The sequence below is a fragment of the Pseudomonas sp. FSL R10-2189 genome, assembly GCF_009600325.1.
Classification (GTDB): Bacteria; Pseudomonadota; Gammaproteobacteria; order Pseudomonadales; family Pseudomonadaceae; genus Aquipseudomonas; species Aquipseudomonas helleri.
On the sequence record NZ_WIVZ01000020.1, the window covers coordinates 1 to 111,493 of the forward strand.

At 57.8% G+C, this 111,493-nt stretch carries 96 protein-coding genes; 70 read left to right on the top strand and 26 right to left on the bottom strand.

From position 1 onward, the window contains the following. Positions 1 to 187: 187 nt before the first annotated feature. The 4 genes from GHO32_RS15295 to GHO32_RS15310 form a co-directional block, all read right to left on the bottom strand. Positions 188 to 592 carry a SufE family protein gene (locus GHO32_RS15295; RefSeq protein WP_153334091.1) on the bottom strand — a complete coding sequence of 135 codons (405 nt, stop codon included), beginning with the start codon at positions 590 to 592 and terminating at the stop codon, positions 188 to 190. Beyond that, positions 589 to 1,794, bottom strand: coding sequence for an aminotransferase class V-fold PLP-dependent enzyme (locus GHO32_RS15300; protein ID WP_153334093.1), 1,206 nt, complete (start codon positions 1,792 to 1,794; stop codon positions 589 to 591). Before GHO32_RS15300 ends, GHO32_RS15295 begins: the two co-directional genes overlap by 4 nt. A gap of 62 nt (positions 1,795 to 1,856) precedes the next feature. Next, complete coding sequence (dapD, locus tag GHO32_RS15305) at positions 1,857 to 2,891, bottom strand: 2,3,4,5-tetrahydropyridine-2,6-dicarboxylate N-succinyltransferase (protein ID WP_153334095.1); 1,035 nt, start codon at positions 2,889 to 2,891, stop codon at positions 1,857 to 1,859. A gap of 48 nt (positions 2,892 to 2,939) precedes the next feature. Next, positions 2,940 to 3,302: an ArsC family reductase gene (locus GHO32_RS15310; RefSeq protein WP_048368107.1), complete on the bottom strand. Its 363-nt coding sequence runs from the start codon at positions 3,300 to 3,302 to the stop codon at positions 2,940 to 2,942. A 237-nt stretch (positions 3,303 to 3,539) separates the two neighbouring features. Here GHO32_RS15310 and GHO32_RS15315 point away from each other — a divergent pair, with 237 nt between their 5' ends. Beyond that, the gene (locus GHO32_RS15315) at positions 3,540 to 5,189 is read left to right on the top strand and encodes a Na+/H+ antiporter (protein WP_153334097.1); all 1,650 of its coding nucleotides are present in this window, start codon (positions 3,540 to 3,542) and stop codon (positions 5,187 to 5,189) included. Positions 5,190 to 5,278: 89 nt separating this feature from the next. Here the strand turns inward: GHO32_RS15315 and dapC are convergent, their stop codons facing one another. The 3 genes from dapC to map are packed head-to-tail and all read right to left on the bottom strand — an operon-like array spanning position 5,279 to position 10,023. Continuing rightward, positions 5,279 to 6,478 (bottom strand): succinyldiaminopimelate transaminase, encoded by a 1,200-nt coding sequence (gene dapC, locus GHO32_RS15320; protein WP_153334098.1) that lies wholly within the window; start codon positions 6,476 to 6,478, stop codon positions 5,279 to 5,281. Positions 6,479 to 6,501: 23 nt separating this feature from the next. Then, positions 6,502 to 9,201, bottom strand: a complete 2,700-nt coding sequence (locus GHO32_RS15325) for a [protein-PII] uridylyltransferase (RefSeq protein WP_153338217.1) — start codon at positions 9,199 to 9,201, stop codon at positions 6,502 to 6,504. Positions 9,202 to 9,240: 39 nt separating this feature from the next. Then, positions 9,241 to 10,023: a type I methionyl aminopeptidase gene (map, locus tag GHO32_RS15330; protein ID WP_048368102.1), complete on the bottom strand. Its 783-nt coding sequence runs from the start codon at positions 10,021 to 10,023 to the stop codon at positions 9,241 to 9,243. 535 nt (positions 10,024 to 10,558) lie between these two features. On the opposite strand from map, the gene rpsB reads away from it, so the two are divergent. The 23 genes from rpsB to ispD all read left to right on the top strand — a co-directional run bounded on the left by rpsB (position 10,559) and on the right by ispD (position 36,697). After that, positions 10,559 to 11,302, top strand: coding sequence for a 30S ribosomal protein S2 (rpsB, locus tag GHO32_RS15335; protein ID WP_019411593.1), 744 nt, complete (start codon positions 10,559 to 10,561; stop codon positions 11,300 to 11,302). Between the two features lie 205 nt (positions 11,303 to 11,507). Continuing rightward, positions 11,508 to 12,371, top strand: coding sequence for a translation elongation factor Ts (tsf, locus tag GHO32_RS15340; protein WP_123749723.1), 864 nt, complete (start codon positions 11,508 to 11,510; stop codon positions 12,369 to 12,371). Between the two features lie 206 nt (positions 12,372 to 12,577). After that, a complete protein-coding gene (pyrH, locus tag GHO32_RS15345; protein WP_048368099.1) occupies positions 12,578 to 13,321 on the top strand; it encodes a UMP kinase in 744 nt (247 codons plus the stop codon). After that, a complete protein-coding gene (gene frr / locus GHO32_RS15350; protein ID WP_048385564.1) occupies positions 13,318 to 13,875 on the top strand; it encodes a ribosome recycling factor in 558 nt (185 codons plus the stop codon). Before pyrH ends, frr begins: the two co-directional genes overlap by 4 nt. 15 nt (positions 13,876 to 13,890) lie before the next feature. Next, positions 13,891 to 14,646: a polyprenyl diphosphate synthase gene (gene uppS / locus GHO32_RS15355; protein WP_048368096.1), complete on the top strand. Its 756-nt coding sequence runs from the start codon at positions 13,891 to 13,893 to the stop codon at positions 14,644 to 14,646. Continuing rightward, positions 14,646 to 15,452, top strand: coding sequence for a phosphatidate cytidylyltransferase (locus GHO32_RS15360; protein WP_153334102.1), 807 nt, complete (start codon positions 14,646 to 14,648; stop codon positions 15,450 to 15,452). The genes uppS and GHO32_RS15360 overlap by 1 nt, the downstream gene beginning before the upstream one ends. Further along, positions 15,449 to 16,636: a 1-deoxy-D-xylulose-5-phosphate reductoisomerase gene (gene ispC / locus GHO32_RS15365; RefSeq protein ID WP_153334104.1), complete on the top strand. Its 1,188-nt coding sequence runs from the start codon at positions 15,449 to 15,451 to the stop codon at positions 16,634 to 16,636. Before GHO32_RS15360 ends, ispC begins: the two co-directional genes overlap by 4 nt. Before the next feature lie 44 nt (positions 16,637 to 16,680). Continuing rightward, positions 16,681 to 18,033 carry an RIP metalloprotease RseP gene (rseP, locus tag GHO32_RS15370; protein ID WP_153334107.1) on the top strand — a complete coding sequence of 451 codons (1,353 nt, stop codon included), beginning with the start codon at positions 16,681 to 16,683 and terminating at the stop codon, positions 18,031 to 18,033. 75 nt (positions 18,034 to 18,108) lie between these two features. Next, positions 18,109 to 20,457, top strand: coding sequence for an outer membrane protein assembly factor BamA (gene bamA / locus GHO32_RS15375; protein WP_153334109.1), 2,349 nt, complete (start codon positions 18,109 to 18,111; stop codon positions 20,455 to 20,457). 45 nt (positions 20,458 to 20,502) lie between these two features. Continuing rightward, a complete protein-coding gene (locus GHO32_RS15380) occupies positions 20,503 to 21,006 on the top strand; it encodes an OmpH family outer membrane protein (RefSeq protein ID WP_048368091.1) in 504 nt (167 codons plus the stop codon). Positions 21,007 to 21,008: 2 nt separating this feature from the next. Then, positions 21,009 to 22,064, top strand: a complete 1,056-nt coding sequence (gene lpxD / locus GHO32_RS15385) for a UDP-3-O-(3-hydroxymyristoyl)glucosamine N-acyltransferase (protein ID WP_153334111.1) — start codon at positions 21,009 to 21,011, stop codon at positions 22,062 to 22,064. 109 nt (positions 22,065 to 22,173) lie between these two features. Continuing rightward, positions 22,174 to 22,614, top strand: coding sequence for a 3-hydroxyacyl-ACP dehydratase FabZ (gene fabZ / locus GHO32_RS15390; RefSeq protein WP_048368088.1), 441 nt, complete (start codon positions 22,174 to 22,176; stop codon positions 22,612 to 22,614). Continuing rightward, positions 22,611 to 23,387: an acyl-ACP--UDP-N-acetylglucosamine O-acyltransferase gene (gene lpxA / locus GHO32_RS15395; protein ID WP_048368087.1), complete on the top strand. Its 777-nt coding sequence runs from the start codon at positions 22,611 to 22,613 to the stop codon at positions 23,385 to 23,387. The genes fabZ and lpxA overlap by 4 nt, the downstream gene beginning before the upstream one ends. A 2-nt stretch (positions 23,388 to 23,389) precedes the next feature. After that, on the top strand, positions 23,390 to 24,517 hold the full coding sequence (gene lpxB / locus GHO32_RS15400) for a lipid-A-disaccharide synthase (protein WP_153334113.1): 1,128 nt from the start codon (positions 23,390 to 23,392) through the stop codon (positions 24,515 to 24,517). Positions 24,518 to 24,531: 14 nt separating this feature from the next. Then, positions 24,532 to 25,158, top strand: coding sequence for a ribonuclease HII (gene rnhB / locus GHO32_RS15405; protein ID WP_123749725.1), 627 nt, complete (start codon positions 24,532 to 24,534; stop codon positions 25,156 to 25,158). 78 nt (positions 25,159 to 25,236) lie between these two features. Beyond that, positions 25,237 to 28,758 (top strand): DNA polymerase III subunit alpha, encoded by a 3,522-nt coding sequence (gene dnaE, locus GHO32_RS15410; RefSeq protein WP_153334115.1) that lies wholly within the window; start codon positions 25,237 to 25,239, stop codon positions 28,756 to 28,758. 184 nt (positions 28,759 to 28,942) lie between these two features. Then, positions 28,943 to 29,890 (top strand): acetyl-CoA carboxylase carboxyl transferase subunit alpha, encoded by a 948-nt coding sequence (gene accA / locus GHO32_RS15415; RefSeq protein ID WP_048368083.1) that lies wholly within the window; start codon positions 28,943 to 28,945, stop codon positions 29,888 to 29,890. Positions 29,891 to 30,032: 142 nt separating this feature from the next. Continuing rightward, positions 30,033 to 31,349: a tRNA lysidine(34) synthetase TilS gene (tilS, locus tag GHO32_RS15420; protein WP_153334117.1), complete on the top strand. Its 1,317-nt coding sequence runs from the start codon at positions 30,033 to 30,035 to the stop codon at positions 31,347 to 31,349. 272 nt (positions 31,350 to 31,621) lie between these two features. Beyond that, positions 31,622 to 33,253: a CTP synthase gene (locus tag GHO32_RS15425; RefSeq protein WP_153334120.1), complete on the top strand. Its 1,632-nt coding sequence runs from the start codon at positions 31,622 to 31,624 to the stop codon at positions 33,251 to 33,253. 5 nt (positions 33,254 to 33,258) lie between these two features. After that, positions 33,259 to 34,104 carry a 3-deoxy-8-phosphooctulonate synthase gene (gene kdsA / locus GHO32_RS15430; RefSeq protein WP_153334122.1) on the top strand — a complete coding sequence of 282 codons (846 nt, stop codon included), beginning with the start codon at positions 33,259 to 33,261 and terminating at the stop codon, positions 34,102 to 34,104. Between the two features lie 154 nt (positions 34,105 to 34,258). Next, complete coding sequence (gene eno / locus GHO32_RS15435) at positions 34,259 to 35,548, top strand: phosphopyruvate hydratase (protein ID WP_123749728.1); 1,290 nt, start codon at positions 34,259 to 34,261, stop codon at positions 35,546 to 35,548. Positions 35,549 to 35,717: 169 nt separating this feature from the next. Next, positions 35,718 to 35,996 carry a cell division protein FtsB gene (gene ftsB / locus GHO32_RS15440; protein ID WP_003440483.1) on the top strand — a complete coding sequence of 93 codons (279 nt, stop codon included), beginning with the start codon at positions 35,718 to 35,720 and terminating at the stop codon, positions 35,994 to 35,996. Continuing rightward, positions 35,993 to 36,697: a 2-C-methyl-D-erythritol 4-phosphate cytidylyltransferase gene (gene ispD, locus GHO32_RS15445; RefSeq protein ID WP_048368073.1), complete on the top strand. Its 705-nt coding sequence runs from the start codon at positions 35,993 to 35,995 to the stop codon at positions 36,695 to 36,697. Before ftsB ends, ispD begins: the two co-directional genes overlap by 4 nt. A gap of 81 nt (positions 36,698 to 36,778) precedes the next feature. Here ispD and GHO32_RS15450 read toward each other — a convergent pair whose 3' ends face one another. Then, entirely contained in the window at positions 36,779 to 37,678 is a 900-nt protein-coding gene (locus GHO32_RS15450; RefSeq protein ID WP_262125160.1) for a LysR substrate-binding domain-containing protein, read from the bottom strand. A 108-nt stretch (positions 37,679 to 37,786) separates the two neighbouring features. Here GHO32_RS15450 and GHO32_RS15455 point away from each other — a divergent pair, with 108 nt between their 5' ends. The 8 genes from GHO32_RS15455 to rpoS all read left to right on the top strand — a co-directional run bounded on the left by GHO32_RS15455 (position 37,787) and on the right by rpoS (position 45,036). Then, positions 37,787 to 38,899, top strand: a complete 1,113-nt coding sequence (locus GHO32_RS15455) for an S-(hydroxymethyl)glutathione dehydrogenase/class III alcohol dehydrogenase (RefSeq protein ID WP_048385541.1) — start codon at positions 37,787 to 37,789, stop codon at positions 38,897 to 38,899. A 153-nt stretch (positions 38,900 to 39,052) separates the two neighbouring features. Beyond that, positions 39,053 to 39,898, top strand: a complete 846-nt coding sequence (gene fghA / locus GHO32_RS15460) for an S-formylglutathione hydrolase (RefSeq protein WP_123749731.1) — start codon at positions 39,053 to 39,055, stop codon at positions 39,896 to 39,898. Positions 39,899 to 39,950: 52 nt separating this feature from the next. Beyond that, a complete protein-coding gene (gene ispF / locus GHO32_RS15465; protein ID WP_048368067.1) occupies positions 39,951 to 40,424 on the top strand; it encodes a 2-C-methyl-D-erythritol 2,4-cyclodiphosphate synthase in 474 nt (157 codons plus the stop codon). Beyond that, positions 40,421 to 41,479 (top strand): tRNA pseudouridine(13) synthase TruD, encoded by a 1,059-nt coding sequence (gene truD / locus GHO32_RS15470; RefSeq protein WP_048385537.1) that lies wholly within the window; start codon positions 40,421 to 40,423, stop codon positions 41,477 to 41,479. Before ispF ends, truD begins: the two co-directional genes overlap by 4 nt. Beyond that, positions 41,467 to 42,216, top strand: coding sequence for a 5'/3'-nucleotidase SurE (gene surE / locus GHO32_RS15475; RefSeq protein WP_123749733.1), 750 nt, complete (start codon positions 41,467 to 41,469; stop codon positions 42,214 to 42,216). Before truD ends, surE begins: the two co-directional genes overlap by 13 nt. Positions 42,217 to 42,257: 41 nt before the next feature. After that, a complete protein-coding gene (locus GHO32_RS15480; protein WP_164488137.1) occupies positions 42,258 to 42,893 on the top strand; it encodes a protein-L-isoaspartate(D-aspartate) O-methyltransferase in 636 nt (211 codons plus the stop codon). A gap of 208 nt (positions 42,894 to 43,101) precedes the next feature. Beyond that, a complete protein-coding gene (locus tag GHO32_RS15485; protein WP_368668442.1) occupies positions 43,102 to 43,923 on the top strand; it encodes a peptidoglycan DD-metalloendopeptidase family protein in 822 nt (273 codons plus the stop codon). Between the two features lie 108 nt (positions 43,924 to 44,031). Then, entirely contained in the window at positions 44,032 to 45,036 is a 1,005-nt protein-coding gene (gene rpoS / locus GHO32_RS15490) for an RNA polymerase sigma factor RpoS (protein ID WP_048368060.1), read from the top strand. Between the two features lie 618 nt (positions 45,037 to 45,654). Here rpoS and GHO32_RS15495 read toward each other — a convergent pair. Genes GHO32_RS15495 through GHO32_RS15505 form a run of 3 tightly spaced genes read right to left on the bottom strand, consistent with a single transcriptional unit; the run spans position 45,655 to position 48,205 of the window. Then, on the bottom strand, positions 45,655 to 46,704 hold the full coding sequence (locus GHO32_RS15495; RefSeq protein ID WP_153334126.1) for an alkene reductase: 1,050 nt from the start codon (positions 46,702 to 46,704) through the stop codon (positions 45,655 to 45,657). Positions 46,705 to 46,724: 20 nt separating this feature from the next. Continuing rightward, the gene (locus GHO32_RS15500; RefSeq protein ID WP_048368057.1) at positions 46,725 to 47,891 is read right to left on the bottom strand and encodes an MFS transporter; all 1,167 of its coding nucleotides are present in this window, start codon (positions 47,889 to 47,891) and stop codon (positions 46,725 to 46,727) included. Positions 47,892 to 47,902: 11 nt separating this feature from the next. After that, positions 47,903 to 48,205: a helix-turn-helix transcriptional regulator gene (locus GHO32_RS15505; RefSeq protein ID WP_048368055.1), complete on the bottom strand. Its 303-nt coding sequence runs from the start codon at positions 48,203 to 48,205 to the stop codon at positions 47,903 to 47,905. Between the two features lie 169 nt (positions 48,206 to 48,374). Here GHO32_RS15505 and GHO32_RS15510 point away from each other — a divergent pair, with 169 nt between their 5' ends. Further along, positions 48,375 to 48,962 (top strand): ACP phosphodiesterase, encoded by a 588-nt coding sequence (locus tag GHO32_RS15510; RefSeq protein WP_153334128.1) that lies wholly within the window; start codon positions 48,375 to 48,377, stop codon positions 48,960 to 48,962. A gap of 15 nt (positions 48,963 to 48,977) precedes the next feature. On the opposite strand, the gene GHO32_RS15515 is transcribed toward GHO32_RS15510, so the two are convergent. After that, the gene (locus tag GHO32_RS15515) at positions 48,978 to 49,769 is read right to left on the bottom strand and encodes a lysophospholipid acyltransferase family protein (protein ID WP_153334130.1); all 792 of its coding nucleotides are present in this window, start codon (positions 49,767 to 49,769) and stop codon (positions 48,978 to 48,980) included. Further along, positions 49,769 to 50,524 (bottom strand): L-ornithine N(alpha)-acyltransferase, encoded by a 756-nt coding sequence (gene olsB / locus GHO32_RS15520; RefSeq protein WP_153326213.1) that lies wholly within the window; start codon positions 50,522 to 50,524, stop codon positions 49,769 to 49,771. Before olsB ends, GHO32_RS15515 begins: the two co-directional genes overlap by 1 nt. Positions 50,525 to 50,750: 226 nt before the next feature. Between olsB and GHO32_RS15525 the strand changes: the two genes are divergently transcribed. The 12 genes from GHO32_RS15525 (at position 50,751) to GHO32_RS15580 (ending at position 61,840) form a co-directional block, all read left to right on the top strand. Next, on the top strand, positions 50,751 to 51,341 hold the full coding sequence (locus tag GHO32_RS15525) for a YceI family protein (protein ID WP_153334132.1): 591 nt from the start codon (positions 50,751 to 50,753) through the stop codon (positions 51,339 to 51,341). A gap of 1 nt (position 51,342) precedes the next feature. Further along, on the top strand, positions 51,343 to 52,500 hold the full coding sequence (locus GHO32_RS15530) for a phosphatidylserine/phosphatidylglycerophosphate/cardiolipin synthase family protein (RefSeq protein WP_153334134.1): 1,158 nt from the start codon (positions 51,343 to 51,345) through the stop codon (positions 52,498 to 52,500). Between the two features lie 147 nt (positions 52,501 to 52,647). Further along, entirely contained in the window at positions 52,648 to 53,283 is a 636-nt protein-coding gene (locus tag GHO32_RS15535) for a LysE family translocator (RefSeq protein WP_048368046.1), read from the top strand. 84 nt (positions 53,284 to 53,367) lie between these two features. Further along, positions 53,368 to 54,648, top strand: coding sequence for a GGDEF domain-containing protein (locus GHO32_RS15540; protein ID WP_123749737.1), 1,281 nt, complete (start codon positions 53,368 to 53,370; stop codon positions 54,646 to 54,648). 296 nt (positions 54,649 to 54,944) lie between these two features. After that, on the top strand, positions 54,945 to 55,700 hold the full coding sequence (locus tag GHO32_RS15545) for a metal ABC transporter ATP-binding protein (RefSeq protein WP_153334186.1): 756 nt from the start codon (positions 54,945 to 54,947) through the stop codon (positions 55,698 to 55,700). Then, on the top strand, positions 55,697 to 56,566 hold the full coding sequence (locus GHO32_RS15550) for a metal ABC transporter permease (RefSeq protein WP_048368033.1): 870 nt from the start codon (positions 55,697 to 55,699) through the stop codon (positions 56,564 to 56,566). The genes GHO32_RS15545 and GHO32_RS15550 overlap by 4 nt, the downstream gene beginning before the upstream one ends. A gap of 29 nt (positions 56,567 to 56,595) precedes the next feature. Continuing rightward, complete coding sequence (locus GHO32_RS15555; RefSeq protein WP_153334136.1) at positions 56,596 to 57,483, top strand: metal ABC transporter substrate-binding protein; 888 nt, start codon at positions 56,596 to 56,598, stop codon at positions 57,481 to 57,483. Positions 57,484 to 57,748: 265 nt separating this feature from the next. Next, positions 57,749 to 58,573: an ABC transporter substrate-binding protein gene (locus tag GHO32_RS15560; RefSeq protein ID WP_153334138.1), complete on the top strand. Its 825-nt coding sequence runs from the start codon at positions 57,749 to 57,751 to the stop codon at positions 58,571 to 58,573. A 97-nt stretch (positions 58,574 to 58,670) separates the two neighbouring features. Then, on the top strand, positions 58,671 to 59,369 hold the full coding sequence (locus GHO32_RS15565) for an amino acid ABC transporter permease (RefSeq protein ID WP_048385503.1): 699 nt from the start codon (positions 58,671 to 58,673) through the stop codon (positions 59,367 to 59,369). Further along, positions 59,366 to 60,079, top strand: coding sequence for an amino acid ABC transporter permease (locus GHO32_RS15570; protein WP_153334140.1), 714 nt, complete (start codon positions 59,366 to 59,368; stop codon positions 60,077 to 60,079). Before GHO32_RS15565 ends, GHO32_RS15570 begins: the two co-directional genes overlap by 4 nt. Then, on the top strand, positions 60,079 to 60,822 hold the full coding sequence (locus GHO32_RS15575) for an amino acid ABC transporter ATP-binding protein (RefSeq protein ID WP_048368023.1): 744 nt from the start codon (positions 60,079 to 60,081) through the stop codon (positions 60,820 to 60,822). The genes GHO32_RS15570 and GHO32_RS15575 overlap by 1 nt, the downstream gene beginning before the upstream one ends. Positions 60,823 to 60,835: 13 nt before the next feature. Continuing rightward, a complete protein-coding gene (locus GHO32_RS15580) occupies positions 60,836 to 61,840 on the top strand; it encodes an isopenicillin N synthase family oxygenase (protein WP_153334142.1) in 1,005 nt (334 codons plus the stop codon). Positions 61,841 to 61,947: 107 nt separating this feature from the next. Here GHO32_RS15580 and GHO32_RS15585 read toward each other — a convergent pair whose 3' ends face one another. From GHO32_RS15585 to GHO32_RS15595, 3 genes are all read right to left on the bottom strand, one after another. Continuing rightward, on the bottom strand, positions 61,948 to 62,316 hold the full coding sequence (locus GHO32_RS15585) for a BrnA antitoxin family protein (RefSeq protein ID WP_153334144.1): 369 nt from the start codon (positions 62,314 to 62,316) through the stop codon (positions 61,948 to 61,950). Between the two features lie 3 nt (positions 62,317 to 62,319). Then, a complete protein-coding gene (locus GHO32_RS15590; RefSeq protein WP_153334146.1) occupies positions 62,320 to 62,601 on the bottom strand; it encodes a BrnT family toxin in 282 nt (93 codons plus the stop codon). A 418-nt stretch (positions 62,602 to 63,019) separates the two neighbouring features. Continuing rightward, positions 63,020 to 63,661 (bottom strand): substrate-binding domain-containing protein, encoded by a 642-nt coding sequence (locus GHO32_RS15595; RefSeq protein WP_153442872.1) that lies wholly within the window; start codon positions 63,659 to 63,661, stop codon positions 63,020 to 63,022. Positions 63,662 to 63,782: 121 nt separating this feature from the next. On the opposite strand from GHO32_RS15595, the gene GHO32_RS15600 reads away from it, so the two are divergent. Next, the gene (locus tag GHO32_RS15600) at positions 63,783 to 64,088 is read left to right on the top strand and encodes a helix-turn-helix domain-containing protein (RefSeq protein ID WP_031757238.1); all 306 of its coding nucleotides are present in this window, start codon (positions 63,783 to 63,785) and stop codon (positions 64,086 to 64,088) included. 37 nt (positions 64,089 to 64,125) lie between these two features. Here GHO32_RS15600 and GHO32_RS15605 read toward each other — a convergent pair whose 3' ends face one another. After that, positions 64,126 to 65,016, bottom strand: coding sequence for a LysR family transcriptional regulator (locus tag GHO32_RS15605; RefSeq protein WP_023124781.1), 891 nt, complete (start codon positions 65,014 to 65,016; stop codon positions 64,126 to 64,128). Between the two features lie 278 nt (positions 65,017 to 65,294). Between GHO32_RS15605 and GHO32_RS15610 the strand changes: the two genes are divergently transcribed. The 21 genes from GHO32_RS15610 (at position 65,295) to GHO32_RS15710 (ending at position 99,500) form a co-directional block, all read left to right on the top strand. Continuing rightward, complete coding sequence (locus GHO32_RS15610; RefSeq protein WP_023124780.1) at positions 65,295 to 66,203, top strand: WYL domain-containing protein; 909 nt, start codon at positions 65,295 to 65,297, stop codon at positions 66,201 to 66,203. A 12-nt stretch (positions 66,204 to 66,215) separates the two neighbouring features. Next, positions 66,216 to 69,449, top strand: a complete 3,234-nt coding sequence (locus tag GHO32_RS15615; RefSeq protein WP_153442874.1) for a helicase-related protein — start codon at positions 66,216 to 66,218, stop codon at positions 69,447 to 69,449. A 14-nt stretch (positions 69,450 to 69,463) separates the two neighbouring features. Next, the gene (locus tag GHO32_RS15620) at positions 69,464 to 71,251 is read left to right on the top strand and encodes a DUF262 domain-containing protein (RefSeq protein ID WP_153442876.1); all 1,788 of its coding nucleotides are present in this window, start codon (positions 69,464 to 69,466) and stop codon (positions 71,249 to 71,251) included. Further along, positions 71,248 to 72,045, top strand: coding sequence for a DUF4391 domain-containing protein (locus GHO32_RS15625; RefSeq protein WP_153442878.1), 798 nt, complete (start codon positions 71,248 to 71,250; stop codon positions 72,043 to 72,045). The genes GHO32_RS15620 and GHO32_RS15625 overlap by 4 nt, the downstream gene beginning before the upstream one ends. 26 nt (positions 72,046 to 72,071) lie before the next feature. After that, positions 72,072 to 74,057, top strand: coding sequence for a site-specific DNA-methyltransferase (locus GHO32_RS15630; RefSeq protein ID WP_153442881.1), 1,986 nt, complete (start codon positions 72,072 to 72,074; stop codon positions 74,055 to 74,057). Positions 74,058 to 74,065: 8 nt separating this feature from the next. After that, entirely contained in the window at positions 74,066 to 75,181 is a 1,116-nt protein-coding gene (locus GHO32_RS15635) for a Fic family protein (protein WP_153442884.1), read from the top strand. A gap of 114 nt (positions 75,182 to 75,295) precedes the next feature. Continuing rightward, a complete protein-coding gene (locus GHO32_RS15640; protein ID WP_153442886.1) occupies positions 75,296 to 78,301 on the top strand; it encodes a type III restriction-modification system endonuclease in 3,006 nt (1,001 codons plus the stop codon). An 80-nt stretch (positions 78,302 to 78,381) separates the two neighbouring features. After that, positions 78,382 to 79,116, top strand: coding sequence for a VWA domain-containing protein (locus GHO32_RS15645; protein ID WP_153442888.1), 735 nt, complete (start codon positions 78,382 to 78,384; stop codon positions 79,114 to 79,116). After that, positions 79,116 to 79,385: a WXG100 family type VII secretion target gene (locus GHO32_RS15650; protein ID WP_026383941.1), complete on the top strand. Its 270-nt coding sequence runs from the start codon at positions 79,116 to 79,118 to the stop codon at positions 79,383 to 79,385. The genes GHO32_RS15645 and GHO32_RS15650 overlap by 1 nt, the downstream gene beginning before the upstream one ends. Before the next feature lie 16 nt (positions 79,386 to 79,401). Then, positions 79,402 to 80,712 carry a hypothetical protein gene (locus tag GHO32_RS15655; RefSeq protein ID WP_153442889.1) on the top strand — a complete coding sequence of 437 codons (1,311 nt, stop codon included), beginning with the start codon at positions 79,402 to 79,404 and terminating at the stop codon, positions 80,710 to 80,712. Continuing rightward, a complete protein-coding gene (locus tag GHO32_RS15660; protein WP_054910548.1) occupies positions 80,709 to 81,053 on the top strand; it encodes a hypothetical protein in 345 nt (114 codons plus the stop codon). Before GHO32_RS15655 ends, GHO32_RS15660 begins: the two co-directional genes overlap by 4 nt. Next, a complete protein-coding gene (locus GHO32_RS15665) occupies positions 81,046 to 81,276 on the top strand; it encodes a hypothetical protein (RefSeq protein WP_177339309.1) in 231 nt (76 codons plus the stop codon). The genes GHO32_RS15660 and GHO32_RS15665 overlap by 8 nt, the downstream gene beginning before the upstream one ends. Continuing rightward, complete coding sequence (locus tag GHO32_RS15670; protein ID WP_054910546.1) at positions 81,273 to 83,948, top strand: FtsK/SpoIIIE domain-containing protein; 2,676 nt, start codon at positions 81,273 to 81,275, stop codon at positions 83,946 to 83,948. The genes GHO32_RS15665 and GHO32_RS15670 overlap by 4 nt, the downstream gene beginning before the upstream one ends. Continuing rightward, positions 83,945 to 85,708 carry a Card1-like endonuclease domain-containing protein gene (locus tag GHO32_RS15675; RefSeq protein WP_239223619.1) on the top strand — a complete coding sequence of 588 codons (1,764 nt, stop codon included), beginning with the start codon at positions 83,945 to 83,947 and terminating at the stop codon, positions 85,706 to 85,708. The genes GHO32_RS15670 and GHO32_RS15675 overlap by 4 nt, the downstream gene beginning before the upstream one ends. After that, positions 85,705 to 86,193, top strand: coding sequence for a hypothetical protein (locus GHO32_RS15680; RefSeq protein ID WP_012206001.1), 489 nt, complete (start codon positions 85,705 to 85,707; stop codon positions 86,191 to 86,193). The genes GHO32_RS15675 and GHO32_RS15680 overlap by 4 nt, the downstream gene beginning before the upstream one ends. Continuing rightward, positions 86,190 to 86,906 (top strand): PP2C family serine/threonine-protein phosphatase, encoded by a 717-nt coding sequence (locus GHO32_RS15685; RefSeq protein WP_054910543.1) that lies wholly within the window; start codon positions 86,190 to 86,192, stop codon positions 86,904 to 86,906. Before GHO32_RS15680 ends, GHO32_RS15685 begins: the two co-directional genes overlap by 4 nt. Beyond that, positions 86,899 to 88,242, top strand: a complete 1,344-nt coding sequence (locus GHO32_RS15690; RefSeq protein ID WP_054910542.1) for a serine/threonine protein kinase — start codon at positions 86,899 to 86,901, stop codon at positions 88,240 to 88,242. The genes GHO32_RS15685 and GHO32_RS15690 overlap by 8 nt, the downstream gene beginning before the upstream one ends. Beyond that, positions 88,239 to 91,595, top strand: coding sequence for a DEAD/DEAH box helicase (locus GHO32_RS15695; RefSeq protein WP_054910541.1), 3,357 nt, complete (start codon positions 88,239 to 88,241; stop codon positions 91,593 to 91,595). Before GHO32_RS15690 ends, GHO32_RS15695 begins: the two co-directional genes overlap by 4 nt. Next, complete coding sequence (locus GHO32_RS15700) at positions 91,589 to 93,529, top strand: hypothetical protein (RefSeq protein WP_256678614.1); 1,941 nt, start codon at positions 91,589 to 91,591, stop codon at positions 93,527 to 93,529. Before GHO32_RS15695 ends, GHO32_RS15700 begins: the two co-directional genes overlap by 7 nt. 2 nt (positions 93,530 to 93,531) lie before the next feature. Next, positions 93,532 to 96,168 carry a chromosome segregation ATPase gene (locus GHO32_RS15705; RefSeq protein WP_008265595.1) on the top strand — a complete coding sequence of 879 codons (2,637 nt, stop codon included), beginning with the start codon at positions 93,532 to 93,534 and terminating at the stop codon, positions 96,166 to 96,168. Further along, positions 96,165 to 99,500, top strand: coding sequence for a cold shock domain-containing protein (locus GHO32_RS15710; protein ID WP_034065605.1), 3,336 nt, complete (start codon positions 96,165 to 96,167; stop codon positions 99,498 to 99,500). The genes GHO32_RS15705 and GHO32_RS15710 overlap by 4 nt, the downstream gene beginning before the upstream one ends. Before the next feature lie 30 nt (positions 99,501 to 99,530). Here the strand turns inward: GHO32_RS15710 and mobH are convergent, their stop codons facing one another. Further along, positions 99,531 to 101,387, bottom strand: coding sequence for a MobH family relaxase (gene mobH, locus GHO32_RS15715; RefSeq protein WP_054910414.1), 1,857 nt, complete (start codon positions 101,385 to 101,387; stop codon positions 99,531 to 99,533). 307 nt (positions 101,388 to 101,694) lie between these two features. On the opposite strand from mobH, the gene GHO32_RS15720 reads away from it, so the two are divergent. Genes GHO32_RS15720 through GHO32_RS15730 form a run of 3 tightly spaced genes read left to right on the top strand, consistent with a single transcriptional unit; the run spans position 101,695 to position 102,872 of the window. Next, positions 101,695 to 102,012 (top strand): type II toxin-antitoxin system PrlF family antitoxin, encoded by a 318-nt coding sequence (locus GHO32_RS15720; protein ID WP_014596084.1) that lies wholly within the window; start codon positions 101,695 to 101,697, stop codon positions 102,010 to 102,012. After that, complete coding sequence (locus tag GHO32_RS15725; RefSeq protein WP_023124769.1) at positions 102,012 to 102,470, top strand: type II toxin-antitoxin system YhaV family toxin; 459 nt, start codon at positions 102,012 to 102,014, stop codon at positions 102,468 to 102,470. The genes GHO32_RS15720 and GHO32_RS15725 overlap by 1 nt, the downstream gene beginning before the upstream one ends. Before the next feature lie 27 nt (positions 102,471 to 102,497). After that, the gene (locus GHO32_RS15730; RefSeq protein ID WP_014596086.1) at positions 102,498 to 102,872 is read left to right on the top strand and encodes a DUF3742 family protein; all 375 of its coding nucleotides are present in this window, start codon (positions 102,498 to 102,500) and stop codon (positions 102,870 to 102,872) included. A gap of 19 nt (positions 102,873 to 102,891) precedes the next feature. Here GHO32_RS15730 and GHO32_RS15735 read toward each other — a convergent pair whose 3' ends face one another. The 8 genes from GHO32_RS15735 to GHO32_RS15770 all read right to left on the bottom strand — a co-directional run. Further along, on the bottom strand, positions 102,892 to 104,409 hold the full coding sequence (locus GHO32_RS15735; RefSeq protein ID WP_153442892.1) for a conjugal transfer protein TraG N-terminal domain-containing protein: 1,518 nt from the start codon (positions 104,407 to 104,409) through the stop codon (positions 102,892 to 102,894). Positions 104,410 to 104,421: 12 nt separating this feature from the next. Further along, positions 104,422 to 104,793 carry a hypothetical protein gene (locus GHO32_RS15740; RefSeq protein ID WP_014596088.1) on the bottom strand — a complete coding sequence of 124 codons (372 nt, stop codon included), beginning with the start codon at positions 104,791 to 104,793 and terminating at the stop codon, positions 104,422 to 104,424. Then, positions 104,790 to 106,196: an integrating conjugative element protein gene (locus GHO32_RS15745; protein ID WP_008266424.1), complete on the bottom strand. Its 1,407-nt coding sequence runs from the start codon at positions 106,194 to 106,196 to the stop codon at positions 104,790 to 104,792. The genes GHO32_RS15740 and GHO32_RS15745 overlap by 4 nt, the downstream gene beginning before the upstream one ends. Before the next feature lie 10 nt (positions 106,197 to 106,206). After that, positions 106,207 to 107,154, bottom strand: a complete 948-nt coding sequence (locus tag GHO32_RS15750) for a TIGR03756 family integrating conjugative element protein (RefSeq protein WP_012205991.1) — start codon at positions 107,152 to 107,154, stop codon at positions 106,207 to 106,209. Continuing rightward, positions 107,151 to 107,597 carry a TIGR03757 family integrating conjugative element protein gene (locus GHO32_RS15755; protein WP_008266034.1) on the bottom strand — a complete coding sequence of 149 codons (447 nt, stop codon included), beginning with the start codon at positions 107,595 to 107,597 and terminating at the stop codon, positions 107,151 to 107,153. Before GHO32_RS15755 ends, GHO32_RS15750 begins: the two co-directional genes overlap by 4 nt. 164 nt (positions 107,598 to 107,761) lie before the next feature. Next, positions 107,762 to 108,256 carry a DNA repair protein RadC gene (gene radC / locus GHO32_RS15760; protein ID WP_012205990.1) on the bottom strand — a complete coding sequence of 165 codons (495 nt, stop codon included), beginning with the start codon at positions 108,254 to 108,256 and terminating at the stop codon, positions 107,762 to 107,764. 178 nt (positions 108,257 to 108,434) lie between these two features. Beyond that, complete coding sequence (locus tag GHO32_RS15765) at positions 108,435 to 109,199, bottom strand: thioredoxin domain-containing protein (RefSeq protein ID WP_014596091.1); 765 nt, start codon at positions 109,197 to 109,199, stop codon at positions 108,435 to 108,437. A gap of 15 nt (positions 109,200 to 109,214) precedes the next feature. Further along, positions 109,215 to 111,493, bottom strand: a 2,279-nt coding sequence (locus GHO32_RS15770; RefSeq protein ID WP_153442894.1) for a conjugative transfer ATPase, incomplete at its 5' end; no start/stop codon positions are given.

Sequence of the window (111,493 nt, forward strand, 5' to 3'; positions counted from 1 at the left end):
TAATATCAGGGAAAAAGCTTCGTTAACTGTTCGCTATGTCTCCGAACAAAGTGTTCGCTATGTCCCCGGTCCATACACTCCCGAAGGAGAGGGAACCGATTGGGGGATGCTGAAGATACTCGGCGGCCTGTTTGCTGCGCGACAGCGAGGCGTCGAAGACGGGGCGGCCCCTCCTACAGGGTCTGTGTTAAGCAGACAACTCGCGCATCCGCTGCAACACCGCATTCAGCCCGTTGCTGCGCGATGGCGACAACTGGCGGCTCAGGCCAAGCTGGTTGAACCAGTCGGGCAGGTCCACGTGGTGCAGCGCCTCGCTGGACAAGCCATTGACCCGCGCCAGCAGCAACGCCACCAACCCGCGAATCAAGCGTGCATCGCTGCTGGCAGCAAATTGCCAGTAGCCGTCTTTTAATTCACCCACCAACCACACCTGGCTTTCACAACCGTGCACGCGGTTGGCCTCGGTTTTGTCGGCCTCGGCCAACTCGGGCAAGCGTTGGCCCCATTGCATCAGCAGGCGGGCGCGTTGTTCCCAACTGGCGCAGTGTTCAAAGCTGTCGAGGGCGGCCTGAGCGTCAGCGGGCAAGGTCATTGCAGCAACTCCAGGGCCTGGTCGAGGGCATCGAAAAAGCGCTGCAGGTCATCTGAGTCGTTGTACAGCGCCAGCGACACGCGGATGGCACCTGCCAAACCGAGGCTTTTCAGCAGGGGCATGGCGCAGTGATGCCCGGCCCGCACGGCAATGCCTTGCTCGGTCAACAAGTGGGCAAGGTCGGCGTTGTGTACGCCCTCGACCACAAAACTCACCAGTGCCAATTGCGGCGAGCCCAGCAGGCGGATGCCGGGGCGCTGTTGCAGGCCTTCAACCAGCAGCGCATGCAACGCGGCTTCGTGGGCGTCGACGGCGCTTTGGTCGAGGCTGCTCAGGTAACTCAGGGTCGCGCCCAGGCCAATCACGCTGGCAATCGGCGGTGTACCGGCTTCAAAGCCCAGCGGGGCAGGGCGGAAGGTGGCGTGCTGGTAGTCGGCGTCCTGAACCATCTCGCCGCCAAACTGCCAGTGCTTGAGGCTGGCCAGTGCGCCATGGCGGCCAAACAGCACACCCAGCCCGTCCGGGCCGTACAGTTTGTGGCTGGAAAACACATAGAAGTCGCAGCCCAGCGCATTCACGTCCTGACGGCCGTGGACCACGCCTTGGGCGCCATCGACAACGGTCAACGCGTTCTGAGCTTTGGCCAGTGCCAGCAACTCGGGCAGGGGCTGCCATACGCCGAGCACGTTGGACAACTGGCTGACAGCCAGCAGGCGGGTGCGCGGGGTGATGAGGCGGGCGGCGGCGTCAAGGTCGATTACGCCGTCGGCGTCCAGCGGCAACACCACCAGGGTTAACTGTTGGCGCTGCGCAAGCTGCTGCCAGGGCAGCAGGTTGGCGTGGTGTTCCAGGGCGCTGATGACAATCTCATCGCCCGGATTGAAAAGGTGTTCCAGCCCGTAAGCCAGAAGGTTCAGTGCCGAGGTGGCACCGTGGGTGAAAACAATTTGCCCGCAGTCAGCCGCGTTGAGCCATTGGGCGACTTTGCAGCGCGAGTTCTCAAACGCCTGAGTGGCATGCGCGCCCGGCAGGTGCTGGGCCCGGTGCACATTGGCGGCGCCACTGGCGTAGTAGTGCGTCAGTGCGTCGAGCAGGGCTTGAGGTTTTTGCGTGGTGGCAGCGTTGTCCAGATAAGTCTGGTCCTGACGTTGCAGGGCGGCGATGGCCGGAAAGTCAGCGCGCCAGGGAGAAGGCAAAAGCATGGTGTTCAAGGCTCTGTTGACGAGGCTGCAAGCAGCCAGCCCCGTCAGTGGCAGACAAACGCTTAGTTGTGAGCGTGCAGCGCTTCGTTCAGCTCGATGGCCGACTTGTGGGTTTTGCATTCCACAGCGCCGGTTTCTGAGTTGCGACGGAACAACAGGTCTGGTTGACCGGCCAGTTCACGGGCTTTGACGACTTTAACCAGTTGGTTGTTTTCGTCCAGCAGCGCGACTTTGGTGCCCGCGGTCACGTACAGGCCCGACTCAACGGTGTTGCGGTCGCCCAATGGAATGCCGATACCGGCGTTGGCGCCGATCAGGCAGCCTTCGCCTACTTTGATCACGATGTTGCCACCGCCCGACAGAGTGCCCATGGTCGAGCAACCGCCGCCCAGGTCCGACCCCTTGCCGACGAAGACGCCCGCCGAAACACGGCCTTCGATCATGCCCGGGCCTTCGGTGCCTGCGTTGAAGTTGACGAAACCTTCGTGCATCACGGTGGTGCCTTCGCCAATGTAGGCACCCAGGCGGATACGTGCGCTGTCAGCGATACGCACGCCAGCCGGTACCACGTAGTCGGTCATTTTCGGGAACTTGTCGACCGAGAACACTTCCAGCAGTTCGCCACGCAGGCGGGCTTCGAGTTGGCGCTCAGCCAGCTCGCCCAGGTCGATGGCGCCCTGGCTGGTCCAGGCCACGTTCGGCAGCAGCGGGAACACACCCGCCAGGCTCAGGCCGTGCGGCTTGACCAGACGATGGGACAGCAGGTGCAGCTTCAGGTAAGCCTCCGGGGTGGAGGTCAGGGCGGCGTCTTCGGCCAGCAGGGTGGCAACCAGCGGCTTGTGGCTTTCGGCCAGGCGGGTCAGCAGCGCGGCCTGGGCAGCGTCAACCGATTTGACGGCTTCAGCCAGTTGCGCGGCTTGAGCGGTGGTGAAGGTGATTGCCTGATTACCGCCGGTGTAGCCCAGGATCGGCGCGACCGCAGCGATCAGTTCGGCCGACGGGTTGATCAGCGGTTGTGCGTAGAACACTTCCAGCCAGGCGCCTTGACGGTTTTGAGTGCCGACACCGAAGGCCGCGCTGAATAGGGTAGTAGACATGCAATTACCTCGTACAAAAATAGAAGGGGCGGGCTTTAGCCAGTTGGCTTAGAGAAGGGCCGCCGCATAAAGATCAGGCTTGAAGCCAATCAGGGTTTTATTACCGAGATCGAGCACCGGGCGCTTGATCATCGAGGGTTGGGCGAGCATCAGCTCAATGGCTTTCGCTTGGTCGAGATCGGCTTTCTGTTCGTCTTCGAGTTTGCGAAAGGTAGTGCCTGCGCGGTTGAGCACAACTTGCCAACCGTGCTCGTCGCACCATTGAGTCAGGTGTTCACGGTCGATACCGCTGCTTTTGTAATCATGGAAGTCATAACGCACGTCATGTTCATCCAGCCAGGTGCGAGCCTTTTTCATGGTGTCGCAGGCCTTGATGCCGAAAAGGTGCAACGTTTTGCTCGAATCGGTCACTGAATTGCCCCTCCTTTGGAGATGCGTGGAAATATGCGGTGGCGGATTATGCCATGGGCGAGGCGCTTGAGCGCAGGCTGCCTGCAACCTTGGCAGGATCTTGTGACAGGTAGTCGCATTGAGACTTATGTTCAAGGTCGACGTCAGCCATTTGAAGCTACTATGAGGCTGGATCTAAAATTGTTGCTAGCTGTGTTTGAATTCAGTTGAAGCTGATTGTTCGGGAATTTTGTTGATATGCAAACCGCCTATACCGTACTCATCCTGCTGATGTTGGTAGGAGTCTCGCGTTTATTGGGGCGTGTGATCCCTTTACCTCTGCCGTTGGTGCAAATTGCTGCGGGTGCCGTGTTGGCCTGGCCAACCCTGGGCTTGCACGTTGCACTGGACCCGGAGCTGTTCCTGTTTCTGTTCTTGCCGCCGTTGCTGTTCTCGGATGGCTGGCGCATGCCCAAGCGTGAATTCTGGCGTTTGCGTGGGCCGATTCTGACCTTGGCAGTGGGGTTGGTGCTGTTCACCGTGGTCGGGGCAGGTTACTTCATTCACTGGTTATTGCCGACTATTCCCTTGCCGGTGGCGTTTGCCCTGGCTGCTGTGCTGTCACCGACGGACGCCGTGGCAGTGTCGGCCATTGCCCAGAACCGCTTGCCCGGCCCGCTGATGCATATGCTCCAGGGCGAAGCCCTGATGAACGACGCTTCAGGCCTGGTGACGTTCAAATTTGCCCTGGTTGCAGCCATCACCGGGGTGTTCTCGCTGACCAATGCCAGCCTGACCTTTGTGCTGGTGGCCTGTGGCGGTCTGGCCATTGGTGTGGCCCTGAGCTGGCTGGTGGGGCGCCTGCGGGCCTGGATGATCGGTCGCGGCTGGGATGACCCGGCGACTCACGTCGTGTTTATGTTGCTGCTGCCGTTTGCCGCTTACGTACTGGCTGAGCGCTTGGGCGCCTCGGGCATTTTGTCGGCGGTGGCGGCGGGGATGATGCAAAGCTGGCTGGACCTGTTGCCGCGTCAAACCAGTACGCGCTTGCTTAACCGCAGTGTGTGGGGGCTGCTGGAATTTGCCTTCAATGGTCTGATCTTCCTGCTGCTGGGCTTGCAACTGCCAGACATCATCAAGGCGGTGGTCAGCCACGAAACGACCTTGTGGCCGACTCTGTTTTATCGTTGCCTGGATGTGGTGGCGATATTTCTGGTGCTGCTGGCGCTGCGCTTTATCTGGGTGCAAAGCATTTGGCGCCTGTTTGCCCAGCTGCGTCGCTGGCGCGGCAAGGGTGACCTGACCCTGGTGCCGACGGCGCGTTCGTGCTGGTTGCTGACGGTGGGCGGTGTGCGCGGTGCGGTGACGTTGGCCGGTGTGATGTCGGTGCCGTTGTTGATCAGCGCGGGGGTGGACTTCCCTGAGCGCGACCTGCTGATCTTTATTGCGGCGGGGGTGATTCTGCTGTCGCTGGTGGCGGCCTGTATTGCCTTGCCCTTGTTGTTGCGCGGCATCCCCAAGAGCCCGGACGACGCGATGCGCAAAGAGGTACGCGAAGCTTGGCGGCGCACGGCAGAGGCGGCGATTCATGCGCTGGAAGCCGAAGACGTGGTTGAGCCAGCCGACAGCCCGCAAGACGCGGCCCAAGCAGCACTGGCGGCTGAATTGAAGGCGCGGATCATGTCTGAATACCGCCATCAGCTCGAAGTGTTTAATGACTCGGCTGAAGCACAGGCGTTGGCCTCGCAGATGGATCAATTAGAAAGCCGCTTGCGCCTCAAGGCACTCAGGGCGCAGCGTCTGGAGTTGTACAGCTTGCGTCGCCACCATGAGATCGGCGATGACGTGCTCAGCGAGATTTTGCGTGATCTGGATTTGAGCGAAGCGAATCTGGGGACGGTGAAGTAAGGCTATGAATACTGTAGGAGCGAGCTCGTCTCGCGATATTTTGATCGTCTAAAAGATCGCGAGGCAAGCTCGCTCCTACAGATTTGGGTTTAGCGGCGGCGCTGGATGAAGTCGCGGATCCGCTCGGCGGCTTCTACGCATTCGGCCAATGGCGCGACCAGGGCCATGCGCACGCGGCCGGCACCCGGGTTAAAGCCGTCGACTTCGCGTGACAGGTAAGAGCCCGGCACCACGGTCACATGTTCTTCAGCGAACAGGTCGTGGGAGAATTCTGTGTCATCCCCTTCGACATTCGCCCACAGATAAAACCCGCCATCCGGGCGCTGTACATCCAGTACCGGCGTCAGAATCTCCAGCACGGCATCGAACTTGGCGCGGTACAGGTCGCGGTTGGCACGTACGTGTTCTTCGTCGTTCCAGGCAGCAATGCTCGCCAGCTGGGTTTGCACCGGCATGGCGCAGCCGTGGTAGGTGCGGTACAGCAGGAACGCCTTGAGGATCTCGGCATCACCGGCGACAAAACCCGAGCGCAGGCCCGGCAAGTTCGAACGCTTGGACAAGCTGTGGAAGACCACGCAACGCTTGAAGTCTTCACGGCCCATGGCCACGCACGCGCTGAGCAAGCCTTCTGGCGGGGTCTGCTCGTCGAAGTACAGCTCGCTGTAGCATTCGTCGGCAGCGATCACGAAGTCGTGTTCATCAGCCAGTGCAATCAGTTTTTTCAGGGTTGCCAGCGGGATTAAAGCACCGGTCGGGTTGCCCGGCGAGCACAGGAACAGGATCTGGCAGCGCTTCCAGGTGTCGACCGACACCGCGTCGAAGTCCGGGTTGAAGCCTTGTTCAGCCAGGCACGGCAGGTAGTGCGGCTTGGCACCGGCCAAAAACGCGGCCCCTTCGTAGATCTGGTAGAACGGGTTCGGGCTGATCACCAGGCCGTCGTCGCTGCGGTTGACCACGGTTTGGGTGAAGGCGAACAGCGCTTCACGGGTGCCGTTGACGGGCAGGATGTTGCGCGCCGGGTCCAGCCAGCCAGCCGGCACGTTAAAACGGCGCTCGGCCCAGCCACCAATCGCTTCGCGCAGGGCAGGGATGCCGAGGGTGGTCGGGTAGACCGCCATCTGGTCGAGGTTGTCCGCCAGGGCCTTGGCCACGAAATCGGGCGAGCGGTGTTTCGGTTCGCCAATCGACAGCGCAATCGGGCGCTTGTCGGCGTTGGGCTGCACGCTACCCAGCAGGGCACGCAGTTTTTCGAACGGGTAAGGCTGCAACTGGTTTAGAGCGTTGTTCATTGGGTGCGGGTCTCACTCGGCGGCTAGATGCTCAGGCGCCAGGTTGGGGTTGAGTCTTTGTTGACCGTTAGTTGCTCCACGATGGCTTCCTGCAAACGTATGCACAGTTGTGGGTCAGACAATGGCTGATTGTTTTCGTCGGTAATGAAGAAGACGTCTTCGACGCGCTCGCCCAAGGTGGCGATCTTGGCGTTCTGCAACGACAGGTCGAACTCCAGGAAGATCATCCCGATGCGCGCCAGCAGGCCGGGACGGTCCGGGGCGCTGAGTTCCAGTACGGTGACCGGGCGCTGGGCGTCGTTGTGGATCGTCACTTGCGGCGGGAAAGCAAAGTGTTTGAGCTGGCGCGGTACCCGGCGCTGGATGATGTTCGGGTAGTCGTCCGGGTTACGCAGGGCTTCGGTCAGGCCTTTGCGGATTTTTTCGATGCGCTCGGGGTTATTGCCGATCGAGTCGCCGTCGTTGTCGAGCACGATGTAGGTGTCGAGGGTGAACTGGCTGCTGGAGGTAATGATGCGTGCGTCATGGATGTTGAGGTTGAGCTGGTCCATGGCCGCCACGGTCACGGCGAAGAAGTCGTGCTGGTCGGGCGCATAAATGAAGATCTGCGTGCCGCCCTCGAAATCGCGCTGGGTGGTTTCCTTGATCAGCACCAGCGGGCCGCCATCTACAGGTTGCTGCAGGATGGCTTCGGTGTGCCAGGCCACATCGGCCGAGGTGTGGCGCAGGAAGTAGTCATCGCCCAACTGCGACCAGAGCTGCTCGACATCGTCCTGGTCGTTGCCGTTGCGCACCAGCACGTCCAGCGCAGCACTTTGCGTCTGGCGAATTTGCTCTTCGCGATCGACCGGGTTTTCCAGGCCGCGACGCAGGGCGCGCTTGGTCTCGGTGTAGAGCTGGCGCAACAGGCTGGCGCGCCAGGAGTTCCACAGCGTCGGGTTGGTGGCGTTGATGTCGGCCACGGTCAGTACATATAAGTAGTCGAGGTGGGTTTCGTCGATCACGGTCTGGGCAAAGTCATGGATGACTTGCGGGTCTGACAGGTCTTTGCGTTGGGCGGTGGTCGACATCACCAGGTGGTTTTGCACCAGCCATACGATCAGCCGTGTATCCCAGGCGGGCAGGTGATGACGAATGCAGAACGCTTCTGCGTCCACTGCGCCAATCTCCGAGTGGTCGCCGTGACGGCCTTTGCCGATGTCGTGGTACAGCCCGGCCAGGTAAATCAGCTCAGGTTTGGGCAGCTTGGCCATGAGTTTGCTGGCCAGCGGGAATTTCTCCGAGACCTGGGTGTACTGCAACTTACGCAGGTGCTTGATCAGGTTCAGGGTGTGCGCATCGACCGTATAGATGTGGAACAGGTCGTGCTGCATTTGCCCGACGATAAAGCCGAATTCCGGCAGGTAACGTCCCAGAATGCCGTAGCGGTTCATCCGGCGCAGGTTGCGATGGATACCGATTTTGCATTTGAACAGCTCGATAAACAGGCTGGTATTGCGGATGTCACTGCGAAAATCATCGTCGATCAGGTAGCGGTGTTCGCGCAGCAAGCGGATGGTGTCAGCCCGCACGCCTTTGATGTCGGGGTGCTGCGCCATCAGCAGGAAGATTTCGAGCATGGCAAACGGCGTGCGCTTGAACACGTTGTTGCTGGTGGCTTCGATGTAGCCGTCGTGCAGTTGAAAGCGCGAGTTGATCGGCGTCGGCGGCGCTTCGTCTTCCGGGGCCAGGATCACTTCTTCAAAGTGCTGGATGATCAGGTCGCTGAGCTGGGCAATGCTCATGACCACCCGGTAATACTGCTGCATGAAGTTTTCGATGGTCTGCTTGGTGTCTTCGCCGGTAAAACCGAGCAATTCGGCAATGCTGCGTTGATGGTCAAACAGCAGGCGGTCTTCGGCGCGGCCAGCGAGCATGTGCAGGGCGTAGCGGACCTTCCAGAGAAACTCCTGGGAGGAGGAGAGCAGGTCATGTTCGCTTTCGACCAGGAAGCCTTCACCGGCCAGGGCGCGCAAATTCAGGGTGCCGTACTGGCGACGGGCTACCCACAAGATGGTCTGAATGTCGCGCAGGCCGCCGGGCGAGCCTTTGACGTTGGGCTCAAGGTTGTATTCGGTGTCGTTGTACTTGTGGTGCCGGGCTTTTTGCTCGGCACGCTTGGCCAGAAAGAATTCCTTGCTGGGCCACATGTGTTCGGTGCTGGTGACTTCGAGCATGCGTTGACGCAAGCGCTCGGGCCCAGCAATGGTGCGGCTTTCGATCAGGTTGGTGATGACGGTCAGGTCGGCGCGGGCTTGCTCTGCACATTCGTCGACCGAGCGTACGCTCTGGCCGACTTCCAGGCCGATGTCCCACAACAGCGTCAGAAACCGCTCGATGGAATCGCGGAAGATCTCATGGTCCGCGTTGTCGAGCAGGATCAGCAAGTCGATGTCGGAGTAGGGGTGCAATTCGCCCCGGCCATAACCGCCCACCGCGACCAGGGCGATATCGGCCTGGTTGCTCCAGCTGAACTGGTCCCACGCTTGTTGCAGGATGTTGTCGACGAACCAGGCGCGGTCCTCGATCAATCGTCGAATATCGCGGCCTTTGCGAAAGCGTTCGTCGAGCACTTCGCGTGCCTGGCGGATCGCCTTTTTGAAAGCGGCAATCGGGCTTGCCTTTAATGCCAATTCGGCCTGGAACTGGCCGCGGTCAAAAAGTTCGGGATCCACCTGCGGCATCGATTGGCTTTCCTGTCGTGGGATGTGTGGGGGTTACTGTCAGGCCGAAACCCGCGGGATGGTGTCATCGCTGCGCAGGGTGAAGATTTCGTAACCGGTGTCGGTCACCAGCAGGGTGTGTTCCCACTGCGCAGACAGCTTGCGGTCCTTGGTGATCGCCGTCCAGCCATCGCCCAGCACTTTGGTGTCGGCTTTGCCCTGGTTGATCATTGGTTCGATGGTAAACGTCATGCCAGCCTTGAGTTCCATGCCGGTGCCCGCGCGGCCGTAGTGCAGGATTTGCGGCTCTTCGTGGAACACCTTGCCAATGCCATGGCCGCAGAACTCGCGAACCACCGAGAAGCCGTTCTTTTCGGCGTGCTTCTGAATCACTTCACCGATATCGCCCAAGCGGCAGCCAGGCTTGACCAGTTCGATGGCCTTGTACATGCATTCCTGGGTGACTTGCGACAGGCGCTCAGCCCAGACAGGCACTTTGCCGACATGGAACATGCGGCTGGTATCACCGTGATAGCCATCTTTGATGACGGTCACGTCGATGTTCAGGGTGTCGCCTTCCTTCAGCGCCTTGTCACCCGGAATGCCGTGGCAGACCACGTGGTTGATCGAGGTGCAGATCGACTTGGGGAAGCCTTTATAGTTGAGCGGCGCAGGGATGGCCTGTTGCACATTGACAATATAGTCATGGCAGATGCGGTCCAGCTCTTCAGTGGTGACGCCGGGTTTAACGTGTTCAGCGATCATTTCCAGTACGTCGGCGGCCAGTTTGCCGGCGATACGCATTTTTGCGATGTCCTCGGGAGTTTTGAGGGTGACGGTCATACAGGCTCTCTTCGCGCGTAAGCGCTCATCAACGGGGTTGCGGGTGTGTGACGAGTTATTTCAGCTACACACCGCCATAAAAACGCGATTCTACCAGACGGTCGGCTGTAAACATGAGCCTTGCGCCATCGCTTCTATTAATAGAGTGGGGCATTCTGGCCCTATTCCAAGGCTCTAGCAAAAGGAAGGGGCTGCTTTTGATCCGGGTTTTTGATCTGCTTGGCTCGTGGTAGGGGCTAAATCGGTGAAATGCCGTTGTGCAGTTAACGGGCACACCACCGATCAAAAGATCGCGAGGCAAGCTCGCTCCTACAGGGCGCAAATCCTTGTGCGACAACGGCTTAGCAATAAAGTCTGAATTCGCGCTTCGTTTTTTATGTGTCTTGTGATATAAAATGCGCCGCTTTGCGGGTATAGCCCGCAGAGCACAAACCCACACACGTATCGACACGATGACCTGGGTGCCTTCAGCTCGAAGCTGCTGGTTGGTCGTTGGGATACGTGGAGGCCTAACCCGACTTATTAAGGAACTACCATGTCCCAAGTCAACATGCGCGATATGCTGAAGGCCGGTGTGCACTTCGGTCACCAAACCCGTTACTGGAACCCGAAGATGGGTAAATACATCTTTGGCGCGCGTAACAAGATCCACATCATCAACCTTGAAAAAACCCTGCCAATGTTCAACGAAGCTCTGACTTTCGTAGAGCGTCTGGCCCAGGGCAAAAACAAGATTCTGTTCGTCGGCACCAAGCGTTCCGCTGGCAAGATCGTTGCTGAAGAAGCAGCACGTTGCGGCTCGCCGTACGTGGATCACCGCTGGTTGGGCGGCATGCTCACCAACTTCAAAACCATCCGTGCTTCCATCAAGCGTCTGCGTGACCTTGAAGTTCAAGCAGAAGACGGTACTTTCGCCAAGCTGACCAAGAAAGAGGCGCTGATGCGCACTCGCGATCTGGAAAAGCTGGATCGTAGCCTGGGTGGTATCAAGGACATGGGCGGTCTGCCAGACGCACTGTTCGTTATCGACGTTGACCACGAGCGCATCGCGATCACCGAAGCTAACAAGTTGGGCATCCCGGTAATCGGCGTTGTCGACACCAACAGCAGCCCAGAAGGCGTTGACTACATCATCCCGGGCAACGATGACGCAATCCGCGCTATCCAGCTGTACATGGGTGCGATGGCTGATGCTGTTATCCGTGGTCGCAACCACGTTGCTGGCGGCACCGACGTTTTCGTCGAAGAAGCTCCAGCTGCAGCGGTAGTTGAAGGCTGAGTAACTAACGCCTAGCGTTTACTCAGTGCGCAAAAAGGGGGCTTGGCCCCCTTTTTGCCACCTCGAAATCCATTTGTTGGACATGCTCTCGCCGTTGCTGTATCAGAATGCGGCTGGCTGGGAGCCTCGAGGCAGGCTTCATACGAATTGAACGCCCGTTCGGTCGGGTGGAATGGTTGAAAACCTATCCAAGAGGAATTTTGAAATGGCAGAGATTACTGCAGCGTTGGTTAAAGAACTGCGTGAGCGTACTGGCGAAGGCATGATGGATTGCAAGAAAGCCTTGACCAAGGCTGGCGGCGACATCGAAAAAGCCATCGACGACATGCGTGCTTCCGGCGCCATCAAGGCTGCCAAAAAAGCAGGCAACGTTGCTGCTGAAGGCGCAATCGCTCTGAAGGAAGACGGTAAATCCGCAGTTCTGCTGGAAGTGAACTCGCAGACTGACTTCCTGGCCCTGCAGGACGACTTCAAAGCATTCGTTGCTGCCAGCGTTGAAAAAGCATTCGCTGACAAGCTGACGACTGTTGAGCCTCTGATCGAAGCTCAAGAAGCTGATCGCCTGGTACTGGTCGGCAAAGTTGGCGAAAACGTCAACATCCGTCGCCTGGCTCGCGTTGAAGGTGATGTGGTCGGCGGTTACCTGCACGGCAACAAAATCGGTGTAGCAGTTGTTCTGAAAGGCGGCAACGTTGAGCTGGCCAAAGACATCGCTATGCACGTTGCTGCAAGCAACCCAGAGTTCCTGCTGCCTTCGGAAGTTTCTGAAGAAGCGATCGAGCGTGAAAAAGCGGTGTTCCTGAGCCTCAATGCTGACAAGATTGCCGGCAAGCCAGAAAACATCGTTGAAAACATGATCAAAGGCCGTATCAGCAAGTTCCTGGCCGAAGCTAGCCTGGTTGAGCAAGCTTTCGTTAAGAACCCAGAGATCAAAGTTGGCGAGCTGGCCAAGAAAGCCGGCGCTGAAATCGTTTCCTTCACTTACTTCAAAGTAGGCGAAGGCATCGAGAAGCCCGTCGACAACTTCGCTGAAGAAGTTGCTGCTCAGCTGGCTGCAGCCAAGCAATAAGACAGTTTTACACTGTCGACCCGAAGAGGCTGCCCGCTCACGCGCGCAGCCTCTTTTCAAATGGGAGAGGGTTTTGCCTTTTCTTGCGGAACCGATTGCATAAGTCGTGTTCCGATGGTGCTGCTGTGCAGCGCCACGCTAGAGTAAGCGCGGGCTGAAAGTGGCCTCGCACAGATTTTTTTAAAACGCGGCAGGAGAGATTCGCAATGGCTCAGCAGGGCGCTGGTTATCAAACTCGCTATAAACGCATCCTACTCAAGCTAAGCGGTGAAGCCCTGATGGGCTCTGAAGAGTTCGGGATCGATCCCAAAGTACTCGACCGCATGGCGCTGGAAGTGGGCCAACTGGTCGGCATCGGCGTCCAGGTAGGTTTGGTGATCGGTGGTGGCAACCTGTTCCGCGGTGCTGCCCTGAGCGCGGCCGGTATGGATCGTGTGACTGGCGACCATATGGGCATGCTGGCAACCGTGATGAACGCCTTGGCCATGCGCGATGCGCTGGAACGTGCGAATATCTCTGCCATCGTAATGTCGGCTATTTCGATGGTTGGTGTGACTGATCATTACGATCGTCGCAAGGCAATGCGTCATTTGAACGCTAAAGATGTGGTGATTTTCGCTGCAGGCACCGGTAATCCGTTCTTTACAACGGATTCTGCTGCTTGCTTGCGTGCTATTGAAATCGACGCTGACGTGGTGCTTAAAGCAACCAAGGTTGACGGCGTGTACACCGCAGATCCATTTAAAGACCCGCATGCCGAGAAGTTCGATCATCTGACTTACGATGAAGTACTGGATCGCAAACTGGGTGTTATGGACCTTACGGCCATTTGTCTGTGCCGTGACCATAAAATGCCATTGCGTGTATTTAATATGAACAAGCCCGGCGCCTTGCTGAATATTGTCCATGGCGGCGCTGAAGGGACTCTGATCGAGGAAGTTCAACAATGATCAATGAAATCAAAAAAGACGCTCAAACGCGCATGCAGAAGTCGCTGGAATCCTTGGCCCATGCATTTGGCCAGATCCGCACCGGCAAAGCCCACCCGAGCATCCTGGGCAGCGTGATGGTGCCTTACTACGGCGCCGATACCCCGTTGAGCAGCGTTGCCAACGTAACGGTAAAAGACTCGCGTACCCTGCAAGTTGTGGCGTTTGAGCGCAACATGCTGGCTGCGGTCGACAAGGCTATCCAGAGCGCTGGCCTGAACCTCAACCCGACCAACCTGGGTGAGCTGCTGCTGATCTCCATGCCGGCCTTGACTGAAGAAACCCGTAAAGGTTTCACCAAGCAAGCCCGTAGCGCCGCTGAAGACGCGCGTGTAGCGGTTCGCAACATCCGTCGCGATGCGTTGAGCGAGCTGAAAAAACTGGTTAAAGACAAAGAAATCAGCGAAGACGAAGAGCGTCGCGCCGCTGCTGATATTCAGAAGCTGACCGACAAGGCCGAGGCAGACATTGATGCGGCTACCAAGGCGAAAGAAGCGGACCTGATGGCCGTATAAGGGTCTGGGCGTTTTATGGAAAAGACCAAGCAGACAGAGCCATCATCGGTGCCGCGCCACGTCGCGATCATCATGGATGGTAATAATCGCTGGGCGAAAAAACGCTTTCTGCCGGGTGTTGCCGGGCATAAAGCGGGAGTGGATGCAGTTCGCGCAGTGATTGAGGTGTGCGTCGAGGCCAAGGTCGAGGTGCTCACCTTATTCGCGTTCTCCAGCGAAAACTGGCAGCGCCCCGCCGCTGAGGTCAGTGCCTTGATGGACTTGTTCTTCAAGGCGCTACGGCGTGAGGCCCGGCGCCTCAACGACAACAACATCAGCTTGCGGATCATCGGCGACCGTTCGCGCTTCCACCCTGAATTACAGGCGGCGATGCGTGAGGCGGAGCAGATGACGGCAGGGCCTGATCGCTTTGTACTGCAGGTTGCCGCTAACTACGGCGGCCAGTGGGACATTGCGCAGGCCGCACAGCGCCTGGCGCGTGAAGTTCAGGCGGGGCATCTGCAGCCTGAAGACATCACCCCGGGCCTGCTGCAAAACTGTCTGGTGACTGGCGATCTGCCTTTACCTGACCTGTGCATTCGCACAGGCGGCGAGCACCGCATCAGCAATTTCCTGCTGTGGCAGTTGGCGTATGCCGAACTGTACTTCTCCGACCTGTTCTGGCCGGACTTCAAACACGAAGCCATGCGCAATGCGCTGGCTGATTTCGCTTCTCGCCAGCGTCGCTTCGGTAAAACGAGTGAGCAGGTTGAAGCTGGAGCCCGGGTTTAATGCTTAAACAACGCATCATTACTGCACTCATATTGCTGCCCATCGCTTTGTGCGGGTTTTTCCTGCTCGAAGGGTCTGGCTTTGCGCTGTTCATCGGCCTGGTCGTGACCTTGGGTGCCTGGGAATGGGCGCGTCTGGCGGGCTTTGAAGCTCAGTTGGCGCGGGTGGCTTTTGCAGTACTCGTGGCTCTGCTGCTGTTTGGTTTGTACGTTTTTCCTGATCTGGCGCCCTGGGTGCTGGGCGCCGCAATCTTGTGGTGGTGCGCTGCAACCTGGCTGGTGTTGACGTTTCCTGAGTCGGCCGAGCGCTGGTCGGCAACCCTCACCAAGCTGGTGATTGGTCTGCTGATTTTGCTGCCGGCCTGGCAAGGGCTGGTGCTGATCAAGGCGATGGCGCTCGGCAACTGGCTGATCATGGCGGTCATGGTGCTGGTGTGGGGCGCTGACATCGGCGCTTACTTTTCCGGGCGCAAGTTCGGGAAACGCAAGCTGGCGCCTAAAGTCAGCCCGGGCAAGAGCTGGGAAGGTGTGTATGGCGGTTTGATCCTCAGTCTGGTGATCACGGCTGCTGTCGGTCTGGTGCGTGGCTGGAGCGTTGGCGAGATCATCGCAGCACTGTTTGGCGCAGCGATGATTGTGCTGGTGTCCGTGGTGGGCGACCTCACCGAGAGCATGTTCAAGCGTCAGGCCGGAATCAAGGACAGCAGTAACCTGCTGCCAGGTCACGGCGGGGTGCTGGACCGTATCGACAGTCTGACGGCGGCGGTGCCGTTGTTTGCTGTACTGCTTTGGATTGCCGGATCATGAGTCGACCTCAACAGATTACGGTGCTGGGGGCTACAGGCTCGATTGGCCTGAGCACCCTGGATGTAATTGCGCGTCACCCTGACCGCTATCAGGTCTTTGGCCTGAGCGGTTTTAGCCGTATCCCGGAGCTTTTGGCCTTGTGCCTCGAGCACAAGCCTCGAGTGGTTGTTGTGCCGCACGAGCATGCAGCCAGCCAGCTGCGGGCCGGTTTGCAGGCCGCCAAGCTCGGCACTGAAGTGTGGGTGGGTGAGCAAGGCTTGTGTCAGGTGGCTTCTGCTCCAGAAGTTGACACGGTCATGGCAGCAATCGTCGGTGCGGCTGGCTTGCGTCCTACGTTGGCAGCGGTTAACGCTGGCAAAAAAATTCTCTTGGCCAATAAAGAAGCGCTGGTCATGACCGGCGATCTGTTTATGCAGGCCGTTCGTCGCAGCGGTTCGATATTGCTGCCTGTCGACAGTGAGCACAACGCGATTTTCCAGTGTTTGCCACAGGACTACGCACGCGGCCTGGGTTCGGTCGGTGTGCGGCGGATATTGCTCACGGCGTCGGGCGGACCTTTCCGCGAGACGCCATTAGAGTTGTTGCAACATGTCACCCCGGATCAGGCGTGCGCTCATCCCAATTGGTCGATGGGGCGCAAGATTTCCGTTGATTCGGCGAGCATGATGAACAAGGGCCTGGAGCTGATCGAAGCCTGCTGGTTGTTCGATGCCAAGCCAAGCCAGGTTGAAGTGGTGATCCACCCGCAAAGCGTGATTCACTCGCTGGTCGATTACGTGGATGGCTCGGTGTTGGCGCAGCTCGGTAATCCGGACATGCGTACACCCATTGCCAATGCCCTGGCGTGGCCTGAGCGTATCGACTCGGGTGTTGCGCCGCTGGATCTGTTTGCGGTTGCGCGGCTGGACTTTGAGCGTCCGGATGAACAACGCTTCCCGTGTTTACGTCTGTGTCGAGAAGCAGCCGAGGCGGGCAATAGCGCGCCTGCGACCCTCAATGCGGCGAACGAAGTAGCGGTGGCGGCGTTTCTTGACGGTAAAATCCGTTACCCGCAAATCGCCAACCTTATTGAAGATGTGTTAAGCACTGAGCCTGTGATTGCAGTCGATGAGCTGGATGCTGTATTTGCGGTAGATACCCAAGCGCGACTGCGAGCTGAGCAGTGGTTGAGCCGTAACAACTGACAAGTGGTACATGTCGGAGCCGGACAGAATCGCGGAGAAAGTAGATGAGTGCGCTCTATATGATTGTTGGCACCCTGGTGGCATTGGGGGTGCTGGTCACATTTCATGAATTCGGTCACTTTTGGGTGGCGCGCCGTTGCGGCGTTAAGGTTCTGCGCTTTTCTGTGGGCTTCGGTACGCCTCTCTTACGCTGGCATGACCGTCAGGGCACTGAGTTTGTCGTTGCAGCGATTCCGTTGGGCGGCTACGTAAAAATGCTCGACGAGCGTGAAGGCGATGTTCCGGCCGATCAGCTCGATCAATCCTTCAATCGTAAAACCGTCGGGCAGCGCATTGCCATCGTCGCGGCCGGGCCTGTTGCCAACTTCTTGCTGGCCATTGCGTTCTTCTGGGTGCTGGCAATGATGGGCAGCCAGCAGGTGCGCCCGGTGATCGGCGCGGTCGAAAGCGGCAGCCTGGCGGCACAAGCCGGCCTGGTAGCCGGTCAGGAAATTGTTTCAATTGATGGCCAGCCAACTGTGGGTTGGTCAAACGTCAACCTGCAACTGGTGCGTCGCCTCGGCGAAAGCGGTGCCATTCAGGTTGCGGTGCGCGGTCCCGATTCTGATGTTGAAAGCGCTCACCAACTGGTTTTGCATGACTGGCTAAAAGGGGCTGATGAGCCGGACCCGATCAAATCGTTGGGTATTCGGCCATGGCGACCTGAGCTGCCAGCCGTTCTGGCAGAACTCGACCCTAAAGGCCCGGCACAGGCCGCTGGCCTCAAGACCGGTGACAAACTGCTGTCCATGAATGGCCAGGCTATTAATGACTGGCAACAAGTCGTGGACTGGGTTCGTCTGCGGCCCGCGGCCCGCGTAGATTTGCGCGTCGAGCGCGACGGCGTTGCGCTTGAGGTGCCGGTGGTTCTGGCTGCTCGCGGTGAAGGTGACGCTGCGACCGGTTATCTGGGAGCAGGGGTCAAAGGTGTCGATTGGCCACCCGCGATGATTCGCGAAGTCAGCTATGGCCCGGTCGCCGCCATTGGCGAAGGGGTCAAGCGTACGTGGACCATGAGCGTATTGACGCTCGATTCACTGAAGAAAATGTTGTTCGGCGAGCTCTCGGTAAAAAACTTGAGTGGACCGATAACCATTGCTAAAGTGGCGGGCGCTTCTGCCCAGTCGGGCGTTGCTGATTTCTTGAATTTCCTGGCTTATCTGAGTATCAGCCTGGGGGTTCTGAACTTGTTGCCCATTCCCGTCCTGGACGGTGGGCACTTGTTGTTTTATCTGATCGAGTGGGCGCGTGGTCGTCCCTTGTCGGATCGGGTACAGGGTTGGGGGATGCAGATCGGTATCAGCTTGGTGGTCGGAGTAATGTTGCTTGCTCTGGTCAACGACTTGGGACGACTGTAAACACTTCGCTGAATTGCGAATCTGCCGCATTTTGCGGCAGTTTGTTTATTGCCAGTTGGAATAAGAAAGGACTTCATGAAACGTCTGCTGCTAACTGCGGTTCTCGCCGTACTGATGATCGCCGAAGTTCACGCCGAGTCCTTCACTATCTCTGATATCCGTGTCAACGGGCTCCAGCGGGTTTCCGCCGGCAGCGTGTTTGGCGCGTTACCGCTGAACGTGGGTGAGGTAGCGGATGACCGCCGTTTGGTGGAATCCACTCGTGCGTTGTTCAAAACCGGGTTCTTTCAGGATATCCAACTGGGTCGTGATGGCAATGTGCTCGTCATTACGGTTGTCGAACGTCCTTCCGTCTCCAGCATCACCATTGACGGTAACAAGGCGATCTCCACTGATGACCTGATGAAAGGCCTGAAACAATCGGGCCTGGCTGAAGGCGAAATCTTCCAGCGTGCGACCCTTGAAGGTGTTCGTAACGAGTTGCAACGTCAGTATGTTGCCCAAGGCCGCTACTCGGCGACGGTAGACACCGAAGTGGTGCCTGAGCCGCGCAACCGCGTTGCCTTGAAGGTCAACATCAACGAAGGCACCGTTGCCTCTATCCAGCACATCAACGTGGTGGGTAACACTGTCTTCCCGGAATCTGACCTGGTTGATCTGTTCGAACTGAAAACCACCAACTGGTTGTCGTTCTTCAAGAACGACGACAAGTATGCGCGTGAAAAACTGTCGGGTGACCTGGAGCGTCTGCGTTCCTACTACCTCGATCGCGGCTATATCAACATGGATATCGCCTCGACCCAGGTATCGATCACCCCTGACAAGAAGCACGTCTACATCACGGTCAACGTGAACGAAGGCGAAAAATACAATGTCGGCTCGGTCAAACTGAGCGGTGACCTCAAAGTCCCGGAAGATCAGATCAAGTCGCTGCTGCTGGTTCAGCCAGGCCAGGTGTTCTCGCGCAAGCTGATGACCACCACCTCCGAGCTGATCACCCGTCGCCTGGGTAACGAAGGTTACACCTTCGCCAACGTGAACGGCGTGCCTCAGCCAGACCCCGAAAACCACACCGTCGCCATCACCTTTGTGGTCGATCCGGGCAAGCGTGCTTACGTGAACCGTATCAACTACCGCGGCAACACCAAGTCGGAAGACGAAGTGCTGCGTCGTGAAATGCGCCAGATGGAAGGCGGTTGGGCTTCTACTTACCTGATCGACCAGTCCAAGGTTCGCCTTGAGCGTCTGGGCTTCTTCAAGGAAGTGAACGTTGAAACCCCGGCCGTGCCAGGCACTGACGACATGGTTGACGTGAACTACGCTGTTGAAGAACAAGCGTCGGGTTCGATCACTGCCAGCGTTGGTTTTGCTCAGAGCGCCGGTTTGATCCTGGGTGGCTCGATTACCCAGAACAACTTCCTGGGTACGGGTAACAAGGTCAGCATCGGCCTGACCCGCAGCGAATACCAAAGCCGTTACAACTTCAGCTACGTTGACCCGTACTGGACGCCGGACGGTGTGAGCCTGGGCTACAACGTTTTCTACCGCACCACTGACTACAAAGAGCTGGACGTTGACGTTGCCAACTACTCGGTCGACAGCCTGGGTGCTGGCGTCACCATGGGTTACCCGATCAGCGATACCTCCCGTCTGACTTACGGCCTGACCGTTCAGCAGGATGAAATCAGCACCGGTCGTTACACCGTTGACGAGATCTTCGACTTCGTAAACCGTGAAGGTGACAAGTACCTCAACTTCAAGGCGTCGATTGGCTGGTCCGAGTCGACCCTGAACAAAGGTGTGTTGCCAACCCGTGGTACGTCGCAGAGCCTGGTGCTGGAAACCACCATTCCTGGCAGCGACCTGCAGTTCTACAAACTGGACTATCGTGCACAGTTGTTCCAGCCGTTGAGCGATACCTTCACCGCTCGCCTGCACACAGAGTTGGGCTATGGTGATGGTTACGGTTCGACTGAAGGTCTGCCGTTCTACGAGAACTACTACGCGGGTGGTTTCAACTCGGTACGTGGCTTTAAAGACAGCGCACTGGGCCCACGCAGTACGCCGAGTACCGGTAAGAACCCGGGTACGATTGCCGACCCGGATCAAGACCCGCTGCCGTTCGGTGGTAACGTGCTGATCCAGGGTGGTGTAGAAGTTCTGTTCCCGATGCCGTTTGTGAAGGATCAACGTTCCCTGCGCACTTCCGTATTCTGGGATGTGGGTAACGTGTTCGACACTAACTGCAAGGGCGAAACCAAGAATTGCGATATCAGCTTTAGCAATATGGCCAGTTCTGTGGGTGTCGGTGTGACATGGGTAACTGCGCTTGGCCCGCTGAGCTTCAGCTTGGCCATGCCGATCAAGAAACCGGATGACGCAGACACTCAAGTGTTCCAATTCTCCCTCGGCCAGACTTTCTAAAAGCCTGACTATAGATACAGACAACGGATTTTTTAGGAGTGCATCGTGCGTAAGTTGACTCAATTGGTTCTCCTGGCTTCGCTGTTGGCAGCGGGCCCGGCTTTTGCCGACATGAAAATTGCTGTGCTGAACTATCAAATGGCACTGCTTGAATCTGACGCTGCCAAGCGTTATGCCGTGGATGCCGAGAAAAAATTCGGCCCGCAACTGACCAAGCTGAAAAACCTGGAAAGCAGCGCCAAGGGCATTCAGGACCGTCTGGTTAGCGGCGGCGACAAAATGCAGCAAGGCGAGCGTGAGCGTCTGGAGCTTGAGTTCAAGCAAAAGGCCCGTGATTTCCAGTTCCAGTCCAAGGAGCTGAACGAAGCCAAGGCCGTTGCTGACCGTGAAATGCTGAAACAGCTGAAGCCAAAACTGGACAGCGCTGTTGAAGAAGTCATCAAGAAAGGCGCCTTTGACCTGGTGTTCGAGCGTGGTGCTGTGATTGATGTAAAACCTCAGTACGACATCACTCGCCAAGTGATTGAGCGCATGAATCAGCTGAAGTAATTATGACCGCGACTATAAAACTCGGCCGATTGGCCGAGTTCCTCGGGGCCACCTTGCGTGGCTCCGCGGAGAAAGAAATTACTGGGCTGGCCACTTTGCAAGAGGCCGGCCCAGCTCAGTTGAGCTTTCTGGCTAATCCCCAATACCGTAAATACCTCGTTGGCTGCCACGCTGGAGCGGTACTGCTCAAGGCGGCGGATGCCGAGGAGTACGCGGGGGATGCGCTGGTTGTGCCCGATCCTTACCTGGCGTATGCCCGAATCTCCCATTTGTTCGACCCCAAGCCCAAAGCCACTGCCGGGGTTCACCCTTCGGCCGTGATTGCGGACGATGCGGTGGTTGATCCAATGGCGAGCATCGGTGCGTTTGCGGTGATTGAGAGCGGTGCGCGAATCGCTGCCGGCGTCACCATTGGTGCGCATTGCTTTATCGGCGCGCGTTGCACCATCGGTGAAGACGGTTGGCTGGCCCCTCGTGTGACCCTGTACCACGATGTGCATATCGGCAAACGGGTGGTGATTCAGTCGGGTGCCGTGTTGGGTGGCGAAGGTTTTGGTTTCGCCAACGAAAAAGGCATTTGGCAGAAAATCGCTCAAATTGGCGGTGTGACCCTCGGTGATGATGTCGAAATTGGCGTCAATACGGCCATTGATCGGGGTGCTTTGGCCGATACGTTGATCGGCAATGGCGTCAAGCTGGATAACCAGATCCAGATCGCGCACAACGTTCAGGTGGGTGACCATACGGCGATGGCCGCGTGTGTAGGCATTTCCGGTAGTACTAAAATCGGTAAGCACTGCATGCTCGCAGGCGGTGTTGGTTTGGTCGGTCACATTGAAATTTGTGACAACGTGTTCTTGACTGGCATGACGATGGTGACGCATTCGATCACCGAGCCAGGAGCCTATTCTTCCGGTACTGCCATGCAGCCGGCTGCGGAGTGGCGCAAAAGTGCGGCACGCATTCGTCAGCTGGATGACATTGCAAGGCGGCTAAAACATCTGGAAAAGCGCGTCGGGGAAGTGACCTCGGACGGTAAAGCTTCTTCAGAGGGCTAATACATTTTCCATATCAAGAGTGCATAGCCACTGGTTTGCTTCCTTGATTTGCTAGAGGAGCGCGCCTTAGTCGCGCGCGCCCAATCTTTATTACAGGCTTCCCCACGAAATGATGGACATCAACGAGATTCGCGAATATCTGCCCCACCGTTACCCGTTCCTGCTGGTGGACCGAGTGGTGGATCTGGATGTCGAGAACAAGCGCATTCGTGCCTACAAGAATGTCAGCATCAATGAACCTTTCTTCAACGGTCACTTCCCGGCGCACCCGATCATGCCGGGCGTCCTGATCATTGAAGCGATGGCTCAGGCCGCTGGCATCCTGGGTTTCAAGATGATGGATCTTAAGCCTTCCGACGGCACGCTCTATTATTTCGTCGGCTCCGACAAGCTGCGCTTTCGCCAGCCTGTACTGCCAGGGGATCAATTGATCCTTGAAGCCAAGTTCCTGAGCTGCAAGCGCTCCATCTGGAAATTTGAATGCCAGGCCACGGTTGACGGTAAGCCAGTGTGCTCGGCTGAGATCATCTGTGCGGAACGCAAACTATGAGTTTGATTGACCCTCGCGCAATCATCGATCCGACGGCCATTTTGGCCGACGACGTCGAGGTCGGCCCTTGGTCGATCATCGGCGCAGGTGTGGAAATCGGCGAGGGGACTGTGATTGGGCCGCATGTGATTCTTAAAGGCCCAACCAGGATCGGTAAACACAATCGCATCTACCAGTTTTCTTCGGTAGGCGAGGACACACCTGATCTGAAGTACAAAGGCGAAGAAACGCGCCTGGTGATTGGTGACCACAACGTTATTCGTGAAGGCGTCACCATTCACCGCGGCACCGTGCAGGACCGTGCCGAGACAACGCTGGGTGATCACAACTTGATCATGGCCTATGCCCACATCGGGCATGACAGCGTGATTGGCAACCACTGCATTCTGGTCAACAACGCCGCTCTGGCGGGCCATGTGCACATGGGTGACTGGGCGATCCTGTCCGGCTTCACGCTGGTTCACCAGTTCTGCCACATTGGTGCGCACAGTTTTTCGGGCATGGGCACTGCCATCGGTAAAGACGTTCCGGCGTTTGTCACCGTGTTTGGTAGCCCGGCCGAAGCGCGCAGCATGAACTTTGAAGGCATGCGCCGCCGTGGTTTCAGCGATGAAGCCATACACGCCCTGCGCCGAGCTTACAAAGTGGTCTACCGACAAGGCCTTACCGTCGACCAGGCGCTGGCTGAATTGGCCGAGCCTGCTGTGCAGTTCCCAGAAGTGGCAATGTTCGTCGAGTCGATCCGTTCCTCAACTCGCGGCATTACGCGCTAATCATGGCCAGACTGCGTATTGCTCTGGTGGCAGGCGAAGCCTCCGGTGACATTCTCGGTTCCGGGCTGATGCGTGCGCTCAAAGCCCGTCATGGGGATATCGAGTTCATTGGCGTCGGCGGCCCATTGATGGAAGCAGAGGGCATGAGCTCTTACTTCCCGATGGAACGCTTGTCGGTCATGGGCCTGGTCGAAGTGCTTGGCCGCCTGCGTGAGCTGCTCAAGCGCCGTAAAGAACTGGTTAAAACGCTGATTGCTGAAAAGCCTGACGTGTTTATCGGTATCGACGCCCCTGACTTCACCCTCAATATCGAGCTGCAATTGCGCCGTGCCGGGATCAAAACCGTGCACTACGTCAGCCCGTCGGTGTGGGCGTGGCGTCAGAAGCGGGTGCTGAAAATTCGCGAAGGCTGCGACTTGATGCTCACGCTGTTCCCGTTTGAAGCCAAATTCTACGAAGAGAAGGGCGTGCCGGTGCGTTTTGTCGGCCACCCGCTGGCCGATGCCATCCCGCTTGAAGCTGACCGTGCGGCTGCGCGTGCTGAATTGGGCCTGCCCGATGGACCGTTGGTGGCTTTGATGCCCGGCAGTCGTGGTGGTGAAGTCGGCAAACTGGGCGGTTTGTTTCTGGATGCCGCGCAGAAGGTCTACCAGGCACGTCCTGATGTCCGTTTTGTATTGCCCTGCGCCAATAACGCACGCCGTATCCAGATTGAGCAATCGCTGGTCGGCCGTGACTTGCCTTTGACTTTGCTCGATGGTCGTTCGCACCTGGCCTTGGCCGCCTGCGATGCGGTATTGATCGCCTCTGGCACCGCGACCCTTGAGGCGCTGCTGTATAAGCGGCCGATGGTGGTGGCGTATCGCCTGTCGTCGCTGACCTTCTGGATCCTCAAGCGTCTGGTCAAAAGCCCCTACGTGTCGCTGCCCAACCTGCTGGCTCAGCGCCTGTTGGTGCCTGAACTGTTGCAGGATGCTGCAACGCCAGATGCGCTGGCTGACACCGTCTTGCCTCTGCTGGATGGCGGTGAAGAACAAACACGCGGCTTTGACGAGATCCATCGCACATTGCGTCTCGACGCTTCCAATCAGGCCGCAGACGCGGTGCTGGGCCTGGTCGCAAAATCTTAATGAGTACAGTGACTATGCAAATCGGATTGGACTTCAATCTGGTTAATCAGGTTGAAGACCTGGTTGCCGGCGTTGATGAAGTCGGTCGTGGCCCGTTGTGCGGTGCCGTGGTCACGGCTGCGGTCATTCTTGACCCGATGCGCCCGATTGCGGGCCTCAACGACTCGAAAAAACTGACCGAAGCGCGTCGTGAAAAGCTTTTCGATGAGATTCGCGAAAAAGCCTTGAGCTGGTGCATTGCGCGGGCAGAAGTCGAAGAAATCGACGAGTTGAACATTTTGCACGCCACCATGCTGGCCATGCAGCGGGCGGTAGAAGGGCTGAGCATCACCCCTAAACTGGCGATGATTGATGGCAATCGCTGCCCCAAGCTGGCCATGCCAGCCGAAGCGGTGGTTAAGGGCGATAGCAAGGTCCCGGCCATTGCTGCGGCTTCGATTTTGGCCAAGGTCAGCCGTGACCGCGAGATGGCGGCCTTTGAGCTGCAATACCCCGGTTATGGCATCGGTGGGCACAAGGGTTATCCGACTTCCGTCCATCTGGAGGCCCTTGAGCGTTTGGGCCCGACGCCCATTCATCGACGCTCGTTCGGCCCGGTTCGCCGTGCGTACGAAGCGCGTGAAGGCCTTGCCAAGGTTTAGTCGCGAGGCTGATGTTTTTGCCAAGGCCCGGTACAATCCGGGCCTTGTTGTTTTCCAAAGCTGATAGACAGGATCACCATGCCGGCTTCATTCGTTCACCTGCGCCTGCACACTGAATACTCCCTGGTCGATGGCCTGGTGCGGATCAAACCGCTGATCAAAACCCTGGCCGGCATGAATATGCCCGCCGTTGCGGTGACCGATCAGAACAACATGTGTTCTCTCGTCAAATTCTATAAAACCGCCATGGGCGGCGGTATCAAGCCCATTTGTGGTGCCGACCTGTGGCTGTCCAACAAAGACCCGGATAACCCGCTGAGCCGTATCAGCCTGTTGGCGATGAATGCCGTGGGTTATCGCAACCTGACTGAGCTGATTTCGCGGGGCTTTATCGACGGTCAGCGCAATGGTCAGGTGATCATTGAGCGTGAGTGGGTCGCAGAAGCGGCCGACGGCTTGATCATGCTCTCGGCTGCCAAAGAGGGCGAGATTGGCCTGGCGCTGCTCAGCGGTAACCCCGAAGAGGCGCGCACCCTGGCGCTTGAGTGGATGGGGGTGTTCCCGGAGCGCTTTTATCTCGAAGTTCAGCGCACCAGCCGCCCCAATGATGAAGAACACCTGCACGCCGCCGTTGCGCTGGCCGATGAGATCGGTGCGCCATTGGTGGCGACCAACGATGTGCGCTTCATCAAGCAGCAAGATTTCGAGGCCCACGAAACCCGCGTGTGCATTGGCGAAGGCCGGGCGCTGGATGATCCGCGCCGCTCCAAGAACTACAGCGACCAGCAGTACCTGAAAAGCGCCGAAGAAATGGCCGAGCTGTTCAGTGACCTGCCGGAAGCGTTGGCCAACACGGTCGAAATTGCCAAGCGCTGCAATATTGACGTGAAGCTGGGCACTCACTTTTTGCCCAACTTCCCGATCCCCGATGGCATGACCATCGATGAATATTTCCGCAAAGTGTCCTTTGAAGGCCTTGAAGAGCGCTTGACCGTTCTGCTGCCCAAAGACACCACCGAAGACTACGACGCCAAGCGTCAGGTGTACGTCGACCGGCTGAATTTCGAGCTGGATATCATTATCCAGATGGGCTTCCCCGGTTACTTCCTGATCGTAATGGACTTTATCCAGTGGGCTAAAAGCAACGGCGTGCCGGTGGGTCCTGGCCGGGGGTCGGGTGCCGGCTCGCTGGTGGCGTATGTACAGAAGATCACCGACCTTGATCCGCTGGAATACGACCTGCTGTTCGAACGATTCCTTAACCCGGAACGGGTATCGATGCCCGACTTCGACGTCGACTTCTGCATGGATGGTCGCGACCGGGTTATTGAATACGTGGCTGAAAAATACGGGCGTAACGCCGTAAGCCAGATCATCACCTTTGGTTCGATGGCTGCGAAGGCGGTAATCCGCGACGTGGCGCGGGTTCAGGGCAAGTCCTACGGTTTGGCTGACCGCCTGTCGAAGATGATCCCGTTCGAAGTGGGCATGACCCTCGAAAAAGCCTTTGAGCAGGAAGAGATCCTGCGCGACTTCATCAAGGTCGATGAAGAGGCGGCTGAAATTTGGGAGATGGCGCGCAAGCTTGAAGGCGTTGTGCGTAACGTGGGTAAACACGCCGGTGGTGTAGTTATCGCCCCGACCAAACTCACAGACTTCTCGCCGATTTACTGCGATGAAGAGGGTGGCGGTCTGGTCACCCAGTTCGACAAGGATGACGTTGAGTCGGCAGGTCTGGTGAAGTTCGACTTCCTCGGTCTGCGGACCCTGACGGTCATCGACTGGGCGCTGAAAACCATCAACCGTGACCGCGCCAAGGTCAATGAAGCGCCGCTGGACATCGCCTTTATCCCGCTGGACGACAAGCCCACGTACCAATTGCTGCAAAAAGCCGAGACCACTGCGGTGTTCCAGCTTGAGTCGCGCGGTATGAAAGAGCTGATCAAAAAGCTTAAGCCCGACTGTCTTGAAGACTTGATCGCACTGGTGGCCCTGTTCCGTCCGGGCCCGCTGCAATCAGGCATGGTTGATGACTTTATCAATCGTAAGCACGGTCGCGCCGAGCTGGCGTACCCGCACTCCGACTACCAGTACGAAGGCCTCAAGCCGGTATTGGCGCCGACCTACGGCATCATCCTGTATCAAGAACAGGTGATGCAGATTGCTCAGGTCATGGCCGGTTACACCCTTGGCGGCGCTGACATGTTGCGTCGAGCCATGGGTAAGAAAAAACCCGAAGAAATGGCCAAGCAGCGCGGCGGTTTCATCGAAGGCTGTGGCAACAACAATATTGATGCCGACCTTGCCGGTAACATTTTCGACCTGGTAGAGAAATTTGCCGGTTATGGCTTCAACAAGTCTCACTCGGCTGCTTACGGTCTGGTGTCGTACCAGACGGCCTGGCTGAAAACCCACTACCCGGCACCGTTCATGGCCGCGGTACTGTCGGCGGATATGCACAACACTGACAAGGTTGTGACCCTGATCGAAGAAATTCGCAGCATGAAGCTGCGTCTGGACGCGCCGGATGTGAATGCCTCGGAGTTCAAGTTCACGGTGAACGACGAAGGCCGCATTATTTACGGCCTTGGCGCGATCAAAGGGGTGGGTGAGGGGCCGGTTGAGGCCATCACCGAAGCACGCAAAGACGGACCGTTTACTGATCTGTTCGATTTCTGTGCCCGCGTTGACCTCAAGCGGATCAACAAACGTACCCTCGACGGTTTGATCCGCAGTGGTGCGCTGGACCGTCTTGGGCCGTACTTCTATGACGAGCCGAAGGCTTATCAGGCGCATATCGACCTGAACCGCGCGGTGTTGCTGACGGCGATGGAAGAAGCAATCAAATCGGCCGAACAAACTGCGCGCACCCACGACAGCGGGCATGCCGACTTGTTTGGCGGCTTGTTTGTCGAAGAAGACGCTGATGTGTATGCCAACCACCGTAAGGCTAAGGAACTGACCCTCAAGGAGCGCCTCAAAGGTGAGAAAGACACCCTTGGGCTGTACCTGACCGGCCACCCGATTGATGAATATGAAGGTGAGATTCGCCGCTTTGCCCGTCAGCGCATTATTGATCTGAAACCGGCGCGGGACACTCAGACCGTCGCGGGGATGATCATTGCCTTGCGCGTGATGAAGAACAAAAAGGGCGACAAGATGGGCTTTATCACCCTGGACGACCGTTCAGGGCGCATCGAAGCCTCGTTGTTTGCCGAGGCCTTTCATTCGGCGCAATCGCTGTTGCAGACTGACGCAATGGTGGTGGTCGAAGGCGAGGTCAGCAATGATGACTTCTCCGGCGGCCTGCGTTTGCGGGTCAAGCGTGTGATGAGCATGGAAGAAGCGCGCACCAGCCTGGCTGAAAGCCTGCGTCTGAAAGTGACGCAAGCGGCACTTAAAGGCGATCAATTGCGCTTTTTGGGCGAATTGTTCAAAAAACACCGTGGGGCGTGCCCGATCACCCTGGACTACACCGGCGCAGACGCCAAGGCTTTGCTGCAGTTTGGCGAAAGCTGGCGAATTGATCCGGCAGACAGCTTGATTCAAGCGTTGCGTGACCAGTTTGGGCGAGACAACGTCTTCCTCCAATACCGTTGACGGTCAGGGGCGATACACGCGCCCTGACCTCGACCTGAATTTTTAATCTCGACCTGAGAGCGCCTCTCCCTTAAGGTAGGCGCGATACAGATCAACCGGCTGCCCCAGTCGGGTTGGATTCACCAGCAAATGCTGGGCTTCAAACCCGCTGGCATGCTTTGCCGCCGACCCAAGACGGATGCTTATGAACCCGAATTTTCTTGATTTCGAACAGCCGATTGCTGACCTGCAAGCCAAAATCGAAGAGTTGCGCTTGGTCGGTAATGACAACTCGCTGAACATCAGCGATGAAATCTCTCGCCTGCAAGACAAAAGCAAAACGCTGACTGAAGATATTTTCGGCAAGCTGACCAGCTGGCAAATTGCTCGTCTGGCCCGTCACCCGCGTCGTCCTTACACCCTGGACTACATCGATCACATCTTCACCGAGTTCGACGAGCTGCATGGCGACCGTCACTTCTCGGATGACGCCGCCATCGTGGGCGGTATTGCGCGTCTGGATGACCAGCCCGTGATGGTGATCGGTCACCAGAAAGGCCGCGAAGTGCGCGAGAAAGTTCGCCGTAACTTCGGTATGCCGCGTCCGGAAGGCTACCGCAAGGCGTGCCGTCTGATGGAAATGGCTGAGCGTTTCAAAATGCCGATCCTGACCTTCATCGACACACCGGGTGCTTATCCTGGTATCGACGCTGAAGAGCGCAACCAGAGCGAAGCGATTGCCTGGAACCTGCGGGTGATGGCTCGCCTGAAAACCCCGATTATCTCCACCGTTATCGGTGAAGGCGGTTCGGGCGGTGCATTGGCGATTGGTGTTTGCGACCAGTTGAACATGCTGCAGTACTCGACGTACGCGGTGATCTCGCCGGAAGGTTGCGCCTCGATTCTGTGGAAAACCGCCGAAAAAGCGCCGGACGCAGCAGAAGCCATGGGTATTACCGCTGAGCGCCTGAAAGGCCTGGGTATTGTTGACAAGATCATCACCGAGCCATTGGGCGGTGCCCACCGTGATCCGGCCGCAGCCTCTGCGACCATCCGTGGTGAGCTGCTGTCGCAATTGGACATGCTGAAAAAGCTGGACACCGAAACCTTGCTCAAGCGTCGTTATGACCGCCTGATGAGCTACGGTCTCTGATCATAGCTGGCCCTCACCCCAGCCCTCTCCCGGGGGGGAGAGGGAGCTGATTAGCGGTGTTCTAGAGTTCGCATCCAGTCAGTTCCCTCTCCCTCCGGGAGAGGGCTAGGGTGAGGGGCTTTTGATCTGGACGGTGCTCGACATGCCCAACCTCTCAACGCAACTGCTTCAAACCCTGACCCCCTGGCGCAACGCCAATACCTGGCACGTCGCACTCTCTGGCGGCCTTGATTCAACCGTTTTGCTGCACCTGCTCGCCCATCTGCGTCAAACCCATTCGCTTCCTGCTCTGTTCGCCGTCCATGTGCATCATGGCTTGCAGTCTGCTGCTGATTCCTGGCCGGCGCATTGTCAGGTGCTGTGTGATTCGCTGGCTGTGCCGTTACAGGTGTTCCAGGTGCAGGTCCGCCCAGGCGCTAGCCTTGAGCGTGCTGCACGTGAAGCGCGCTATCAGGCTTTTGAAACCGTCACCCAGGCGGGCGAAGTCTTGCTGACGGGGCAGCACCGTGATGATCAGGCAGAAACCGTGTTGTTTCGCCTGCTGCGCGGGGCAGGGGTGAGCGGGGTGGCCTCCATGCCCCGTGAGCGGGCGCTGGGGCGGGGCCATTTGTGCCGTCCCTTGCTGGATGTCTCTCGCGCCGAGTTGGAAGCCTACGCGCGCGCGCACGGCTTGAGCTGGGTCGAAGACCCTTCGAACACCCAGACCGACTTCTCACGTAACTATCTACGTCATGAAGTTTTTCCAGCCCTGACCAAACGCTGGCCCCAAGCCGCTGCGAGCCTGGCGCGCACGGCTGCCCATTGTGCCGAGGCGCAAGGCTTGCTCGACGAGTTGGCGCAACAGGATCTCGCCGCTGCAACCCCGCATAGTGAGTTCTCCTGGCTTGGCCTGCCGTCCCTGGCGCTGGCACCGATTGCCGCGCTTTCAGCGGCCCGTCAACGCAACGCGTTGCGCCATTGGCTGGCCGGCTTAACGCAACTGCCGGACACTGATCATTGGGCAGGGTGGGAAACCCTGCGCGATGCCCGTGAAGATGCGCAACCAATCTGGACATTGGCCGATGGCCAGTTGCATCGGGCTGGCGGCCATCTCTGGTGGTTGAGCGGCGGCTGGTTGCGTCAGCCTGTTGCGCCATTGGCGTGGGAGCAGACAGATTTGCCAATAACTCTGCCGGGCAATGGTCAGTTACGTTTGCTCGGCGAGATTCCCGCAGGTCCTTTGCGCGTGAGCTATCGTCAAGGTGGTGAGGTGATGCAACTGGCGCAGCGCGGGCATCGGGATCTCAAGCGTTTGCTCAACGAGCACGGTGTACCCGGCTTTGTGCGTGGCAGATTGCCGCTGCTGTACTGCAATGAGCAGTTATTGGCGGTGGCAAACCTTAAGGGATTGGCTTCGGACCCCTGTGGGCGTTGGCAATTGCAGTGGTTGCCAACTTCCAGCGATCAAGGTTTGAGCTGAAAGGGGCTTTCCGGTAGACTACGCTCCCTTCTTGATACAACTTCTGTAAATTCACCGGAATTACAGATGTTGCCGATTACCAAGCAGTCTTTGCTGGGCGATTTTAAAAAAATGTGTGGCTTGTATCGAACCGTTGGTCTCCATCGGTCTGTTTCAACGCAGCAGTTTTTCGAAAGGTGCACTGTGACTAATGCTGGTGATTGGGGGCTTCGGCCTTCCTTCGCTCTCCCCGGCGGCTCTGACCGCTTTAACGCAGACTTCTAGGGTTTTTCATGACGCGCTACATCTTCGTCACGGGCGGTGTTGTTTCTTCATTGGGGAAAGGCATTGCCTCGGCTTCATTGGCAGCCATCCTGGAGGCGCGGGGACTTAAGGTCACCATGCTGAAGCTGGACCCCTACATCAACGTTGATCCGGGCACCATGAGCCCGTTCCAGCACGGTGAAGTGTTCGTCACTCATGACGGCGCCGAGACCGACCTGGACTTGGGCCACTACGAGCGGTTCATCCGCACGACCATGACCCAGAACAACAACTTCACCACGGGCCGCGTTTACGAACACGTCCTGCGCAAGGAGCGCCGTGGTGATTACCTGGGGGCGACCATCCAGGTGATTCCGCACATCACTGACGAAATCAAGCGTCGGATCATCAAGGGCGCCGGCGATGCCGACGTAGCGATGGTCGAGATTGGCGGCACTGTGGGTGACATTGAGTCCCAACCGTTCCTCGAGGCTATCCGTCAGTTGCGCATCGAAGTGGGCGCCAAGCGCGCCATGCTGATGCACCTGACCCTGGTTCCGTACATCGCCACTGCTGGCGAAACGAAAACCAAACCAACGCAACACTCGGTTAAAGAATTGCGCTCCATCGGCCTGCAGCCAGACGTTCTGATCTGCCGTTCCGATCACCACGTTGATGTGTCTTCGCGTCGCAAGATCGCGCTGTTCACCAACGTTGAAGAGCGTGCGGTGATTTCGCTGGAAGACGCCGACACCATCTACAAGATCCCGGGCATGCTGCACGCTCAGGGCCTGGATGATTTCGTCGTTGAACGTTTTGGCTTGCAATGCAACAGCGCCGACCTGTCCGAATGGGACAAAGTGGTCGACGCCAAGCTCAATCCGGAGCACGAAGTCACCATCGCCATGGTTGGCAAGTACATGGAACTGCTGGACGCGTACAAGTCGCTGATCGAAGCGATGAGCCACGCCGGTATTTCCAACCGTACCAAGGTCAACCTGCGTTATATCGACTCAGAAGACATCGAAAACAAAGGCACTGAACTGCTCGAAGGCGCTGACGCCATTCTGGTTCCGGGCGGCTTCGGTCTGCGCGGCGTAGAAGGCAAGATCACCGCGGTTCAATATGCTCGCGAGAACAAGGTGCCTTACCTGGGTATCTGCCTGGGCATGCAAGTGGCCGTTATCGAGTTCGCACGTAACGTGCTGGGCTGGAAAGACGCCAACTCCACCGAGTTCGATCGCAGCAGCGGCCACCCGGTTGTGGGCTTGATCACTGAGTGGGAAGACGCCACCGGTGCAGTCGAAACCCGTACCGAAACCTCTGATCTGGGCGGCACCATGCGTCTGGGCGCGCAGGACTGCCAACTGGCAGCCGGCTCCAAGGTTCATGATTGCTATGCCAAGGACGTGATTGTTGAACGTCATCGCCATCGCTATGAAGTGAACAACAACCTGCTGCCACAACTGATCGAAGCGGGCCTGAAAGTGACCGGTCGTTCCGGTGACGGCGCGCTGGTAGAAGTGGTTGAAGCACCGGATCATCCTTGGTTCGTGGCGTGCCAGTTCCACCCGGAGTTCACCTCGACTCCACGTGATGGTCACCCTCTGTTCAGCGGTTTTGTTAAAGCAGCATTGGCGCAACACGAGAAGAAGGCTTAATCAGCATGGCGCAAAAAATTATCCGCGTAGGCAATATCGACATTGCCAACGACAAGCCAATGGTCTTGTTCGGTGGCATGAACGTGCTGGAAAGCCGTGATATGGCCATGCAGGTGTGCGAAGAATACGTACGTGTTACCGAAAAGCTCGGCATCCCTTACGTATTCAAGGCCAGTTTCGACAAGGCTAACCGTTCATCGATCAACTCTTACCGTGGCCCCGGCCTCGAAGAGGGCATGCGGATTTTTCAGGACATCAAGCAAGCGTTTGGTGTGCCGGTGATCACCGACGTCCACGAGCCTGCGCAAGCAGCCGTGGTCGCCGAGATCTGCGACATCATCCAGTTGCCGGCTTTCCTGTCGCGCCAGACTGACCTGGTCGTGGCCATGGCCAAGACCGGTGCCGTGATCAACATCAAAAAAGCCCAATTCCTTGCGCCTCAGGAAATGAAGCACATCCTGAGCAAGTGCGAAGAAGCGGGCAACGATCAGTTGATCCTCTGTGAGCGTGGCTCAAGCTTTGGCTACAACAACCTTGTGGTCGACATGCTGGGCTTCGGCATCATGAAGCAATTTGAATATCCGGTCTTTTTCGACGTGACCCACGCGCTGCAAATGCCCGGTGGTCGCTCCGATTCTGCCGGTGGTCGTCGTGCCCAGGTCACTGACCTCGCCAAGGCTGGCATCAGCCAGGGTCTGGCCGGTCTGTTCCTTGAGGCGCACCCGGATCCTGACAATGCCAAATGTGATGGCCCTTGCGCCTTGCGTCTGGACAAGCTTGAGCCCTTCCTGGCTCAACTGAAGTCGCTGGATGAGTTGGTTAAAAGTTTTCCGACAATAGAAACGGCCTGATCCGCTTTTCTCCGGTAAAGTACCGCACGATTTCTCGGGCCCTTGTGGCCCGGGCTTTATCGTCCGCAAGGCTGCCCGTTTTTCGATCCTTGCCGGCGATAACCAGATTTCCCTCAGCTGCGTCGTTTTCGTCAACTTTGGAGTGCTTACAACAATGGCAAAAATCGTCGACATCAAAGGTCGTGAAGTTCTCGACTCCCGTGGCAATCCCACTGTGGAAGCCGACGTGCTTCTCGACAACGGCATCATCGGCAGTGCTTGCGCGCCTTCCGGTGCTTCCACTGGCTCGCGCGAAGCGTTGGAGCTGCGTGATGGCGACAAGAGCCGTTACCTGGGCAAAGGCGTGCTGAAAGCGGTTGCCAACATCAACGGCCCGATTCGCGACTTGCTGCTGGGTAAAGACCCAGTTGATCAAAAAGCGCTGGACCACGCGATGATCGCGCTGGACGGCACTGAAAACAAAGGCTCGCTGGGCGCTAACGCAATCCTGGCGGTGTCTCTGGCAGCAGCCAAAGCTGCAGCTCAGGACCAGGACCTGCCGCTGTACGCGCACATCGCCAACCTGAACGGCACGCCGGGTGTATACTCGATGCCGGTTCCGATGATGAACATCATCAACGGTGGCGAACACGCTGATAACAACGTCGATATCCAGGAGTTCATGGTTCAGCCAGTTGGCGCCAAGACCTTCTCCGACGCACTGCGCATGGGCACCGAAATCTTCCATCACCTCAAAGCTGTGCTCAAGGCCCGTGGCCTGAACACCGCAGTGGGCGACGAAGGTGGTTTCGCACCTAACCTGGCGTCCAACGAAGATGCACTGAAAGTGATCTCCGAAGCGATCGCCAACGCCGGTTACACCCTGGGCACTGACGTGACCCTGGCACTGGACTGCGCGGCCAGCGAGTTCTACGAAGACGGCAAATACAACCTGTCCGGCGAAGGTCAGGTGTTCAGCTCCGAAGGTTTCGCCGAGTACCTGAAAGGTCTGACTCAGCGTTACCCGATCATCTCCATCGAAGACGGTCTGGACGAGTCTGACTGGGATGGCTGGAAAATCCTGACCGACAAAATCGGTGAGAAAGTTCAGCTGGTAGGTGACGACCTGTTCGTAACCAACACCAAGATCCTGAAAGAGGGCATCGATAAAAACATCGCCAACTCGATCCTGATCAAGTTCAACCAGATCGGCACTCTGACCGAAACCCTGGAAGCCATCCAGATGGCCAAGGCTGCGGGTTACACTGCTGTAATCTCGCACCGTTCTGGTGAAACCGAAGACTCCACCATTGCCGACCTGGCAGTGGGCACCTCGGCGGGTCAGATCAAAACCGGTTCCCTGTGCCGTTCGGACCGCGTTTCCAAGTACAACCAATTGCTGCGTATCGAAGAGCAATTGGGTACTAAAGCCAAGTACAACGGTCGTGGCGAGTTCCGCGGCTAAGCAGTTGGTGGTAAAAAGACAACAGGTTGTGTCAGAAAACTCGCCATCGTGGGTGTTTTGACACTAACCTGATGCTTATCAAGTACAAGCCTGGTTCTTCCAGGCTTTGTACTGTTGGTTGTTTACGTTTGTCGGCATGGCTGTCTTTTCACTGGATACCTGATATTCGATGCGCAGTCCCAATTGGTTGTTCCTCATTTTGCTCTTGCTTCTGGCTGGCCTGCAGTATCGCCTGTGGGTGGGGAATGGGAGTTTGGCGCAGGTGACAGACCTGACGCAGCAAATTGCTGATCAGCATGCTGAAAACGAAGTGCTGTTGGAGCGTAACCGCGTGCTGGATGCGGAAGTCCTCGAGTTGAAAAAAGGCATGGAGACCGTTGAAGAACGGGCCCGCCATGAATTGGGAATGGTTAAAGAGGGCGAAACCCTCTACCAGTTGGCCCAATGAGAATCGCATCACCGGCCTTTTGGGCCGTGATTCCTGCCGCGGGCGTGGGTGCCCGTATGGCCGCAGACCGTCCCAAGCAATATTTGCAGTTGGGCGGGCGCAGTATTCTTGAACACAGCCTTGGCTGTTTCCTTGATCACCCTGGCCTTAAAGGTTTGGTGGTCAGTCTGGCGTTTGATGATCCGTTCTGGCCCTCTTTGCGATGTGCTGCCGACCCGCGTATTGCCCGGGTTGACGGTGGCCGCGAGCGTGCCGATTCAGTGTTGAACGCCTTGTTGTACCTGCATGCGCAGGGCGCCAGTGATGATGACTGGGTGCTAGTGCACGATGCTGCGCGGCCCAATTTGTCACGCGAAGACCTCGACAAGCTGCTCTACGAACTGGCCGACGACCCGGTGGGTGGTTTGCTGGCGGTTCCGGCGCGAGACACGCTCAAACGCGTGGACAAAAACGGCCGGGCAGTCGAAACCGTCGACCGCAGCTTGATCTGGCAGGCCTACACGCCGCAGATGTTTCGGTTGGGTGCGCTGCACCGCGCCTTGGCTGACAGCCTGGTGTCGGATGCGACCATTACCGACGAGTCCTCGGCAATGGAATGGGCGGGGCAGGCGCCACGCCTGATCGAAGGCCGTTCAGACAACATCAAAGTCACCCGCCCCGAAGACCTTGAGTGGCTGCGGCTGCGCTGGGCTAACCGCTGATCCCCGCGTAGGAGCGAGCTTGCCTCGCGATCTTTTGATCGTTTAAAAGATCGCGAGGCAAGCTCGCTCCTACACAGGTTTCTATGATCCCGAATACTCTTCCCGCTTGGCCAAGCCTGCCTTCAGGTAATCCACCAGCTTTCTGACTTTGGGCGACAAGTGTCGTTGTTGCGGATATAGCGCCCACACCGCGGTATTGGGTGGCTGATGCGCATCCAGCAGCGACACCAGCGCCCCGGTCTTCAAATGCTCCAGCACGTAGTAGTCCGGCAACTGACACAGGCCAACCCCCAATAACGCCGCGTCCAATACCGCCTGCCCGCTGTTGCAACGCCAATTGCCTTGCACCCGCTGCGAAAATTCTCGCCCATCCTGCTCCAGTTGCCAGATGTCTGAGCTGCCAATCAGGCAGTTGTGACGGCTCAATTCCGACAAACTGTGGGGCCGTCCGTATCGCTCCAGATACGACGGCGACGCGCACACGTACATGCGCCTGGGGGCCAGGCGGGTGGCGACCAGGCTTGAGTCATGCAGTCGGCCTAGCCGGATCGCCAGGTCGATGCTTTCGTGTACAAGGTCCAGTGGCCGGTTGGTCAGTTCAATGTCGACCCGCAATTGTGGGTACAAGCCCATAAAACGCGTCACCAAGGGCACGATAAAGCGTTCGCCATAAGCCACGGCGCAGGTCATGCGCAGCATGCCTTTGGGCTCACTGGTCAGGTCACCAATAGCACGCAGTGCTTCTTCGCGGCCATCTTGCAGACGCTGGCAGTGCTGCAAAAAGGTTTGCCCGGCTTCGGTCAGCGTGACCCGTCGGGTACTGCGATAGAACAGACGGGTCTGCAAGCGTTCTTCAAGGCGCGCCACTTGGCGGCTGATATGTGAAGACGACACGCCCAGTCGCTCTGCCGCCGCTGTGAATTGGCCGCACTCGGCCACCGCGACAAATTCGTCTATACCTTCCCAGCGGTTTTCGTTCACGGTTGATTATCCCTGTATGGCAATAATGTTTTGCTTTTGCCTGGATTATTAATCACTCAGAGCTGATTTACACTCGGCACCTTGTTTTTACTTTGCTGGAGACGATGGATGATCAAGTCACGTGCTGCCGTAGCGTTCGAGGCCAAAAAGCCACTGGAAATCGTAGAAGTGGATGTCGCCATGCCCAAGGCTGGCGAAGTGCTGCTGCGGGTTGTGGCGTCGGGCGTTTGCCATACTGATGCCTACACCTTGTCGGGCGCGGACCCGGAAGGCATCTTCCCGTCGATCCTGGGCCACGAAGGCGGCGCCATCGTAGAAGCCATCGGTGAGGGCGTGACGTCGGTGGCCGTTGGCGACCACGTGATCCCGTTGTACACCCCGGAATGCCGCCAATGTAAATTCTGCTTGTCGGGCAAGACCAACCTTTGTCAGGCCATTCGTTCGACCCAAGGCAAAGGCTTGATGCCCGACGGCACCACGCGTTTCTCCTACAAAGGCGAGCCGATTTTCCATTACATGGGCACGTCGACGTTCTCGGAGTACACCGTGCTCCCGGAAATTTCCGTCGCCAAAATTCAAAAAGACGCACCGCTGGAAAAAGTCTGCCTGCTGGGTTGCGGCGTCACCACCGGGATTGGCGCAGTGCTCAACACCGCCAAGGTCAAGCCGGGCGACACCGTGGCGATCTTCGGCTTGGGCGGCATCGGCCTGTCGGCAGTAATTGGTGCGGTCAAAGCCAAGGCTTCGAGGATCATCGCCATCGACATCAACCCGGCCAAGTTTGAGATCGCCAAACAGCTGGGCGCGACGGATTGCGTTAACCCGAAAGACTTTGATCGCCCGATCCAGGAAGTGATCGTCGACATGACTGACGGTGGCGTTGATTTCTCCTTTGAGTGCATCGGCAATGTGCAACTGATGCGTGCTGCGCTGGAATGCTGCCACAAAGGTTGGGGCGAGTCGGTCATTATCGGCGTTGCCGGTGCCGGCCAGGAAATCTCGACCCGTCCATTCCAACTGGTGACGGGCCGCGTATGGCGCGGTTCGGCGTTCGGTGGCGTGCGCGGTCGTACCGAGCTGCCAAGCTATGTCGACATGGCGCAAACCGGAGAAATCCCGCTGGACACGTTCATCACCCACACCATGGGCCTGGAAGACATCAACAAGGCATTCGACCTGATGCACGAAGGCAAAAGCATTCGTACTGTTATTAAATTCTGACGAATAGCTACAAGCCGGGGTAAGCCCAGTCACTGACGCTGTAGGAGCGAGCTTGCCTCGCGATCTTTTTAATGATCAAAAGATCGCGAGGCGAGCTCGCTCCTACAGTGGGCTTATCGTGCGGTTTGCAGCTAAAAGCCTGGAGCTGCTTCTATGCCCTTAACAAATATCTCCTGCCAGAAAAGCTTTGGCGGTTGGCACAAGCGTTACCAGCATCGCTCTGAAGTCCTGGGCTGCAACATGGTGTTTGCCGTGTATTTGCCACCCCAGGCCGAGCAGGGCGTCAAGCTGCCCGTGCTGTACTGGTTGTCGGGGCTGACCTGCACCGATGAGAACTTCATGCACAAGGCTGGCGCCATGAAACTGGCCGCCGAGTTGGGCCTGATTATCGTCTGCCCGGACACCAGCCCGCGTGGCGAAGGTGTGCCGGACGATTCGGAAGGTGCGTGGGATTTCGGCCTGGGGGCGGGCTTTTATGTCAACGCCACCCAGCAACCTTGGGCCCAACATTACCGGATGCATGATTATGTGGTGCAGGAATTGCCTGCATTGGTTGAGGCTCATTTCCCTGCGTCGCAACAACGCGGCATCAGCGGGCATTCGATGGGCGGCCATGGGGCTCTGGTGTGTGCCTTGCGCAACCCGGGGCGCTATCAATCGGTGTCGGCGTTTGCGCCGATCAGCAATCCGATGGATTGCCCTTGGGGGCAGAAGGCGTTCACCCATTACCTGGGTGAAGAGCGTGCGCGCTGGCGCGAGTGGGATGCGTGCGTGTTGATCAGTGAGGCCAGTGAAAAGCTGCCGTTGCTGGTAGACCAAGGTGATCGGGATGACTTTTTGGCCGTCCAACTCAAGCCTGAAGCGCTGCAACAAGCGGCCAAACTGGCGGACCATCCGCTGACTTTGCGTCTGCAACCGGGCTACGACCACAGCTATTTCTTTATCGCCAGCTTCATTGACGACCACTTGCGTCATCACGCGCGTGCACTAAGCGCCTAATGTTGAGCAAAGTAGGTAGAATCACGCCCTGACTTAATCGGGGCGTTTTTTTATGCGTATTGGCCACGGCTATGATGTGCACTGTTTTGCTGAAGGCGATTTTATAACCCTGGGCGGCGTGCGTATTGCTCATAAATTCGGGCTCTTGGCCCACTCTGATGGCGACGTGCTGCTGCACGCGCTCAGCGATGCATTGCTGGGGGCGGCGGCGCTGGGCGATATCGGCAAGCATTTTCCGGACACCGACCCGCAATTCAAGGGCGCGGACAGCCGTGTCCTGTTGCGCCATATCGTCGGATTGATCCATGCCAAAGGCTGGAAAGTCGGTAATGTCGACAACACCATCATTGCTCAGGCGCCAAAAATGGCACCGCACATTGAAACGATGCGTGCGTTGATTGCAGCGGATCTTGAGGTTGATTTGGACCAGGTAAACGTCAAAGCCACCACCACTGAAAAACTCGGCTTCGTGGGCCGTGAAGAAGGCATTGCGGTGCATTCCATCGCTTTGTTGGTTCGCGCATGAACGAGTTTGATCTGCTGGGGCCGACAGCTCACGGCGCGCCGTTGGGCACCGCAGTGCTTAAAGCCACGGCTGAAGATTTTCAGGTCGACGAAGTGCTGGATATCCCGTTGTCCGGGGACGGCGAGCATTTGTGGTTGTGGGTTGAAAAGCGTGGCTTGAATACCGAAGAAGCGGCGCGGCGCATTGCCAAGGCCGCAGGCGTGCCGTTGCGCACGGTGAGCTACGCCGGTCTGAAGGACCGTCAGGCGCTGACCCGCCAATGGTTCAGCGTGCAGCTGCCGGGCAAGGCGGACCCTGACCTGTCAGGTGCTGAAAACGATACGCTGAAGATCCTCAAGACCTCGCGGCACAAACGTAAACTGCAACGCGGTGCCCACGCGGCAAACGGTTTTACCTTGCGCCTGACGCAACTGAATGCCGACAAAGACGCCTTGCAGCAACGTCTGGAATTAATCACCCGCGAGGGTGTGCCGAATTATTTCGGCACCCAGCGTTTTGGCTGGGAAGGCGGCAATCTGGGCGAGGCGAGGGATTACGCGGCGCGCAAAGCCCTGCCGGAGCAGCGCAATGTCCGTTCGCGTCTACTCTCTACCGCACGCAGCTATCTGTTCAATCAGGTGCTGGCCGCCCGCGTCGCCGATGGCAGCTGGCAGCGTGCGCAGGTAGGGGATCTGCTGGCCTTCACCGACAGCCGGAGCTTTTTCCCGGCGGGCGAAGCAGAGTGCAACGACCCGCGATTGGCTATCCTTGATCTGCACCCGACCGGCCCGCAGTGGGGCGAAGGTGATTCACCGACCACGGGTGCAACCCAGGTGCTGGAGCAAGCCATTGCCGAGCGTGAAGCCGATTTGCGTGACTGGCTGGTTCGCGCTGGCATGAGCCACGAGCGACGTATTCTGCGGCTGCCCATTGGCCGACTGACGTGGCATTATCCGCAACCAGATATTCTGCAACTGGAATTTGTACTGCCGGCCGGATGCTTCGCCACTGTCCTGGTGCGCGAACTTGTTGATCTGGTGTCTTTGGGGCAAACGGACAGCCTATGCGTATTCTGATTTCAAACGATGATGGGGTCAGCGCCCCGGGGATAGCTGCGCTTTATGACGCCTTGGCGGATTATTGCGAGTGCGTGGTGATTGCCCCTGATCAAGACAAAAGTGGCGCGAGCAGCTCGCTGACGCTCGACCGCCCGTTGCATCCGCATACCCTAGCCAATGGCTTTATCAGCGTCAACGGGACGCCAACCGACTGCGTGCACCTGGGCCTCAATGGCCTCTTGGAGCAGCAGCCGGACATGGTGGTGTCAGGGATCAATCTGGGTGCCAACCTGGGTGATGACGTGTTGTATTCGGGCACCGTGGCGGCCGCCCTTGAAGGGCGCTTTCTGGAGCGCCCTTCGTTTGCGTTTTCGCTGGTCTCACGTCAGGTCGACAACCTGCCGACGGCGGCCTATTTCGCGCGCAAGCTGGTGGATGCACATCACCTGCTTGAACTGCCGCCGCGCACCGTGTTGAACGTCAACATTCCCAATTTGCCGCTGGACAAGATCCGCGGCATCCAGCTAACCCGGCTGGGCCATCGCGCCCGTGCGGCGGCGCCGGTGCGCATGGTCGATCCGCGTGGCAAGGCCGGTTACTGGATTGCCGCTGCTGGCAACGCGGAAGACGGCGGCCCCGGCACCGACTTCCACGCTGTGATGCAGGGTTATGTGTCGATTACCCCGTTACAACTGGATCGCACCTTTGGTGATGCCTTCAAAAGTCTCGATGGCTGGCTGGAGGGGTTGGGCTGATGGGGCGTGAGCAGGATGGCCTGATGCATCGCGGCATTGGCATGACCTCGGAGCGGACACGTGAGCGGCTGATTCAGCGCCTGCGTGAAGAGGGCATCGTTAACCAGAAAGTGCTTGAGGTTATTCGGCGCACACCTCGTCACCTGTTTGTTGATGAAGCCCTGGCCCACCGAGCCTACGAAGACACGGCGCTGCCGATTGGCAACAACCAGACCATTTCCCAGCCGTACATGGTGGCGCGCATGAGCGAGCTGCTGCTTGAAGACGGCCCGCTGGACAAAGTCATGGAGATCGGCACCGGTTCGGGTTACCAGACGGCAGTGTTGTCGCAGTTGGTTGAGCGGATTTTCTCGGTCGAACGCATCAAGGTGCTGCAGGATCGCGCCAAAGAACGTCTGCTTGAGCTTAACTTGCGTAACGTGGTCTTTCGCTGGGGCGATGGTTGGGAAGGGTGGCCGGCGCTTGCACCTTACAACGGCATTATCGTCACCGCCGTGGCCACGGATGTACCGCAAGCTTTGCTCGACCAACTGGCTCCGGGCGGGCGTCTGGTGATCCCGGTCGGCGCCGGTGACGTTCAGCAATTGATGCTGATCGTGCGTGAAGAGCACGGATTTGCCCGGCGCGTCATCGGCAATGTGCGGTTTGTTCCGCTGCTTAATGGGCCACTGGCCTGATTCTTTAGCGCTGCCCGGCTGAATTATCAAGCCGGGTACGGGTCATACAGCGCAGTGCTCAGGCCCGTCCGGGGCCTGTTTAGGGTTTAAACAATACGTTTATGAATGGGCTTTGCCGTCTGCAAAGCTGTACGGCCAGTTATACTTGCGCCCAATGGGGGCCGCGACTGGCGTTCTAATTTTTAGCCATCTTCAAAGGGAGCGGCGGGTGAGTCTCACAGTCATTACGCAGCGTATGGGGACCACAAGCTATCAGAGAGTAGTGGCGGGTCTGGTGTTAAGTGTCTCCCTGGCGATGTTGGCGGCGTGTTCCAGCGCGTCCAAAAGCGGTACAAGTGGCGTTAACGGTGTGGCTCAGCGCCCGGCTGTGACCACCGGTCAGTATGTGGTCAAGCGTGGCGATACGTTGTTCTCGATTGCCTTTCGCTACGGTTGGGACTGGAAAGCACTGGCGGCAAAAAACAACATTGCGGCGCCGTATACGATCGTTCCGGGGCAATCGATCCGTTTCGATGGACGTGCAGGGTCTGTCCCTTCAGGGGGCACGACAACCACCGTGGTTTCGTCATCATCAGGCAGTAAAACCACCGTCACCAAGCGCCCGGTCGCCACGACTGCGACACCGGTGACCACGGCACCTTTGCCTGCAGGCCCTGCACCCAAAGGCTGGGGATGGCCCGCAGACGGTATTTTGATCGGGAAATTTTCTTCAAACGGTAGTTTGAATAAAGGTATTGATATTGCCGGAGATTTGGGACAGCCTGTTTTAGCTGCGTCTGATGGCTCAGTTGTATACGCTGGCAGTGGATTGAGGGGCTACGGCGAATTAGTCATCATCAAACACAGTGACACCTATGTTAGTGCCTACGGCCACAACCGCAGGCTTTTGGTACGGGAGGGGCAGCAGGTCAAGGTCGGGCAGAAAATTGCCGAAATGGGGTCAACTGGTACAGACCGGGTGAAACTTCACTTTGAAATTCGCCGCCAGGGTAAACCTGTAGATCCATTGCAATTCCTTCCACGCCGTTGATCAGTTACCAGCCTGTTCCTGATGTAGATGAAAGGAACAGGCTCCAGCGTTGCCAAGGATAAAGGCGATGCTTGAGCTTGAGGTCGAACTCACCAAAGGACTAGAAAAATGGCTCTCAGCAAAGAAGCGCCGGGGTTTGACATCGACGATGAGGTGCTCCTTATGGACGCCAGCATCGATAGTGACTTGATGTCAGAAGAAAACGACTCAACCCCTACAGCTCGCACCAAGTCGAAAAAAGCAGCTGCCTCAAAGCAGCACAAGTACATTGATTACACCCGGGCGCTCGATGCGACTCAGCTGTATCTCAATGAAATTGGCTTCTCCCCGTTGCTCTCACCAGCAGAAGAAGTCCATTTTGCGCGTTTATCGCAAAGTGGCGATCCAGCTGGGCGCAAACGCATGATTGAAAGTAACTTGCGGCTGGTGGTGAAAATCGCCCGACGCTACGTCAATCGTGGGCTTTCGCTGCTAGACCTGATCGAAGAGGGCAACCTGGGCCTGATTCGGGCAGTCGAGAAATTTGACCCGGAACGCGGGTTCCGCTTCTCGACCTACGCCACCTGGTGGATCCGCCAGACGATTGAACGGGCAATCATGAACCAGACCCGTACCATCCGTTTACCGATCCACGTTGTAAAAGAGCTCAATGTCTACCTGCGAGCTGCGCGCGAACTGACGCAAAAGCTCGATCACGAACCCTCCCCTGAAGAAATCGCCAATCTGCTCGAAAAACCCGTCTCGGAGGTCAAGCGTATGCTTGGGCTTAACGAACGTGTGTCCTCGGTAGACGTTTCTTTAGGCCCGGACTCCGACAAAACACTGCTTGATACCCTCACCGACGATCGCCCTACAGACCCTTGTGAGCTGCTGCAGGACGATGATTTGTCGCAGAGTATTGATGAGTGGCTGTCCGAACTCACCGATAAACAGCGCGAGGTGGTAATTCGCCGCTTCGGCTTGCGTGGGCATGAAAGCAGCACCCTTGAAGATGTCGGGCTGGAAATTGGCTTGACCCGTGAACGTGTACGACAAATCCAGGTTGAAGGTCTCAAGCGTCTGCGTGAGATTCTTGAACGCAATGGTTTGTCGAGCGAATCACTGTTTCAGTAAACGAAGTGTGCTGACCAAAACCCCGAGCTTTCGGGGTTTTTTTATGGGCTGACATTTTTTGCGCCAAGTCAATTCAGGCCTGTTCTTAAAAATGTGTGGGTTGGAAATGGTATGACACGTACGAAGTTGAGCTTTATCTGCGATCGGATGTAAGCCTTTACTTACGTTTTCTGTAAGCCAACGGCGAAAGACGTAGGAATAAATGACTTTTTCTTACTTGGTAAGTTTTATAAACCATTGAAAATAATAGGTTTTGTGTTTTTTAAAGGCTCTGCTTTGTAATAAAAATCTATAACTGGTGCGCTTGCAGCAATTTTAGAAGCCTCTAGTATCTTAACTGTGTCGACGGATAGACACGGCGTTCAAGGAAGAACGTTAAGGACATTGAAGGATGCAATTCATCAGGATGATGAGAAGGAACAAAAGGGATTAGGGAAAAAATGTGGGCGGGTCAAACCGCCCCTTTTTTTTGCCCGTTAAAAAGTGCTCTGGCGCGCCGCTTAAGCGTTTAAGCCTTTACCTGCATTTAAAACAAAACGCCCAAGGCTTGAATGGCCTTGGGCGTTTTTTTATGTGTTTAAAGACCGGCCACAAGCAGGCCGGTGTTTAAGCGCGGGCTTACAGCGTCGGGTAGTCAATGAAGCCGACAGGGCCTTTGGAGTAGAAGGTCTCCGGATGTGGCTCATTGAGCGGTGCATCGGCCTTCAAGCGGGCTGGCAGGTCAGGGTTGGCGATAAAAGGCACGCCAAACGCAACAGCGTCGGCCTTGCCGGCAGTGATCCACGCATTGGCGCTGTCTTTAGTGAAACCTTCGTTGACGATGTAAGGGCCGCCAAACGCTGCTTTGAGCTGTGGGCCCAGGCTGTCTTCTGCGTCGTGTTCACGGGCGCAGATAAACGCGATACCGCGCTTGCCCAGTTCTTTAGCCACATACCCGAAGGTTTCAGCCCGGTTTTCATCGCCCATGTCGTGCAGGTCTGCGCGAGGCGACAAGTGCATGCCAACGCGGCCAGCGCCCCAGACTTCGACTACCGCATCGGTGACTTCCAGCATCAGGCGGGCACGGTTTTCCAACGAACCACCGTATTGGTCGGTGCGCTGGTTGGTGCTGCTTTGCAGGAATTGATCGAGCAGGTAACCATTGGCGCCATGGATCTCAACGCCGTCAAAACCTGCGGCTTTGGCGTTTTCGGCACCGGTACGGTAAGCCTCAACGATGTCGGCGATCTCAGCCGTTTCCAGAGCGCGTGGCACTTCAAAGTCTGCCTTTGGGCGAACCAGGCTGACATGGCCTTTGGCGGCGATGGCGCTAGGAGCGACAGGCAGTTCACCGTTCAGGTACAGCGAGTGGGAAATCCGCCCTACGTGCCACAGTTGCAGGAAAATCCGCCCACCGGCGGCATGGATGGCTTTGGTGACGTTGGTCCAGCCGCGAACCTGTTCGTCGGACCAGATGCCAGGGGTGTCCGGGTAGCCAACGCCCAGCGGGGTAACCGAAGTGGCTTCGCTGAGGATCAAGCCTGCTGAAGCGCGCTGTACGTAGTACTCCGCGATCAGAGCGCCTGGCACACGGCCTTCTTCGGCACGGCAGCGGGTCAGCGGCGCCATGATGATGCGGTTAGGCAGCTCAAGGTCGCCCAGCTTGATCGGATCAAAAATCGTGGTCATTAATGCAGCCCTCTCAAGGATCAGTGTGTGGCAGAGGCCAGTTCGGGGTTGCCGTTCTGGCGAAAAGTAATCAGGGTGACCAGCAGCGCCAGTATCGCCAGCGCTGCGGCGGCCAGCGGTACGCTGGTGAGGCCGAAACCGTGGGCAATCACGCTGCCGCCTACCCAGGCGCCCAGGGCGTTGCCGACGTTAAAGGCGCCAATATTCAGGGTCGACACCAGGTTGGGAGCGGCTTTGCCGAATGTCACCACGTTGACTTGCAAGGCGGGCACCGCGGCAAATGAAGCGGTGGCCCACAAGAACAGGGTGATCTCGGTTGGAATCAGGGCCACGCTGGTCCAGGTCAATACAGTCGAGACCACGGCCATTGCGATAAACACGCCGATCAACGTCGCGCCCAAGCGCTTGTCCGCCAGCTTGCCGCCAATAATGTTGCCGACAGTCAGGCCCAGGCCGATCAGCAGCAGGGTCCAGGTCACGCCGGTTGGCGATACGCCCGTCACGTCACCGAGCAGCGGCGCGACGTAGGTGAAGAGGGTGAACATGGAGGCCGAAAACAAGGCCGTCATACTCAACGACAGCCAAATCCCGGCGCCTTTGAGGGCGGCCAGTTCGGCGCGCATGTCGAGTTTTTCTTCGTCACGCTTGGTGGGCAAAAAGCGGATCAGGCCGATCAACGCCACCACACCAATGACCGTCACGGCAAAAAATGTCGAGCGCCATCCTGCAACCTGGCCCAAGGCGGTGCCCAGCGGTACACCCAAGACGTTTGCCAGGGTCAGGCCGGTAAACATCAGTGCGACCGCAGAAGCGCGCTTGTTGGCAGGCACCAGGCCGGCAGCCACCACCGAGCCGATACCGAAGAACGCGCCATGGCACAGAGCGGTAATCACACGGGCCAGCATCAGCACCTCGTAATCACTGGCCAGGGCACAGAGCAGGTTGCCGACAATAAAGATGCCCATCAACGCCACCAGCGCGGCCTTGCGCGGCAACTTGGCAGTGGCCAGCGCCATGAACGGCGCACCAATGGCCACGCCCAGGGCATAGCCCGTTACCAGCCAGCCAGCGCCCGGAATGGAAACCCCCAGGTCGGCTGCGACATCGGGCAGCAGGCCCATGATCACGAACTCGGTGGTCCCGATGGCGAAGGCGCTAAGCGCCAGGATAAGTAGCGAGAGAGGCATGGAGTTCCTTGTTAAAGCTCTTGGCTCAGTGTTGCGAGGAAGGCCTGAATGGTTTCCTCATTGCGTTTAAAAAAGTGCCACTGGCCGACTTTTTGGCTGCTGATCAAGCCAGCACGCTGCAAAGTGGCGAGGTGGGCGGAAACCGTGGATTGCGACAACCCGAAGCGTTGGTCGAACTGGCCTGCGCACACACCGTGTTCAGTGCTGTGATGCTGGTCAGGGAACTCGACCTGCGGATCTTTAAGCAGGCGAATGATTTCTCGGCGTACTGGGTGTGCCAGCGCTTTTATTATTTCGTCGAGGTCGATCGGCATAGTGGCAGTGCTCATGAGGTGTAGCGTTATATCGCGATGAGGCGAACTTTAAATCGTAATATCGCGATATACAAATATGCATTTGATCTGACGTCAGCTCAAATCGGTATATCGAGTTATAACGATATGTTTTGGTCGTGCGTAATAGCGCGGTGCTAAACTGCGCGGCATGAATTATCTCGCACATCTGCACCTTGGCGGCCAGCAGCCTGAAGAATTGCTCGGCAGTCTCTATGGCGACTTCGTGAAAGGACGCCTGCAGGGCCAATATAGCCCGGCGATAGAGTCGGCGATCCAGTTGCACCGCAGCATCGACGTCTTCACCGACGCGCACCCGTTGGTTGATCAGTCGTTGTCGCGTTTCACCCAGACCCGGCGGCGCTATGCGGGCATTGTACTGGACGTTTTCTTCGACCATTGCCTGGCGCGTGATTGGGCGCAATACGCCGAAGGGCCGCTGGAGCGCTTCACCTCAACGTTCTATGCGCTGCTGGTTGCGCAACCCCAGTTGCCCAAGCGTCTGGCCAGTATCGCCCCGCACATGGCTGCGCACGACTGGTTGGGGTCTTATCGAGACTTTGGCGTGCTGGAACAAGTGTTCAATGGCATCGCCCGCCGCCTTTCGCACCCACAAGAGCTGAGCGGTGCCATGCGCGACCTGCGCGCCCTGTACGAACCGCTGAGCGAAGACTTCAGCGCCTTCTACCCGCAATTGCAGACGTTTGCCGCCCGCGAAAAGCTCAGCCAGACGCCATAAAACCTGTAGGAGGATTTAAGCCGCGGTGACCGGCTCGCACTCAGTCTGCGGACGGGCTTGCGGTGCTCCGCTGACCACTTGGCGAATCGCTTCCTGTGCCTTGAACGCCAGCATCGCGCGTTCTTGCTGCTCACACGCAATCGGCTCCAGCAGGTGTATCTCAACCTGTGCCTGTTCGTGAGCAAACAAACGCAGTAAATGCGAGAGCAAGTCGTCATCGCCAATAAACGGTGCGATCGGGTCGCTCTCGCCATTGCGTAAATAACGAATCGCCACCGGTTGCAACGCCACGTCACTGTCTATCGCCGCAGACAACAAACGGCCATGGAAGGTACGCACTGAACGCCCGTCGGTGGTCGTGCCTTCCGGGAACATCAATAACGGATGCTGTTGCTGCAAATGACGACTCATTTGCTCGCGAATGGTCTGGCTGTCACCCGCGCCTCTGCGGATAAACAGGCTGCCGGCCTGGTCCGCCAGCCAACCTGCCACAGGCCAACTGCGCACTTCGGCTTTGGACAGAAAAGACAGCGGCGTCAGTTGCCCGAGCAAGGCAATGTCGGTCCACGACACATGATTACTGACCCACAACATCGGCGTGGCGGGTCGCTCGCCAACTACCGTGACGTGAAACGGAAGGGCATTGCTCAGCCGCTTCATGAAGAACTGTGTCCAGCGTTGGCGCCGGTCCATGGCGCTGTTGAGGTGTAACCGTTGCAGCAAGGCGAAAACGCTCGCCATGCCCAGCCCCAGGCTGACCACCGCCAACACTCGAACCACTCGCCCATACAGGTGCAGACGGTTCATTACATGGCTGCCTTGAAGTGGCGTGCATAGCGCGGGCACAGTTCGTCGCGCTTGAGCAGGATAAAGACGTCAGCGACCTGGAAGTCTTCGTCCCAGCACGGTTCACCACAAATCTTCGCGCCCAGGCGCATGTAGGCCTTGAGCAAAGGGGGCATTTCGGTGATGACGTTCGCCGGAACGTCCAGCGCGGGCAGCGGGTTTTTTGGTTCGGCGCGCAAATGCTCAGTGCACAGGTACCGCTCGCGCAGACGCTGCATGATCGCCTGGGCCTGAATGCCACCGTCTTGCATCGGGATGCTCGCGCAACCCATCAGGTAGTGGTAATCGCCCTGGTTAAGGACTTCAGCCAACTCGCCCCACAGCACCGCGATGGTGCCGCCATTGCGGTAGGCCGGATCGACACAGGTGCGGCCGATTTCAAGAATCGGGCCTTGCAGGTGCGCCAGGCCGTGAAGGCTGAATTCTTCTTCGCTGTAAAAGTGCCCGATGTTTCGCGCTGCGCTGTGGTCCAGCAAGCGAGTGGTTGCCACCAGCAGGCCGGTGTTGAGATCGCGAACCCCGATGTGTTCGCAATGTGCATCGTAGTCGTCGATGTCCAGGCCGCAGTCGGCGCTTTTCAGTTTGGCGTTCAGCTCGCCACTGAAAACCCGGAAGCGCAAGGCTTGCGCCTCACGCAAGGCCTCTGGGCCAAGCAAGCGTTCAGCCTGCAGTCGGCGTTCTTGAGCGGTGTCGCGGATACGGGCGATCTGGGCCATTGCGAATCTCCGTGCAGGCATCAAGCCTGCCTTGTCGACTGAGGTGTGCAATCTCAGGCTAGGGAGCGCCAGTGTCATGACCATGACAATTGAGTGATGCTTGTATGACAGCCACCGGCCAAGGAACTGGCGCGATGGACGAGTGCTCTAAAGCGGAGTAAAAAAATATGCCCGGACGGCGCTAAAGCACTCACACTAGAGGCCGTTTACCTGCCGATGAGTTTTTATGTTCAAGACGTTTTTATCCGCCGCTGGTACGTTGCTATTAACCCTCGGGGTGAGCCTGTCGGCTCAGGCCAGTTGGTACCTGGACGGTGAGTCATCACGGCTTTCATTTATCACCACGCAAAATGCCAATGTCGCGAACAAGCACCGCTTTCTGGTCTTGCACGGCAAAGTCGACCGCAAGGGCCATGCGCAATTGCGGATTGAAATGGATTCGGTCAACAGCGCGGTGCCTTTGCGCGATGAGCGCATGCGCGACCAGTTGTTCGATTTCAAGCATTTCCCCGAAGCGCAAATCACCGCGCAAATCAATCTGCAGCCCATCAACGAGCTGGCGCCGGGTGCTCAAGTAGAATTGCGCTTGCCGGTTACGGTGAGCCTGCGTGGCAAGCAGCACACCTATGAGGCCGAGTTGCTGGCGACACGGCTGGATGAGCAGCGCTTCCAGGTCGTAACCCTCGAACCGTTGATGCTTCAGGCCGAAGATTTTGGTTTGCAGCCAGAACTCGAAACCTTGCGTAAATCCGCCGGCTTGTCGGCTATCAGCTTTTCAGTACCGGTGAACGCGGTGCTGATTTTCACGGCTCGCTAAGATGGCTGGCGCGGTGTTCCCTTGGCACGGCGCCAACAAATTCAAGTTACTGATCGATGGCCCGCAGTTTTTCCCGCAGATGCTGGCGGCTATCGAGCAGGCGCAGGATCACATTGATCTGGAGTTTTATCTGGTCGAGGCCGGGCAGTGCGCTGAAGTCATGGTCCAGGCGCTGGAACGCGCCGCGTTGCGTGAGGTGCGGGTGCGCTGTCTGTTCGATGCCTATGGCAGCCTGGCGTTTACCGAAGCCTTGCGCCTCAGGCTGCTGGCAGCCGGCGTGGAGCTTCGCTTTTACAACCCGCTGAGCTGGCGCCGGGGGTTGAATAATCTGTACCGCGACCACCGCAAGCTGTTGCTGGTGGACCTGCAATTGGCGGTGGTGGGCGGGACGGGCATTACCGATGAATTCTGGCAGCCCGCACAAAACGTGTGCGACTGGCACGAGGTGATGGTGCAAATTGAGGGGCCGTTGGTTCAGGATTGGCAGATGCTGTTTGAGCGCCAATGGCGCGCCAACATCAGCCGCAAAGCCTGGAAGCCTGCCACCCACTTTGGCCTCGCGCGATTGCCCAAGGCGCCTCAACAGGGCGAGGGCCTGGGCCGTGTGGCCTATGCCGATGCCCATCAGCACCGCGACATTCTGCAATCGCTGGTGCGGGCCATTAACAGCGCCCAGCACAGCATCTGGCTGGCCACGCCTTACTTTCTACCCACATGGAGCGTGCGACGTTCACTGCGCCGCGCGGCTAATCGCGGGGTCGATGTGCGGTTGCTATTGACCGGCCCCCGCACCGATCACCCGTCAGTGCGTTACGCGGGGCATCGTTACTACCCGCGGTTGCTCAAGTCCGGGGTGCAGATATTTGAATATCAGCCGTGCTTTTTGCACCTGAAAATGGTTCTGGTCGACGACTGGGTGAGCATTGGCTCGTGTAACTTTGACCACTGGAATCTACGTTTTAACCTTGAGGCCAACCTGGAAGCCATCGACCCGATGCTGACCAACGCGGTGGCGGCCAGCTTTATGAACGACTTTGCGCAGAGCTTGCCGATCACCTTGCAAGCCTGGCAGTCCCGGCCATTGTGGGGACGGGTCAAGCAGCGTATCTGGGGCTGGGTTGACCGAGTGGTGGTCAACCTTTTGGGGCGCCGCCGTTAAGGCGTATGGCTTGAATGCCAGGGCTGTTTGAAGAAAGAAGGGCATTTTGTTTAACACGCGGTTACATAACGTTGCAGAACGTGCAAAATCGAACGACTTCACGGGCGAATGGACAGTGTGAAGTCTGAATTTTTTGGAGCGTTGTGCATGACTTCTTCATTGTGGCTGGCAGTACTGGCGTCGGGCTTTATCTATGGCATCACTCCGGGGCCGGGTGTTTTGGCTGTTTTCGGCATTGGCGCTGCCCGTGGGCGCCGTGCGGGCGCCGGGTTCCTGTGCGGACATTTGCTGGGTGATGTGATTTGGTGCAGCACGGCGTTGATTGCGATTGTCGGCGCGCGGGAATTTGGCAGCACTGCATTCAACGTATTGGGCCTGATCAGCGGCCTTTATCTGTTCTGGCTGGGCCTGCGCGCCGTGCGTGCCAAGCGCAGCAGCGTGGCCGAGGAAGGCCCGGCCCGTAAGCCATTTGCCCACGGTATTTTCTTCGGTCTGACCAACCCCAAAGCCTACCCGGTGGCCGTGGCGACCTTCACCGCGCTGCTTTCCGGGCGTGCTGAACTGCTCACCTGGAGCATGCTGCCCTGGCTCATCGCCCTGAGCTTTGTCGGCGGCGCACTGGCGTATGTGATCTTGATTGGCATCGTCGGTGCTGGCCATGTGCGTGCGCTGTATCAACGTCATCAATTGCTGATTACACGCTTGTGTGGCGTGATGTTTATCGGTTTTGCCATCAGCGCACTGGCGCATGCCTTGCCAGGGCTGGTGGGCAGCAATAAGTAAAGTGATCTGCCGGGAGTGCAGTCATGGGGCAACACAGGGATAGGGATGGATGTTCACGTTTAATCTCGAGGCATCGAGGGCTTTATGGACATCAAAAGGTACCTGTCTCAAGCGAGTTTTATCGATCAGTTGCTGGATGCGGTCTGCGTCGTGGACCGCAAGTACCATATTGTTTATGTCAGCGCGGCCTGCCTGCGTATTTTTGGCTATGAGCAGGAGGAACTGATCGGCCGTTGCATTATCGATCTGGTTCACCCGGCTGACCGTGAGCGCACCGTGCAGGCTGCCAATGACGTCAGGGAGGGCGATCCCCTGCCTAGTTTCGAGAACCGTTATCTGCGTAAAGACGGCGGTGTCATCCATGTTTTATGGTCTGCACGCTGGTCAGAAGACTACCGGCTGCACATTGCGGTGGCCCGCGACATTACCGAGCGCAAACTGGCCGAGTCCCGGCAACTGGCGTTGTTTGCCATTTCAGAAGCGGCCCATGGGGCAGGGGATCTGCTGGAACTGTTCAAACGCGTGCACGAACTGATCGGCCAGTGGCTGCCGGCACTGAATTTTTCGGTCGCGCTGTGTGATCAATCCGGGGCTTCGTTGAGTTTTCCTTATCGGGTTGCACAGCACGGCGAGTGGCCGCTGGCCGAGGTGACGCGGCTGAGCCAGGACGTCATCCGCAGTGAGCAGATGCTGCTGCACAGCGAGCAGGGTTCAGCGTCATGGCTGGGCGCCCCGTTGGTGACGCAAAACGGCATTATCGGTGCGGTGCTGGTCAAGAGCTCACTGGGCAGTGAACCCTATACCGAGGCACACAAAGATCTACTGCAGTTCGTATCCGCCCAGATTGCGGCGGCCATTGAACGCAAAAAGCTTCACGCTCACCTGCAGTTCCTGGCGCAGCACGACGCACTGACCGGCTTGCCCAATCGCGAGTTTCTGTACGAACGTCTAAACAGCGCGCTGGCCCGGGCCAAACGCGAGCAGCAGTATCTGGGAGTGTTGTACGTCGACCTGGATGACTTCAAACGTATCAATGACAGCTATGGGCATGGCGTTGGCGATGTGTTGCTGCAACACGTGGCGCTGCGCTTAAAAGCCTGTGTGCGCGAAAGCGACACCGTGGCCAGAATGAGTGGCGACGAGTTTGTAGTGGTGCTCGAAAACCTTAAACGGCCAGAAGACGGGTTGATCGTCGCCGAGAACATCCGCACTGCGTTGAGCCAGCCCCTCTTGATCGAAGGGCAGACACTTAACACCCTCCCCAGCATCGGCATCGCCGTTTACCCCGAACACGGCGACGATGCCCGGCAACTGCTGCACCAGGCCGACACGGCCATGTACAGCGTGAAAAAAAGCAGCCGATAACTCACCCGTCACACCGTAGGAGCGAGCTCGCCTCGCGATCTTTTAATCTTTAAAAAAAAACAGAGCACCTGAGCCATTCGCTGCTCGGCAGCATAGTTTCACTATCCATATCGCTTTATCGGGATGTAATATCATTACATTATATTTCGAGCGACCCGCGTGAAGACTCCCCGATCCCCCCTTGTTGCAGGCATTGTCAGTTCTGCGCTGGCCCAGTCTGCGGGTAAGCGACTGTTAACCTCGTTGTGTGTGTTGGTGGTGCTGTGGCTGGGCATCGCCTGGGCGGTGGCGATTCCATGAGCGCGGCGAGCATTAGCCTGGATGACCTGACCGTCACCTATGAGCGCCGACCGGCGGTGCATCACATCAGCGGTTGCTTCGACGCAGGCAGCCTGACAGCGATTGTTGGCCCTAACGGTGCCGGCAAGTCGACGCTGATCAAAACCATTGCCGGCACGCTAAAGCCCGCAGCCGGGCGGGTAGATCGTGGCAATCTGGCACTGCGCAATCTCGGCTATTTACCGCAAGCGGCCGAGATTGATCGCAGTTTCCCCCTGAATGTTGTCGATACGGTGCTGATGGGCGCATGGCGCAGTATCGGGGCCTTTCGTGGCGTCAGCCGAGAGCAAGCCCGGCAGGCCCAAGAGGCGTTGATTGCCGTCGGGCTTGAAGGGTTTGAAGATCGCAGTGTCGGCTCGCTGTCGTCCGGGCAGTTTCAGCGAGTGCTGTTTGCACGCTTGTTGATGCAGAACGCCTCGGTGATTTTGCTGGACGAACCCTTTACCGCCATTGATGCACGCACCACTCAAGACCTGCTCAAACTGATCCGCGACTGGCACGGTCAGGGCCGCACCGTGATCGCGGTGCTGCATGACATCGAACAGGTGCGCAAACATTTCCCCAATACGCTGCTGATGGCACGTGAGGCGATTGCCTGGGGCGACACCGCGACCGTGTTGCACGCCGACAATTTGCGCCGCGCGCGCAACATGGCCGAGTACTGGAGTGACGATGCCACGCCCTGCGATATGAACGAGGAGCAGCTGTCATGATGCTGTATCAGATGGTGGTGCAGCCGTTTGTTGAGTTTGGCTTTATGCGCCGCGCCTTGGTGGCTTGCCTGGCGCTGGGTATCGGCTCCGGCCCGGTGGGGGTGTTGCTGATGTTGCGGCGCATGAGCCTGGTCGGCGATGCGATGAGCCACGCGGTATTGCCCGGTGCGGCCGTCGGCTTTTTGTTCGCCGGTTTGTCATTGCCCGCCATGGGCTTTGGCGGGTTGATCGCCGGGCTGTTGGTGGCGTTGCTGGCCGGGTTGGTCAGCCGCTTTACGACCTTGCGCGAAGACGCCAGTTTCGCGAGTTTTTACCTCACGTCGCTGGCTGCCGGGGTGTTGATTGTCTCGTTGCATGGCTCCAGCGTGGACCTGCTGCACGTATTGTTCGGCACCATTTTGGCCATCGACAGCCAGGCCATTTTCATGGTCGGCGGCATCGCCTCATTCACCTTGATCGTACTCGCCCTGATTTATCGACCGCTGATACTGGAATGTTTCGACCCCGGCTTCCTGCGCGCCGTGGGCGGTAAAGGCTCGCTGTATCACGTGCTGTTTTTGCTGCTGGTGGTGCTCAATCTGGTGGCCGGTTTTCAAGCGTTGGGCACGCTGATGGCGGTGGGCATGATGATCATCCCGGCCACCGTGTCGCGGTTCTGGGCAACGTCATTGAGCGCGCTGATGATCATTTCGACCGTGGTCGCCACGCTCTCGGGCTTTATTGGTCTGATTGTTTCGTTTCATGCCGGCGTCGCCTCCGGCCCGGCGATTGTGCTGACCGCCAGTGCTTTCTACGTGATTTCGCTGCTGTTTGGTCGCAGTGGAATTGTCCGTCGCTTGCTCCCGAAAACGCATCTCACCCACTGATTTCCGACACTCACCCAAAGGGGATTCGCATGAAGCCAAAAATGCTGCTGGCTGCTGTTTTTGCATTGTCGAGTATGGCCGGTCTTGCCCAGGCAAAACCCATCGAAGCGGTGGCTTCATTCACCGTGATCGCTGACATGGTGCAGAACGTGGGCGGTGACCATGTGCACGTGACCTCGCTGATCGGCCCTAACGGCGACCCGCATGCCTACGAGCCAACGCCTAATGACGCACAGGCCTTGAAGCGTGCCGATCTGGTGTTTGTCAGCGGTTTGCACCTGGAAGGCTGGCTTGACCGTTTGATCAAGGCGTCGGGTTACCAGGGCCAGCCGGTGGTGCTGTCCAATGGCATCAAGACCCGCAGCATGGAAGAAGACGGCAAGCGCATCACCGATCCGCACGCCTGGAACAGTGCGGCGAACGGTGTGGTGTATGTGCGCAATATCATCAGCGCCTTGCAAAAGGCTGACCCGGCCAATGCCAGCGATTATCAGGCCAAGGGCGAGCAGTACATCCAGCAGTTGGAGCAACTGGATGCTTATGCCCGCGCGCAGGTCCAGGCAATCCCCAGTGACAAACGCAAGGTCCTGACTTCGCACGATGCGTTTGGTTACTTCGGCGATGCTTACGGCGTGACCTTCCTGTCGCCGCTGGGCTTCTCGACCGAGACTGAAGCGTCGGCTTCGGACGTGGCCAAGCTGATCAAACAGATCAAGCACGAACACGTCAGCACCTACTTCTTCGAAAACTCCAGCGACCCGCGGCTGGTCAAGCAGATCGCTGATGCCAGCGGCGCGCAACCGGGTGGCGAGCTTTACGTTGAATCGCTGTCACCTGCCGATGGCCCGGCGCCGACGTATGCGCAAATGTTCCGCTACAACGTCGACAAGCTGACGGCGGCGATGAAGGGGAATTAAAGGTTTATCAACCATTAAACCCGTAGCAGTTGACGAGCTTTGCGAGGCTACGTCTGGCTAAAGATCAAAAGTTCGCGAGGCAAGCTCGCTCCTACGGGTTTTTGCAAGGGCTGTGAGCCTGTCTGATAATCATTAATGCGATATAGATATATTAAATAGTTCTTTTATTGCCAATGGTTCGGGTTGTTAGACTTCAAGGCTAATGGCCTGCACTGCTGATCAGTGGCGGGGTCACGTTCTTGAGTTTTTCTTCTGAGATCCTGAGATGAGAATTAGCCTTCTGAGTTCGGCCGTTGCAGTTGCTTTGTCTCTCGTGAGCGCTGGCGTTTTTGCCGATGTCGCCGCCATCAAAAGCAAGGGCGAGATTGTGATCGGTACCTTGGGTACTGATGAGCCCAACAGTTTCGTTGACCCCAAGACCCGCCAGATCATTGGTTATGAGATTGATCTGGGCAATGAAATTGCCAAGGACCTGGGCGTCAAGCCGGTCTACAAACAGATCGCCGTGGCCGCGCGGATTCCAGAGTTGCAGCAGGGCCGCGTCGATCTGCTGGCCGCTTCGCTGACCCACAACAAAGAACGTGAGGCGCTGGTCGATTTCTCGTATTCAGTGTTGATCACCGGGCAAAAAGCCATGGTGAAGAAATCCAGCGGCGTGACGGCGCTTGATCAACTGGCCGGGGAAAAAATCCTCACCGTCAAAGGTGGTACTCAGGAACCCAACATCCTCAAGGCGCTGCCGACCGCTAAAGTCGTGACCTTCGACACTTCGCAACAGGCACTACTGGCGTTGCAGCAAGGTAAAGGCAAGGCGTTTGTCGATGATGAGTCTGCTCTGACCAACGATTTTGCGAAGATCGGTGCAGGCGCCAAAGGCTACGCAATCCTCCCTGAAAATCTCAGCACCGAAGCGCTGGCGCTGGCATTGCCCAAAGACAGCGGCGACTTGAAAGTGGCCGTCGACAAGACTCTCGCGCGTCTTGAAAGCTCGGGCGAAGCCGAGAAGCTGTACCTGAAATGGTACGGCCCGGGCACCAAATCGAACCAGGCCGAGCGCCATTTCAAGATCGACTCCGATCAGGTTGAGTAACCGCTGCCATTAGGCGGGCCAGTCATGACATTGCTGGTCTGGTAACCCCAGGCAACGCCAATGAATGGCCGGCCGGTCTCCAAGAGTTTTGCGCGAGATGCTGGATTTTGATTATTCGTTACTCCTGAGCGGTCAATACCACGACATGCTGCTCAGTGGCTTGATGCTGTCCATCAAGCTCGCCTGTGTCACGTTAGTGTGCGCACTTCCGTTGGCCCTGTTCATTGCCTTGCTGCGCCTGTCACCTGTGCGGCCGCTGCAATGGCTGGGTTTTGCCTACGTCGAGTCCATCCGCAATATTCCGCTGCTGGCGCACATGCTGTTCTGGTATTTCGCGGCGCCCGAGTTTTTGCCCGAGTCCTTTCGCGAGTGGCTCTACGCCGGCAACATAGAGGCCATTAGCGCCATCGTCGCGCTGACGTTGTACACCGCAGCCTTTATGAGCGAAGACATTCGCAGCGGTATCCGTGCGATCCCCACTGTGCAACTGGAAGCCGGGCGTGCCCTGGGCTTTGGTTACCTTGCGAGCATGCGCCTGGTGGTCTTGCCGCAAGCCTTGCGGGTGACCGTTGCGCCGCTGATCTCGCAAACCCTCAATCTGTGGAAAAACACCAGCATCGCCACGGTGGTCGGTGTGGCCGAGTTGATGTATCAGGCCGGGCAGGTTGAAACCGCTACATTCCGCAGCCTTGAATCCTTTGCCTTTGCCACATCGGCCTATCTCAGCGTGTCGCTGCTGATTACCGGTGCTGCGGCGTGGTATCAACACCGCTACGTGCAGGCGAAATCACGATGACCACATTAGAGTTGATCGATTCGTACTGGGTGTACTTCCTGGTCGGTCAATACCCCAACGGGCCGCTTGGCGGGCTGGCGCTGACCTTGATCCTGGCGTCTGCCGCGCTGGTCTTGGCCATGCCGCTGGGTGTGCTGTTCGGCCTGGCGCGGCTCAGTCCGTGGCGCTGGCTGCGTTGGCCGGTCACGGCGTTGGTGTTTGTGGTGCGCGGCACCCCGTTATTGATGGTGATTTTCTGGGCGTATTTTTTTCTGCCCAGCCTCACCGGCTTCAAGACCGACCAATTCACCACCATGTTGATTGCACTGGTGATCTTCGACGCGGCGTACCTGTCCGAGATCGTTCGCGCCGGGGTTCAGGGCCTGGATCGCGGGCAGGTGGAGGCATCGCGCTCGCTGGGGTTTGGCTATTGGCGCACGATGCGCTGGGTGGTCCTGCCACAGGCGCTGCGCACCATGCTGCCGTCGCTGGTTAACCAGTTTGTCTCGACGATCAAAGAAACCTCATTGGGCTACATCATTGGCCTCACGGAAATCTCCTTTATCGCCTCGCAGATCAACACCCAAGTGTTCACCATGCCGGCTCAGGTCTACCTGATTCTGGGGCTTACGTATTTTGTGTTGTGCTTTGGCCTGTCACGTTTCGCCTTCTGGCTGGAGCGTCGTCAGACGCAACGTGTTTCCTTAACTGACAACAGCAAGGTGACCTGATGATTCGCCTGGAAAAAGTTAACAAGTGGTACGGCACCTATCAGGCACTGGTGGATGTCGATGAGCATATTGCCAAGGGCGAGGTAGTCGTGATTTGCGGGCCGTCGGGGTCGGGCAAATCGACCTTGATCCGCACCCTCAATCGCCTGGAGCCGATCAAGTCCGGGCGCATCCTGATTGATGGTCAGGACATCCACGCCAAGGACCTGGACCTTAACCAATTCCGCTCACACATCGGCTTTGTGTTTCAGCAGTTCAACCTGTTCCCGCACCTCACCGTGCTGGAAAACTGCACGCTGGCACCGATTCGTCTGCGCGGCCTGAGCCGGGCAGACGCTGAAAAAGAAGCCATGGCGTTACTCGACCGTGTAGGCCTTGCGCACAAGGCGAGTGCTTTTCCGATCAATTTGTCCGGTGGTCAGCAGCAGCGCGTGGCCATTGCCCGGGCGCTGGCGATGCGCCCACCGTTGATGCTGTTTGACGAACCGACTAGTGCGCTCGACCCGGAGATGGTCGGGGAAGTATTGCTGGTGATGCGCGACTTGGCCCGCGATGGCATGACCATGGTCGTGGTGACCCACGAGATGGGCTTTGCCCGTGAAGTGGCCGACCGGGTTTTATTTATGGATCAGGGTCGGGTGCTCGAGCGAGCGCCTGCCGAAAGCTTTTTCCAGAACCCGGAACATCCGCGCACGCAGAAATTTTTGGCGGATATCCGTACACCTTTTTCGTCTGCCGTTTGAGGACTGAGTGGTCATGAGCACTGCGATCCGAGAGTTACCCATCATTGATGTAGCGCCATTGTTCACTGCAAGCGGGCGCAGTGAAGTTGCTGAGCAGATCAGTCGCGCCTGCCGAGAACAGGGGTTTTTCTATGTCGTCGGGCATGGCATTGACCCGGCAATGGTGCAACGCCTTGAAGCCTTGAGCCATGAGTTTTTTGCACTGGACGAAGCCACCAAACTGCGCTGGCGCATGGAACTCGGCGGACGTGCCTGGCGGGGTTACTTTCCGCTGGGTGGCGAACTGACCTCAAACCGCCCCGACTGGAAAGAGGGCCTGTACTTGGGTACTGAGCTGGACGACACGGCGCCCGAAGTCGTGGCCAAAACCCCGGTACATGGTGCGAACCTGTTCCCGGATGTCGTCGGTTTTCGCGAGACCATTCTGGCCTACATAGAGGTGGTGACTCAGCTTGGGCATCGGCTGCTCGAAGGCGTCGCCCTGAGCCTGGGGCTGGACGCGCAGTATTTCCACGACCGCTACACTGCCGATCCGCTGATACTGTTCCGCTTGTTCAACTATCCCTCGCAACCCGTGCCAGAAGGGCTGGATGTGCAGTGGGGCGTGGGCGAACACACCGATTACGGACTGCTGACCATCCTCCATCAGGACAGCATAGGCGGCCTGCAAGTGCGCACCCCGGAAGGCTGGATCGAGGCGACACCGATCCCTGGCGCGTTTCTGTGCAACATCGGCGACATGCTCGACCGCATGACCGGCGGCCTGTACCGCTCGACACCGCACCGCGTGGCGCGCAACACCTCGGGTTCGGACCGCCTGTCATTCCCGCTGTTCTTCGACCCCAACTACCGCGCGCGGGTCCAGCCAATTGCAGGCTTGCCTGCGGTTGAACAGCAAGACGACAGCGCCCAACGCTGGGACCAGGCCAACGTGCACGCCTTCAACGGGGAATATGGCGACTACCTGCTGAACAAAGTGTCAAAGGTCTTTCCGCAACTGCGTGAGAGCGTGTTGTAAATCCAATCTGCAGGAGCGAGTTTGTCTCGCGATCTTTTGATCTTTAAAAGATCGCGAGACAGGCTCGCTACTACAGCCTATTGCTAGTGAGGCAAGTGCGTACCTTTTTAAAGGCATTCATTAGCCTTGGGTTTGCTCGGCTTTGGCGTGCCTAAAACTCGATTTAACTCTCCGGCGACAGCGATGAGTTGTTGCTCCAACGCTTCGACATCGGACTGGCTGATCCCATCGTTTATCACCTGCAACGTACTGGCTCGTTTTTTCGGAGCAGGGGCCAGGTTGTGCGCGTCTTCAGAGACCAATGCTTGTCGGAGGAGGTTATTGATCAACGTCTGATAGCCTGTACCCGCACTTTCCGCGCGCTTGCGGGCAGCTTCAATCACAACATCGTCGAGCATGATGGTGATACGTGTCTTGCCTTTGCTGCTGGCAACCGCGCCGCGTTTGCCAGTACTGAAATCGTATTCGTCTTTCATGGTTCATACCTCCTGGTACTGGCGTCGTTCATGTTTGGTTGCGAGTCTGGCACTGATGACGCGCACAAAATGCGGGTCTCGATACGTATAGGCGACAACCAGTACACGCCCCTTTGCATCCAGTCCCATGGTGACCCAGCGTTCTTCCTCGTGGTCATGGTCCTGAATAGTTACGCCAGCCTCGTCGTAAAACACCTGCTCCGCATCAGCCAAACTAAAGCCTTTATGCTTTTGCTGATTGGCGAGGTTTTTGGCCCTGTCGTATTGAATCCTGAATGTTCTCATTATGCATATTTCCTATGCATAAAAAAGCTATTGTAAAGACCGTTAGTCAGCAAGGTATTTCTCCAAGTCTGGCGCTGTGATACAGGATGATCAGGTCCAATCTTGAAGGGGTAGCCAACGAATTTCAGTACGCAAACGACGACCCATTGCGTATGAGGAGTATGAGTGGCTTGTCGGAAGAGATGTTTGGAGTCTGAGGGCGGGTGTAGATAGCTGGAGAGGAGAATACTGGACAACGAGGGAGAAGCAGAATTGGAGCGGGTGAAGGGAATCACTTATGACAGCCAACCCTTTGATTAATAAAGGATTTTTCTGGTTACCCAGACCAGAAATTGCCTATCAGTATACCACCTCAACCCTCTTGACGAAAGGCGAGCTTCCAACGCCTTCCGCTGGCGGCTACCGACAGCCACGGCGATCAGGAAGCGACCGATTTTGCGATCTGCAGCGCCCTTCGCTCGAGTCGCTCGGAAACCGAGTTCGCTTGCCCCTGGGGCCTATGCAGGTGCGTCACGATCTCGTAGGGGCTGTCGTCCAGGGGGCGCATGCTAACTCCCCATCCATGGGCGTGCTTGATGCGCGATTGCGCGGATAGCCCGACACCGTAGCCGGCAGAAACCCATAGCGCCATCATCTCGAACGACGTCACGTACTGAGGTTTTTGCGGGTCGGCAGGCGGGCGCGAGAGCAGCCGATGATCCAGCGAAGAACACGTCTCAGCCCTCCAGCGAAAAATCGGGTAGTCCTGTAGATCGGCGATGGTGAGCGATGCCTGATCCAGCAATGGAAACCGCAGCGGCATCGCAACGGCCATGTGCTCATTCCACAAGGGTTGGGTTTGGATGGCCGGATCGCTCGATCCTTGAAGCGACACCCCTACGTCGTAGCGGCCTTCACGGAGTCCATCAAGCAACTCGTCACCTGCAACCTCGAAGAACGCGATGCGGACCTCTGGCTCTTGCGCACGTTGCAGTGCGAGCAGCGCCGAAAGCTGAGATGACGATACGCCGGTGGCTATCGCAAGCCTGAGGTGGGCTGGCTGGCTGGTGATGTTGTCCATGGAGAACCCACAGAAGCGACGAAGTAAGTCAAGGGCAAACCAGCATCATAGTAAAGAGAGAACTTTAACGTCTATATGTTTAACGTGGTTAATTTAAGATGATTGTTTGACGCTTCTGTCGATGCAGAAGCTTACTATTCAGCCAGGTCGTCCACCTGGCACACCCACCTATGAATCCGAACCAGCATTAGCTTTCGGGCGGGCCGTGCGTGCCGCTCGCGTCGCGCAAAGCGTCGCTCAAGACGACTTTGCATTTCAGGCTGGAATATCGCGTTCACACATGGGCAAGATCGAGCGCGGGGAGCATGTGCCGACGCTTCCCCTGATACTGAAAATTGCTGCCGCGCTCGGGATCAGCGCCAGTGAGTTGATGGCGGCGACTGAAAAGAACCTCAACTCTGGCAGTGAACCGCAAGGCTCGCCATAAACAGCCGCGAACTTCAGTAGCAGCCCTTGCCGCCCGATCAATCGCCCGAGTGCGCGCGCAGGCGCGCAATGAACCGCTCCGCCGACACCGGCATATCCACGCTGACGGGCCGAAGCAAGTAGGTCGTGATGACTGCGGAATCCATGGCCAGGGGGCGGATCACCACATCGGGGCGCTGGCTCGCCGCGACCCTGGTTGCCCTGATGAAGCCGACTCCGTAGCCCGCACCGACCAGGGTGAGCATCATGTCCAGCGAAGACACATGCTCGGCGACGTCAGGCTGACGCTCCAGCGGCCGCAGGAGCCGCGCCAGTTCACGGTAGTAGCCTTCGTATACCTGTGGATCGCATAAGACCAGTGGGTAGCTCGCGAGCTTGTGCAGCGGAACAGTCTTATGTGAAAGCAAGGGGTGCCGGGCGGGCACCGCAACCACCAGCGAGTCGTGCCAGAGTGGCTCGGTCAGGATGTCATCGCCGACCTCCGCCGTGTGCGCAAACCCGATCGAGAAGTCGCCCGAGCGCAACCCACGCAACTGCTCGGCCAGCGGCACTTCGGACAGGCGAATCTCGATCTCCGGCTCTTCCTCGCGGCAACGGGCCAGGAGAGCCGACAGCCGTGGATCGATGGCGCCGTCGGACACGGCAATGCGAAGGTTTCCACTCAGGCCTGCGGCAACCGCCTGGACGTTCTCCTGAGCCTGCTTGAGGACGGTGAACACCCTGCGCACGTCTTGCAGGAACGTTGCTCCCGCTTCGGTCAGTACCGTACCTCGACGGTTGCGTTCGAAGAGCAGCACGCTCAGATCGTCCTCAAGCTCTTTGATGGCACGGGACAGGGGTGGCTGTTCGATATGCAGGCGCTCGGCGGCCCGTGTGAAGTGCAGCTCCTCTGCGAGAGCCACAAAGCAGCGAAGGTGTCGCAGTTCCATAGGCCGTACTCCTGTTTCCTTTCAAGGATCTATTCGCGCCAGTTTTCGTCCGCAATGGCCTACTGGATGCATGCTATTGCACGCCGCTTCTGGTGCGCTCCGCTGGGCTGATCGCCTACTCGTCCACGTCAAATCGCTCATTTGCGCCTCAAAAAATGGTTATCATAATGCGGCATACTAACAAGCTGAATTTGATTTATAGACGTCTTTTTACACGGGCCATATACTTCCGGCAGAAGTCTGCATAAGCATTCGTCAACCCGAACGAGCTACCCAGGATGTCCCAGCAACAGCTTACCGATCTAACCCAGCCACAGCGTGACCGGCTCGCGTTCGTGGAGTTGCGCCTGCGCTTCATTGGGGAGATGCGCCGCCAGGACCTGGTTGCGCGCTTTGCTATCCAGTCCGCTGCTGCGTCCAGGGACCTGGCGCTGTACAAGGAACTCGCCCCCGGCAACATCGACTACGACGGCAAAGGCAAGTTCTACGTCCTCGGTCCGAGCTTCCAGCCGATCTTCGATTTCCCGCCCGAGCGAGTGTTGTCGTGGCTGACACAGGGGTTTGGCGACGGTGAGCCGATGCACATCAAGGCCTGGGTGGCCAGCGAGAGCCCGTCCCGGCTCACCCACCCTGACCTGGACATCCTGGCGAGCGTGACCCGTGCCATCCACTATGAATGCCCGATGGGGATCGAGTACCACTCCATCTCCAGTGGCCGCACCGTGCGGGAGATCGTCCCGTTCGCGTTGATTGACAACGGCCTGCGCTGGCACGTCCGTGCCTTCGACCGCAAATCGCAGGAATTCCGGGATTTCGTCATTACCCGGATCAAGCGTCCTGTGGTGCGCAAGGGGCAGCCCGTGGCGCCCCACGAGATGAGCGATCAGGACATTCAATGGACACGGATCGTCGAGCTGGAGCTGGTTCCTCACCCGGATCAGCCCCGGCCAGAAATCACTGAAATGGACTACGGCATGCGAGGCGGCGTGCTGCACATGAAGCTGCGCGCCGCCACCGCTGGCTACATCCTGCGCAAATGGAGTGTGGACTGCTCCCCCGACCATAGCCTGCGCGGCCCTGAGTACCGGCTTTGGTTGAAGGACCACCTCGCCATCTACGGCGTGCGCAATGCAGTGCTGGCGCCGGGGTATGCATCGCCGAGTGCAGAAACGTCGATTGCTGACTGAACGGAAACGACCATGAAGCTGATCCAAAACACCGGAACACAGCGCGTCATCGACTTGATGCAGCCCCACCTCAAGCACGGCAACCGACTCGACTGTGTAACGCCTTCGTTCTCTCTCTACGCCTTTGCAGAAATCCGGGAGGCGTTGTCCGCTCTGGATCGAGTCCAATTGATCGTGCCTCCCGATAACGAGGCACTTGCGCTCCTGGGCTCGGCAGGCGACCGCGCTTCACGCAATCGTCTGCAGGCACGTTGGCTGGCCAATCAGTGCGCGAAATGGATCAATGAGAAAGTGGCGCTTCGGCGAGCATCAGGATCGGTGCCGCAGGGGGCCGCCGTCATGCGCGGTCCGGACGGGGCCCCTGCACAAGTGGTCCTGGGCTCGTTCGCCTTCAGTACGTCTGGCCTTGGCCTGACGCCGGGCAACCCGCTGAACCTGATCCAGGCATCAGAAACGGCCGATGAAGCTGCGCAACTCGCCCAATGGTTCGATCAACAGTGGTCAGGCCTGCAGGGTGCTGCTGCCACCGACTCCAAGGACTACAGCAACGAGAGCGAATCCGTTCTTGAAGCACTGCAGGCCCTGGGCGAGCACCGTGACCCCTTCACCATCTACACCTTGATGCTGCACCGCCTGTTTCAGGACAGCGGTGACGAGATGGACGAGGAGCGCATCGTCAAGTCCGCCACCGGCATCCGCAATACCGTGGTGTGGAAAAAGCTCTTCAAGTTCCAGCGCGACGGTGTGGTGGGTGCCATCGACAAGCTGAACCGCTTTGGCGGCTGCATCATCGCCGACAGCGTGGGTCTGGGCAAAACCTTCGAAGCCCTGGCCATCATCAAGTATCACGAACTGCGCAACGACCGCGTGCTGGTGTTGGCGCCCAAGCGCCTGCGCGACAACTGGACGCTCTACAAGGCCAACGACAAGCGCAACGTCCTGGCGGCAGACCGCTTCAACTACGACGTGCTCAACCACACCGACCTGTCGCGCGATGGCGGGGTGTCTGGTGACATCGACCTGTCACATGTGAACTGGGGCAACTACGACCTGGTGGTGATCGACGAGTCGCACAACTTCCGCAACAAGGCCACGCACAAGGGCAAGGAATCGCGCTACGACCGCCTGATGCGACGCATCATCCGCGAAGGCGTCAAGACCCGCGTGCTCATGCTTTCGGCCACGCCGGTCAACAATCGCCTGGCTGACCTGCGCAACCAGATCGCCTTTGTCACCGAGGGGGATGACACTGCCCTGATGGAGCACGGCATCGCCAGTATCGAGGCCACGACCCGCAAGGCGCAGGCGCAATTCAATCGCTGGCTGGCGTTGGACGAAGCTGAAAAGACCCCCACCCGGTTGGTTGAAATGCTGGGGTTTGACTACTTCACCCTGTTGGATCATCTCACCATTGCCCGCTCCAGGCGGCATGTGGAGAAGTACTACGGCACCAGCGAGACCGGCCGCTTCCCCGACCGACTGCCGCCCATCAACATCAAGGCCGACGTGGACCTTGCGGGCGAATTCCGTGCCATCCGCGACATCAATCAGGAAATCCGCCGACTCACGCTCGCCAGCTACGCGCCGCTGCGCTATGTGCTGCCCCACAAGCAGGCCGCCTACGACGCCAAGTACAGCACCCAGGTGCGTGGCGGCGAAAGTTTCTTCCGCCAGGCGGACCGTGAGGAAAGCCTGATCCACCTGCTGCGCGTGAACGTGCTCAAACGCATGGAAAGCTGCGTTTCGTCCTTCACCCTGACCGTACAGCGCCAACTCAAGGATGTAGAGAACACCCTGACACGCATCGAATCCCATGCCGAAGCGCTGGAGGAAATCGACATTGCCGACGTCGATATCGACGACCCGGCATTCGAGACCTTGTTGGTCGGGCGCAAGGTCAAGGTGCTGCTGGGCGATGTGGATCTGATTCGCTGGAAGCAGGACCTGCTGGAAGACCGCAACCGCCTGGCGACCCTGCTGGCGGCAGCGCGCCAAGTGGATGCCGCTCGCGATGCCAAGCTGGCAGCCTTGCGCGACATGATTGCCCGCAAATGCGCCCAGCCCATCAACAGCCACGATGGCAAAGCCAACCGCAAGATCATCGTGTTCACCGCCTTCTCGGACACGGCGCACTACCTCTACGCCCAGCTCGCCCCCTGGGCCAGGGATACGCTGGGCATGCATGCGGCGGTCGTCACCGGCAGCGCCGGCATCCAGGTCACGTTGCCGGGCCTGCGCAAAAGCATGGGCGATGTGCTTTCGGCCTTCGCGCCGCGCGCCAAGGAGCGCCCGCAAGACATGGCGGGTGAAGGCGAGATCGACTTGCTGATCGCCACCGATTGCATCTCCGAAGGGCAGAATCTGCAAGACTGCGACTGGCTGATCAACTACGACATTCACTGGAACCCGGTGCGCATCATCCAGCGCTTCGGGCGTATCGATCGCATCGGCTCGCCCAACCAGCGCATCCAGTTGGTGAACTTCTGGCCCAACATGGAGCTGGAGGAATACATCAACCTGGAACAGCGCGTCAGCGGCCGCATGGTGCTGCTCGATGTCTCGGCCACCGGCGAAGAGAACCTGATCGAGCAGCAGTCCGGCAACGCCATGAACGACCTGGAGTACCGGCGCAAGCAACTGCTCAAGTTGCAGGACACGGTGATCGACATGGAAGACCTGTCAACCGGCGTGGCGATCACCGACCTCACCCTGACCGACTTTCGCATCGACCTGGCGCAGTACCTCAAAAGCCACCCCGGCAAGCTCGACACCCAGCCGCTGGGCGCTTATGCGGTCACCACCACGCTGGATGCCGACATTCCCCCAGGCGTCATCTTCTGCCTGCAAGCCTGCGGCCCGACGGTAAAAGCCGCCGCATCGTCCGACTACCCGCTGGCGCCGCACTACCTGGTGCATGTCGGCGATGACGGCACCGTGTTGCTGCCGTACCCGCAGGCCAAGCGCATCCTGGATCGCCTCAAGCGCCTGGCGCTGGGGCGCGAACGGCCCGATGACAGTGCCTGTGCGCGCTTCGACAAGGCAAGCAAAGGCGGCGAAGACATGCGCCACGCCCAGAAGCTGCTCGCTGCGGCGGTGGCGTCCGTCGCCGGCAAGCACGAGGAGCGGGCCGTGGCCAGCCTGTTCACGCCCGGCGGCACACACGCCATGAAAGGCGAGTTCGCCGGCAGCGGCGACTTTGAGGTGGTGGCATTTCTTGTCGTGCTGCCCGATGAGCAGAGTATTTGATAACAAGGACCCGCATGAGCTTTCGCACCGCCGAACCCGCATTGAAAGATGTCCTCGATGGCATTGCATCGGGGCAAATCCAGCTTCCTGACTTCCAACGCGGTTGGGTGTGGGATGACAACCATATTCGGTCGTTGATCGCAAGCCTCTCGCTCTCCTACCCGATTGGCGCGGTCATGTTTCTGGAAGCAGGCGGTGTGCCGTTCAAACCGCGCCTGTTTGCCGGCGTCAACCTGCAGCCGGCGCCTGCTCCAAAAACCCTCGTACTTGATGGTCAGCAACGCTTGACCTCCATGTACCTGGCGCTGCGCAGCGGCCAGCCAGTGCCGACACGCACGGAGAAAGGCGCGAATATTCGTCGACTGTATTTCCTTGACATGACCCAATGTCTGGATGAATCGGCAGACCGGGAAGACGCCGTTCTCTCGGTGCCAGAGACGCTGCAAGTCACGTCGGATTTCGGCCGAAAGGTCGATCTGGATGTCAGTACATCTGATTTGCAGTACAGCCAGCGGCTCTTCCCCGTGGCATTGTTGTTCGACATCCAAGGTTTCATGGCCTGGGAAAGCGGTTTCAGCGCGCACCATCAGTTCGCAGCGCAAGCCATGCAGTTCATGCAGCGGTTTCGTAACGAAATCTGGCTGCGCTTCCAGCAATTCAAGGTGCCCGCCATCGAACTGACCCAGGACACGCCGCGCGAAGCCGTGTGCCAAGTCTTCGAGAAGGTCAATACCGGTGGCGTGACGCTCACCGTCTTCGAGCTAATGACGGCAACCTTCGCGGCCGATGAATTCAACCTGCGCGATGACTGGGAAGCTCGGCAGGAGCGACTGACGGCCAAGCACGACGTGCTCACGGCGGTGGACGGCACCAGCTTTCTCACCGCAGTGACCCTGTTGGCCAGCTACCGTCGACACAAAACGCATGGCACATCCGTCAGTTGCAAGCGTGCCGACGTGCTGAAGCTGCCGCTGGCGGACTTCAAGGCGCTGGAATCTGATTTGGAGAAAGGCTTCAAGCGGGCAGCCGAGTTGCTGGCGGAGGAAAAAATCTTCGACGACCGAAGCCTGCCTTATGCCACGCAACTCATTCCGTTGTCGGCCATCTGCGCTCATTTGGCAGACCGCACCACGCAACATGGCGTCAAACAAAAGCTGCTGCGCTGGTACTGGAGCGGTGTTCTGGGTGAACTGTACGGTGGCGCCAACGAAACCCGTTTTGGCATGGACATCCAGGATGTGGTCGCCTGGGTCGAAAGCGGCAGCGAACCGCGCACGGTGCGCGACGCCAACTTCGCGCCGACGCGCCTGCTGTCCCTGCAAAGCCGCCTCGCAGCCGCCTACAAGGGGCTGGCCGCCTTGCTCATGAAACACGGTGGTCGGGATTTCGTCAGCGGTACGCCGATTGACCTCAACACCTACTTCAACAACGCCATCGACATCCACCATGTGTTCCCCCGCGCCTGGTGCGAAAAGCAGAAGTTGCCCAAGGAGAAATGGAACAGCGTGGTCAACAAGGCCCCTCTGGCCGCTGGCACCAACCGTTTCATCAGCGGCGATGCGCCCAGCATGTACCTCGTCCGCATCCAGAAAGCCAAGCAGGTGGCCCCCGATAGCCTGGACGAGTTTCTGCTCTCCCACGTGATTCCGGTGACCGCGCTGCGCTCTGACGACTTCGATGCATTTGTCCGCCAACGCGCCGCCGCACTGTTGAAGCTGATCGAACAGGCCATGGGCAAAACCATCGCCGGGCGCGACAGCGAAGAAACGGTCAAGGCATTTGGGGCGGCACTCTCGTCATGAACAGGTCGGATGTCGTCAGTGCCCTGAATCTCCCGGAAAGCGCACGGGTGGACCAGCGCGTGCCCAAAAAGCTGTTGCTGGAGAACGGTGCGCCCACGGCGTCCGACAAGCGCTTGATCACCGATGCCATTGAAGACATCCAGTGGCTGGCCGCCCTCAAGCCCAACACCATCGGCGTGCCCGAGTACCGCGATACGCAGCGCGAGTACCTGGAAATCGCGGTGCTGGCGGTCACCTTGCGCGGTGCCATCAAGCCCACCAGTCTTTCACGCCTGGTCGAATTGGTGCATCGGGCCGTGCCTTACCCGGTGCTGTTACTGCTGGTTGATGAGCCAACGCTGATCCTCTCACTGGCGCATAAGCGCTGGGCGCAGAACGAGGCAGAAAAAATCGTGCTCGACGGCGATCTGGTGTCGGCCTCTTTATCCCGCACGGCCAGTGGCACAACCGAGGCTGATACGAAGGCACGTCCCGAAGCCGAACATGCCTTCGTGCAATCCCTCGCAATTGCGCGTCAGCCCCAGGCCTCGCTTCATGCCCTTTATCAAGGCTGGATCGAATGCGTGCAGTCCCTGCACGCAGCGCGACGCACAGGAAGCTATCAAGCCGCCGCAACGCCGGAACAGGCTGCGGCACGCCGGCAGGCATTGGCCGATTGCCAGCGGCTGGAAGGTGAAATAAGCCGCCTGCGCACCCAAGCCGCCAAGGAAAAACAACTGGCGCGCCAGGTGGAAATGAACCTGGCGCTCAAGCGCATCCAGGCCGAACTGGCCGCTGCACAACAACAGCTTTGAAGATTGAACGAATGACGGAGAAGACCATGGAAAAACTCACGGCAGCCAGCCCGCAAGCCCAGTCCACCGACCTGGTGGCGGGCAATATCGAACAGCTCAAGGCGCTGTTTCCGGAACTGCTCACGGAAGGCAAAGACGGAGTGGCCGTGAATGTGGATGTGCTGAAAGCCTTGGTGGGCGATGCCAGCGTCACCGATGCCGATGAGAAATACGGCCTCAACTGGCATGGCAAGCGTCGCGCCCGCCAACTGGCGCTGACGCCCAGCACCGGCACCTTGCGCCCCTGCCCGGAAGACAGCGTGGACTGGGAGACCACCCAGAACCTGATGATCGAGGGCGATAACCTTGAAGTGCTCAAGCTGCTGCAAAAGAGCTATGCCGGCAAGGTCAAGCTGATCTACATCGACCCGCCCTACAACACCGGCAAGGATTTCGTTTACCCGGACAACTTTCAGGACAACATCAAGAACTATTTGGAGCTGACCGGGCAGGTGGAAGGCGGACAGAAGATCAGCAGTAATACCGAAGCCAGTGGGCGGTTTCATACCGACTGGCTGAATATGATGTATCCGCGACTTAGGCTGGCAAAAAATCTTCTTCTTGATAGTGGATTAATAATTATTTCCATTGACTCTTCTGAGGCCACTAACTTGCGGCTAATTATGGACGAAGTTTTTGGTCAAGAGAACTTCATCGGCTTACTGCCGACTATCATGAATCTGAAAGGTAATAACGATGCCTTCGCTTTCGCGGATACTCATGAATTTACAGTTGTTTATGCTCGGAATAAGGAAAAATGTGTGGTTTTTCAACTTCCAGTGTCAGAGGAATCGCTAGATGATTGGCTGGAAGATGAGCGTGGCCTCTACAAGCGCGCTGACACCTTAAGGCGGACAGGGCAGGATGCGTCTAGGGAGCGCCGTCCTAACGGCTGGTTTCCAGTCTTTATTGACGAAAAAGGTGAAGTCTACGCGACGCTTGATGATGAGCCTCGCTCAGGTTCAGATTTAACTCTATGGCCAGTTTCAGAGGCAGGCGAAGAGCTCTCTTGGACGTGGAGTAAAAAGAAAATAAACGATGAAAACTTTAACTTGATTGTTGTTGAAGGTAGGTCGGGAAAGAATATCTACAAAAAACAACGAGCCACTCTCGGCGACCTCCCAACCAGCAAGCCAAAATCGATTCTCTACAAGCCTGAGTACAGCAGTAGCAATGGAACGGCTGAGATTTCATCGTTGCTGGGAAGCAATGTGTTCGATAGCCCTCCAAAACCTCGTTCATTAATTCGTGACTTTGTAACAATTGGCGCATCTCCTCAAGACATCATTCTTGATTTTTTTGCTGGAACTGGAACAACTGGTCATGCAGTAATGGCACAGAATTTCTTAGATGAAGGAAACCGTAGATTTATTCTTGTTCAACTCCCCCAGTCTCTCGATCCGGAGGATAAGGGGCAGAAAAATGCAGCCGAATTCTGTGACCAGATTGCCAAGCCTCGTTCTATCGCAGAACTCACTAAAGAGCGCTTACGCCGCGCAGGCACCAAGATTAAGGCTGAAAGCTCTGGCTGGCAGGGCGACACCGGCTTCCGCGTCTTCAAACTCGACACCTCCAATATCCGCGCCTGGAACCCCAAGCCGGACGATCTGGAAGCCTCGCTGTTCGACCATCAGGATCACCTGCTCGAAGGTCGCAGCGAAGCCGATGTGCTCTACGAGCTGCTGCTCAAGCTGGGCCTGGACCTGTGCGTGCCTATCGAGCAACGCAGCATCCACGGCAAGGCGGTGCACGCCGTGGGCGGTGGTGTGTTGCTGGCCTGCCTGGCGCAAAACATCAGCGCCGCCGAGGTCGAAGCCCTGGCCGAGGGCATTGCCGCTTGGCACCAGCAACTGGCCCCCGCTGGCGACACCACCTGCGTGTTCCGCGACAGCGCCTTTGAAGGCGACGTGGCCAAGACCAATATGGCGGCGATTCTGCAGCAGCACGGCATCGCCACCGTGCGCAGTCTGTGAGGCCCGCCATGCAGCCCTATGTGCCTGATGCATTACCCCTAACCGAACTGGATTACCGCCTGCTGTTACCTTTGGTGGGGCAAGCCAACGCTGCCCTGGCCCGTTATGACGGTTTGTTGCAGGGCATCCCCAATCCGGCGGTGATGCTCTCGCCGTTGACCACGCAGGAAGCGGTGCTGTCGTCCAAAATCGAAGGCACCCAGGCGACGGTGGACGAGGTGCTGGAGCAGGAGGCGGGCTTGCTCAAGGAAGGCGAGAAGTACAAGGACATCCAGGAGATTTCCAATTACCGCCACGCCTTGTTCAAGGCGCGGGAGTATCTGGAGGTGTACCCGATCCGCCTTGGTTTTGTGCGCGAGCTGCACCGCATTCTGATGAACAGCGTGCGCGGCCAGGACAAGACGCCCGGCGAATTTCGCCTCGATCAGAACTGGATCGGTCGCCAGGGCTGCAGCATGGAGCAGGCAACGTTCGTGCCGCCCAACCCGTTACAGCTGCCTGACTATCTGCAAGCATGGGAGCTGTATCTGGATGGCGATGACGTGGACTTTTTGCTGCAGGTGGCGGTGGTTCATGCGCAGTTCGAGTTGCTGCACCCGTTCAAGGACGGTAATGGCCGTATTGGCCGCATCCTGATCCCGCTGTTTCTCTACCAGAAGCGGGCGCTGTCGCAGCCGATGTTCTACCTGTCCGAGTATCTGGAAAACCACCGGGACGAGTATTACCAACGGCTCAAGGCGATCTCCACCGAGCGCGATTGGAATGGCTGGATTGCCTTCTTCCTGCGCGCCATCATTGAACAGGCCAGCCAGAACATTCGCCGGGTGGAAGCCATCAAGACGCTCTACGACGAGATGAAGACGGCCATTCAGGAAACCACCCGTTCTCAATACTCGGTGCACTTGCTGGACGCCATTTTCAGCAAGCCCATTTTCCGCACCTCGGATCTGGCGCAGCAGCTGGCGGCGGACTATGGCATTCACGACAAGACCGCCCCCGCGTTGCTGCGGCAGTTGCGCGATGCCGGCATTTTGCGCGAGCTGCAGCCCGGCAGCGGCCGCCGTGCCGCCACCCTGTGCTTTCCCCGCCTGATCAACCTTGCCGAAGGCCGGGAGGTTCTATGACGGGCTTGTGTAGCGGCTGGACTCCACAAAGATGCTTGTGGAGTCTGATTGTATTTTTGCGCTCCGCAAACGTGTTTGTGTCGTTTGCGGACTCCACAACGACCAGGATGGCCCATGAAGCTGCATTTTGAACCCGATCTCGACTACCAGCTTCAGGCCATCGAGGCGGTCTGCGACCTGTTCCGCGGCCAGGAGCAGTGCCGCACCGAATTCACGGTGACCATGAGGCTCCCCGACGAGGCGCAGATGTCGCTGGATGTGGCGCAGTCTGACCTTGGCATGGGCAACCGCTTGACCCTGCTGGACGATGAACTGCTCAAGAACCTGTCCGACATCCAGTTGCGCGGTGGCCTGCCGCCCTCCGGCGCGCTGAGCTCGGGCGATTTCACGGTGGAGATGGAAACCGGCACCGGCAAGACCTATGTGTACCTGCGCACGATTTTCGAGCTGAACAAGCGCTACGGCTTCAGCAAGTTCGTGATCGTGGTGCCGTCAGTGGCGATCAAGGAAGGCGTTTACAAGACTCTGCAAATCACCGAGGAGCACTTCAAGGGGCTCTACGCGGGCGTGCCCTTCGATTTCTTCCTGTACGACTCGGCCAAGCCGGGGCCGGTGCGCAACTTTGCCACCAGTTCCAACATCCAGATCATGGTGGTGACGGTGGGCGCCATCAACAAGAAGGATGTGAACAACCTCTACAAGGAGAGCGAGAAGACCGGTGGCGAGAAGCCCATTGACCTGATCAAGGCGACCCGGCCGATCATCATCGTGGATGAACCGCAAAGCGTGGACGGCGGCCTGGAAGGCCGTGGCAAGGAAGCGCTGGATGCGATGAACCCGCTGTGCACACTGCGCTATTCCGCCACCCACGTGGACAAGCACCACATGGTGTACCGCCTGGATGCGGTGGATGCCTACGAGCGCAAGCTGGTCAAGCAGATCGAAGTGGCGTCGGCCACGGTAGAGGACGCGCACAACAAGCCTTTCGTGCGCCTGGTGAAGGTGGAAAACAAGCGCGGCCGCATCAGCGCCAAGGTCGAGCTGGATAAACAGACCGGCACCGGCGTGCAGCGGGTGGAGGTGACGGTCAGCGATGGCGACGACCTCCAGCAGAGCGCCGATGGCCGCGCGATCTACGCCGATTTTCGGGTGGGCGAGATCAACACGGCCAAGGGCGAAGCATTCATGGAGCTGCGCTACCCCGGTGGCGAGGTGTTTTTGCAACCTGGCCAAGCCCACGGTGATGTGGATGCGCTGGCCGTGCAACGCGAGATGATCCGCCGCACGATCAAGGAACACCTGGACAAGGAGAAGCACCTGCGCCCGCTGGGGATCAAGGTGCTCAGCCTGTTCTTCATCGACGCGGTGGACAAATACCGCCAATACGACGCAGACGGCCAGCCGGTCAAGGGCGTGTATGCACAGATATTCGAGGAGGAATATCGCCGTGCCGCCAAGTTGCCGGCATACCAGAGCTTGTTTGCCGAGATCGACCTGGCATTTGCCGCCGAGGAAGTGCACAACGGCTATTTCTCCATCGACAAAAAAGGCGGTTGGACTGACACCTTTGATAACAATGCGGGCAACCGGGAGAATGCCGAGCGCGCCTACAACCTGATCATGAAGGAGAAGGAAAAGCTGCTGTCCTTCGGCACGCCGCTGAAGTTCATCTTCTCCCACTCCGCGCTCAAGGAAGGCTGGGACAACCCCAACGTGTTCCAGATTTGCACCTTGCGTGACATTCAGACCGAGCGCGAGCGCCGCCAGACCATTGGCCGTGGCCTGCGTCTGTGCGTCAATCAGGATGGTGAGCGGGTACGCGGCTTCGAGGTCAACACCCTGACTGTGGTGGCCACGGAAAACTACGAACAGTTTGCCGAGAACCTGCAAAAGGAAATCGAGAAAGACACCGGCATCCGCTTCGGCATCGTGGAGCAACACCAGTTTGCCGCCATTGCCGTGACCGACGCTGACGGGCATGCCGCGCCGCTGGGTATTGAGCAATCGAAAGCGTTGTGGGAACACCTGAAGGCCGCCGGTCATATCGATGCCAAGGGCAAGGTGCAAGATTCACTGAAAAAGGCGCTGAAGAACGGCACCTTGGCACTGCCTGCCGAGTTTGAGGCACAGAAAGGCCAGATTGCCGAAGTGCTGCGCAAGGTATCAGGCCGTCTGGACATCAAGAATGCCGACGAGCGCAGACAGGTTCCGCTGCGCAAGGGTAACGATGGCAAAGCCATTTATCTGAGCGACGAGTTCAAGGCGCTATGGGATCGCATCAAGCACCGCACCACTTACCGCGTGCAGTTCGACAACGCCAAGCTGGTGACGGATTGCATCGCTGCGTTGCAGAAAGCCCCGGTGATCGCCAAGGCACGGCTGCAATGGCGCAAGGCCGACATCTCTATCGGCAAGGCGGGTGTCGCCGCGACAGAGAAAGCGGGCGCGGCGACCGTGGTGCTGGACGAGGCGGACATCGAGCTGCCGGATTTGCTGACCGACCTGCAGGACCGCACCCAGCTCACCCGTCGCACCATCGTCAGCATCCTGACGGGAAGCGGCCGCCTTCATGATTTCAAGCGCAACCCGCAACAGTTCATCGAATTGACCGCCGAAACCATCAACCGCTGCAAGCGCCTGGCTCTGGTCGATGGCATCAAGTACCAGAAATTGGGCGACCAGCATGTCTATGCGCAGGAGCTGTTCGAGAAGGAAGAACTCACCGGCTATCTCAAGAACATGCTGCAAGATACCCGCAAGTCGATCTACGAGCACGTGGTGTACGACTCGACCACTGAGCGGGACTTCGCCGATGGGCTGGAGAAAAACGAAGCCATCAAGCTCTACGCCAAGCTGCCAGGCTGGTTCAAAGTGCCCACGCCGCTGGGTACCTACAACCCCGACTGGGCCGTGTTGGTGGAAGAAGACGGCACCCAGCACCTGTACTTTGTGGTGGAAACCAAAAGCAGCCTGTTCACCGACGACCTGCGCGACAAGGAAAGCGCCAAGATCGAATGCGGCAAGGCGCATTTCACGGCGCTGGGGGTTGGTGAGAACCCAGCCCGGTATGTGGTGGCGCGCTCGGTTGACGATCTTTTGACCGAGGCGGTAAAGGGGTAGGTCCTGCCGTCGTTACGGCGAGACAAGTTTTCGTCATGACTACGTGCGAACCCGTAATTTTGGATAAAGGAGTTTTTTATATGAGCAATATCCCATTCGATCCGTCGAAATTCACGGCACCGAAAGCGAAGCCTCTACCCGTCGTGCTTCTTCTCGATGTCAGCGGCAGCATGAGCGGAGAGAAGATCCGCAATGTGAATGATGCCGTTCGCGATATGTTGGATACGTTCAGCGACACCGAGAACGGTGAAACTGAAATCCATGTGGCGATCATCACTTTTGGCTCTCAGGTAGTGCTGCATCAGCCGCTTGCCAGCGCCAGCGATATTCATTGGCAGGATCTTTCTGCTGGCGGCATGACCCCGCTTGGGACGGCATTGCAAATGGCCAAAGCGATGATCGAAGACAAAGATGTCGTTCCTTCGCGTGCGTATCGTCCGACGGTCGTATTGGTTTCTGATGGTGGGCCGAATGATGCGTGGGAAAAGCCTCTAAACGCATTCATTAGCGACGGACGCTCTGCAAAATGTGACCGTTTGGCAATGGCGATAGGCGCTGATGCTGACGAGGCAGTACTTGGGAAATATATCGAAGGCACCTCTAATCGCCTCTTCTACGCAGAGAATGCCAAGCAGCTACGTGACTTCTTCAAGTTTGTCACCATGTCGGTGACCATTCGCACGAAGTCACAGACGCCAAATAATGTGCCTGAAGCGAGCGCCATTGACATCCAGCCCGCCACAATCGAAGCACGTCAGGATAAACAGAACTCTGTGACACAAAGTTCTTCGACAGAAGATGGAGGGTATTGGTAATGGCGCAAGCAATTGGCGACCCAGAAGAGCTAGAGCGCTTCGCCTATTCGTTACAACAGTTTGTTGATTCGCTCAACGATGCTGTAGGCAACCTTAACGGTGCCTTTGCTTCACTCGGAGACACCTGGCAAGACGAAAAGCGGGCGCGATTTGAGGAGGATTACAACGCGCTCGTTCAGCAGTTGCAGCACTTCAACGACAATGCGTCCGAGCAGGTTCCATATCTGGCAGCGCTCGCGTCGCGCCTGCGAGATTATTTGCAAAGCTAAGGGCAGCGAAGTCGCAATGGCACAAGTTTCAATTGGGCAAGTGGAGAATCTGGAAGACCTCGTGCGCGAGCTGCAGTCAGTGCGCGAGGCGCTAGAGGCCGCATGTCGCGAACAAATTGCTGTTGCGGAGCAGAAATGTGCAGAGGCTCGTGAAGAAGCGCAGAGCAGCGCAAGCATGTTGGAAAGCGCCATCAAGCAGGAGCAAGCCGCCACGCAAAATGTTGATGGCGCTGAACAAGCGCTTGATAGCAGTCAGAGCTCGCTTTCTTCCGCCCAGTCTTCGCTATCTGCTTGCCTTGCTCAGCCGCACGATGACGATGGACGTTGCCCAGACTGCTCCGGCGAGGACTCTGCCGTCACCGAAGCAGAAACCGCTGTTGAGCAGGCTCAGAGCATGCTGGAGCAAGCAAGAGCAGAGCTTGAGGTGGCGACAGGAGATCGCATCTCCATGGAGCAGCGCGTGGATCTTGCGAAGCAGGCCCAGGCGATGGCCGAACATGCCCTGGAGCAGACCCTACAAGCATGCAATACGCACTTGGCAACTGTCGGTCAGGCGATTGAAGTTGGCACTGCGCGCTTGATATCCGCGCAACAGGCACTGGATGCCTATCTCGCGACAAACCCGTCCGCTGCGCAATTCCATGCATGGTTGAAATGGGACCCTGCCAAAGATGGCCGCCCTGTGACTCCGGATATGTTGCGAGACCGCATGAACCTATCGTCAGAGCAGAGACGATTGCTTCAGGAATATCTTTACGACCGTGATCCAGCGTATCGCAAGCAGGTCGATAAATTTCGGAACCAATGGGTAGCCGCCAAGGGTGATGCAGAGCGAAACATCGTCGCACGTAAGGCACGGATACACCTGAGCGGTGAATTCGGGGAGCAGATAGTTCGGCACGCACTTGCGCCACTTGGCGGCCGGATCGAGACGCAAGGGCGAACCTTTGTGGGCGATAACGGACGCTACACAAAAACAGATTTGATAGTCACCGACTTGCGGGTTCCGGTCATTCTGGGGCGTGGTGAGGGCATGAGGGCTCCTGTGGGAGGCTCGATGGCATTCGAAGTGAAATGCGGCAAGGCGGAATACCTCTATTCGCAGAAAGATCACATGATTTTTCAGGCCGAAGGGCACAAGCAAGCAGACGCGCAATGCACTCTTTGCTCACGAGACATCCACGATTTGCCAGAAGAAAAACAGAAAGAACTGCGCGATGCCCTGCGCGAAGCTGGCTCGCCGATGGTGGGAATGTTGCCAAGGAAAAATGAAATAGATCAGTCCTGTCTTGATTTCATCCGCCAAAACGAGGAGGAGCAACCATGAAAATACGTTTCGCAATTATTAACCATGACCTTCTCGCGCAAGTTCGAGCTGAAGTTGACGTCCTCCTGCGTGCAGTCAATGTCGGAGATATGGATGGCGTGGATGCGTCCACCACACGCCTCTTGGAGCTGACAGTTAATTGCAGATCGATTGAGTTGTCCGAGCAAGAGTGGCGCGCATTTCTAAGCGAACTCAGGGCCAAGAGCCCTGAGTTCGAATCGAGCTACTTGCTGCCTGGGACTATTTGCGCACCCCTGTTTCCCAAAGTCTCGGTAGCTGATGACTATGTTCTCGAACTTCCAATCGATGGTGATATGGAAGAGGAGGAAGCTAATGTTTGATGAGGCCTTTGGAATGGCTGCGATGTGTGCTGGAAAATTTCGCGAGGGAGTGCGTGATACGTTCGGCGCGTCCATTGTTGCCGATGTACTTGATCCGATTCTCAAGGAAGTCGATTCACTCCGCATTCTCAATGCTGCTTTCAAGCAGCAATCGTTCGCCATTGATCGAACCTTGAATGATGCGCGCGAGCTGCAGTTCAAAGACAGTGGGTGGAATCAATGAGTGGAAGCGCGAAGGATTTTCAGAGCGTAATTTCCAAGCTACACAAGGCAATTGCGGACTATCAAGAAGGTTGTGCGCGCATCGACCGCGAATTCGATACCACTAAAAAAGCATTAAACGAAGATCAGGAGCGCAATCGGAGCATAAGGAAGTCGAATTGGCAGGCAGGCTTTGCCAAAGAGTGGGAAAGAAATGCAACTGCTATAGCGAACGCAAGTTCGCAGCTTAGACAACATCAGCCCGCCTTCGTGGATTTTGTCGTAGACAAGCCATTGATGGCATCGGAAATTCCAGCAGGTCTTGTGCTTGGCTCGGAGCAAGTCTCTTTTGAGAAGCTCTCTTGTCATGCCTCAAAAGTCATCTCATTTCCCTTCTCCAGCGCTCTTGTTTTTCCACAAGGCGATGCAGAGCAGAAACACCTCGTGCATTGTCTCTTGTTACGGTTGCTGCAGGCTTTGCCAGTAGGTCAAGTAGAGTTGACACTGATTGACCCCCTGCAGCAGGGGCAATCGGTCGAGCCATTCCTGCCATTGCTGAAGGTTGAGCAATTGGTGCCGCAAGGTCATGTTCTTACTCGTTCGGACGAAATCGAAGCCGCGCTCGGCAAGCTGACGGACGAAATCGAGGAGTTGATCCAGCAGCGGTTCAATGACAAGGCATCCAACTGGTCACAATACAACGCAGTTCAACCCGATGCCCCGTTGCCTTACAAGGTAGTACTGCTCTTTGATGTGCCAGAGCAAATATCGGAAAAATCTCTTTGGTTCCTTGGACGCATTTGCGAAAACGGTCCACGCTGCGGTGTGCTGCCCATCATTGCAATTGATGAGCAGCGCATGGAAGACCGGCGATATGAAAAGCTCAACGCCACGCTGAAAAACTCAACCACGCAACTGAATGATCTGTTGCAACGCGCTGGGGCTGGCGAGCTGTCATTCACATACCAGCCGGAGCAATGGCCGCGACAGGATGTACTGGATGGCTTTCTCGCAAGGCTCGTTGAAGATTGTGCTGCCAAGACGCGTTTCAAGAAAACGATGCCTGATCTCTGGACGAGCTTCGGCAAGGGGGAGACGACTCTTGGTGGCTTTGATATTCCCATTGGCTGGACGACCGCAGGCGACTTCGCGACCCTGAGACTGGGCGCGACGGACTCCGAGCATCATGTACTGCTTGCGGGGAAGACAGGCTCGGGAAAATCCAATCTGCTCCATGTTTTGATTCACACGCTATGCGAGAAATATCCGACTGAGGAGCTTGATCTTTATCTACTGGATTACAAGGAATCGACTGAGTTCAATATTTACGCAACGCCCCCAGTCCCACAGGCCCGCCTTGTCGCTACGGAAAGTGACCCTGAATATGGCGTTACTGTATTAAGGCATCTTGTGGATGAACTGGAAACGCGTGCACGCATATTCAAGTCAAAAAATGTCAACGATTTCAGCGAATACCGTAAATCAAGCGGGGTACGGTTGCCCCGCGTTCTGCTAGTCATAGATGAGTTCCAAATTCTGTTCTCAGAAAGTCGCCAGGTGGCAGAAGCTGCTGAGCAGCTGCTGTCGAAGCTCTTGAAACAGGGGCGCTCGTTCGGTATTCACATCCTCCTGGCTACTCAGACTTTGAAAGGCATCAACGCGCAGTCAATCGGAAGCATAATCACCCAGTTGGGATGCCGTATCGCACTGGCTTGTGGGCAGGAAGACTCCGCAATGATCCTCGGGGGCGGGAACTGGGCAGCCGCAGAGCTGCGCAGCCCACCTGAAGGCATCATCAACAATGCTAACGGTGCCAAATCCGGCAATGTGAAGTTCATGATTCCATTCGCCGGAGAAAGCGAGCATCGCCGTGATTTGTTGAAGAAGTTGATAGCGCGTACATCTCTTTCTGGGGTGGCTGAAAAAGCCAAAATCTTCAGCGGTGCATTCCTTCCGCAGATGCCGTCTCCCTTTGAATATCAGACAGCTTGTGCGCATGAAGAAGCTCTTCTTTTGGGCGAAAACCTCGCATTCGATTCAAAACCGTTGACGGTATCACTTACTCGTCGATCCGCGTTCAATGTTCTATTCAGCGGCTACAACGACCACATTCACGATGGACTCCTGTCCGCTACGCTTTTTAGTCTGACTTTCGTCGATGGCTTTGATGAAATCGTGTACTTCAACGCGCGCGGGGTCCCCCCAGGAGGAGGATTCTCAGCCGCAGCGCAGATGCTCGGTGCACGCCTCAAGATGTTCGACGATATATCCGATCTACCACTTCAAGCGATATCAGACGATATTGGGAATCGCCGCGTAGCATTGATTATCGATGGCCTGGATTCCGAGAAAGCACTACAGCCAGCCCCAGCGTTTAGATCGCCCAAGCCTGGCGAACCACCTACCCCGGCTGATTTGTTAAAGCGTCTCGCCGAGGACGGCCCAAGAAAGGGGACGTTTGTATTTATTTTTGTTGACCGTTGGCAGCGCTGTGCCAGTGCCAGCAAAGACCTTTTTTCCTTTTTCGAATTGCGCGTGGCGTACTGCATGAACGAAGACGATGCTGGATCGCTTGTGAGTGGCGGTGTTGGCAAGTTCAAAGGTATTGAAAAACCGAGCCGAGCTGTATTCGTAAACAAAATGACGAATGACATCACATGGTTCCGGCCATATGTTCAGGAAAGCACTCAATGAAGAGGTTTCTGCTCACGTGGTATGGAATCACCGATTTTCGCGCGTCGCTGGGGTTTGAGAATACCGACGGCCCTATTGCGAGCGCCCTTGCGGGCGCGCCCTACTCGGACATCATTATCCTGGGTTACACCCGGATGGATAATGATGCCAGCGAATTGATTGAGGCACAGAAGACGTTCACGCTTGAATTGGCGTCAATACGAAGCATGGGGCAAGAGAAAGACTGGAAGCTTACTAATCAGTTTGTCTCCAGGTTCGCCAATACCTCTGTCGCACATGAACATTTTGAAGCCTGGCTGAAAAAGAAAGCCGCCGCCCTGGGCTGCAACGCAAGGATCCGTTTAAATAGCGAGAAGCTTTACCAGCTCAACGACACCGAAGGTATTTACGCTAGCGCAATACGGGCGCTGGATGGGGTTGAACAGGAGCCAGGTGAAAAGCTCGTCACGCTCTATCTCAGCCCAGGAACTCCGGTGATGGCCTTTGTCTGGGCGCTCGCGGCGCTGAGCTACCCTGAACTCAAAAAAAGACTCATAGCATCGTCCATCATTGGCAAAGCACCTGAAGTCATAGCGTTGCCTGCCGAGTGGCTTGAGCGACACAGCTCAAAACAGGCTGCGATCCGAGGCATCTCCAACGGGTTCGATGTGACATTCCATCTTTTTGGTGAGCAACGGATGCCTGCCTTGTTGAGCATCCGGCAATTTGAGTCGGCGCATCACATTTTTGTCAACTCAAAAGACTTCCCTGCTGCATGTATGCGAACCTTTATTGGCTCTCGGGACCTGCATGAACTTACCGTTGACCCCTGGGATGATCGCGCTGTTCACGAACAAATCACCGAGCTGGCAAAGCAATTTCCAGAAAAAACACGAATTGGAATCAATTTAACTGGCGGCACAAAATTGATGTTTGCTGGCGCGCTCTCTGCTGCACGTGAACTGGGCGCTGTTCCGTTTTATTTTGACAGCAAGAATCGTCGCGTCACATTCATTGACAGTGTTCGACGCGAAAAAATCAGGCGGATTGATTCAATCGAGACATTTTTGCACCTGAATAGCGATGGTTTGCAGATTGCAGGCAGTTCCTTCATGAAGGATATATCGCCAAGTCGCCAACTTCTGACCGAGACCCTTTGGCTGCATCGTGACAAGGTGCGTAGATTTTATAGAGAACTGACCGACTATAACAATGCATTCAGGCCATTCGAGATTTGTCGTGATGGCTTCAATTTCAAGCTGGATGACATGGAGGCAGTATCCGTCCAAGGCTACGGATTAGATCTGAGATTTGAGAAATGGCCTGATTTCGCCAAATACCTATCTGGCGGCTGGTTCGAGGAGTTTGTTTATTTGCAGTGCAAACCCTACGAGGATGCTGGAGTCATTCAAGACTTGCGCATCAATGTCAAGCTGAACTTGAATTTAGAAGAGTCAAAAGGCTATTCGAGCTTCGGTGTTGAATACAACGAGCTGGACATCACATTCACCGACGGTTATTCGCTTTATATCGTGGAATGCAAGGCGGGCAATGTAACGCAAGAGCAGATTATGAAGCTGCAGAACCTTGTGCGCTTCTACGGAGGAATTGAAGGTCGCGGTATCGTTGCCTGCTGTGTTCTCCCAAATACTGAGTCGGTCAAGAAAAAAATAAAAGATGCCAGGCTGATGCTTTGGAGTGGTGTATCACTTTCTGAGCAGATAACGGCAATGATGAACAGCATCACTGAGCGGGCTGAAGCGAGTGAGGCAACTCCATGATGCTCCATTTGGTTTGCGACATCTCCGGCAGCATGAGTGAAGGAGGCAAGCCCTTCATCCTGCGAACCTTGGCCACGACCGTGGCGCAATGGGTGCGGCAAGGGTATGGAAAGGCGGAAATCCGCCTTTGTGCTTGGAGCAGCGAGGCACGCAGCATCCCGGACTGGAGCGTCACGGACGATCTCCCGGTCGAAATGCTGGTTTGCCATGGAAGCACCAATGGCCAGGCGCTGGTTCAACTGCTGGGTAACGAGCCGGATGGAAAGGTTCTGATCCTCACGGATGGATTCTGGACAAGAGACGACGTGAAGACCCTGAGCCGCTGGCAGGAAGGTCTACCGCCGGATACGCTGCGCGTCATCCAAATCGGCGCGGATGCCAACCCGCATCTTTCCAAGGGGCTCAAAGGCGCAAAGGTGTTTGCCGCAGAAGAAGTGCTCGCCGTACTCGATAACTGGCTGCAGGCGGATGAGGAATGGGCATGACGCTTTGGAAAAGTTTTGGGGCAAGCGTTCGCGGCCCGAGCCATATCGCCGAAGGTTTGCCAAATCAGGATGCATGGGCGAAGTTTCACCATGTTTGGGGTGATGGCATCGTCGTGTCCGACGGAGTTGGCTCCAAGCCCTTCTCCAGCTTCGGCAGCCATGCTGCCTGTCTCGCCGTCGAGTTCGCAGCCCGGGCTTGTTGCACCGGTGGTGAAATCGAACACAACGCGCTGTTTAGCAACATCCAAGCTAACTGGCTGAGGCTTGTCGCTCCGCTGGAACCTCGCGATTGCGCGGCCACCTGTCTCTTCGCACTACACCTGGATGGCGTAATCCACCTAGGGATGCTTGGCGACGGACTTGCCGCTATTGCCAAGTCCGATGGATCAGTCGTTTCGCTGTCGGAAAACAAGACACAAGGCTTCTCCAATATAACCATTGCGCTGTCCTCCAAAGTCTCCGCCAAAGACTGGCAGTATTTGTCGCTGCCGGGGGAGCAGTGCATCGCAGTATTGCTCTGCACTGATGGGGTGGCTGACGATTTGGATAACGCTGACGGGTTTGTGAGCAGTTTCGCCGAAACGCATCGAACCCTCGCGCCGGTAAGTGCCAACCGGCGCATCCACGAGATGCTCGAAAACTGGCCCACGCCCAAGCACAGCGACGATAAAACCCTCGCCTGCCTGTGCAGTGAGGAGGTTGCAGATGAGTAACGCCGAACACCAGGCTCTGAAGCCACTTGTGGATGAATACGACAATGTTCATCAGATGGCCGATGAGCTTGCGCGCGGTGGACAAGGCGTGGTCTATCGCACCAAGGATGCGGATTTGGCCGTCAAGCAGCCGCTGGACGCAGCCGGCCAGCCGGACAAAAACGCCAATCTGCGCGAGCGCTTCCAGCACGTCCGCCTGTTGCCCATACCACGGCGCATCCCCGTTTCCCTGCCACTCGCCATCCTGCGCGACGAGCCGGGCTATGTGATGCGTCTGTTGAACGGCATGAAGCCCTTCGCCAGTTTCGATTTGGACGGCAGAAGCAAAAAGAAGCTGGAAGATCAAAGCCAAGCCTTGCCCCAATGGCTGACGAAGATTCCTGACAAGGACCTGGCGCTGCGACTGCTGCATTACGCACAAACTGGCTCCACCCGCCGCCGTTCGCTCGCGCTTGCCAAGTGCGCTGCCATCCTCGCCCGCCTGCACAGCGCGGGACTGGTCTATGGCGACATTTCCACCAACAACGCTTTCATTGGCGAAGACGACACCACCGATGTCTGGCTCATAGATGCCGACAATATGCGCCTGGAGTTACCCAGCGGCGGTGTGTCCGTCTATACGCCAGGCTACGGTGCACCGGAGGTAGTGCAGGGCCGTGACCAATCCCGCCCGCGAACCGACTGCTGGGCTTTCGCTGTGATGACATTCAAGCTACTGGCGCTTTGCCACCCTTTCATTGGCAAGAAAGTACTGGAGCCCGAAGATGAAGAAGACGGCTGGGATGCCGACCCTGCGCCCAATGGCACTGCCACCGATCTGAACGAACAGGCATTCGCTGGTTTCTTGCCTTTCGTGGATGACGAAGATGACGATTCCAACGAAGGAGTTGGAGGCCTGCCCCGTGTATTAGTCGCAACAGAAGGATTACGCCGCCTGTTTCAGGAAACTTTCGGTGCAGGACGTGAACTGCCGCACCGCCGCCCGACAATGGCGTTCTGGATATTGGAGCTTGCGAGGGCGGCGGATCAGTCGCTGGATTGCCTCGAATGTGGCATGAGCCATTTCGCCGATGAATACGCGCAATGCCCGTATTGTGGCGCGGCGCGCCCGGCTTTCATTCGCGTCAAAACGCCACGTTGGGAAATCCTGATTCCTGGTGGTGCCACGGAGTTCAGATTGCCGCAGCGGCTTTTTCACCCGTTTTCATTCGAGTATTTCGATAACACAGCATACGAAGCCATGCTGAACTTCGCGGCCAAAACCGCAGTCCCCGTGCGGGGCACGCTGCCTTTCCCGGACAACCTCACCTTTGAGTTCGTGGAGGGCTGCAAATGAAGTTTCAGGACATTCCTGTCAACATCATAACTGTCCGCATCAAGCGGTCTGACAATGTCGAAGCCCTGCAAGAGCAGCCAGTATTCTCGGTAGAGGCCAGCCTATCCCGCGCAGATGAATTTGAAATCCGCCTGAGAGACGCGGTTGTTTTCGTTCGTCCCGTCGCGGCTGTTGACATCCGCCGCCTCAACGCTGAACTTGCCAGTGGGCGTTCCCTGCTTGCACAACTTGAAAACCCTGCCGCCGATGGCAGCATCGAGCTGAAGATCGGTTTTTTCACCGGCGTCTGCCTGGAAATGGGCGATGTTGAAATCGGTGTGGATGAGTATGTGCAAGAAAAGATGCGGACGAAGGGCGAGGCACTTTACAAGAGGCTGGGCGAACTTTGCTGCTTCCAACAGGGAAACGACGCATTTTTCTTCCTGACTGCTGGCCCGGCGATTGATGAAGAACTGAAACCTGTCGGCGAGGACACGCCACGCGATACAGCTGCGGAGCCGACCCGAATAAACGCTTTCTGTGTTACTGGCGAAGGTATCCGCTTCATTGCCACCGAAAAAGCAATGCCAGGCGGCCAAACCATCTACATCGCCACACGCATAACCAGGACTAAAAAAGAACCCGACCGCGCCCTGCGCCTCGCCAAAGGCCGGCTGCGTTTTGCCGATTGGACACAAGCAGGGCAAGTGCAAACTCTTGCCAAAGCGCAAATGCGCGCTCTTACCCAAGACGACAATAGCTACCTGAAAAAGTGGGATGAATTTGGTGACATGGAGGGCGAATTGCTGCTCAAGCAAGCGCGCGAAGTGGGGGCTTTACAATTCACAGAGATGGCTCAGGAGCGGGATGGAACCGTCACGGTTCGCATTTCACAGGCACTTGACTCTGCATTGAAAGCGCTGGGGAACGGTGCCGTACCTGAAGTCGAGTTGGTGGATGAACTGCCGGACTATTTGAAAGATGAACGCTTGAGCTTCAAGGATTTTGCAAGTCGAATTGAGCAAGCGGAGAAGATCAAGCAGGGCGACGGAAATCGCGAGCAACGTGAAGGAAAGACCTACCTTGATGTCGTCGGGTTTGACCAGGAAACCCGTGTACTTACGCTCAAAATCGAGGCTCTGCCCAAGGAATCCGGCACGCTCATCCTGTCGCTGGCCGGTGAAACCACCCAGATCAAACGGCGTATGGCGGCCCGTCAAGCCATTCTGGAAGGCCGTTCCGCCAATCCACAGCTTGGGCTATTGATTGAGGAACAGGGGCAAATCACACAAGTCCGCCCGCCGCAAAAAGTCCAGTCACTCACCGCATTCGTTCGCAACAAGGTCTTTCGCAATCCGCCAACCGTCATGCAGGAAAGGGCTATTGAGGTTGCGCTGAATACGCCAGATCTCGCGCTTATTCAGGGGCCGCCGGGAACGGGAAAAACCACCGTCATCGCCGCCATTCTGGAGCGGCTGAACGAGATGGCCGACAAGCGCGGCGCGAACATCAAAGGCCAAGTGCTGCTGACCGGCTTTCAGCACGATGCGGTGGAAAACATGATCGAGCGGCTCTCGCTCAACAGCCTGCCCGTGCCGAAATTCGGCAAACGGTCTGGCGCGACGGAAGACGATCTCAGCATCTTCGAGCGCAATCTTGAAGCCTGGTGCAGCTCGCTTGCCACCGAACTGCGCGAGCGCAATCCCCAGATTGCGGAAGCTGAGCAGGAGCGGGAAATAAAAAACCTGTGCCTGCAATATGTCCAAGCCCCGTCACGCGCGCTCGCCGCCAACCTTGCTGGGAAAATCACAGCGCTCGGCAGTGTAATTCTTGGCGAAGACGGCGCTCGGCGATCGGCGAATTTGGCGAAAAAGCTCGCGCACGAGGAAAACCTCAACGATGGCTCCACCCAATGGCTTGATGCAGCGCGCCGTCTGCGTGTTCGCCATGAAAGCTTTTCTGACGACGGGCCAGAAAGGGCGATGGACGCACTGGATGACCTGCGTGATGTGCTTGAAGAAGACGAACGCAAACTGCTGGACAAAGCCAGTCTGTGGCGCAATGAAGATGGCCCAGCGCCATTTTTGGACAACCTGGTCGCGTTGAAAAAGAGGCTCTTCGCCCGGTTCACCGCTCCACCGATTTTTCGCGTGGAAAAGCAGAACGACGCAGTGCTTGCATTGGCAGAATTCGCCATACAACGCATCAAAAACGCCGAGTATTCGGCTAAGGATAAAAAATCTGCTGCGCTGGCCGAGTTTCTGGCCGAACTGGAAGGCAACCCCTATGGCATGGTAGATGCCCTGTCCGAATACAGTTTTGCCTTTGCCGCCACCAGCCAACAGAGCGTCAATCGTGATATGCAAAAGCGCAAAGGGCTTGTCGGGCGCGACGTCAATGAAAACCAGAAAGGCATGGAATACGAATATGTCATCGTGGATGAAGCCGCTCGCGTTTCACCCCGCGACCTGATGGTTCCGATGGCGCAAGGCAAGCGCATCATTCTGGTGGGCGACCATCGGCAGTTGCCGCATATCATTGATGAGGAGGTAGCACGCCAAATGGAGGCTGGCGAGGCAGCATCGGCCGACGAACCGGCACAGAATGAAGCTGACTGGCTCAAGAAATCCATGTTCCAGTATCTGTTCGCCACCCGCTTGAAAACGCTGGAAGACGGCGACGGTATCTCCCGCCGTGTCACGCTCGACAAGCAGTATCGGATGCACCCACTGCTCGGCAGCTTTATCAGCCGCAATTTTTATGAACGCTTCGATCCGACGGAACAATTCGGCTCTGGACGGCCTGAAAGCGATTTCGCCCACAACCTGCCCGGCATAAACGGTAAACCTGCTGTGTGGCTGGACGTGCCAGCGGCGAAAGGCAGACACCAGCGCAGCGGAACCAGTTGGACGCGCCCGGCAGAGGCCACCGTTATTGCCCGCCAATTGCAGGCGTGGATGAGTTCAGATGCAGGCAAAGACCTCTCGTTCGGCGTGATTTCGTTCTACAAGGCGCAGGCCGAACTCATCAAGAGACAACTCGGCAGCATCGCGGACGACGAGAGAAAACTCCGCGTCGGCACGGTGGACTCATTCCAGGGCATGGAGTTCGATGTCGTCTTCCTCTCAATGGTGCGAACCTTGCCGCATAACTGGAAATCCAAGAGCGATGACCGTGAAAAGCAGGCCACAGGGTTGTTCGGACACCTTTGCCTTTACAACCGCCTGAATGTCTCGATGAGTCGTCAGAAGAAGCTACTGGTGGTCGTTGGCGATACGGGTTTGCTGCAAAGTGAACTCGCGGCGGACTTTGTGCCGGGACTGGTGGATTTCCTTCGACTATGCCGCGAGCAAGGAGTGGTGCTGCCATGCTGAAGCTCCTTGATTACGGTAAACCTGCCCCCTTCGGAGGGATCATCGGCAGGCCTCGCCACCTCGCGTGGCCGGTGAACGTATACCGCGTGACCTTGCCCAGAGTTCTTGACGATGGCGATGGCTTGAACGCATTTGAACGCGTCATCCTGAAACTGCTTGAAACTGTCGGCTTGATGAACGCCGATGCGCTGGCGGATGAAACCCGCATTCCAGTCGATTTGGTCAAGAGCGTTCTGCTCCGTTTGCAAGACAAGGACTTGATTGACGACCACCATGCCATCATTGAGCGGGAGCGCGAAGAAGAATGTGCCCCGGCATTCGTTACCGCGCTTTTGTTCCGCGAACTCGCCACTGGAAAAATTCTGCCCTTCCTGCATTGGCTGGACGACACAAACCCCATGCGGAAAAAGGAAAGCGAGGACAAAGACTTCCGGATAATCCGCTGGGATGGTGTCCAAAGAAAAGCGATACCCGCGCCGCGTGATGTAATCAGAACTTTGCGCGCAATGAAAAAGCGCTCGTCTGCGTTCGGCAAGGACACCAAGATGCCCGTAGTCCAGCAGATCACGATAGTCGCCGAGCCCGACCTGCTTCACCTTGACTGCCCTATCGCCATCCAGAAAAGCGATGGCGAATTCCGCATCGCCGACCCATTCGGCAACGGTTTTTCCTTGATTCTCGAAAAATCGTTCGAACAGTTGCTTGAGCAGGAGGAAAGCCTGACCACGTGGCTGCATGGTTGGAAGCAGTCATTGAGCACTCCTCGTCCAGAAAAGCAGGATGCCACGGTCAAAGAGCCGTTCGACAACGACGCCAACTGGCAAAGTTACCCGAAGCTCGTCGCTAATTTGCGCCCCTTGCGGAATAGCCCGTTCCGCTCCATCGCCCAAATCCATGCCGCCATCGAATGGGCACTGTTTTATGCCAGTTGCCGCCGACCGGTTGATTCCGTCATTAAAAGGCTGAAATTCACTGCGCAAGACCAGCACGCCGCCCTGCTTGAGCAGGCCGCGAAAACCGTCGGTCTTGAGCCGCCGCCGAACGGCTTCAGACCGATTCGGGAAGGTAAGCTGCGGGAATTTGAGGACGGTGGTGCGTTCCAAGAGACGGTTCTCGCGATCGCTCTGCTTCAAGCGCAAGACGATGCGTTGCATCCCTTGCGCCGTGTTGTGTTCGCGTATTCAGACCTCATTAACCGCCTTCTTGCCATCAACGCCAAACGCAACGAGAAGGGCCACGGCAAGGGCGGCGCGGACGCCCCGCAGCAAGCACTAACTGACGATTCGTTCATGCGCGAAGTCGTTCATGCGCTTGTGCCAGACATCATGTTTACCGACACGCCTCCTACCGCGCCAAACAAGGACGAGCAGGGTGATGCACTGCTGGATGCCCGTACCAGCATTCAAGAGGAGTTCGGCCACCAGCTGTTCAACCGCCTGGGCGCAAACCTGCAAGACCGGCTGGTTCACGCGGAGCGTTTTTTCCAGTCTTGTCATGACGGGGATGACTCTTTGGCCTATGTTCGCGATCTTTATGCCGCAATCCAGTCATCATTTGCGAGAGCTTTGGCAGGCAGGCTGCCGCCTGATACCTGTGACGGGCAGATCAAAGACATAGCTGAAAGTAAAGCTGCTGAGGCTGGTTTCTGCGAGGGCTTACCTGAGAGCCTGCGCACCGTCAAAACGTCGGCTGTGCGTCAGTCACTGCAAGGCGGCAGCCAAACACTCGGAGCTTGCGTTCTTGCATGGCTGCTGGTGAGCGATGCTGATGAACTTGCCGCAATTCATGACACGCAGCCGTCCTTGATCGGCGATATGGCAAACCTTATCGCTCGGCGTGGGCATGGCAACGAGCCGCTGCCATTGCCCAAAGAGAACATCGCACAGCTTCGCAAAGCTGCTTTCACAACTATCAGAACACTTATGGAATCTTGAAAATGAACAGCCCCGTCCAACCCGACACCGAAGCCCAGCGGCTTGCCGATTTGAACGCGCGTGAGAGCTGGATAAACACCAAGGAAAGCGAAATCGCCAGCCGTGAAACCGCCGTGGCTACACGTGAAAGGGATGCGACTGCAGAGCGTCAAGTCATCGAGCAAGACAAGGCCAAGCTGGCGCAGCGCGAGCAGGCCGTCACGCAGGCTGAGCAAAAGTGTGATGCAGGTTTTGCCGATGAACGAGCCGCGCTGAATGATGAGCTGCGTGAAAAGCGCGCCCAGGGCGAAAGAGCAATTGCCGAGATGCGAGAGAAAAACCTTTCAGCGTTGGAGGTTGAAATTTCCGAGCTGAAAGCAAAGCGACTGGGTGCGGTTGCCCATGCCGAAAACGCCGAACGGGAGCGCATTCGGACAGAAATCGCCCAAGAGCGCGATGCATGGACAAAACAACAGGGTGACGCTCGAAAGCAGTTGAATGCAGAGCGCACGGAATTTGAGAAACAAAAAGGCGCACTCTCCGCCTTGCAAAGCGAAGTCGAAGGAAGACAGGCAGAGCTTGAGACTTCAGAGCGGACACTCGAACGCAAAGAACAACGGCTGGAACAGCAGAACCAGAGGCGCAGCGAGCAACTGGACGATGAGGTTGAGAGGCGTGTTGAGGATCGCCGAAAATCGCTAGAGGCTGCTCTGCAATCTGCCAAAGAGGAAAACATTCGACTGCGCGAGGCGTTTAAAACTCAAGACGAACTTCTCGGCGCGTTCGAACAGTTAAAGTTGCAACTTGGTGGCAAAGACCCTGCTGAAATTCTGCGTGCGCTGAACAGCCAGGCCGACGAACTCAAACGCCTACGAGAGGAGCTTGCTACCCGACCTACTGAGGAAATGCGCGAGCGGTATCAAGCCCTTGAATCAGAAGCCAAAAATCAGAAAACACGGGCAGACCAGTTAGAACGGCAACTTTCCACCAATGAGGCTGCGGTCGCTGAAATTGGCGAGCTGCGCCGTCAAGGCTCGGAGCTCAACGCCGAAAACAAATCTCTGGCGCAAAGGGCATCCATCTTCGAGGGAGCAGCCAACGAAGCGCAAGCCGAACTCAAGCGTTTGCGTGCAGCTTATGAGCGCCCTGCTGAAGTTACCGCTCGCTACAAAGAAATTGAGATGCCGCACATCAGTGTGGATAAGGTCAAGCAGCCGGTGCAGCACGAGATCGATGAGCTAACTTGGCTCACTGGGATTGGTAATGCTTGCGATACATACGGACTACATTTCAATCCACGTATTTTGAAAGCTTTTCATACAGCTCTCAAAACAGCGGAATGGTCGCCGCTCACTGTCCTGGCAGGGGTTTCCGGAACCGGAAAATCCGAACTGCCGCGCCTCTACTCGCACTTTGGCGGAATTTATTTCGAGCCGCTGTCTGTCCAGCCTAATTGGGATTCGCAGGAATCCATGCTGGGCTTTTTCAATTCCATAGACAATAAATTCGATGCACAGCCGGTGCTGCGTTTTCTCGCGCAAAGTCAGATATCAGGCCGCGAACAATATGAACAGCGCATTAGACGTTGGCAGAGTATGTCGCCAGATCAGCAAATAGCACTTGACCCTGAGAAGGACAAAGAGCTGATTGAAGCGTTGAAACAAGCAGATTATCCAGGATTGCAGGACGCAGTGTGTCTTGTTCTGCTTGATGAGATGAATCTGGCACACCCTGAGCTTTATTTTGCAGAGTTTTTGAGCAAGCTAGAACTGCGGCGTGGCAGAAAGGGTGATGATGTTCCGTTCATACCGGTGAAAATTGGCGCCGGCATGGAACCCTATAAGCTTCCCCTCGGTCGTAATGTACTCTGGACAGGGACGATGAACCAGGACGAAACCACCAAGTCCCTTTCGGACAAGGTGCTTGACCGTTCCATCATCATCAACTTTCCGCGCCCGACGGAACTCAAACGCCGCCTGAAGCTTGCTCCACTTGATGACAAAAATCGAGGCCCGGCGCTACACAAAACGTCGTGGCAGAGTTGGCTAGCACAGGGCAGCAACTTCTCCGACGATCAAGTCAGCCCGTTCAAAAAATTCATTGAAGCAATCAATGCTTCTTTAGCGGTTACAGGCCGTGCCCTCGGTCACCGCGTTTGGCAATCCATTGAATACTACATGGCCAATTACCCGGATGTCCGTGCTGCACGCGATAAAGATGCGCTTGCCAGAGCTATGCATGTCGCCTTCGAGGATCAACTCGTGCAGAAGGTCATGCCCAAATTGCGGGGTATTGATACACGCGGCAAGAGCAAGACAGAGTGCCTGGACAGGATTCGTGGACAACTCGTTACAGGAATCGGCAGTAACTCATTCAATCTGACAGAGGATTTCGACCTTGCCTGTGATCTTGGCTATGGTCAGTTTATTTGGCAATCGGCAAATTACCTAAACGTCGGTGACACGGAAACCAATGATAGATCCACGGCCAGTCGAGACTCGGACAATGCTGAATTGCCACACTCCCTTTTTATGAAAGATGAACCAGATTCAGACAAGCGTCATAAAATGTGGAACTTAAAGACACCAGAGCAACGAGATGAGCTGCGCGTGAAACTTGAAGAAAATGCCAGAGCAGGAAGGATTCACGCCAAGCAATGAGTATTACTCTGGAAAAAATCTATACCGACTTCCGTGCCAAAGAAAAACTTGCCAAAAAACTGCTTGAGCAAATGAATTGGTTTGGTTCAATCACGGATTTCGATCCTAAGACCGGCGCGGCTCTGCCGAAATCCTTGTCAGGGTTCCTCGCCAAAGTCGCACAGCCAGAAGCGAGTGAGATAACCCGTGACCGCCTTTGGCGCATAACGGAACACTGCCGCGCTTCTGTCGAGCGATTATTTCATTCTCTCAACGAAAGTCCTCGCCGCGAACACGCTCTACTGCCTGTTCATGCTGTGCGTGAACTGGATGCCAACAGTTTTATTAAGCTGAGTAATCGTCCGGGTCGTACCATTCGGGAAAAACTGGCAGGTAACCCCTACATACAGGCTGTGCGTCGCTTTCAATCCGTCGACCTGCCGGAAAATCGCTTGCTGAAAGCCTTTGCCATTCGCCTTGCGGAAATGCTTGATTTACGCGGTGATTGTCTCGGTCAAGAGGATGAGCTTCTATCAAAAATCTACTTATGGTTGCGTTCTGATGAGGCGCAAGCCATCGGCAATTGGGAAAATCTGCCACCTAACAACACGCTACTAGCACACCGAGATTACCGTCACGTGTGGGATGCATGGCGCTGGCTGCAAACCCTCGATGAGGACATCACCAGCGACCTTTCTCAACTGGATGTCCGCGAGAAAACCATGCGCCTTTGGCAGCAATGCGCGCAAATGTGGCTTGATGGAAAGCATCTTTTTGCTGAGATACCGTTACTATTCGATTATGAAAAGTTTGAGATTCTTCCGTGGACTTCCAAGCCACCTTTGTTCAAGGAAGTGAAGTACAAGATGCCCCGGCATTTGCGACAAAGCGCGAGTGCCGAACCAATTTGTGTTGATATCACAGCCCTGCATCCCCGCTATGCCAGTGGTGACGGAAAAGGAGCGCAGTCGCTGGCGGCCCCCTTTCTTTGGCAGAGGTGGCAGCGCGAAAATGAAACCGTTGACATCGAACTCTTTGGTTCCGATGCCGTTTGGCTGAATCCCGATGCGACCACCATTTCTGCGCCAGATCTGTTTTTCGCCAAAGACAACGCCACTGAGCTTTTTGACCCCGCCGCCCGCGCGTTCACTACTCGGCTACGCGAAGAGTTCAAGAACGATACACTCATCTGGCTTGCGCCTGACTTTCTCAACGATTTCGAGCTTGAAGTCATCCGTCGCAACCTCAACGCGCGTTTCCCGAATGCCGAGCCGTTGCCGCGAAGTGTGGCGGCCGTGTTCGCTCAAGCTGACCCGGCCAAAATCACGGGCGAGGGTTACGCCATCATCGTCGTTGATTCCATTGGCGGCAAGACGACCGCCACCAAGCTCATCGCCAAGCGCGACAAAAACCTGGCGAAACGTCTTCCCATCACCAAAGGCTTTTATTGGGAGCGTTGCCCGCCGGTTGTTATCCCTGGCGAGGAAGCAGAAAGGCTAGGTGGCAGCGGCTACGACATCATCACGCTGGATGCCAACGGGCGGTGGCACGATGCGATCCGCCCGGCAAAGCCCCCATTCATTGAGGCAGCACACCTGAAGCGTATTCCAAACATCGGGAATTTCGCGTTCTGCATCAATTTGATGGAAAGCCCCGTTATGGGCGGAATCCATCTACATGCTTTACAACAACAGGTGGCTGATATTCCACTTTGGCGCGACCAGATTCCTGAGCTTTCAGTCAAAGTGATGAAGGATGGACATCAGCAACGATTCCACCTGGTTTTGCGCGGAACGACAGTCAAACCCATTCGGGGTAAACCCGTCACCATCCCGGTTGATGAATTCTTCACACTGCCCGCTGGCAGGCCGCATTACTCGTTTCCGCTCTATGTCGGCGATAAGGGTGACGACTTCGGTTTCTCTGCTCGTCTCGATTCACCCGCCTTCCCATTGGAAAACAAGGTTGACTGCGAGTTGAACCTGACCTTTGAATACGGCGCGGATGATCCCTATAAACTCGTCTTCACACCGCGCGACAAATCTTTCCCACCCATCCGCGCTACCTGGCGACGCACGGAAGAAATCACCGATGCCCCTGCGCCGGAATATCCGCAGCCAATGACTTGGGCGGAGTTGCAGCGGTTTCCGAAGCAAGACAGTAATAAAACCTCTGATCTGTTGGACTGGGTGGAAAGGGCAATTGAACAGCTTGACCGTGATTTTTACATCCGCCCCAAACAGAGGACGACTGGCACGGTAAACAGAAAGTGGCTGACCGACAAAATAGGCGGGCAGTTTACCTTTGCTACATGTAAATCCACCGATGAGTCTGTATTCATTCATCAGAACAGTTTTGTTCATGAACTGAGCTACGCCGACTTCACTGAGGGGGCAGAAATTTCATTCGAGCTTCAGGAGCGCGATGGGAAATTCTCTGGCTGGAAAGTGGCAGGGCCGAGATACAAAGATGAAGTGCGTCTGAAAAACTTTGACGAAGAATCAGCAAAAAATCTGGTTGCCAGTATACGCAAGAGACTTTACTTTCCTGTCATTCAGGTTTGGCGCGATGGGCGCTCGACTGGAGACCGTGAATGTCCGAAAGGGTTTGCCGACGCAATGAAGGCCAGAGGAGAACACCTCGTTGCCCTGCTGAACGAGAGTGGCATTCCTGAGCAAGTAAAGAATGAAATTCGATTTCTAATGGCCTGTATGCACAAGGATGCGCCTGAAAATTGCGTTCAGTGGATAACCGGGCAGGTTGAGGGTCAGAAAATTCGTGACCTGCGAGCCGTCGGCTTCGCGCTTGGTGATGTTTCGCAGCAATGGCAGAAAGATTTGCTATCCCAGCTCGTTGCGAATCCGTCAAATGACGCGCTCAGTATTTTGGCCTATGCCATCTGGCGAGAGCAGCAGTTTGTTGAGAAATTCAGCCTCGCCAACTTGCAGTCCATTCTGAATGCTCTGAACATCATGCTCAACATCAAGCAATATCCGCCCCGGAAAGACGAGTGGACTGCTCGCAACTGGATTCGCGCCACGACAGAACCGCTTGAACTTCTGCTCGGCCTGCTTCGCACCCGTGCATCATCCACCCCCGAAATCAAGATTCTCCTTCAGCCGCATCAAAAAATCACCAAGGAATTGGCCAAGAAAATCGAGCGAGTGACAGAAATTGTCACACTGTCCAACATCAAGCTCTTCTCCCGTGTGAAAATCAACATCCAGAAACCCTCAGGCGACCGCACCCCCGATCTGCTCTACGCGCTGCGCCTGTACCTCACTGGTGACGATGGTGCGAACGCTATTCACATATCTAGTGTTTCTGATGGAAATACTGATGAGACCATTTAATTTTGATAGATGATTTTCATATCTTGATCTTCATAGGCCGGGAAATTTCATTGAAAATAGATATGGGTTATTTGGAGGCGTAAATTCGAAAACCATTTCTGGTTTGATAAGTAAATAGCCATGTAGCTTCCTCGATTTTCTGGCGCCTGTGACTTCGCAAGTCCAGATGTTCAGGCCACTTGGTTGCTTGCGATGCAATTGCAGTCGCTCGAAGCGCTTCTGCACCCACTGCCAATCCTGCAGGTTCTCCTGTTTGGCCAGTTTGCCTACCTGCGGGTGTTCCTGCGCATAGCGCTGGAACACGCCAGGGCTGACCAGGTAGGCGGTGTCGCTCACGGTATGCACCAGCGCTTTCGCATCGTTGATGATGAGCCGCCGCGTGGCGATGCCATGTTTCAGCCACGCCATGAAGTGCTCGCCGGATGGCTGTGTCGTCGAGGACGTGAAGGCCGGTGACGAAGGCGCAGCGGCGGCCAAGGGCGGCTGGGTCGCATCGGGGAGAGTTGCGGGTACTTCGTCCGGGACGGTTTCCACATCCTGATCTGTGGTTGGCGAGTTTCCCGTTCCCACCATCGCCAGCATGTCCGCTATGACGTCGGGGCTGGCCTGGGCCTTGGGTGGAGGGGCTGAGGTGATGCCACTACCCTCCGCTGGCGGAGCGTTTGGATTCTCCAAAGCGGACGTCACGCCGTTCGCAGAAAGGGTGGCTCCTGCTTCGACATCTTCAACTGCGGTGGGCGTGTCGATCGTCAACGTCCCGGTGAACGGTGCCGGTCGCTCACCAGATTCCCAGATCAGCGCGGGTGCCAGCCGTAGCAACGTAAACGAGTGGCTCCAGCCGGTGGAACTGGTCACGGTCGCACGCCAGATCGCTTTGCCGTCCGGCGTGGGCTGCAACATGCCGTGATCCTGCAGCACGTTGAACACGGCGGTGTTGTTCGCTGGGATGCCGTCGATGCCTTGGGACAGCAGATGTGCCCGAAGCTTGTCCGAGACCGTCTTGCTCACCAGCCACAAACCATCCTCGGTGAGCCAGCCATCCGAGGCTTCGTGTTGGTTCAGCTTCAGCTCCTCCTTGAGCAGGTAACGCAGCCCGTCGAGCAGCTTGCGTTGCAGTGCGTGCTTGGGCGCGGCCATGGCGCGTGTGGGATCGCCGCCCAGTTCCTGGGCCACGGAAGCTCGGTCGGCCTGCACCACCAATTCGCCCAGCACGCCAGCGTGCTCGTACTGCCCAGCCAGGACGTAGAGCAGCGGTGCCCACAGCGACGGATAGCAGCTGAGCCAATCCAGGACTTCACGGTCAAGCAGTTGCCGGTAGAGCAAGCCTGTCGCGGCGCTGTGGAGCCGGTACTCGCGATCGTCTCGGTAGCGGAAGCGGTATGGCTGGCACAGCGGGCCGTGCCACGGATGCCAGATCGAGCCGTCGGCCAGCTCGACGTGCAGATCGACGGCGATCTTGCCGATGTCGTGCAGCAGTGCGGCGTAGGCGACGGCAGCGGTCCAGGCTTCGGCTTGCGCAGCCTGATCCTCGGGGTTGGCGCCGATGGGCAGCAGATGAGACTGGCGCAGCTTCAGGCTGTAGGCGACGATTTCCAGGCCGTGGTCGAGCATGCCGCCTGGGTAGGCATGGTGATGTGCTTCGGATGCAGGGAAAGCCTGAACCAACTCGGCATAACGTTCCATCGGCGTGCGGTACAGCGCGGCGAACTGCTTGCGCGAGAGCGAGGTGCGCTGCCAGATGTGTTCCAGCAGCTTCTGCCGGCGCGGTGTCGCCAGCAGCGATGCGGCCGATTCCGGTTGCAGCAGCCCTTTCGGGAGATCGGTGACGGGTGCAGGCGACGGAGCGGCAGCGACCGGAGGCCGTTTCCGCTGGAACAGAGAGAGCATGTGGGTGTCCTGGTGGCGGGCAAGCGGGCGGCCTTTTCGCCTTTTCGGGTAGGGCCTTTCCCCTTGCACCCCATTCCCTTGCCGTTTCGGCCCTTTGGCCTTTAGAAGCCTTTGGATATAGAGCGGTGAGCATTGGTTGTCCACCGTCAATGCGGGTATGGCGGGGCCGGATTGATGCAGGAAGGCTGGCTGTTCCCACCCTACGATGAGATTCATTGTTGGATGCTGGAGGACCCCGGTGAGACCTTTCATTGACGAGGTAAGGATATTTCCTTACAATACGGGTATTGCGATCAAGAGAGCCGCCATGCCTGCCATTCACGAAGTTGCCACGCTGACCTCCAAAGGCCAGATCACGCTACCCAAGTCCATCCGACAGGCACTTGGGGCCGATACCGGCAGCAAGCTTGCGTTCGAGCTTCGTGGCAGTGAGGTCGTCGTGACCCGCGCCGATGCCGAGCACGAGGACCCGGCCATTGCCGCGTTTCTGACCTTGCTGGCCCGCGACATTGAAGCGGGTCGGAATGTGCGCGGCCTGCCCGAGAATCTGGCTCGCACAATGCTGGAGCACGCGGGGCACAAGGTGGACCTGGGCGATGATTTCGATGAGGACGTGGAAATCTGATGCAACAGCATGGCTGGACACTGCTGTTCCACGACAACCTGATCGAGCAGTTGATGAAGCTGCGCGCGGCTGTGCTGCGCGCCCAAGGCAACGACCCGGAAGGGTTCGGATCGAACGCCAACGTCAAGTTCTTCCGGGCCTTGACCCAGTTGATACAAGACGTGATACCGAGTGACCCGGCGCGCGATGAGTACCGGCAAGGCAACACCATGGGGCCGGCATATCGCCACTGGCGGCGGGCCAAGCTCGGAAGGCGATACCGGCTGTTCTTCCGCTACGACTCGAAGGCGAAGGTCATCGTGTACGCCTGGGTCAACGATGAACAGACCCTGCGGTCTTCGGGAAGCAAATCAGACCCGTATGCCGTGTTCGAGAAGATGCTCGGGCGCGGGAATCCGCCGGACGAATGGAGCGCATTGGTACAGGCAAGCAAGCAGGATTGGAGCAAACTGGAGTAGTGATTTCACATATAGCAGGTGACGACCATGAACACGACGACCCGCATCAGCACCGCAGAACGCCTCGGCCGTAGCTTTGGCCGTGGATGGCGCGCCTATGCGCGTGGCGAACGGCGGGCGTCGAGCTGGTTGGTGTACAGGGGCGTGCCGGTAGTTGGTGCCACCGTGCTGTTGTGGGTGGTCAAGCTGGCCGTGCTCGGTGTACTGCTCTATTCCGCGTTCTGGCTGGCACTGCTGTTGGTTTGTGTCGTGGCTGTGGGATGGGCAGCAAATCAGAGCCATTCAGACGAAGAGTTCCATTTGCAGTTTCCTACCACCTTGGAAGAACTTCGAGAGACACCGGGTTATGACCCGAATCTCTACAACGACACATCTCATGAGATGTACAAGGATGATGACTGACACTCGGTTTGAGCGTGCGTCACTTCAACTTCCTTGACATTGCGCCAGCTCCTTTTCCACCGGCAGCGCCTGCGTCCCTCGTACCTGCTGAGAAACTGTTTGCGATCGTTCCAGCGCGGATTCCGGCCCAGGTCAGCGCACCGATCCAAAAGGTGGGCAGCACGATGAACATCGTCCCCATAACTAAGTTCAACAACAGGTCGCCAAAGGCGTTGTTCAGCCCCACCAGTGGATCGAAGTTGGCGTGTGGCCGGTTCCAGCCGAAGCCCCAGCCATAAAGCGCATCGAGGATGGTGCTGTCGATCCAGCGCGCGAGCTGGAACCAGAAATCGACGAAGAACAGCGCGAACTGCACGACGCTCACGGTAACGACCGTCTTCAAGTCATAGGTGCCCACAACCAGCACCAGCGGGATGCAGATGACCAGCGCCATCTTGAGCAAGCCGAGCACCATGGGCAGCGCTTGGCGCACCACGTCCATGGCGGGAAACGCGGCAATCGCGCCGACAGCCATGCCGACGTCGCCCGTGGCCCGCGTCACGATGTTTGGCAGGGTCTTGTCGATTTGGCCGCCGTAGTCCGTATAGACGTTGCCCTGGTTCAGTTTCTGCTGCCGCGGCGAGGCGATGGTGCGGATTACCGAGTCGTCCACCTCGGCTCGGCTCAGAAAGCCGGCCCAGCCCGCCAGGCGATTCAGCAGGCTTGGGTCTACCTGCCCCAGCAGGCGTGCGCGCAGGCCATTGCTGCCATCGGCCCACCACTGCCTGCAGGACGGATAGCCGCCACCGCTGGCCACCTGCGCAAGCCCGGCATCACGGTTGCTGTCGTAGGGCCAGTCATCGCGTGGTGTGCTGGAGCGATAGCTGTCGTAGTAGCCGCCGGTGTCCGTGAAGAAGCGCGAGCCGATCCAGGTCACGTCGTGCATTTGTGTCTCATCGAGGTCCGGGCGCTGCATGAAGAGCTTGGCGCGTGCCGGTCCGTAGCAGTCCCGCGAGAAATCCGCCACTTCCTGAGCCAATACCGGGTCGTCGATGCGCGTCGCGTCGATCTCCATGCGCATCTGCCGCAAGTCGGTGCCGCAGGGAATCGCCGCCACAGAGGCACCGGTCACTGCTCGCGAGAGTGTGTGCATAAAGGCCCACCAGACGGGCACCTTCGCCGACTGGTTGTTGATAGTGCTGAAGGACTGCGACCAGCCGATATCGGTGGGCTGCGGCACGCTGACTTGGCATTGGGCCGAGCGCGAGCTGTCGTAGCGGATGGTGTTGAGATCCACGTCGATGAATGGGATGCCGGCGAACATCACCACCACGATGGCGACGAACACCCGGTTCTCAATGCGCGCAGCCGAGAGCACGCCCTTGTTGCCTTCGTCGGCGCCCTCCGCACGGACCTTCAGCCATTCCTGCACGATGATGGCAATGAAAGGCAGCGCGAATACGCCGCTCGCCACCAGCACGGCCCAGATGCCGTTATGGACGATCCACGACACCAGCGTCAGGTAGTACTCCAAGTAGTCGGTGGTGAAAAGCGTCATGTCCTCGCCCCTTCAAGCGGCCTGCATCAACAGGCTGGCTTCCAGCGCCACAATGGCGGCGACGCCGGCGATCTCGCTGCGCAGCAGGCGCCGTCGCGCCTGCCTATCAGCCCCGCGTTGGGCCTCACGCGCCAGCAGCCGGCGGCGCATCCAGACCCAGCCGTAGGCTGTCGCGCCGTACAGGCACATCCGCCACACTAGAAAGTAGCCTGCCGTGGCCGCCAGCCACCGCTCCCAGTTGGCAACGCTGCCGACGAGATAAATGCCGACGATGTTGGCGCCCACAGCGGCGGCAACGAGCAACACCGTCCACAGCAGCGCCTTCATCGCGCGCCGGTTGAACAGCCAGCGCGGGCGCAGCCAGCTGGCACGCGACGGGTTCATGGGTTGCCTCCCGGATTGCCCTTCTGGAGCCGGTCGAGGCGGTCGGGAATGGGATCGCCTTCGTAGATGCCACGTGAGCCAGCCGCGCGTGTGCCATGGCGCTGGATGATGGCCATGGGCGAGTTGTTCGCCAGCTCGCGGCGCAGCTCCAGCTCGGTCTTGAGGTTGCGGATTTCCTGGTCGAGCGTGTCGCTCTCGTGGTTCACGGCCTCGACCGCCAACTGGTTCGCCGCGACGTTGGGCTCCTTCTTGCCGGTCAGCAGGGTGCGCTGGAGCAGCAATGCCTTCTCCAGCACCGACGCCAGCGCGACCTCCGAGGCCAGGCGCCGCGCCAGCAGGTCTTGATCCGGCTCGTCGCGCAGCGCCTCGATGACGCCGCGTGTGATGGGCAGCGAGGTGCTGCCAGCCGCACGCAGGTTCTCGAAGGTGGTGTTGCGCGTTCCCGAGACCAGTTCCTGCAAGGCTTCCAGCTTTGCCTCGTACTCCTCCTGGATCAGCGGCGTCAGCCCGACGCCGGGCACCGTTTCGGTCTTGGTGCAGGCATCGCAAGTGCGCTGCACCTGTTCGCCGAGAACCCGTGTGGCCCATTCGGTCGCCTGCTGTGGCGAGGTCCAGGTCTGGCAAGACAGACTCGCGCAACTGGCGGCAGCGATGGACGATGTGTCGGTCACGCTGCGGCCGTTGACCAGGTTGTAGCCTGCGCGGGTGACGTCGCCGACCACGCGGATGGCCGACTGGCCTGCGCCGCCCGCATTGCTACCACCCACCCAAGGCACGCCGTCGTTGCCGCGGCGCGTCTCCGCCTGTTCAATTGCCGACACGGCATCCGTGCTCGACACCGCATCGCGCAGTGCCATGCCTTCGGCCATCTGGCTCCAGCCGAGTTGTCCGCCCGCCGTGTCGGCCATCTTCTCGGCCATGGCACGGCAGGTCAGCTTGGAGCGGTCGAAATCCAGGCGCGCCTGCAGCACGCCGTTGGTCAGCAGGTTGTACAGGCCGGGATCGGCGCGCTGGATGATCAGCGCAGGCAGCGATGCCACCGCGCTGGTGGCGCTCTGGATCACGTTGCTCATGATCTGCTGAAAGCCGTTGGTGACGCCGTTGAGCTGGTTGCGCAGCGTGGTCTGGATGCTCATGTCGCCGCAGATCAGGTTGCTGTTCCAGCCCACGCCAACGCCGATCGAGCGCATGCCGGCCGCGCGGCCCATGGACACCGCGCTGCCGCCGCCAATCGAATACATCACTTCGTCGCCGATCACGGAGCCGCCGGTCTGAAATCCGGCCTGCGCCCACGCCAGGCCGCCGCCAAGAACGAGTGCGCCAGCCAGCAGCCCAGCCAATACCGTGGGACGCAGCAGGCGGCACGCCTTGGTGGAGAGGTTTGTCAGTTCAGGACGCTTCATCGCCGTACCCTCATTGGAAATCGACGCTGCCGAGGAATACCTGGCCGCGACGTTCGCAGCACGCATAGGGCCGCCACAGCGCCCAGGCGTAATCGCCCTGCTGCGCCTGGGTCAGGAAGCCGCTGCGCGGGAACACCGTGCAGGACGAGGACAGGACGGGCGTGAGTTCCTGCCACTTGCCCGTCGAGGCATCGCCTTCCATCAGCGCGCCGGCAGGCCAGTAACCGGGCCGCGAGTTGGCGAGCAGCGGCTGATAGACGTGAATCTGCCCACGGCGCGTGACGACATCGCCGGCGCGCTGGGCCACCACGGCGCCGGCCTTGTGGTCGTCGGCCTGGTGCAGGAAGCCGCCGCGCGGATAGACGTTGCCCCACAGGTTCATCGTGGTGCGCGCGCCGACCTCGCGCCTGCCCGGAATTAGTGCCTCCGGGTAGGCCATCTCCGGCACGTTGTAGCGCCAGGCCAGTGTGTCCAGGGTGCTGAGCAGATACGGCATGAACGCCGTGCCCGCGCCCTCGCAGAAGTAGCCCGACGATGAGACGAACTGGTTGAACACCTCGACGCCGGGATGGCCGATGACGTCCGCGTTCTTGAACTTGGCGAGATTGTTTTCGTGGTCTTCGTTGGTGGTGCCGTCCCCGCCGGCCTGCGCGGATGGGTTGGGCGCGCTCATCGCCCGGACTTCGACCCAAGGGTTCTCGCCGGTGTTGCTGTAGCTGGAGACGACCGCATCGGGGATGTAGTGGCGGACCTTGATGGATGTGCGCACCGTGCAGCCCGTCCAGGTGCAGTAGAGCCAGTAGCAGATGCCGACGACGCGGTATTCGAGGCAGTCCGGCGATGCCACTGAGCCAACGATGGTTGCGGTGTTGAGGGCGTAGCTGCCCGTGGCGCTGAGCAGCAGCACTGAGACCACGCCAGCACGCAGGCGGCGCATCCGCTCGAAGGGTCGGGTCATGGCTGCGGCCTCCGGTGTTGCTCGATGCGCGCGACGGCACGGGCCACGTCCGGCTCGCCATAGACCACGTAACGCTGATCCACCACGACCGCCGGGATGCTGGTGACGCCCAGGCTCCATGCGTCGGCGACGCCCTGGTATGCGGAAGCAATGCGGCGCTGGAGGTCGGCACCGCCGTTGTTCAGACGGCGCTTGACGATGGCCGTGGCCTGCTCAGGATCGGCGGGCAGCTGTGCGGAAAGCTCGGCTTCGATGCGCGGGCCTTCATCCAACTCGATCAACCGCTCGCCACCCATGGTCTTGACCGGGTGGCGGCTGTCGGTGACGACCACCACATCGGCGGCGAAGGTGGCTGGGCTGAAAACGGCCAAGGATGCCGGCAGTGCAACGGCCAGGCCAAGGGTTCGCCAGCCGGATGCGAAGCGGAATAAAGATGCTGGCATGTCGCGTGCCCTGGAAGTTGATCAGAGCCATAGTCGAACGCGAACCCGCTGCCGCCCCAACAAACAATGCGCATCGCGGGCACCCCGCATACCTGTTCGGTGCTGCCGCATGGAAAAAAGCGGAGGCCGAAGCCCCCGCTGTGATCAGTGAACCACGGGCCTTCCTACAAAAGACCAGACTCGGCGAACGAGTACGGTGTGCCCTGACCAATCACGAAATGGTCAAGTACCCGCACGTCGATAAGCGCCAAGGCCGTCTTCAACTGCTCGGTCAGCAAGCGATCCGCATTGGATGGCTCGGTGGTGCCCGAGGGGTGCTGATGGGCGAAGATGACCGCAGCGGCGTTCAGTTGCAAAGCGCGTTGCAGCACGACACGCGGATAAACCGAGGTCGCATTGATCGTTCCATGGAACATCGGCTCCACGGCCAGCACGTCGTGCATGCTGTTCATGAACACGACGACGAATATCTCATTGGGCTCGGCGACCAGCTTCAAGCGAAGGTAGTCCCTGACCGCAGCGGGCCGTTCAAGACGTGGCCCTGCTTTGAAAACCCGTCGCTCCAGCAACACGATGGCTTGCTGGACGATCCAGTCCTCGTTCTGAACAGAAATATCGGAAAGCGACTCCAGGCAGGAGTCATTGATGACGACAGACATGGCGAACCTCCAGGCAGGGAAATCGGAGGGCGCACATGCCCCTGGAGGGCAGGCCCTCCAGGGAATGGAACAAGGTGCATCCATCACCGCAGCAGCGGTGATCGTTCGCGGCCAGGATGCGGGGCGAACGGGTAGCGGTCAGCGCAGCGTGCTGCGCCGTAGCCTCAATGACCGCGGGCTACCTGGGCATGTCGCCGACGACGTCGGCAGGCATTTCCGTAGTGGGTGAAACGACCGAATCCTCAGCTGCCAGCATGTCCATGGCCGACAGCAGTGCATCGCCTTCGATAGGCCCCTGCAGCAGGATCGCCTGGCTGGTCTGGCGATCGTGTAGTCGCAGGGATGGCGTCGCGGTCACGCCGCCCTTGGTGGCTTCCTCGGCCTGAGCGCGAATCAACGTTTCGGGCCGCTCGCTGGCCAAACACTGCTCGACGGCTGGGTTTAGGCCGGGATAGCGCAGGCCCTCGGGCAAGCCCAGGCCGTCACTGCGCGTGTGCGCATAGACCCATTCAATGGCCTGCCAAAAGGCCACATGCCCGCCACTTTCGGCGGCGCACTCGGCCAGGCGTGCCTCGGCAGAGGCGGCCGGTTCGTGCGCGGCCAGCGGCTGGTGCTGCCATTGCAGGGCTACGTCCGCGTTGGCGCCCACCCAGCGTTTGAGTTGCGGAAAGTACTCCCGGCAGAACGGACATTCGAGGTCGGCATAGAGCGTCAGCGTGAACCGGCCCTGCGCGTTGCCCATTTGCCAGGGCGGCCCGGCCACCTGCGCGGTACTGACCGGCGCGGGAGCCAACGACGCGGGTTCGCTGGGTGCGCGGGACACGAGCCAGATCAGCAGCAGCGCGATCAATCCAGCGGCCAAGAACCAGGGCCAGCGCTTGCGCGAGCGCCGATGGCGGAGCGCCTGGACTGGCATCGGAATGGAAGGATGTTTCGGTTTCACGGCAGTCTCCGGCGGCTATTGCGGCAGGCCCAAGGCCGGCGACTCGATGCCGCGCGCCTGGTCGATCTTCTCGGCCACCTTGAAGGCCGCGTCGAGTTCACTGATGCCGTGCTGTTGCATGAGTTGGTAACGCTCGGCTTTCTCCTCGGGTTCGGTCTGCGCAAGCGCGAGATAGAGGCTCGGTGGCACGGCCCGAAACAGCACTTCCAGGCTCTTGGAGAGGATGACGCCCTCGGTGAACTTCCCGGCTTCCTTGCGCGCCGAAAGCATCAGCGCCTTCTGCGCAGGCGAGAGTTCGCGGAAGCGGGCGATCTTCTCCACCTCATCGGGTGGCATCGACAGGCAGATCCACCACTCGATCATGTTGAGCATGGGCTCTGCGGCGCGCGGCAGATCGTCGATGTTTTGTGTGGCGAGCCAGAACCAGGCCCCCAGCTTGCGCCACATCTTGGTGATCTTCACCACGTAGGGGGCGAGCAGCGGGTTCTTGGTGATGATGTGCCCTTCGTCGGTGACGTTGATGATCGGGCGGCCCAGGTACTGATCGCGCTCGGCAATGTTGTTCACCGTGCTGATCAGGCTTATGTAGGCAATGGAGAGCTGCGCGTTGTAGCCCTCGCGGGCATAGGTCGCCAGATCGACCAGGGTGATGTCGGCCTCGGGCCACGGCGAACCGTCGCGGTCGAACATTTCACCGTCCGTGCCTTGGCAGAACATGTCCATGGCGTCGGCCATCTCCAGCAGTCGCACACGCCGCATTTCCGGCAGCGTCGGGTCCTGGCTGCGCGTGCGCAGCGCATTGCGCACATCGCGCGTGAGCACGGTGCGCTTCTCGCCATCCTTGCTGTGGCAGTGTTCTGCGGCATCGAGGATGCACTGACGGATCAGCGAGCGGTCGGCCCGCGTCATCCGGGCTTCTTCCTTGTCTTCGCCACCGGTGATCATCAGCCTCGCGGTGATCTCCAATTCGCCCAGTACGTCGCGCTGCTCATCTGCCTCCATGGCCACAGCATCGGGCGGCAGGTCTTCGTCCAGGGCATCGGCGTCGAGCGTCTGCACGTCGCTGGGCGTCTCGATCAGCCGGCGCGCGTCGGCGAACGGCGCCAGGCTGATGCCCGATCCGGGGGCCAGCTTGACCCGGTTCACGGTCAGGCCCAGGCGCCGCGCGAAGTCGCTGAACAGGCCGAAGCTGTTGCCGGCTTCCACGATGAAAAGCCGCGGCCGGTAGATGGCCGTCACCTGGTTCAGCAGGTTGTTGAGTGTGGCGGACTTCCCCGAGCCGGTGGGGCCAAATAGAAACAGATGGGCATTCATCTGCCGATCCAACCTGTTCAAGGGGTCGAACGTAATCGGGCCGCCGCCGCGATTGAACATCGTGATGCCGGGATGCCCCGTGCCCTGGGCGCGGCCCCACACCGGCGACAGGTTCGCCGCGTGCTGGGCGAACATCAGTTGGGTGTACCACTTGCGCCGATCCTGGCCGGGGTTGTAGCAGCACGGCAGCCAGCGCAGGTAGCTGTTGAGCGGTGCCACCTCGTCGTCCTCGCGCACCGGCTGCAGGCCAGCGTTGAGCATGACGTTCGCCAGATCCAGGCCGCGTCGGTCCAGTTCCGCCTCATCGCGCCCGCGCAGGTAGAACGCCAGCGTGCCGCGATAGAGCTTGTGCGCGCTGCCGATCAGGGAACGGGCTTCATGCACGTCCTTGAGCGTCTGCTCCGACGCCAGGGTTTCGCCGACCGCTTTCTTGGCCAGGTGGTTCAAGTCCGCCTCAAGGACATCCTGCGGCGTGGCGACCATCGTGAGACACATCAAGGTGTCCTCGGGCATCTGGTCGAACAGCGTGTTGATCGCGTCACCCTTGCGGGTCTCGCCGGTCAGGTGCCCGGTGCCGGGCGGCATGCGCAGCCGGTCGGTGATCAGCACGCGATGCGGCATGCCGTCGAAGTACCAGGCCCCTTGCGCCACGTCCGAGCGCGGCTGCCCGAAGAACAACCGCTGGCTGAAATCCCGCCCGCTCGCCAGCTCGATCTCGCTGGCCTCGGTCTCGTCCGGGTAGCGCGCCAGCGAGTAGAAGCGCTCCCGGTCCTCCACCCCAGGGCCGAGCAGCGTGGGGCGCGGGTTGAACCATCGCAGCAGCCAGTCGTGAACGTCCGCTGCAACCATGCGCCGTGCCTGGATGCCGGCATTCGCCAGCCCGCCGCACAGGCGGTCGCAAACGATGCCCAGCATCTGCTCGGGTGTCTGGCCGCGGCGGTTTGCCTGTCCCTGACCGCTCGCGCGGCGGTACACCACCA

Bases quoted from the DNA above. Each gene is read 5' to 3' on its own strand.
- GHO32_RS15295 (WP_153334091.1), bottom strand. From the start codon at position 592: ATGACCTTGCCCGCTGACGCTCAGGCCGCCCTCGACAGCTTTGAACAC.
- GHO32_RS15300 (WP_153334093.1), bottom strand. From the start codon at position 1,794: ATGCTTTTGCCTTCTCCCTGGCGCGCTGACTTTCCGGCCATCGCCGCC.
- dapD (WP_153334095.1), bottom strand. From the start codon at position 2,891: ATGTCTACTACCCTATTCAGCGCGGCCTTCGGTGTCGGCACTCAAAAC.
- GHO32_RS15315 (WP_153334097.1), top strand. From the start codon at position 3,540: ATGCAAACCGCCTATACCGTACTCATCCTGCTGATGTTGGTAGGAGTC.
- dapC (WP_153334098.1), bottom strand. From the start codon at position 6,478: ATGAACAACGCTCTAAACCAGTTGCAGCCTTACCCGTTCGAAAAACTG.
- GHO32_RS15325 (WP_153338217.1), bottom strand. From the start codon at position 9,201: ATGCCGCAGGTGGATCCCGAACTTTTTGACCGCGGCCAGTTCCAGGCC.
- map (WP_048368102.1), bottom strand. From the start codon at position 10,023: ATGACCGTCACCCTCAAAACTCCCGAGGACATCGCAAAAATGCGTATC.
- rpsB (WP_019411593.1), top strand. From the start codon at position 10,559: ATGTCCCAAGTCAACATGCGCGATATGCTGAAGGCCGGTGTGCACTTC.
- tsf (WP_123749723.1), top strand. From the start codon at position 11,508: ATGGCAGAGATTACTGCAGCGTTGGTTAAAGAACTGCGTGAGCGTACT.
- pyrH (WP_048368099.1), top strand. From the start codon at position 12,578: ATGGCTCAGCAGGGCGCTGGTTATCAAACTCGCTATAAACGCATCCTA.
- frr (WP_048385564.1), top strand. From the start codon at position 13,318: ATGATCAATGAAATCAAAAAAGACGCTCAAACGCGCATGCAGAAGTCG.
- uppS (WP_048368096.1), top strand. From the start codon at position 13,891: ATGGAAAAGACCAAGCAGACAGAGCCATCATCGGTGCCGCGCCACGTC.
- GHO32_RS15360 (WP_153334102.1), top strand. From the start codon at position 14,646: ATGCTTAAACAACGCATCATTACTGCACTCATATTGCTGCCCATCGCT.
- ispC (WP_153334104.1), top strand. From the start codon at position 15,449: ATGAGTCGACCTCAACAGATTACGGTGCTGGGGGCTACAGGCTCGATT.
- rseP (WP_153334107.1), top strand. From the start codon at position 16,681: ATGAGTGCGCTCTATATGATTGTTGGCACCCTGGTGGCATTGGGGGTG.
- bamA (WP_153334109.1), top strand. From the start codon at position 18,109: ATGAAACGTCTGCTGCTAACTGCGGTTCTCGCCGTACTGATGATCGCC.
- lpxD (WP_153334111.1), top strand. From the start codon at position 21,009: ATGACCGCGACTATAAAACTCGGCCGATTGGCCGAGTTCCTCGGGGCC.
- fabZ (WP_048368088.1), top strand. From the start codon at position 22,174: ATGATGGACATCAACGAGATTCGCGAATATCTGCCCCACCGTTACCCG.
- lpxA (WP_048368087.1), top strand. From the start codon at position 22,611: ATGAGTTTGATTGACCCTCGCGCAATCATCGATCCGACGGCCATTTTG.
- lpxB (WP_153334113.1), top strand. From the start codon at position 23,390: ATGGCCAGACTGCGTATTGCTCTGGTGGCAGGCGAAGCCTCCGGTGAC.
- rnhB (WP_123749725.1), top strand. From the start codon at position 24,532: ATGCAAATCGGATTGGACTTCAATCTGGTTAATCAGGTTGAAGACCTG.
- dnaE (WP_153334115.1), top strand. From the start codon at position 25,237: ATGCCGGCTTCATTCGTTCACCTGCGCCTGCACACTGAATACTCCCTG.
- accA (WP_048368083.1), top strand. From the start codon at position 28,943: ATGAACCCGAATTTTCTTGATTTCGAACAGCCGATTGCTGACCTGCAA.
- tilS (WP_153334117.1), top strand. From the start codon at position 30,033: ATGCCCAACCTCTCAACGCAACTGCTTCAAACCCTGACCCCCTGGCGC.
- GHO32_RS15425 (WP_153334120.1), top strand. From the start codon at position 31,622: ATGACGCGCTACATCTTCGTCACGGGCGGTGTTGTTTCTTCATTGGGG.
- kdsA (WP_153334122.1), top strand. From the start codon at position 33,259: ATGGCGCAAAAAATTATCCGCGTAGGCAATATCGACATTGCCAACGAC.
- eno (WP_123749728.1), top strand. From the start codon at position 34,259: ATGGCAAAAATCGTCGACATCAAAGGTCGTGAAGTTCTCGACTCCCGT.
- ftsB (WP_003440483.1), top strand. From the start codon at position 35,718: ATGCGCAGTCCCAATTGGTTGTTCCTCATTTTGCTCTTGCTTCTGGCT.
- ispD (WP_048368073.1), top strand. From the start codon at position 35,993: ATGAGAATCGCATCACCGGCCTTTTGGGCCGTGATTCCTGCCGCGGGC.
- GHO32_RS15455 (WP_048385541.1), top strand. From the start codon at position 37,787: ATGATCAAGTCACGTGCTGCCGTAGCGTTCGAGGCCAAAAAGCCACTG.
- fghA (WP_123749731.1), top strand. From the start codon at position 39,053: ATGCCCTTAACAAATATCTCCTGCCAGAAAAGCTTTGGCGGTTGGCAC.
- ispF (WP_048368067.1), top strand. From the start codon at position 39,951: ATGCGTATTGGCCACGGCTATGATGTGCACTGTTTTGCTGAAGGCGAT.
- truD (WP_048385537.1), top strand. From the start codon at position 40,421: ATGAACGAGTTTGATCTGCTGGGGCCGACAGCTCACGGCGCGCCGTTG.
- surE (WP_123749733.1), top strand. From the start codon at position 41,467: ATGCGTATTCTGATTTCAAACGATGATGGGGTCAGCGCCCCGGGGATA.
- GHO32_RS15480 (WP_164488137.1), top strand. From the start codon at position 42,258: ATGACCTCGGAGCGGACACGTGAGCGGCTGATTCAGCGCCTGCGTGAA.
- rpoS (WP_048368060.1), top strand. From the start codon at position 44,032: ATGGCTCTCAGCAAAGAAGCGCCGGGGTTTGACATCGACGATGAGGTG.
- GHO32_RS15495 (WP_153334126.1), bottom strand. From the start codon at position 46,704: ATGACCACGATTTTTGATCCGATCAAGCTGGGCGACCTTGAGCTGCCT.
- GHO32_RS15500 (WP_048368057.1), bottom strand. From the start codon at position 47,891: ATGCCTCTCTCGCTACTTATCCTGGCGCTTAGCGCCTTCGCCATCGGG.
- GHO32_RS15505 (WP_048368055.1), bottom strand. From the start codon at position 48,205: ATGCCGATCGACCTCGACGAAATAATAAAAGCGCTGGCACACCCAGTA.
- GHO32_RS15510 (WP_153334128.1), top strand. From the start codon at position 48,375: ATGAATTATCTCGCACATCTGCACCTTGGCGGCCAGCAGCCTGAAGAA.
- GHO32_RS15515 (WP_153334130.1), bottom strand. From the start codon at position 49,769: ATGAACCGTCTGCACCTGTATGGGCGAGTGGTTCGAGTGTTGGCGGTG.
- olsB (WP_153326213.1), bottom strand. From the start codon at position 50,524: ATGGCCCAGATCGCCCGTATCCGCGACACCGCTCAAGAACGCCGACTG.
- GHO32_RS15525 (WP_153334132.1), top strand. From the start codon at position 50,751: ATGTTCAAGACGTTTTTATCCGCCGCTGGTACGTTGCTATTAACCCTC.
- GHO32_RS15530 (WP_153334134.1), top strand. From the start codon at position 51,343: ATGGCTGGCGCGGTGTTCCCTTGGCACGGCGCCAACAAATTCAAGTTA.
- GHO32_RS15535 (WP_048368046.1), top strand. From the start codon at position 52,648: ATGACTTCTTCATTGTGGCTGGCAGTACTGGCGTCGGGCTTTATCTAT.
- GHO32_RS15540 (WP_123749737.1), top strand. From the start codon at position 53,368: ATGGACATCAAAAGGTACCTGTCTCAAGCGAGTTTTATCGATCAGTTG.
- GHO32_RS15545 (WP_153334186.1), top strand. From the start codon at position 54,945: ATGAGCGCGGCGAGCATTAGCCTGGATGACCTGACCGTCACCTATGAG.
- GHO32_RS15550 (WP_048368033.1), top strand. From the start codon at position 55,697: ATGATGCTGTATCAGATGGTGGTGCAGCCGTTTGTTGAGTTTGGCTTT.
- GHO32_RS15555 (WP_153334136.1), top strand. From the start codon at position 56,596: ATGAAGCCAAAAATGCTGCTGGCTGCTGTTTTTGCATTGTCGAGTATG.
- GHO32_RS15560 (WP_153334138.1), top strand. From the start codon at position 57,749: ATGAGAATTAGCCTTCTGAGTTCGGCCGTTGCAGTTGCTTTGTCTCTC.
- GHO32_RS15565 (WP_048385503.1), top strand. From the start codon at position 58,671: ATGCTGGATTTTGATTATTCGTTACTCCTGAGCGGTCAATACCACGAC.
- GHO32_RS15570 (WP_153334140.1), top strand. From the start codon at position 59,366: ATGACCACATTAGAGTTGATCGATTCGTACTGGGTGTACTTCCTGGTC.
- GHO32_RS15575 (WP_048368023.1), top strand. From the start codon at position 60,079: ATGATTCGCCTGGAAAAAGTTAACAAGTGGTACGGCACCTATCAGGCA.
- GHO32_RS15580 (WP_153334142.1), top strand. From the start codon at position 60,836: ATGAGCACTGCGATCCGAGAGTTACCCATCATTGATGTAGCGCCATTG.
- GHO32_RS15585 (WP_153334144.1), bottom strand. From the start codon at position 62,316: ATGAAAGACGAATACGATTTCAGTACTGGCAAACGCGGCGCGGTTGCC.
- GHO32_RS15590 (WP_153334146.1), bottom strand. From the start codon at position 62,601: ATGAGAACATTCAGGATTCAATACGACAGGGCCAAAAACCTCGCCAAT.
- GHO32_RS15595 (WP_153442872.1), bottom strand. From the start codon at position 63,661: ATGGACAACATCACCAGCCAGCCAGCCCACCTCAGGCTTGCGATAGCC.
- GHO32_RS15600 (WP_031757238.1), top strand. From the start codon at position 63,783: ATGCAGAAGCTTACTATTCAGCCAGGTCGTCCACCTGGCACACCCACC.
- GHO32_RS15605 (WP_023124781.1), bottom strand. From the start codon at position 65,016: ATGGAACTGCGACACCTTCGCTGCTTTGTGGCTCTCGCAGAGGAGCTG.
- GHO32_RS15610 (WP_023124780.1), top strand. From the start codon at position 65,295: ATGTCCCAGCAACAGCTTACCGATCTAACCCAGCCACAGCGTGACCGG.
- GHO32_RS15615 (WP_153442874.1), top strand. From the start codon at position 66,216: ATGAAGCTGATCCAAAACACCGGAACACAGCGCGTCATCGACTTGATG.
- GHO32_RS15620 (WP_153442876.1), top strand. From the start codon at position 69,464: ATGAGCTTTCGCACCGCCGAACCCGCATTGAAAGATGTCCTCGATGGC.
- GHO32_RS15625 (WP_153442878.1), top strand. From the start codon at position 71,248: ATGAACAGGTCGGATGTCGTCAGTGCCCTGAATCTCCCGGAAAGCGCA.
- GHO32_RS15630 (WP_153442881.1), top strand. From the start codon at position 72,072: ATGGAAAAACTCACGGCAGCCAGCCCGCAAGCCCAGTCCACCGACCTG.
- GHO32_RS15635 (WP_153442884.1), top strand. From the start codon at position 74,066: ATGCAGCCCTATGTGCCTGATGCATTACCCCTAACCGAACTGGATTAC.
- GHO32_RS15640 (WP_153442886.1), top strand. From the start codon at position 75,296: ATGAAGCTGCATTTTGAACCCGATCTCGACTACCAGCTTCAGGCCATC.
- GHO32_RS15645 (WP_153442888.1), top strand. From the start codon at position 78,382: ATGAGCAATATCCCATTCGATCCGTCGAAATTCACGGCACCGAAAGCG.
- GHO32_RS15650 (WP_026383941.1), top strand. From the start codon at position 79,116: ATGGCGCAAGCAATTGGCGACCCAGAAGAGCTAGAGCGCTTCGCCTAT.
- GHO32_RS15655 (WP_153442889.1), top strand. From the start codon at position 79,402: ATGGCACAAGTTTCAATTGGGCAAGTGGAGAATCTGGAAGACCTCGTG.
- GHO32_RS15660 (WP_054910548.1), top strand. From the start codon at position 80,709: ATGAAAATACGTTTCGCAATTATTAACCATGACCTTCTCGCGCAAGTT.
- GHO32_RS15665 (WP_177339309.1), top strand. From the start codon at position 81,046: ATGTTTGATGAGGCCTTTGGAATGGCTGCGATGTGTGCTGGAAAATTT.
- GHO32_RS15670 (WP_054910546.1), top strand. From the start codon at position 81,273: ATGAGTGGAAGCGCGAAGGATTTTCAGAGCGTAATTTCCAAGCTACAC.
- GHO32_RS15675 (WP_239223619.1), top strand. From the start codon at position 83,945: ATGAAGAGGTTTCTGCTCACGTGGTATGGAATCACCGATTTTCGCGCG.
- GHO32_RS15680 (WP_012206001.1), top strand. From the start codon at position 85,705: ATGATGCTCCATTTGGTTTGCGACATCTCCGGCAGCATGAGTGAAGGA.
- GHO32_RS15685 (WP_054910543.1), top strand. From the start codon at position 86,190: ATGACGCTTTGGAAAAGTTTTGGGGCAAGCGTTCGCGGCCCGAGCCAT.
- GHO32_RS15690 (WP_054910542.1), top strand. From the start codon at position 86,899: ATGAGTAACGCCGAACACCAGGCTCTGAAGCCACTTGTGGATGAATAC.
- GHO32_RS15695 (WP_054910541.1), top strand. From the start codon at position 88,239: ATGAAGTTTCAGGACATTCCTGTCAACATCATAACTGTCCGCATCAAG.
- GHO32_RS15700 (WP_256678614.1), top strand. From the start codon at position 91,589: ATGCTGAAGCTCCTTGATTACGGTAAACCTGCCCCCTTCGGAGGGATC.
- GHO32_RS15705 (WP_008265595.1), top strand. From the start codon at position 93,532: ATGAACAGCCCCGTCCAACCCGACACCGAAGCCCAGCGGCTTGCCGAT.
- GHO32_RS15710 (WP_034065605.1), top strand. From the start codon at position 96,165: ATGAGTATTACTCTGGAAAAAATCTATACCGACTTCCGTGCCAAAGAA.
- mobH (WP_054910414.1), bottom strand. From the start codon at position 101,387: ATGCTCTCTCTGTTCCAGCGGAAACGGCCTCCGGTCGCTGCCGCTCCG.
- GHO32_RS15720 (WP_014596084.1), top strand. From the start codon at position 101,695: ATGCCTGCCATTCACGAAGTTGCCACGCTGACCTCCAAAGGCCAGATC.
- GHO32_RS15725 (WP_023124769.1), top strand. From the start codon at position 102,012: ATGCAACAGCATGGCTGGACACTGCTGTTCCACGACAACCTGATCGAG.
- GHO32_RS15730 (WP_014596086.1), top strand. From the start codon at position 102,498: ATGAACACGACGACCCGCATCAGCACCGCAGAACGCCTCGGCCGTAGC.
- GHO32_RS15735 (WP_153442892.1), bottom strand. From the start codon at position 104,409: ATGACGCTTTTCACCACCGACTACTTGGAGTACTACCTGACGCTGGTG.
- GHO32_RS15740 (WP_014596088.1), bottom strand. From the start codon at position 104,793: ATGAACCCGTCGCGTGCCAGCTGGCTGCGCCCGCGCTGGCTGTTCAAC.
- GHO32_RS15745 (WP_008266424.1), bottom strand. From the start codon at position 106,196: ATGAAGCGTCCTGAACTGACAAACCTCTCCACCAAGGCGTGCCGCCTG.
- GHO32_RS15750 (WP_012205991.1), bottom strand. From the start codon at position 107,154: ATGACCCGACCCTTCGAGCGGATGCGCCGCCTGCGTGCTGGCGTGGTC.
- GHO32_RS15755 (WP_008266034.1), bottom strand. From the start codon at position 107,597: ATGCCAGCATCTTTATTCCGCTTCGCATCCGGCTGGCGAACCCTTGGC.
- radC (WP_012205990.1), bottom strand. From the start codon at position 108,256: ATGTCTGTCGTCATCAATGACTCCTGCCTGGAGTCGCTTTCCGATATT.